Consider the following 115,343-nt stretch of genomic DNA (forward strand, 5'->3'; position numbering starts at 1 on the left):
GTCGAAGGCGCCGCGGTGTCCGCCAGCTTCAATGCCTTGCGCGACGATGGCGTCCACGCCGGCGGCCTCTATCTGGCGGGCCTCATGCAGGGACGTTGCACTGGCCAGCAGCACAATGCCGGCCGCGCGCAGCGCGTCAATTTTCTGCTTGGCGGGAAGGCCAAAATGGAAGCTCACAACCGCTGGCTTTTCTTCCAGCAGCATCTGGAACATGGCGTCGTCGGCCACGAAACTCCTGTAGATCTCGCGCAAGCTGGCGGGTGTGGTCGCGCCGTGCTCGGCAAACTGGGCGGCAAGGTAGCTGAGCCAGGCCTGCTCGCGCACCTCATCGGCCTTGGCGGGGGCGTGGCAGAACAGGTTGACGTTGAATGGCTTGCCGGTCAGCGCTCGTGTCTCGCGGATTGTCTTTCGCGCCGCTTCGGCATCCATTGCCCCGACGCCGAGCGAGCCCAGCCCGCCGGCCTCTGACACGGCTGCAGCCATGGCCGCTGTGCTGACACCGGCCATGGGCGCCTGGATGATGGGCGTGGAAATGCCCAGGATCGAACAAAGGTTGCGGCGCTGGCTGGAAGGCCTGGAAGTGTCCATGAGAGTCTCTTTCGCTTTGATGTGCATGATTCCGCTCGGGAAATTTTCGAAGGCGAGGCTGTGTCGGAGGGTATCGAGAATGCCATGAAATCTCGCGGCGTGAGAAGTTGCTGCGGCTTCGCAATGCATTGTTCATCGCGCGACGCATCCGGACCTGTCGGTGCCGGGCAAGGTGGCTTACCGCGCGCGCCCCGCATTGCGTGCCTGGAATACCCGGCAACTATCGACTAGCTTGAAAGCCTTGGGCCGCTTTGATGGGGCATCATGATGAAGAGGATCACAGGGCGCCTGGCCACCATTGTCTCCGTGGGTGTAGCAGCGGGCCTTACTGCCGCAAGCGGCGCGTGGGCCTCTGACATCGTCTGCAAGCCAATTGCGCGCGAATCCCCCGTACGCTGCAACAATCCGGATGGCTCCGGGGTGAGATGCAACCTTGCGACAGACGAGGCCGGTCCGCAGGCGCGCCCGCGGCATCTGATCTGCGATTCCCCCAGGCTGTCAGAGCGCTACGAGCGCATTTACGCCGAGCAGCAGAGGATGCTGCGCAAGGGCAGGATCCTGGACTCGGACATCGCGGCGTGGCGCGGCCGGCGCGATGCCTGCGGCTCGGTGCGCTGCCTGGAAAGCATGTTCGCGAAATTCTGGCGGGAGCGGGATTCGATGCGAATCGCACCGGGCCGGTCCGACTCCGCGAATCAAGCAGCAACGGCGGTGTCGCCACCCGCCAGCCAGGAGGCGGCACCGCCGCCTGCGGTGTCTTCCGCGCAGGGCTCGCAGACCTCAACGCAGATCCCTGCGCCGACGCAGCGCGTGCAAGAAGAGCCGCCGCCGGCAGAGCCGCTTGCCGCGGCGGCTGGACCGGAACCCGTCGAACCAACACGGCCGACGGCTCCGGCTGTTGAAACGCTGCCTGTCTGGCAAGCCACAGCGCCTCCCGTTGCCGAGAACAAGAACAGCCGCCCGGACAAGTCCCATCCGGCAGCCCTTGCCGTGGAGAGTCTGCTTTCAGGACTGGTCGTGATGGGTGCGGGTTTCCTGTGGACGCGCCGTGCCGCGCGCGCACAGGATCGGACGCGTTTCGCCATCCCGGCGGCGGCGGTGGTCGTCTATGGCTTGCTGCTTGTGAATGCGCTGCTGCTGCCGTTTACGCTTGCCGTGAAGTGAGGACACTGGCGCCTTACCGACGACAATGCATGGCTCCGCATCTTGAGCAGGCGGTGGCCATTGCGGCTCGGCGTGCAGCAGCTATGCATGGATGCGCCGCACCGGCGTTCAACGCCCCTTGAAAATCGGGTGCCGGGCGCAAACCGACAGCACGATGCGCTCGGACTGCACCAGGTAGTCGTTGAGGGCTGCGGCACACTCTGCGAGCTTGCCCGCCTCGAACAACTGCAGGATGTGCTGGTTCAGCTCGACATATGGGCCATGCAGGAATTCGGGATCCTGCAGCATGCCGAAAGCCAGGCGCAGCTCGGCCAGCAGGTGGGCGAACATCACGTTCAGCCGCTCGCTGTCGGCCAGTTCCACGATCGCCATATGGAACTCCATATTGGCGGTACCCGCGCCTTGCCAGTCGCCGCTGTCGCGGCAGCGCAGTCCCATTTCCACCGCTTCGCGCAGGTGCTTCCTGGCTGGATGGCTGGGGTAGGCCTGGGCGATGGCCTGGCACTCGATCATGCGGCGCACGCGGTAGATGTCGATGATGGCCGCAATGCTGGGAATTGCCACGGATACCCCGCGGTTGGGTTCGTGCTTGAGCAGGCCTTCCTTGGTCAGCACGCGAAAGGTCTCGCGCAAGGTGTTGCGCGAGATCTGCAGGCTCTCGCTAAGCGCGGCTTCCGACAAGCGCTGCCCGGGCGCGAATTCGCCATGCACGATGCGCTGGCGAATCTGCTCCGTGACCCGCTCGGCCAGGTTTCTTACGTCAGTACTGGATGTCATGTTGGCTTGCGTCAGGGGCGACAGGTTCCGGCATGCCCCGTGCGGCGATGTTATCTCACTTTGTTGAACAATAGGCACAAGATTGGTGCGAAGTCTGCCCTGCAGACGTGACTTAGGTGTATACGAGAATCGAACCTCAGCCAATATTGTTCAACAATATGTCACGGTGGTTGAGTCATACGTGCGGATAGATGAACATGGCATGTGTTTTGCTAAACAGCGGCTGGGGTGCGGGGCCGCTGTCTTAGTGGTCTTGCTCGCTACCGGAACTTCGTCGTGAAGACATCGCGACGAGCCTTGTCCACGCTTTGTCCTTATCCATAGTGAGCGCAACCATGTGGCTTAAAGAAACAAATCAGGCGGAGCGCAAGACGCTCTTTGCCGCCTTCGTCGGCTATGGGGTCGATGCCTTCGACTACATGATCTACACCTTCATGATCCCCACCTTCATCCTGGTGTGGGGCATGACCAAGGCCGAGGCTGGCTACATCGCGACGGGCGCGCTCATCAGCTCGGCCATCGGCGGCTGGCTGGCCGGCATCCTGGCCGACAAATATGGTCGCGTGCGGATCCTGCAGCTGACCGTGCTCTGGTTCAGTTTCTTCACGTTCCTGAGCGGCTTCACCCAGTCCCCCGAGCAACTGTTCCTGACCCGCATGCTGCAAGGCCTGGGCTTTGGCGGCGAATGGTCAGTCGGTTCCCTGCTGATCGCCGAGATGATCCGGGCCCGCCACCGTGGCAAGGCGGTCGGACTGGTGCAAAGCAGCTGGGCCATCGGCTGGGGCCTGTCGGCGATTGCATTCTGGGCGGTCTATGCCGTGTTCGAGCAGCAATACGCATGGCGCGTGCTGTTCTGGGCCGGCGTGCTGCCGGCGGTCTTTATCCTGTATATCCGCCGCAATATCTCCGAGCCCGAGGTGTATCAGGAAACCAGGGCCAAGCTGGCCCGCACCGGGCAAAGCAATAACTTCATGCTGATCTTCAAGCCCGGCGTGCTGCGCGTGACGGTGCTGGCAAGCCTGCTGGCGACCGGCATGCAAGGTGCCTACTATTCGGTGACGACCTGGCTGCCCACCTACCTCAAGATGGAACGCAATCTCTCCGTGCTCAACACCAGCGGCTACCTGATGGTGCTGATCGCCGGGTCCTTCGCCGGCTACCTGACCAGCGCCTGGCTGTCCGACCGCCTGGGGCGCCGGCGTTGCTTCATGCTGTTTGCGGTGAGCGCGGCCTTCCTCGTGATCTGCTATACGCAGTTGCCGATTACCGACGCCGCGATGCTGGTGCTGGGTTTCCCCCTGGGTTTCTTCCTGTCCGGGATCTTCTCGGGGATGGGGGCCTACCTGACGGAGCTGTATCCGAGCCATATCCGCGGCTCCGGCCAGGGCTTCTGCTACAACTTTGGCCGTGCGGTCGGTTCCATATTCCCGGCCATGATCGGGCATATGAGCGCATCGATGTCGCTGGGGGTTGCCATCGGCTATCTCGCCGCCGGCGCCTATGGGCTGGTCGTTATCGCCTGCCTGCTGTTGCCGGAAACGCAAGGGCGCGAATTGCTCGCCGAAGCCGGGGCCGAGGCCGCGCATTGATCTGATCCAAGACACTGGAGCAACACGCATGCAAGATTCCGCACTGGAACGCACCCGCATCGCCGCCGTGAACGCCGCGCGCGCAGCGCGCGCAAGCTACCGTGCCGGCACGGTACAGCCTACCGCCGGCATTGCACCGGGGATGACGCAAGCCAACATGATCGCGTTGCCGCGCGACTGGGCCTGGGACTTCCTGCTGTACGCGCAACGCAACCCCAAGGCCTGTCCCGTGCTCGACGTGATCGAAGCGGGTGCACAGCAGACCGTGCTGGCGCAAGGGGCCGATATCCGCACCGACATCCCGCTGTATCGCGTGTGGCGCGACGGCAAGCTGGCGGAGGAGGTGGCGGATGCCACGCCCCTGTGGACTGAGCACCCGGACCTGGTCACCTTCCTGATCGGCTGCAGCTTTACCTTCGAGACGCCGCTGCAAGAGGCAGGCATCGAGGTGCGGCATATCGCCGACGGTTCCAACGTGCCGATGTACCGCACCAACCGCCAGTGTCGCCCGGCTGGCCGCCTGCATGGCGAGATGGTCGTGTCCATGCGGCCCATCCCTGCGCATCGGGTTGCCGATGCGGTTTCCATCAGCGGACGCTTCCCGTCGGTGCACGGCTCGCCCGTCCATGTCGGCGATCCGGCCGCGCTGGGCATTGCCGACCTCGCCAGGCCTGACTTTGGTGACGCCGTGCGTATCGAGCCGGGCGAGATCCCGGTGTTCTGGGCTTGCGGCGTCACGCCCCAGGCGGCCGTGATGGCGTCAGGCGTCCCGTTCGCCGTGACGCATGCGCCGGGCCACATGTTCATTACCGACGTGCCAGACAGCACGTATCACGTCTAGGACCTCCGGGTCATTGCGGAGCTCGTTTTGCGTTTTCTGCCCGTCACTTCGAATGCACTGCTGGTGGAACTGGCCGACCTGGACCAGACCCTGGCCCTGCTGGCCTCGCTGCAGCGCGATCCCGTGCACGGCGTGGCGGAGCTGGTGCCCGCTGCGCGCACCATCCTCGTTCACTTCCGCCCATCGGCCATCAGCGCCGCCGCGCTGGTATCGGCCATCGCCGCGCGCGACCTGTCGCAGCGCGTCGAGCGCAGCAACATCCTGGTCGAGATTCCGGTGCGCTATGACGGCGAGGACCTGGCCGAGGTGGCCCAGCTGCTTGGCATCACGCCCAGGGAAGTGGTGCGCCGCCACACCGGCAGCGAATACACCGTTGCCTTTACCGGCTTTGCGCCAGGCTTTGCCTATCTCAGCGGCGGCCATCCCAGCTTCGACGTGCCGCGCCGCAGTACGCCGCGCACGCGTATTCCCGCCGGCGCCGTGGGCCTGGCTGGCACCTTCAGCGGCGTGTACCCGCAGGCCAGCCCGGGCGGCTGGCAGATCATCGGGGTTACCCCCGTGGCCATGTGGGACCTGAATCGCGAACAGCCTGCGCTGCTGCAGCCCGGCTATCGCGTGCGCTTCATCGACATCGCCACGCTCGATGGCGTGCTCGATGCGGGCAGCGCCATCGCCGCCGGCGCCCCGGCGCGCCAGCCGTTGCCGACGGACAAGGCGGCTGCTGCCGCGGCGCTGAAGGTGAGGGCCACCGGGCTGCAGACCGTGTTCCAGGACCTGGGCCGGCACGGCCAGGCGGGGCAGGGCGTCTCGGCCTCGGGTGCGATGGACCAGGCCGCCCTCAAGATGGCCAACCGCCTGGTCGGCAACCGCAGCGACGGCGCGGCGCTCGAGACCGTGGGCGGCGGCCTGCAACTGCAGAGCGTGGGTGAAACCGTGCTGGCTGTCACTGGCGCCGATGCGGCGCTGACGGTGCGCACTGCCGATGGTCGCCAATGGAGCGTCCCGAACCACCAGGCCGTGGCGCTGGCCGATGGCGACACGCTGAGCATCGGTCAGCCTCTTGCCGGCGCCCGCAGCTATGTGGCAGCACGCGGCGGGTTTGCCGTCACGCCGGTCCTGGGCAGTTGTGCGACTGACTCGCTGGCCAAGGTCGGTCCCGCGCCACTGGCCGTGGGCGATGTGCTGGACCTGCTGCCCGCACCGGCCGGCGCCGTCGTGGGCACCCCCGGGTTGCCTGCCGCCGATCTGCCCACGGTGGAGCAGGACGTCGTGCTGGATGTGGTGCTCGGTCCCCGCACCGACTGGTTCACTGCGGAGTCCGTGGCGCGCCTTGCTGCGCAGCGCTGGCAAGTCACCCCGCAATCCAACCGCGTGGGCCTGCGCCTGGCCGGCGAGGTGCCGCTGGAGCGCGCCATCACCGGCGAGCTGCCCAGCGAGGGCACCGCCCTGGGTGCGTTGCAGGTGCCGCCAAGCGGCCAACCCGTGCTGTTCCTGGCCGACCACCCGCTGACCGGCGGCTACCCCGTGATCGGGGCCGTGGCGCCTTACCACCTGGACCGCGCCGGACAGATTCCGGTTGGCGCCTGGCTGCGCTTCAACCCGCTCGGCGCCTTCGAAGAACTTCAACCGTCAGAGCTGCAACTGTCGGCGCAGCGACCGTCTGCCGCCTGAGCGCACAAGCCCCAACCGAGATTTGCGATGAAGAAAGTCCTGATTGCCAACCGTGGCGAGATTGCCGTCCGCATCATCCGCGCCTGTGCCGACTACGGAGTCGGGTCGGTGGCCGTGTATGCCAATGCTGATATCGACGCGCTGCACGCGCGGCTGGCCGACGAGGCCTACGGCCTGGATGGCGACCGTCCGGCCGACACCTACCTGAACATTCCCAAGCTGCTCGATATCGCCCGGCGCAGCGGGGCAGATGCCGTGCATCCAGGCTACGGCTTCCTGTCGGAAAGTGAAGCCTTTGCCAAGGCCGTGATCGATGCCGGCCTGGTCTGGATTGGCCCGTCTCCCGCCACGATTGCGCGGCTGGGCGACAAGGTGGAAGCGCGCAAGATCGCCTTGCAGGTTGGCGCCCCGCTGGTCGCCGGCACGCCCGACCCGGTCGTGGATGCCAGTGAGGTACTGGCCTTTGCCGAGCAGTACGGCCTGCCGATCATCATCAAGGCAGCCTTCGGCGGCGGCGGCCGCGGCATGAAGATCGCATGGCGCATGGATGAGGTGGAAGAGTTGTACGCCTCCGCCGTGCGCGAGGCTGTCACTGCCTTTGGCCGCGGCGAATGCTTCGTTGAGCAGTTCCTCGACAAGCCCCGCCATATCGAAGCGCAGGTACTGGCCGACCAGCATGGCAATGTCGTGGTGCTGGGCACGCGCGACTGCTCGCTGCAGCGCCGCAACCAGAAGCTGGTCGAAGAAGCCCCCGCGCCGTTCCTGACCGACGCGCAGCGCGCGCGTATCCACGCCGCCGCCCGCGACATCTGCGCGGCGGCCAGCTACACCAGTGCCGGCACCGTGGAATTCCTGCTCAGCGCCAGCGGCGCGATCTCCTTCCTGGAGGTCAACACCCGCCTGCAGGTGGAGCACCCCGTGACCGAGCAGACCACCGGCGTGGACCTGGTGGTCGAGCAATTGCGCGTGGCGGATGGCTTGCCGCTCTCCATTACCGAAACCCCGGCGCCGCTGGGCCATTCAATCGAGTTCCGCATCAACGCCGAGGACGTGGGCCGCGGCTTCCTGCCCGCGCCCGGGCCGGTGCAGACCTTCGAAGCTCCGTCGGGCCCCGGGGTGCGCGTGGACTCGGGTGTGCAGTCGGGCTCGGTGGTCCCCGGCACATTCGACTCGCTGATGGCCAAGCTCATCGTGACCGGTGCCACGCGCGAACAGGCGCTGGCGCGCGCACGCCGTGCGCTGCGCGAGTTCCGTATCGAGGGTGTGGCGTCGGTGCTGCCGTTCCACCGTGCGGTGATCGACCACGCAGATTTCCTCGGCGCGGATGGCTTCAGGGTCCACACGCGCTGGATCGAGTCCGACTTCGCCGAACCGCTGGCAGCGGCCACCCGTGCCGAGCCCCGGCACGATGCCAGCCTGTTGCGCACCGCCATCGAGATCGACGGCCGCCGCATGGTGCTGGGGCTGCCGGCGCAGCTGCTGCGCGGCCTCGCCGACGCGCCCGGGCAAGGCAGCGCCGCGGCGCCGGCCCAGGCCGCCGCTACCGACCCGGCCGACCTGCCATCCCCGATCGCCGGCACCGTGCAGACCTGGAAGGTCGCAGTTGGCGACGAGGTCAAGGAAGGCGATCTGATCGCCGTGATGGAAGCCATGAAGATGGAGATGCAAGTCCATGCTCATCGCGGCGGCCGCGTAACGTGGCAGGCGGCCGCAGGCACGTTCCTGACGGCGGGGACGCGGCTGGTCAACATTGTGTGAATTCACCAAGAATGCCGGCCAAAGGGTAGGGCGCGCCGCTCAGTTCAGCACCAGCCCCGCGTGCGCCAGCAAGCGGCGAAACACCGCCAGGCGTGTATCGCCGGTCTCCGCCAGCCGGTCGCAGACATGGAGGTGTTCACGCATATCGCTGTGTCCGCGCAGCGCATCCTTGCACTCCCGCTCGGAGATCTCAAGGTGGACGCCGGCGAGCACCGCGCGGCCCTTGCCAACCCGTGAACTGACGATGGCGGGCGGCGTGCCATCGATATCCGCATAGACGGCCAGGACCTGCGTGTCAGCGCCGGGAGCGTCGCCGAAGTCAAAGCGGCAGCCGCCATGGTAGTGGGTGTATAGCGACATCGGGACATCGGTCAGGCTGTCCGTGGTGCGCAGTTTCACCGCGGCCGTGGTACGCGGCGTGCCGTCATACAGCATGCCGTCAGTCAGTTCTGGCAGCGAGCCCACTGCCACGGCGTCGACAAAGCACAGCTCGCGCGGGCCGCAGATTGCGCCCCTGGTGCCGGCGTGAAACGCCAGTTCCCGACATGCGTAGTAAGCGCCCGCGCAAATCCCGAGGTAGACGCCGCCCTGCTCGACGAAACGCCGGATGCGCGCGTTCGGGGCACCGTTCAGCATTGCACAGTAGGGAAGGTCGGCGCCTCCCGGCATGACAAACAGCACCGCCCCATCGAACAGCGTGGCGTCGTGCCGGATGTCGTCTGCCATCACCGCACGGTTCTCGTAGGTGCTGGCGTGGAGTTGGTGCCCGATGGTCCGCATCAGGCATGCGGTCCAGTCGGAAGCGCCGGCGTCGACATAGGTCAGGATCTGGGGCCTTGGCATACCGGCATCCGCTTTTGAATAAGGAACGGGAACTCACGGGACGGCTCCGGTACCGGTCTCGGAGTGGAGGTTGGGTGATCCAAGGAACTCTTGTTGTGCATCGACAAGGCACATCATTGCCCTGAATGGATTCAAGCATAACGCTGCCGATCGGGAACAGCTCGCCTGGCGGCTAGTCACGCAAATGCTCGTCCGTGAATTTCCGGAATATTTCCATGCTGGGCGCCTCGGTCCGCCCCGCCAGGGTGAAAAAGGCATAGCGGGGGCCATCATCGACCGCTGGGGTCGTGACCAGTTCGCATAGTTTTCCTGCGGCAATCTCCGCACGCACTGCGGCGACGATGCTGAACAGTATCGCGTCGGAATCCAGCACAGCTTCGACCAGGCTCCGGACATTCTCGCACCTGAGGCTAAGGCAATGCTCCGGATCCGCGCGTGGACCGAAGCGCTTCACCAGGTTGCGCGCGACTTCCGTGCTGAGCGGGGCGGAAGCCAGCGGATAACGCATGACATCGTCAAACGATACGGCGTCTCCGCCGGCAGCCTGTTGCACAAGCGGATGTCCTGTGCGGCAGATAAAGCGGCCCTGCAACGTGTTCAGCAGTTCGTGGCGAAGGTCCGTTGCAGGCGCCACGCTGCTCACCTCCACGATGACTGCATCAAGCGATCGCTGACGCAGCTGGATCATCAGCGCATCGGAAGTACCAAGCGACACGCTGACCTGTATGCCGGGATGGTGCCTGGCCATGTATCGGAGAAACGGCGTCGCCAGCACTGCGCCCGGCCCCGCGCCCAGCCCGACGCGGATGGCACCCAGGTGGTGGTGGTGGAACAGTTCGACGCTGCGGTGCAGTTCCGCTTCCTCGAACACGATGCGCCGGGCCCGGTTTGCAGTCAGCTCCCCCAATGGGGTCAGCACATTGCGCTTGCCGTGCCGGTCGATCAGGCGGCCTCCCAGTTCGTCCTCCAACGTCTGGATGCTCCGGCTCAGCGCGGACTGGGTCAGGTGCAGGCGTTGTGCCGCCTGGCTGAAGGACGCCATATCCGCCACCATCAGCAGATGCTTGAGATGTTTGAGATGCATTGCGCACTTATAGATGAGATTTTTGAATAAATTTTAGACCGATAATGCATTGGACGCATGCCGGACGGCGCTTTACGATCCGATTCCACAAGAACACGCATTGAGGAGACCGCCATGACCCGATTCAAGAACATTGGCCGCCGTTGGCTCGGCGGCCTGGTTGCAGCACTGCTTTTTGCAGGGCTGGCGCCGGCACACGGCTTTCCTGACCGGCCGGTAACGCTGATGGTGCCGTTCCCGGCGGGCGGCCTCTCCGACGTTGTTGCCCGGAACCTGAACGGGTCCCTGGCCCGGCAGTTCGGGCAGCCAGTCATCGTCGAGAACCTCGGGGGAGCTGGTGGCGCGATTGCCGCGCAGAAGGTCCTTCATGCACCGGCCGACGGCCACCTGCTATTGCAGGCAGGGCCCGGCGAGCTCATCACTACGCCGCTGGCCAATGCCGCAATCAAATTCAGGAGCGAAGATTTCAGGCTGGTGCATATGGTCGGCACTGTCGATCTTGCCATCCTGGTGCGCAGGGATCTGCCGGTAAAGGATGTCGACGAACTCGCCGCCTATGCCGCGCAGGCAGCCAAGGCCGGCAAACCACTGACGTACGCCAGCGTCGGCATCGGCTCGCTCTATCACCTCCTGGGGGCGCACATGTCCCAAACCATTGGAGCGCCGATGACTCACGTGCCTTACAAGGGCGGCGCGCCCGTGATCCAGGACCTCGTTGGCGGAATTGTCGATATCTTCATCTCGCCATTTGGCAAGCCTGACATCGAACGCATGCGCACCGGCCAGGTCCGGATGCTGGCCGTACTGTCGCCTACGCGAGTGGAGGCAGTGAAGTCGGTCCCCAGCGTCAATGAGAGCAAGGCGCTGCGAGGCTTCAACTATTCAACCTGGGCTGGCATCTTCGTGAAGAAGGACACTGCCGAGCCTGTCGTGCAGGCGGTGCACAACGCGATTGTGCATACGCTGGCCGACCCCTCGGTGCGCGCAAGCCTGGATGCCGCGAACCTGCCTGCGTCCAAGCCGGTGTCGCTTGCCGAAAGTCAGAAGGCCTATCAGCAGAGCATCGAACAATACCGCGGCATTGCCCGTGCCATCGGCTTGCAGCCGCAATAAGGACGCCATGCATCCCATCCTGGCCGCGCTGCGGGACAGCGCCGAAGAGTTCGTAGCAGTTCGCCGTGACCTGCACCGGCATCCGGAGCTCGGCTTCGAGGAACACCGCACCAGCGACATGGTGGCCAGCCTGCTCGCCGAATGGGGCTATGAGGTCGAGCGCGGGCTGGGGACAACGGGGGTCGTCGGCCGGCTGCGACGCGGTACGGGCAACCGCAGCCTTGGCATTCGCGCCGACATGGATGCCCTGCCGATGGAGGAGGCCACAGGGCTCCCCTATGCCAGCTGCCATCCCGGCGTGATGCACGCCTGCGGGCATGACGGGCATACCACCATGCTGCTTTGCGCAGCAAAGTACCTCGCCCGGCGCGGCGACTTCAGCGGAACCCTGAACCTTATCTTCCAGCCGGCAGAGGAGGGGTTGGGCGGTGCAAAGAAGATGATGGAGGACGGACTGTTCAGGAAGTACCCTTGCGATGCCGTCTTCGCCATGCACAACGTACCGGGCACCGCATCGGGCCGTCTGCTGTTGCGCGAGGGCGCGGCGCAGGCTTCGGCCGACAACGTCACCATCACGCTGGAAGGCGTCGGCGGCCATGCGGCGATCCCGCACCACGCGGCCGACCCTGTCGTGGCCGGCGCCTCCATCGTGATGGCCTTGCAGACTATCGTGGCGCGCAATGTCGATCCGCTGCAAGCGGCGGTCATTACCGTGGGCGCGTTCCAGGCCGGTACCGTCTCCAATATCATTCCCTCGCACGCCGTGCTCAGGCTGAGTGTCCGCGCACTGGACCGCGATGTGCGAGAGCGGATCGAGCAGCGTGTCAGGGACCTGGTATCCGCGCAGGCGCAGAGTTATGGCGTCACGGCGCAGGTCGATTATCAGCGCGGGTATCCAGTCCTGGTGAATACGCCGGCCGAAACGGCGTTCGCAAGCCAGGTCGCCCTGGACTTGCTGGGCGCGAGCCACGTCAACTGCCAGGCGTCGCCCATTGCCGCCAGTGAGGACTTTGCCTTCATGCTGGATGCCGTGCCTGGCTGCTACCTGTGGCTTGGAAACGGCGAAGGCGGAAAGGCCGGAGGCTGCTCGGTCCACAATCCCGGCTACGACTTCAATGATGGGAACATTGCTGTCGGTGCGGCGTATTGGGCCCTGCTGTGCGAACGTTTCCTCGTGGACTAAACGCTGCCGACCCTGGTAGCACTTGCGACAACTCATGGTTGCGCTCCCGCATACGTACTTTCACCTAATGCTGCAGCGCGACAATCCTTCTGCTACAATCAGGGAAAACCCCATAAGGGTAATCCCGAAAGGAAGGACGCCATGAACACCCAATCCGATATCAAGCTGACTGACCAACTCGAACGCGAACTGATCGACCGTGAACTCGGTACGCAAAGCCTGGGCTTCGCCCACGACGTGAAGCGCGCCATCGCCTTCGTCCAGAGCGCGATCGAGCGCCTGCAGACCCAGGCCCGCAAGGCCCACGTGGTCTACGCCAACGGCTAAAGAGTTGTTTGCAGCAGAGTAGTTGTGGCCCGTTGCGGGCTGCGTTGTAGAACCGGCCATACGTGCGCCCGCCCGGGCAGACGCGGCCGGTTTTGTTTTGCCCGCGGTTCTTGCGTGCTTTGTGAATAACTTTCGCAAGGCTTGCCAGACCTTTTCGTTTGGCCGGGACGTGGCAGGGGGCTATCGTGGATGCCTTCGCAATACGCCTTCCCGACCATGCCCCCGCTTGTCCTGCTGTGCCTGCTGATCACCTATGTGGTCTGGGGCACGACCTACCTGGCAATCCGCTTCACGCTGGAGAGCTTTCCGCCGCTGTTCATGATGGGCACGCGCTTCCTGTGCGCGGGCCTGCTGCTGGCCGCCTGGCTGGCGTGGCGGGGCACGCCGATGCCGTCGTGGCGGCTGTTGCGCAACTGCGCGGTGCCGGCGCTGTTCCTGCTGGTGGGCGGCATGGGCCTGACAGCGATTGCCGAGCAGACGATTTCTTCCGGTGCCACCACGGTGATGATCGGGTCGATGCCGATCTTCGCGCTGATCTGGAGTGCCTGCTTCGGCAACCGGCCGAAATGGTATGAGTACGTGGCGATCGCGATCGGCAGCCTGGGAATCCTGGTGCTGACCGCGGGGGCGGAATTCCGCGTCAGCACCGGGGGCGTGGTGGCGCTGATGCTGGCAGTGGCGAGCTGGTCATTCGGCTCGCAGCTGGCGCGCCGGATGGAGCTGCCCCAAGGCGCCGCGGCATTTGCCGCGGAGATGCTGATCGGCGGCGTGGTGCTGATGGTGCTGTCGGCGCTGCGGCAGGAGCCGTGGCCGGCATCGGTCAGCGCGCAGGCCGGCTGGGCCTGGGTCTACCTGGTGGTGGCGGGGTCGCTGGTGGCGTTCTCTGCCTACATGTACCTGGTGTCCACTGTCAGCCAGACGTTGTCGGCCAGCTATGTCTATGTAAACCCGCCGGTGGCGCTGGCGATGGGCGCATGGCTGGGCGGCGAGCAGATCGCGCCGCAGACGCTGGGTGCCGTGATGCTGATCCTGGTGGCGCTAGCCGTGCTTAGCCTGGGCACGCTGCGCACGGCGCGGGCCCAGGCGGCCTGATACGGCCGACTGCTGCCGGGCAGATCAACTGCCCGACTGTTCCTGGATCCAGAGCGACAGCCGCACCTTGTAGGCCTGCTGGATATGCCGGCGCGCGATCTGTTCGGCCAGTGCCGGGTCGCGCTTTTCCAGCGCCTCGACCAGCGAGATGTGTTCTTCGTAGGAGCTGCGCGCGCGCCCTGGTACCGCCAGCGTGGTGCGTCCCAGCAGTGCCATCGACTCATGCAGCGAGCGCAGCGTCTTCAGCAGGTAGCGGTTGTGGGCGCAGCGGTGCAGGGTTTCGTGGAACAGCCGGTTGTTCAGCGCGAGCCGGTCGGGGTCGTCGGCGATGGCCAGGTCGCGCTCGACGATATCGCGCAGAAGCGAGATCTCCACGTCGGTGGCATGGCGCGCGGCCAGCGCGGCGGCGGTGCCTTCCAGCACTTCGCGCATGACGTACAGCTCGCTGACCATGCTGGCGTCGAGCTGGGTGACCATCATGCCGCGGTTGGGCTCGTTGACGACCAGCCCTTCGGACTCCAGCCGCGACAGCGCTTCACGCACCGGCGTGCGCGACAGGCCCAGGGATTCGGCCAGTTCCACCTCGCGCAGCCGCGTGCCGGGGGGCAGCTGGCCGGCCTGGATGGCGGCGCGCAGTTGCTGGTAGGCGCGCTCCGAGCGCGGGAGCGATGCGGCCTGGCCACTCTCGGCGGCGCCGGCGAACTCTTGAGAAATCATGTGAGGCTGGCTGATGCAGTTGGACTGTCGTAGCCAGTCATCATACCCGCTCGTGCGCGCCTGACATCACGGCGACGCAATATGGTGTAAAGGGCCAGGCGCGCGGCCGTGGGCACCTCAGCCCGCCGGCGACTGGAACGGATGGTATTGATAGAGCCAGGTCTCCGACAGCGGCTTGCCGTTGAGCCTCAGGAACAGGCGGATATCGACCGGCTGGTTGCCGTCGGCGGTCAGGTCAAATTGTGCACGCCAGTGGCCCGGCACATTGTTGGGCACGGCTTCTGTGAAGACGTAGGAGAAGCTGCCGCGAGATGCGGTCAGTACGGCTTCAGGTTTGACGCCGAAGGGCAGTTTCTCCAGCGGCGCGCCCTTGAACTCGACCATGAACTTGCGCACGCCCTTGGGCCGCGGCTGGCCCGGCTGACCGCCATTGCCCAGGCGCGTGGCCACGCAGCGCGCCAGCGGCGAGGGGAAGGGCTCGTCGGCCTGCCAGTGCAGCCGGTAGCGCAGGCGGTAGGTGCTGCCGGCCCTGGCCGGGGCCTTGGGCACCCACATGGCGACAATGTTGTCGTGGATCTCGTCATCGGTGCGCAGCTCAACCAGCTGCACCGAACCGGCGCCCCAGCCGTCGCGCGGCTCGACCCACAGGCTCGGGCGGCGCTCATAGTTGACGCCGTCCTGGTAGTGGTCGAACAGGCGGTCGCGCTGCAGCAGCCCGAAGCCCTTGGGGTTATCGTCGGAAAACGCCGAGGCCGTGGTCTGCGGCGGGTTGTTCAGCGGGCGCCAGATATGCTCGCCGGCGCCGTTCCACAGCGCCAGGCCGTCGGAGTCATGCACCTCCGGGCGCCAGTCGACGGCGGTGCCTTTGATGCCCTCAGAGAACCAGAACATCGAGGTCAGCGGCGCCAGCCCCAGCCGGCCCACATCCTTGCGCAGGAACAGCGCGCACTCCACATCCATGATCACGGCCTTGCCACGCTGCATGACGAAGCGGTAGGCGCCGGCGATGCTGGGGCCATCCAGCAGCGCATAGACCGTGACGGTATCGCCGTTGCCCTCGGGCGTCTCGAACCAGAAATGGGTGAAGGCCGGGAATTCCTCGGACTTGCCGGCTTCGGCCACGTCGATGGCGATGCCGCGCGCGGACAGCCCGTACTGGTACAGGTCGCCGATGGCGCGGAAATACGACGCGCCGAGGAAGGCAACCCAGTCGTTCTTGCGCCAGTCGCGTGTCTTCTGGTCGCCGAGGCGGCTTTCCTGGAAGCGGAAGCCGGCAAAGCCGCTGCCCGGCGGCAGCTTGTGCGCGGGGCTGTCGGCCGGCATGTCGAAGTAGGCGTCGTCGTAGACGATCTCGCGGGCCTTGCCGGGGCCGCCCTTGGCGCGTTCGATCACGTGCATGCGCACCGGCGTGCGGAAGTACGTGCCGAGGTGGAAGAAGGTGACCGGGAACTGGCCTGGGCCACTGGCAAAGAGCGCGTCGTCGGTGCGGAAGCGGATCTTGCCGTGGGCGTCGTAGTCGATGCGGGACAGCACGTCCGCGGGCGGTGACGGCGGCGGCGCGTAGGGCTTGCCGGCCAGCGCGCGGGCGCGTTCGATCAGGGCGTCGAAACCGAATGGCTGGGCGTCGCCGAGTTTGATCCGGCTGGCTGCCAGCACCGACGGGGTAATGCCCAGTGCGGCGAGCGCGGCGGAGGCAGTGGCGGAGACCAGCAGGGTTCGGCGGTTCATCATGTGGCGAAAGCGTCCTTTTATTGTCCGGGGGTTGTGCAGAACTGTAAGAGACGCCGCCGTCCGCGAAAAGTTCGGACACCCTCTGTTACAGGCGGCCGCCCGCAGCCCGGCTGCAAGCGGCCGCCGCCGCACATCAGGCCTGCCCGCTGGCCCGGCGCCGCTGGCGCCGTTGCCGCGCCAGCATGTTCAGCCCCTCGACCGCGGCCGAGAACGCCATCGCCGTATAGATATAGCCCTTGGGCACATGGGTGCCGAGGCCCTCCGCGATCAGCGTCATGCCGATCATCATCAGGAAGGCCAGCGCCAGCATAACGATGGTCGGGTTGCGGTTGATGAAGTTGGCCAGCGGCGTGGCCGCGAACAGCATCGCCATCACCGCGGCGATCACCGCCACGAACATGATCTGCACATGCTCGGTCATGCCGACCGCGGTGATGATGCTGTCGATCGAGAACACCAGGTCGAGCACCAGGATCTGGCCGATGGCCGCGGCAAAGCTCTGCACCGCCTTGGCTGTGCCGCCTTCCTCGCCTTCTTCGGCGGCGGTGACGTGGTGGTGGATTTCGCGCGTGGCCTTCCAGACCAGGAAGGCGCCGCCCGCGATCAGGATGATGTCGCGCCACGACAGCCCCTGGCCCAGGATGGTGAACACCGGCTCGGTGAGCTTGACGATGAAGGCGATGGTGGCCAGCAGGCCCAGGCGCATCACCAGCGCCAGGCTGATGCCGACCTTGCGCGCCTTCTCGCGCATGGCTTCAGGCAGCTTGTTGGTCAGGATCGAGATGAAGATCAGGTTGTCGATCCCCAGCACGATTTCCATGGCCACCAGGGTGGCCAGTGCCGCCCACGCGGCGGGGTCCTGCAGCAATGCCAACGACGCTTCCATGGGGGGCTCCGGGTGTCAGGTTGCAACTCGGCGCCGGACGGTGGTCCGCCCGGGGCACATGCAGGCGTTATGTTAGCGCAGCGCCGCTTGCCCGCGCCGTGTGATCCGGAAAGATAAAGGTTGTTCTACGCGGTTGCCATGCGCCTCGATGGAATATAGTATGTGATATATCAAAAGATCCAAATCGAGCCATCAAGGAGACAGCAATGAAAGTGTGTATCTACGGCGCAGGCGCGATCGGCGGCTATGTCGGGGCGCAGCTGGCGCGCGCGGGGGCGGAGGTCAGCTTCGTCGCGCGCGGCCCCCATCTCGCGGCAATGCAGGAACATGGTGTCAGGCTGCTGATCGACGGCGAGGAGCGCGTGGCCAAGGTGCGCTGCACCAGCGATCCGCGCGAGCTCGGACACCAGGACTATGTGTTCATCACCCTCAAGGCGCATTCCGTGCCGGGCGTGGTGGACCAGATGCAGCCGCTGCTGGGGCCGGAAACCGCGGTCGTCACCGGCGTCAACGGCATTCCGTACTGGTATTTCTACAAGCATGGCGGCGACTTGGCCGGCAGCACGCTGGAAAGCGTCGATCCCGGCGGGCGCCAGTGGCAGGGCCTGGGGCCGGAGCGGGCGATCGGCTGCGTGGTCTATCCCGCGGCTGAGATCGTTGCGCCGGGCGTGATCAAGCACGTCTACGGCAAGAAGTTTCCGCTGGGCGAGCCGGATGGCAGCCGCTCGGCGCGCGTGACCCGGCTCAGCGAAATGATGATGGCCGCCGACCTGGACGCCCCGGTGCGCGACAATATCCGCGACGAGATCTGGCTCAAGCTGTGGGGCAATCTGTGCTTCAACCCGATCAGCGCGCTCACGCATGCCACGCTCGACGTCATCACCGCCGACCCGGCCACGCGGGCGCTGTCGCGCCAGATGATGGTTGAGGCGCAGGGCATCGCCGAGCGCTTCGGGGTGAAATTCCGCGTCGACGTGGAGCGGCGCATCGACGGCGCCGGTGCCGTGGGCGCGCACAAGACCTCGATGCTGCAGGACCTGGAGGCCGGGCGGGCCATGGAAATCGACCCGCTGCTGACCGTGGTGCAGGAAATGGGACGTCTGGTCGCGCAGCCCACGCCGATGTGCGATGCCGTGCTGGGTCTGATCAAGCAGCGCGACACGATGGCCAAGCTGGCCGCCTGAGCGCGGCTGGGAACAGGGGATACCGCCGGGTCAGGTATCCCCTGGCGCACGCCAGGCGCGCCAAGGTAGCGTTAGCCGGGCTTGCGAAGCGAGAAAGGCAGGCGATAGTGATATACCATATACGACAGACCGCGCACCGCTACTGTGCCGATGCATGACAACAACGCATTGTTTGATGCGTTTTCGTAATGGGTCCGGCGTTTTTGCTAAGCTGTGCGGCAATGCGGGGGGCAGCCATTCCGGCCACCTGCCGCTGGTCTCACACGAGCTCATTCATGTCTGCGCAAAGCCAATCCATCGTCCAGCCCAACGGGCTGGCCTTGTCCGTGCAACCGATCAATGCCGGCGCGAGCCTGCGCGACCAGGCCTACGCCATGTTGCGCCAGGCCATCGCCGACGCTGACATCTACCAGTCGCGCGACGAGATCCGCCTCGATGAGCGGGTACTGAGCGAGGCCATGGGTGTCAGCCGCACGCCCATCCGCGAAGCCATGACGCTGCTGGAGCAGGAGGGCTTCCTGCGCACCGTGCCCCGGCGCGGCATCTACATCATGCGCAAGACCAAGCGCGAGATCGTGGAGATGATCCAGATGTGGGCCGCGCTGGAAAGCATGGCCGCGCGGCTGGCCACCGAGAACGCCACCGATGCCGAGATCGCGCAGCTGCGCAGCATGTTCGACAGCTTCCGCGATTCCACTCCGGCCGAGCATATCGAAGAGTATTCCGACGCCAATATCGCCTTCCACCAGGCGATCGTGCAGCTGTCCAAGTCGCACATCATCATGGACACGATCCGCAATATCTTCATCCACGTGCGCGCGATCCGGAAGATGACGATCTCGCAGAGCGACCGGGCGGCACGTTCGATCGTGGACCACCTGCGCATCATCGAGGCGCTGGAGAAACGCGATACCGAGCTGGCCGAGCGGCTGGTGCGGCAGCATTCGCTGGATCTGGCTGACTACGTGGAACGGCACTGCGACTTCCTCGACTGAAGGCGGGCGGGGTAGGGCGGCAAAACGGCGGACCTTGGTCCGCCGTTTTGCTTTTGTACGTTCCCGGGTGACGCGCGAGCTTTTCGCGCTATGGTATGTGATATATCAATGCGGAAAAGATGCTGGCTGACTGATTCGGGATTTCACTGGGTTTCCCACTTCGGGCAAGCAAAGCAGGCCGATTGCTGCATTGCATCGTCGAAATTTGTGTTGTATCGGGCAAACTCCTCTTGCTCTCTTCTGATATATCACATACCGTATGTCATCAAGAGGGCCGGAACGGACGCGAGCGAGTACGCGCCGAGCACCAGAACAGACCATATACAAGTGAAACCATCGTCCGAGGAGACATCCGAAATGGAAACCAAGGCACTGCAAGGCGTTCGCATCCTGGACATGACCCACGTCCAGGCGGGCCCCTCGGCCACGCAGCTGATGGCGTGGCTGGGCGCGGACGTGATCAAGGTGGAAATGCCCGGCCGCGGGGACATCACCCGCAGCCAGCTGCGCGACGTGCCCAATGCCGACAGCCTGTACTTCACCATGCTCAACAGCAACAAGCGCAGCCTGACGCTGAACATGAAGACGCCCGAAGGCAAGGCGCTGCTCGAAGACCTGGTCCAGCGCAGCGACGTGCTGATCGAGAACTTCGGGCCGGGCGTGCTCGAGCGCGCGGGCTTTGACTGGGACCACCTGCAGGACCTGAACCCGCGGCTGGTCTATGCCTCGATCAAGGGCTTCGGCCCGGGGCCGTACGCGGACTGCAAGGCGTATGAGAACGTGGCCCAGTGCATGGGCGGTTCGGCCTCCACCACGGGCGATGCCGAGGGCGTGCCCACTGTCACCGGCGCGCAGATCGGTGATTCGGGCACGGGCGTGCATTGCGTGGTCGGCATCCTGGCCGCGCTGCTGCAGCGCGAGCACACCGGCCGCGGCCAGCGCGTGGAAGTGGCGATGCAGGACGCGGTGCTGAACCTGTGCCGCGTCAAGCTGCGCGACCAGCAGCGCCTGGCCAACGGCCCGCTGCGCGAGTACCCGAACGAAGAGTTCGGCGACCACGTGCCGCGCGCCGGCAATGCCTCGGGCGGCGGCCAGCCGGGCGCGGCGCTGCGCTGCGCGCCGGGCGGCCCCAACGACTATGTCTACGTCATCATCCAGCCGCAAGGCTGGGAGCCGCTGATGCGCCTGTGCGGGCGCGAGGACCTGATCACCAATCCGGACTACGCCACGCCAGAAGCACGCCTCAAGCACCTGGCCGACTGCTTCGCCGTGATCGAGAAATGGACCGGTGGCCGCAGCAAGTTCGACGTGATGGCGGCGCTCAACGAGGTCGATGTTCCGTGCGGCCCGATCCTGTCGATGAAGGACCTGATCGAGGACGAGTCGCTGTACCAGCGCGGCTACCTGAAGGAGCTGGAGCACCCGCAGCGCGGCAGCTACGTGCAGCTGGGCTGCCCGATCACGCTCTCGGCATCGCCGGTGGAGATCGAGCGTTCGCCGCTGCTGGGCGAGCATACCGAAGAGATTCTCGAGTGGCTGGGGCGCTCGCCCGCGCAGATCGCCGCGATGAAGCTGGCCGGCGCGGTATGACGCAAGCCTGACGTCATTCTCGCCTGTGCGGGAATGACGAATCCGGGCGCGAGCCGCCCACGATCCCATTTCTTCCAAGATCCTGCAACCGACATCGGAGCAGGCAGGGCCCCGCTTTGCCTGCGCAAGGAGCATGCTGTGCAAACCTGGATACGCTTTCGCCGCGCTGACGGCAGCATCGGCCATGGCCGCATCGACGAAGCCGATGGCAACCGTGTCGTCGAATATGACGGCGACGGTTTCAACGACCCCGCCCCCACCGGCGCCGTGCATGAGCGCGCGTCGCTGACGCTGCTCGCGCCCTGTGCGCCGGGCAAGGTGGTGGCGCTGTGGAACAACTTCCACGCACTCGCGCGCAAGCTGGAAAAGCCCGTGCCCACGCACCCGCTGTTCCTGCTCAAGCCGGCCTCGTCGCTGGCCGGGCCGGGCGATGCGGTGCAGCGCCCCAAGAGCTACGACGGCAAGATCGTCTATGAGGGCGAGCTGGGCATCGTGATCGGCAGCAAGGCGCGCAATGTGTCGGTGGCCGAGGCCGGCGCGCATATCTTCGGCTATACCGTCGTCAACGACGTGACCGCGGCCGAGCTGATCACGGCCGACCCCAACTTCCCGCAGTGGACGCGCGCCAAGGGCTTCGACACCTTCGGCTGCATCGGCCCGGCCATTGTCTGCGGCTTCAACTGGAAGGCCGCCAGCGTCATCACGCGGCTCGATGGCGTGGAGCGGCAGAACTACCCGCTGTCGGACATGATCTTCTCGCCCGAGGAACAGGTCAGCCGGATCTCGCAGGACCTGACGCTGATGCCCGGCGACGTGATTGCGTGCGGCACCTCGATCGGCGTGGGATCGATGAAGGACGGTGCGGTGGTCGAGGTGGCGATCGCGGGCATCGGCTCGCTGGTCAACCACGTGCGCGGCTGAGCCGGCGCCCGATTCCTTCCAAAAAACGGTGAATGCCATGCCAATGACGATCGGTGTGCCACGCGAAGTCCACCCGGGCGAGCGGCGCGTTGCCGCCACGCCCGACTCGGTCAGGGAACTGCTCAAGCTCGGCTACCAGGTGGTGGTGGAGAGCGGCGCCGGCCAGGAAGCGTCGTTCTCCGACGCTGACTACAGCGCCGCCGGTGCGGCCATTGTCGACGCGGCCAGCCTGTGGGCCTCGGTCGACGTGGTGATCAAGGTGCGCCCGCCGCAGGTCCATCCCAGCCTGGGCGTGGAAGAGGCGGCGCTGCTGAAGAAGCATGCCACGCTGATCGGCTTTGTCTGGCCGGCGCAGCAGATGGCGATGCTGGAGCGGCTGACGCAGCGCGGCGCAACCGTGCTGGCGATGGACTGCGTGCCGCGCATCTCGCGCGCGCAGAAGCTCGATGCGCTCAGCTCGATGGCCAATATGGCGGGCTACCGCGCGGTGATCGAAGCCGCGCATGCGTTCGGGCGGCCCTTTGCCGGACAGATCACGGCCGCGGGCAAGATCCCGCCGGCGCGCGTGCTGGTGATCGGCGCGGGCGTGGCGGGGCTGGCGGCCATCGGCGCGGCGCGCAGCCTGGGTGCGGTGGTGCGCGCCTTCGATACGCGGCCGGTGGTGCGCCAGCAGATCGAAAGCCTGGGCGCCGAGTTCCTGACCGTCGAGATCGAAGAGGACGGCAGCGGCAGCGGCGGCTATGCCAAGGAGATGAGCCCGGCCTTTATCGAAGCCGAGATGCGTCTCTTTGCCGAACAGGCGCGCGAGGTCGACATCATCATCACCACCGCGCTGATCCCGGGCAGGCCCGCTCCCAAGCTGCTCGAGGCCGGCACGGTGGGCCTGATGCGCGCCGGCAGCGTGGTGGTCGACCTGGCTGCTGAGCAGGGCGGCAACTGCGTGCTGACCGTTCCGGGCGAGGCGGTGCGGCAGCACGGCGTCACCATCATCGGCTACACCGACCTGCCCAGCCGCATGGCGGCGCAGGCCAGCCAGCTCTATGGCACCAATATCCGCCACCTGCTGACGGAGCTGACGCCGGGCAAGGACGGCCAGCTCGTGGTCGACATGGACGACGAGATGATCCGCGGTGCCACGGTGCTGCACCAGGGCACGGTGACCTGGCCACCGCCGCCGCTGACGGTGGCGATCCCGCAGCAGCAGGCGCCGGCCGCGCCGCCGCCGGTGCAGGCCGAGGCCGAGCCGCCGCGCAGCCGCACCGGCGCGACGCTGATCGCGCTGGCCATCGCGGCGGCGGCGCTGCTGGGCCTGGGCGCGGTCGCGCCGCCGGCCTTCATGGCGCATTTCACGGTGTTCGTGCTGGCGATCTTTGTCGGCTACCAGGTGGTGTGGAACGTCACCGCCGCGCTGCATACGCCACTGATGAGCGTGACCAATGCCATCAGCGGGATCATCGTGGTGGGCGCGCTGGTGCAGCTGGGCAAGCCGTCGCTGCTGACGGCGGTGATTGCCGGCAGCGCGGTGCTGCTGGCCACCATCAATATCGCCGGCGGCTTCCTGGTGACGCAGCGCATGCTCAAGATGTTCCAGCGGGACTAGAGACGGGGAGACAGGGATGCCATCCGGAATCAGCAATATCGCTTACCTGGGCGCCAGCGCGCTCTTCATCCTCAGCCTGAGCGGGCTGAGCCACCCCGGCACCGCGCGCCGCGGCAACCTGCTGGGCATCGCCGGCATGGTGATCGCGGTGCTGACCACCGTGCTGGCGGGCAGCCCGGACGGCATCGCCATCATCATCGGCGCGATGCTGGTGGGCGGCATCGCCGGTGCCATGCTGGCCAGGCGCGTGGAAATGACGCAGATGCCGCAGTTGGTGGCGGTGCTGCACAGCTTCGTCGGCCTGGCCGCGGTGCTGGTGGGTTATGCCAACTACCTGGATAGCCATGCGCTGACCGGCGCGGAGAAGGCCATCCATGAAGTGGAAACCTACCTTGGCATCCTGATCGGCGCGGTCACGTTCACGGGCTCGATCATCGCCTTCCTGAAGCTGCAGGGCACCATGGGCGGCAAGCCGATGCTGCTGCCCGGGCGGCATGCCTTGAATGCCATCGCGCTGCTGGTTTGCGTGTGGCTGGGCTATGCCTTCCTGAGCGCGCCCGACGCGCAGCAGGGGCTGGTGCCGCTGGCGGCGATGACGGTGATTGCGCTGCTGGTCGGCGCGCACCTGGTGCTGGCCATCGGCGGCGCCGACATGCCGGTGGTGGTGTCGATGCTCAACAGCTACTCCGGCTGGGCCGCGGCGGCCACCGGCTTCATGCTGGGCAACGACCTGCTGATCATCACCGGGGCGCTGGTGGGATCGAGCGGCGCCATCCTCAGCTACATCATGTGCAAGGCGATGAACCGCAAGTTCCTGTCGGTGATCCTGGGCGGCTTCGGCGCGGTGCAGGCACAGGGCGCGGCGACCGAGCAGGGCGAGGTGCTGCCGGTGTCCAGCGAGGAAGTCGGCAACCTGCTCAAGGACGCCAGCGACGTGATCATCGTGCCGGGCTACGGCATGGCGGTGGCGCAGGCGCAGGGCACCATCAGCGAGATCGCGCGGCGGCTGCGGGCGCAGGGCGTCACCGTGCGCTTCGGCATCCACCCGGTCGCAGGCCGCCTGCCCGGGCACATGAACGTGCTGCTGGCCGAGGCGCGCGTGCCGTACGACATCGTGCTGGAGATGGAAGAGATCAACGACGACTTCGAGAAGGCCGACGTGGTGCTGGTGGTGGGCGCCAACGACATCGTCAACCCCGGTGCGCTGGAAGACCCGGGCAGCCCCATTGCCGGCATGCCGGTGCTGGAAGTCTGGAAGGCCCGCACCGTGGTGGTGTCCAAGCGCAGCATGGCGGCGGGCTATGCGGGCGTGGACAACCCGTTGTTCTACAAGGACAACACGCGGATGTGGTTCGGCGACGCCAAGGGCAGTGTCGATGCCCTGCTGAGGCAGCTGGAGGAAGCGCCGGCCTGAGTTGGTCGAGTCGAGGTCTCCAAGCTGAGCAGTTCAGGCGGCCGCGAAGCCACCGCCGCCCCGCGTTTGTCGGGGCGGCGGTGGCTTTTGTTGTCTGGATGGGCCCATAGACAACCTGTTATGGAAGCCCGGCGGGGGATTCATGCCAGCTCCGCGATATATAAACGATCGCAAATAGAAACGATAAAAAACTTTAAGACTAGTCAAATTAAGCTTCAGGTAGCATCAATCCACGACTTCATGTGCCGCAATGCCAGGCGCCGGTCTAGTTGTGAGAAGGGCAACCCACAAAGCCCTGTTGTGCCAGTCGAGGCACAAACAAGCAGTACCAGGAGACAAGACAGATGGCGCAATTTGAAGTATCGGCCACGGCCGGTCACGGCAACGTGAACGGCCGCGGCCTGCAGAACCGTTGGATCCAGCTTGCAATTGGCGTGGTGTGCATGGGGCTGGTGGCGAATCTGCAGTACGGCTGGACCTTCTTCGTGTCACCGATGGAGGCCAAGCATCACTGGGGCGCGTCCGCCATCCAGGTGGCATTCTCCATTTTCATCGTGACGGAAACCTGGCTGGTGCCGCTGGAGGGCTGGCTGGTGGACAAGTTTGGCCCGCGCCCGGTAGTGGCGGGCGGGGCGATCTGCGCGGGCCTGGCATGGGTGATGAATGCCTATGCGACCACGCTGCCGGAACTGTATGCGGCCGCGGTGATTGCCGGCATCGGCGCGGGCGGTGTCTATGGGACCTGCGTCGGCAACGCGCTGAAGTGGTTCCCGGACAAGCGCGGCCTCGCGGCCGGACTGACGGCGGCGGGTTTCGGCGCGGGCGCGGCCATTACGGTGATCCCCATCGCCAACATGATCCAGAGCTCGGGCTATGAAAAGGCCTTCCTGACCTTCGGCATCCTGCAGGGCGTGTGCATCTTCGTGCTGGCACTGCTGCTGGTGAAGCCCAGGCCGCCCAAGGGCGCGGTGGCGGCCAAGGCGGTACTGACCAACCCGGTCGAGTTCTCGCCGGGGCAGATGGTGAAGACGCCGGTGTTCTGGCTGATCTACGTGAGCTTTGTCGCGGTGGCGGCGGGGGGGATCATGGCGACGGCGCAGCTCGGGCCCATCGCCAAGGACTATGGCTTCGCCTCGATGCCGGTGACGATGCTGGGCATGACGCTGCCGCTGCTGACCATGACCTTGTCGATCGACAACCTGTGCAATGGCTTTACGCGGCCCTTGTGCGGTTTCCTGTCGGACAAGTTCGGGCGCGAGAACACCATGTTCGTGATCTTCGTCGGCGAGGGGCTGGCGCTGCTCGGGCTGATGCAGATGGGGCACAACCCGTACTGGTTCATGTTCTTCGCGGCGCTGACCTTCCTGTTCTGGGGCGAGATCTTCTCGATTTTCCCGGCCTTGTGCGCCGATACCTTCGGCAGCAAATTCGCCGCGGCCAATGCCGGCACCCTGTACACGGCGAAGGGCACGGCGGCGATGGTGGTGCCGCTGGCATCGATCCTGTCGGCGCATGGCGGCTGGGGAGCCGTGTTCTCGGTGGCGGCGGTGGTGACGATTGCGGCAGGGATCTCGGCCAAGGTGTTGCTGGCGCCCATGCGCAAGCGCTTTATCACCGGGCATGCCGAGGCAGTGCGCGTGTCCGACACCGCGTTCCTGGCTGGCATTTCGCCGCGTCAGGGGGAGTAATCCCGGGCTGAAGGGTAGAGGGGGAGCCTGGCGTAGGCTGCCGGGCTTCCGGAGCGGGGGCAGGACATTCCCATTAGTGGGCGCGCTGGTGTTCGCGGAGGACGCCAGTGCGCGGCAATGTGTTCCAGAGAGCCATAAAGCCGCTGGAATTTTTGGTATGTAGTATATCTTCATGCGTAATCCCGGCGAGATTTCCAGGCTTCGACATGGCCCGGAAATCTGTGCCGATTGCGCATGAATCGCGTGCTTTCAGAAATTACGCTGATTTAGCCGTAGTTGCCTGCAAAATTGCTGCGCCGCATCGACGAAACTTGAAGGGCTAGGGGAAATTCTTCTTGCTTCGTTCTGATATATCACATACCGTATGTCATCAAGATCGAGTGAAACGATCGGGCGCCGCAAGGCATACGGGTAGCAACAGCGAAGGGCGAGAAGGCGAGAGTGCCCCGCCCCGTAAAGAGTTCAACGAGGAGACCAAGACATGTCCGAAGTCGTCGAAGCCAAGCGGGTCGGGAGCACCACGCGGAAGACACCCTGAATTAGAAGAATTCCAACCCCAGTCAATTTGTATAGAAGGAATCAACCATGGCAGAAGTCGGAAACGAACTGCAGCGTCACGCCACGGAAGAACATCAGGCACAAACCGATGGTTTTCATCTGGTCATCGACGCGCTGAAGCTGAATGGCATCGAGAACATCTACGGTCTGCCCGGCATTCCGGTCACCGATCTGGCCCGTCTGGCACAGGCCAACGGCATGCGCGTCATCAGCTTCCGTCACGAGCAGAACGCAGGCAACGCAGCAGCGATTGCCGGCTTTCTCACCCAAAAGCCGGGCGTTTGCCTGACCGTTTCTGCGCCGGGCTTCCTGAACGGGCTGACGGCGCTGGCGCATGCGACCACCAACTGCTTCCCGATGATCCTGATCAGCGGCTCGAGCGAGCGCGAGATCGTCGATTTGCAGCAGGGTGACTACGAAGAGATGGACCAGCTGGCCATCGCCCGTCCGCACGCCAAGGCTGCCTTCCGCGTGCTGCACGCTGAAGACATTGGTGTCGGGATTGCGCGTGCCATTCGTGCCGCCGTGTCGGGCCGTCCGGGCGGTGTGTACCTGGACCTGCCGGCCAAGCTGCTGGGCCAGTCGATGGAAGCCGAGAAGGGCCGCAAGTCGCTGATCAAGGTGGTGGATCCGGCCCCGCGCCAACTGCCTGCACCGGACTCGATCGACCGTGCCGTCGCGCTGCTGAAGAGCGCCAAGCGCCCGCTGATCCTGCTGGGCAAGGGTGCCGCGTACGCACGCGCCGAAGCGGATATCCGCACGCTGGTCGAGAAGACGGGCATTCCGTACCTGCCGATGTCGATGGCCAAGGGCCTGCTGCCCGATACGCATCCGCAATCGGCCTCGGCCGCACGCTCGTATGTGCTGGCTGAAGCTGACGTGGTGTTGCTGGTCGGCGCCCGCCTGAACTGGCTGCTGTCGCATGGCAAGGGCAAGACCTGGGGCAAGCCGAAGCAATTCATCCAGATCGACATCGCGGCGACCGAGATGGACAGCAACGTCGCCATCGCCGCGCCGGTAGTGGGTGACATTGGTTCGTGCGTGTCGGCGATCCTCGACAAGGTCGGCAATGACTTTGCCAAGCCGGGCGCCGAGTGGCTGAACGCGGTGGCCGACCGCAGGGACACGAACCTGGCGAAGATGGCCGAGACCCTGGCCAGGTCCAAGGATGTCTCGCCGATGAACTTCCACGGCGCGCTGAACGTGCTGAAGGATGTGGTCAAGGCCAACCCGGGCATCTCGTTCGTCAACGAAGGCGCCAACACGCTGGACTACGCCCGTGCCGTGATCGACATGTACGAGCCGCGCAAGCGCCTGGACGTAGGCACCTGGGGCGTGATGGGCGTGGGCATGGGCTACGCGGTCGCCGCGGCGGTCGAGACCAGCAAGCCGGTGCTGGCGCTGTGCGGTGACAGTGCGTTCGGTTTCTCGGGCATGGAAGTCGAGACGATCTGCCGTTACAACCTGCCGGTCTGCATCGTCATTTTCAACAACAACGGCGTCTACAAGGGCATCGACGTGAATCCGACCGGCGGCAAGGATCCGGCGGTCACGACGTTCGTCCCGGGCGCGCGCTACGACAAGATGATGGAAGCGTTCGGTGGCGTCGGCCGCAACGTCACCACGCCGGCGGAACTCGAGGCTGCGGTGAACGAAGCCCTGCGCTCGGGCAAGCCCACGCTGGTCAACGCTGTCATCGATCCGGCTGCTGGCACGGAAAGCGGTCGTCTGACCAATCTGAATCCGCAAAGCTCGGCCAAGAAGTAATTCACCCGAATTTCACCCCTCTGATCCAATAGGAGAACGAAAGTGAACCTCCCACTCAACGGCATCAAGATCATCGACTTCACGCACGTCCAGGCCGGTCCCGCCTGCACGCAGCTTCTCGCGTGGTTCGGTGCGGACGTGATCAAGGTCGAGCGCCCCGGTTCCGGCGACGTGACGCGCACCCAGCTGCGCGACATCCCGGATGTCGATGCCCTGTACTTCACCATGCTCAACAGCAACAAGCGCAGCCTGACGCTGGATACCAAGAAGCCGGAAGGCAAGAAGATCCTGGAGCAGCTGATCCGCGAGTCGGACGTGCTGGTCGAGAACTTCGGCCCGGGCGCGCTGGACCGCATGGGGTTCTCGTGGGAACGCATCAACGAACTGAACCCGAAGATGATCGTGGCTTCGGTCAAGGGCTTCAGCGACGGCCACCACTATGAAGACCTGAAGGTCTACGAGAACGTGGCCCAGTGCGCCGGCGGCGCGGCCTCGACCACCGGCTTCTGGGATGGCCCGCCGACGGTGTCCGCCGCGGCGCTGGGCGATTCCAACACCGGCATGCACCTGGCCATCGGCATCCTCACCGCGCTGATCGGCCGCGACAAGACCGGCAAGGGCCAGAAGGTGGCTGTGTCGATGCAGGATGCGGTGCTGAACCTGTGCCGGGTCAAGCTGCGCGACCAGCAGCGCCTGGACCGCCTGGGCTACCTGGAGGAGTACCCGCAGTATCCGCACGGCAGCTTCAGCGACGTGGTGCCGCGCGGCGGCAACGCGGGCGGCGGCGGCCAGCCGGGCTGGGTGCTGAAGTGCAAGGGCTGGGAAACCGACCCCAACGCCTATATCTACTTCACCATCCAGGGCCATGCCTGGGAGCCGATCTGCAAGGCGCTGGGCAAGCCGGAATGGATTTCCGATCCCAACTACGCCACCGCCAAGGCTCGCCAGCCGCATATCTTCGATATCTTCAACACCATCGAGGAATGGCTGGCCGACAAGACCAAGTACGAGGCCGTGGACATCCTGCGCAAGTTCGACATCCCGTGCTCGCCGGTGCTGTCGATGAAGGAAATCGCCGCCGATCCGTCGCTGCGCGCCAGCGGCAGCATCACCGAGGTGCCGCACAAGGAGCGCGGTACCTACCTGACGGTGGGCAGCCCGATCAAGTTCTCCGACCTCAAGCCGGAGATCACCGGGTCGCCACTGCTGGGCGAGCATAGCGAAGAGGTGCTGGCCGGCCTGGGCTACGGCGCGGACGACATCAAGCGCCTGCGCGAGTCCCAGGTGATCTGACGCTGCCCGCCGGCACTTGTGGCCGGAGTGTACGCCGGGGTCTCGCGCATAGCGGGCCCCGGCGTTTTTGCTTGCAGCGTGGCCATGTGGCACGCTACCTTGATGGCCATGACAGGCTGGCGCCGACCGGCCCTGGGAATAACGAGGGAATCCCCATGACAGACCAGATCGATTACGCGCAACTGGTGTCCGCCATCGGCGACGCCATCATCATCTCCGACGCCAAGGGCGCCATCACGCTATGGAATCCCGCCGCCGAGCGCATGTTCGGCTTTACCCAGGCCGAGGCCATGGGCAAGTCGCTCGACCTGATCATCCCTGAGCGCCTGCGCGGGCGGCACTGGGAGGGCTACGGCAAGACCATGGCGACCGGCATCACGCGCTACGGCCACGACCTGCTCAAGGTGCCCGCGGTCGACAAGGACGGCAAGGCCATGTCGATCGCCTTCACCGTGGCGCTGCTCAAGGATGATGCGGGCGCCATCACCGGCATCGTCGCCGTGATCCGCGACGAGACCGTGCGCTTCCAGGAGGAGCGGGCGCTGAAGAAGCGGCTGGTGGAGCTGGAAAACCAGGTCAAGGAACAGGCCTGAGGCGCGTGCCATTTCCGTGATCCCGGACCAGCCGCGCAGGTCTCGATTGTCCCCCGAGTTTTCCCGAATAGGTGGCCGGCATGCACTTCCAGCGCCGCTTTGGCGTAGCCGATCGTGGTCTTTTCGGTACCAAAAGCGTTGACTGAGTACCGAATGCCTCCTACATTGGGAGCCCTGACAAAGACAGATCCGAGGAGACAACATGAGCCGTCAAGCTTCGGCCGCTGCGGTAGTCCATGGCGGCGCTACGGTGGGCCAGCTCTATGCGGCCGCGCTGCGTGCCAGGCCCGGCGTGCCCGCCATCGTCGGCGACGACACCACGCTGAGCTATGAGGCGCTCGCGCGGCAGTGCGCGCGCGTCGCGCGGCTGTTTGCCGCCCGCGGCCTGGCGCGCCAGGATGCCGTGGCCTTCCTGGTGGGCAACCGCGCCGAAGCGGTCGCCGCCATCATCGCCGCGCAGCTGGCCGGGCTGAAGAATGTGTCGCTGCATCCGATGGCATCGGAAGCGGATCACGCCTACGTGCTGCAGGATGCCGGGGTGCGGGCGCTGGTGGTGGACAACGCCCGCTTCACCGAGCGCGCGCGCGTGCTGGCAGCTGGCGCCGGCCTGCAGGTCCTGCCGCTGGACGATGGCGAGTTCGGGCCTGGCCTGGCCAATGCGGCGGCTGCGTTCGATGACACGCCCGTGGTTCCCGGCGACGACCCCACGGAAATCAGCCGGCTGGCCTATACCGGCGGCACCACTGGCCGTTCCAAGGGCATCCTGCATACGCACCGGACCACGGTGACGGTGCTGCAGTACATGCTGGCCAGCTACGAATGGCCGGCGCAGATCCGCTATCTGGTGACCACGCCGATCTCGCATGCGTCCGGCAGCCTGTTCCTGCCGACGCTGCTGCGCGGCGGCACCATCTACGTGTGCGACAAGTTCAGTCCCGCCGATTTCCTGCGACGCGTGGCCGAACAACGGATCAACCTGACCTTTTTGGTGCCCACGCAGATCTATGGCCTGCTCGATTGCGACGGGCTGGACGCGGCCGACCTGTCCAGCCTGGAGCTGGTGCTCTACGGCGCGGCGCCGATCGCGCCGGTGCGTCTCGCTGACGCGCTGCGCCGCATCGGCCCCGTGTTCGGACAGGTCTATGGCCAGGCTGAAGTGCCGATGTGCATCAGCTACCTGAGCCAGCGCGACCACGATCCGGACAACCCCGAGCGCCTGCGCTCGTGCGGCAAGGTGATCCCGGGCAACCAGGTCAAGCTGCTGGACCCCGACCTGCGTGAAGTCGCGCCGGGCGAGGTGGGCGAGCTGTGCGTGCGCGGTCCGCTGGTGATGGAAGGCTACCTGAACCGGCCCGAGGAAGACGCCAAGGTCTTTGCCGGCGACTGGCTGCATACCGGCGACATGGCCCGTTGCGACAGCGAGGGCTTCCTGTACATCGTCGACCGCGCCAAGGACATGATCATCAGCGGCGGCTTCAACGTGTACCCGAGCGAGGTGGAGCATTGCCTGGCGCTGCACCCGGCCATCGCCATGTCCGCGGTGATCGGCATCCCCGACCCCAAGTGGGGCGAGGCGGTCACCGCCGTGGTCGTGGCACGGCCCGGTGCCGCGCTTACCGAGGCCGACGTGATCGGCCACGTGACGCAGCACAAGGGCGTGGTCAATGCGCCCAAGCAGGTGGTGTTCGTGGATGAGCTGCCGCTGACCGCGCTGGGCAAGATCGACCGCAAGGCCATCCGCGGCCGCTACTGGGGCGGCCAGGAGAGGCAGGTGGCCTGAGCGCGGTTACCTTCCGGCGTGCGGCTGGGACGAGCGCGCGCCGGTGTCCGCGCGGCACAGCAGGCCGTTCAGGATGATCTCGTAGAACTCGCTGAAGGCATCGCCGATCTTCAGGCCGGTTTCCTTCAGGAACTGCTGGTTGCGCAGCCGGTGCGCGGCGCCCAGGATCGCTTCGGAAACCAGCCGCGGATTGTGCGGCGCCATCAGCCCTTGCCGCATGCCTGCCTCGAGCAGGCTCTCAAGCCCGCGCACGCGCGCCAGCTGGTAGTCGTCGAATGCCGCCCGGCCGCTGTCGATCGCATCCAGGTCCGCCAGCGCGGCCTTGCTCAGTCCCGATGTGTTGAGCGCGGCATGCAGGTAGGCGGACACTGCCCGCGCCGCATCGCTTTCGCGGCGCGCCGCGGCAAAGCCCCTTTCCAGGTTGTCAGCGAGCACGTCGCGGCAGATGCCGACGAACAGCGCCTCCTTGGTCGGCGCGATCTCGTACAGGCGCCGCCGTGAGCAGCGCATGCGTCGGGCAATCTCGCCGATGGTCAGCGACGACACGCCTTCGGTGCTCAGCAGCCGGGTCAGTTCGTGGGCAAATTCTTCGTCGGTGCGTCGAGTCGGCATGAAACGGGTGGCAAGCCGGGCAAGTGGCGGGCGCGTGAGTGTTGATGCCGAATCTTACGACGACTGCGCCCGGGCCGGCATGGCAATGGATCCATGCCGGCCGGCACATCGCCAGCTCCCCCAGGCGCGGAATGAGTAATGGCTCAAAAGCAGCCGCCGACTGGTTTCCCAGTGCGCTTCAGGTGATAGAGTCCGTCCCCGGCAACGCAAGCAAGCTTCTAACGCTTGTATAGTGTATCTATACGCTATACATTCTTTGCTACCTGGAAATCGATGATCAAGAGTTTCGCCCATGCGGGCCTCAAACGTTTCTTCGAGACTGGCTCCAAGGCGGGAATCCAGCCGCATCACGCGCAGAGATTGCGCAATCAGCTCGGTGCGCTGGATCACGCCACGAGACCCCGGGACATGGGGGTGCCAGGTTGGAAGCTGCATCAACTGGGCGGCGACATGTCCGGCCCTGGTCTGTCAGCGTCAATGGCAACTGGCGGCTGACATTCATGTTCGACGGCATCGACGTCATCGTCGTCGATTACCAGGACTACCACTGAAGGACTTCATCATGACGCGCATGCACAACCCGCCGCACCCCGGCGCGGTGCTGGCCGATTGGCTCGCTGGCATGGACGATATGACCATTACGGCGTTCGCCGCGCACATCAGCGTGACGCGCGCAACGCTCTCGCGCATCCTGAATGGTCATGCATCGATCACGCCGGATATTGCCATTCGCCTGGAAGAAGCCCTGGGCGCGAGCCGCGAGATGTGGAGCGGCATGCAGATGGCATACGACCTCTGGGTCGCGGCGCAAAGGCCGCGCAAGCGCATCAAACGGCTGCCCCGCCCCGCAGGCAAGGCTGCGGAGGCCGATCTCGCCTGAGGGACATGCGGGCTACGCAAAAAGGCGAGGCCGCTCGCGCGCCTCGCCGTGAACCGAGCGGCCCTTCAGTTGAGATGACCGACCGCGCGCAGGTATTCGTTCTTCTTCTCGAAGATCAGCGCGCTCAGAAAGGCGGCGTCATAGGCGGCCAGCAAGTGCGCGTGGTGTTCTTCGATATAGCGGGCCACGCGCGCCTTCTCGCATTCGATGCCGCACAGCCATTCATACATCTCGGCGTCCCAGCGGAAGCGCAGGCCCAGCTCGATAAACGCGGCGTTGTAGGCGGCGAGCTGGGTGTCGCGCGGAATGGGTTGGTTATCGGTGCCGACCGTGATGGCAGCCTGGCTGCTTTCCTGCTGGACCTGGTTCATGCTCGTCTCCTCAGATGCGCTGTAGCGGTTGGGTTGAGACAAGCATAGGGACCGCGGATGATTTACGATAATTAAAGTTTCATAGCGAAACCATAATCAATTGTTTATGCATTCTGACTGATCAAACCTTCCGCCCCGGTAATCCGCTCGATCAGTCCCGCGCCTTCCTCCATCAGGAACTGCTTGAACGCCAGCGCCACCGGTGGCAGCCGCTTGTTCTTGCGGTGCACCACATACCAGTTGAGCATCACCGGGAAGCCCTCGATGTCCAGCACCGCGAGCTTGCCGGCCTGCAATTCCAGGCCGACCGTGTGCGCCGACAGGAAGGCGATGCCCATATTGGCGATCACGGCCTGCTTGATGGTCTCGGTGCTCTTGATCTCCATCGCGATGCGCATGTTCGACAGACGCCCGGCAAAGCCCTCCTGCATTGAATTCCAGGTATCCGAGCCTTTCTCGCGTGAAACGAAGGCTTCATCAGCCAGCTCGGCCAGCGGGATATTGCGCTGTCCGACCAGCGGGTGGGTGGGCGCAGCCACGATGACATAGGGATGGGGGGCGAAGGCCTCGTTGATGGTGTCCATGCCTTCGGGCGGACGCACCATCACCGCCAGGTCGGTCAGGTTGCCGGCCAGCTGGTGCAGCAATTCCTCGCGGTTATGCACGGCAAGGTTCAGCGTCACGCCTTCATGGCGGTTCATGAACTCGGCCAGCAGGCGCGGAAAGAAATAGTCGCCGGCGCTGATCACCGCCACGTTGAGCCGGCCGCCGGAGATGCCCTTGAGCTGGGACATGGCGTCTTCGGCCTCGCGGAACTGCTGGATGATGCTGCGGCTGTAATGCAGCATCTCGTGGCCCGCCGGGGTCAGGTAGATCTTCTTGCCCAACTGCTCGAACAGGGGCAGCCCCACGTGGTGCTCCAGCTGCCGCACCTGGGTCGATACCGCGGGCTGCGTCAGGTGCAGTTCCTCGGCAGCGCGTGAAAAGCTCATATGGCGGGCGACGGTCTCAAAGACCTTCAACTGCCGCAGTGTGGCGTTCCTCATCCTCGTCCCGTGCAATATATAAACGATTGGCTATATAAACGATAAAAAACTTTATGCAGTGCTGATCTTAGATTCAAGTAGCATCAATCGTCGGATTTGCCTGCCCCGCCCCGAATCCGGCTCTCCGGCTTGCGCCAGGAGCCCGCCAATGGCCACAAGCATGGCCGATAACAACGATGGCTGCCTACAGCCACGACAAAAAATACACAAGGAGACTACCGTGACCGGACTGAATGCAACGGTGCGTGCAACGCGGCACCCCGCCATGCCTGAAGAGACCCGTCGCAGCCACGCCGATGCGGGGCAGGGGGGCAGGTCGTGAATATCTCGCTCCCCCAACTGAAGGCCTTCGCCGCAGTGGCGCGGCACAAGAGCTTTACGCGTGCCTCGGTTGAGCTGGGCCTGACGCAATCCGCGGTCAGCCGCAGCGTGCGTGAACTGGAAGATGAGATCGACCAGCGCCTGTTCGACCGTACCACGCGCCAGGTGGAACTGACCGATGCCGGCCAGCACCTGTCGCAGCGCATCTGCCACCTGATCGAAGAGGTCGAGCAGACCCTGCGCGACAGCCAGAGCGCCAGCCGTCCGTGCCAGGGCCTGGTGCAGATTGCTTCGGATCCGGTGCTCAGCTCGATGTCGGTGCCGACGTGGCTGGCCGGCTGCCGGCAAGCATGGCCGGCGATTGCCATCCACCTGAAGGACCGCTCGCAGGAGTCGGTGCTGCAAAGCGTGCGCAGCGGCGAGGTGGACTTCGGCATTGCCACCGATCCGAAGCCAACCGACGACCTCTATTGTGAACCGCTGTGCGTCGATGCCTACCACGCCGTCCTGCCCGCCCAGCACCCGCTGGCGATGCGCGACGCGGTAGGGTGGGGCGACCTGAGCGATGCCCGCGTGCTGGCCCTGGACCAGCAGTGCGGCATGCAGCCCGCGGTGGAGAAGGCGCTCAGCAGCTATCACGTGCGCGCGGGCTCGCTGCAGTTGCTCGGCCACTTTGCAGCGGTGTTCGGCATGGTGGCGCTGGGCCTTGGCATCGGCGTGGTGCCGTCGCGTGCCCAGGTGGGCGGCATGAATCCGGCGGCGGTGATGCGGCCGCTGCGTCCGCAGGTGACTTCCACGGTGATGCTGGTTCGGCGCAAGAGCCGCTCGCTCAAGCCCAATGCCGCGGCAATCTGGGATGCCTTGCGTGGCCAGGAATATCAGGAGTCGCCGGTGGTGCATCGAAAAACCACCATGGTGTGAGGCAATCGGCTCATCAGGGGGCATGGGGCGGGCATTCGTTGTATTAGTGCAAAACTTCTATTGATATATCACATACAGGATATTTACACATAGTGCGGTGCAGCATATAATGAAAACTCCTGATCACAACGCTATTGGAGTTTTCAAATGGAAGTCGCTCTTCTCTTCGCTCTTGGCCTGGGCCTGATTGCTGCCGGTGCCGGCGTGACCACGCTGCTGGCCACGCGCCTGCCGATGGACGTGCTGGTGACCGCGCAGGAGCACGGTCGCTTTGCCGGCCTGGGCTCGAACCAGGAAGGCGATGGCGTGGGCCGTGCCAGCCCGTCGCGCATCGTGCCCGCTGCCGGTGAACTGGCCTACGCGTAATGCGCGCCGGCGCCATGCGCCATCGCGCTGAACCGCGCAACCAGCAAGGGTTGTAGCGGCCGGCACCCCTTGTGGCAGTACCTCGGTTGACACCTGATCTGCGGCATTCGCCGCGAGCCAGGGCAGGGTTCTGCACGAACCTGCGGCCGCCACCATCTTCCTCCCCGATCGCTGCCAGCGATCGCCCTGCACGACCCCTCTTCCTGCGCCCCGGTTCCAGGCCGGCAGGCTCCCTGCTGTGTCTTTAACGCCGCTTCCGGCGTCGTTCCCAAGCCATACGCGCGTCACCAGACATTAATGTATGCATCTAGGGACTTTCCCCAATTCATCGTTTTCCCGATTTTTCCGGGGCGCGATCCCCGGCATTCTTGCGGATGCCATCAGTCGGCCGATTAATGTGCCGATGCATGGCAACTGCTTGATTTCCAACGACTCCGGATGCTGTCGGACCGGCCATTGATGCAGTGTGCGCACCAGTCGCACTGCAGCAACGGCCACCCAGGCGTCACTCACCGCGATCCCATGCTGCAGAGCCGCGACGAATACGCTTGACTTACCTGATATATCACATACCGTATAGCACTAGAACGGCTCAGCTGTTCTTTGACTGAGAGTCACGCAGAGGCGTCTACAGGCGCCCATCTTCCACCTTGGCGGCACGCCGCTATAAGGAGACATCATGGAATTGCAGCAGAGGGAGTCCACGTCGCGCTTTGCGTCGCCGTGGGTGCAACTGGTATTCGGCGTGATCTGCATGGCGATGATCGCCAACATGCAATACGGCTGGACGCTGTTCGTCAACCCGATCGACGACAAGTACCACTGGGGCCGCACCGCGATCCAGGTGGCCTTCACCATCTTCGTCGTGACGGAAACCTGGCTGGTCCCGATTGAAGGCTATCTGGTCGACAAGTACGGCCCGCGTCCGGTAGTGGTGGGCGGCGGCCTGCTGTGCGCCATTGCCTGGGCCCTGAACTCGGTGGCGTCCTCGCTGCCCATGCTTTACTTCGCGGCGGCGATCGGCGGCCTGGGCGCGGGCGCTGTGTATGGCACCTGCGTGGGCAACGCGCTGAAATGGTTTCCCAATCGCCGGGGCCTGGCAGCGGGGATTACCGCAGCCGGTTTCGGCGCGGGCTCGGCGCTGACCGTGGTGCCCATTGCCAACATGATCAAGACTTCGGGCTATGAGGCTGCGTTCCTGTGGTTCGGTCTTGGCCAGGGCCTGATCGTGTTCATCCTGGGCATGGCCCTGTACCCGCCGTCGGCCAAGATCCTGAGCGAGGTCAAGTCCACGCTGAAGGCTGCCGCAACCTACAACGCTTCGCCGCGCGAGGTGCTGAAGTCGCCGATCTTCTGGGTCATGTACGCGATGTTCGTGATGATGGCCGCCGGCGGCCTGATGGCCACCGCCCAGCTCGGCCCGATCGCCAAGGACTTCGGCCTGCACGACGCCCCGATCTCGATCCTCGGCCTGACCTTGCCGGCGCTGACCTTCGCACTGACCATCGACCGCGTGCTCAATGGCCTGACGCGCCCGTTCTTCGGCTGGATCTCCGATCATATCGGCCGTGAACGCACCATGTTCTTTGCCTTCGGGGTCGAGGCCATCGGCATCCTGCTGCTGTCCAAGTACGGCCACCATCCGGTTGCCTTCGTGGTGCTGACAGGCGTGGTGTTCTTTGCCTGGGGTGAGATCTACAGCCTGTTCCCTGCCACCTGCGGCGACACCTTCGGGCCGAAGTTTGCCGCCACCAACGCGGGCCTGCTGTACACCGCCAAGGGCACGGCCGCGCTGCTGGTGCCGTTCTCCAGCGTGATCACCACTGCCACCGGCAGCTGGCATGCGGTCTTCATGGTGGCCTCCGGCATGGCGGCATTGACCGCGGTGATGGCGCTGTTCGTGCTCAAGCCGATGCGCGAGGCCCATGCCCGCAAGTATGTGCATGCCAATGCCTCGGCACCGATGGGCTACCGTACCGTGCCGGAAGACCTGACCTGATGAAGAAAGCAGTACGGCGCCTCCGGCGCCGGCAGGATCCGGACGTGGCGGCTGCGATGCGTGCACAGGCGCCGCGCCCGGTAGCACAATACGAAAAATAGAAAGAGCGACAGGGAGGCGGCCCGCCGGGCGCCTTCCTGATCGCACATCGGATACCCACAAACAGAATCCAGGCACGCCATGAACCAGGTTGTCATTCCTCTCGAGGCGACGGGGCTCGGCCGGCAGCGCAAGCGCCGCCAGCCCAAGGGCCGGCAGGTAGACGCGGCCGCGCTGGCCGAAGTGCGCGTGGCGCTGGGCGACATGCCCCGCCGGCGCGACTTGCTGATCGAACACCTGCACTGCATCAACGACCGCTACGGCCAGCTGGCGATGCCGCACCTGGTGGCGCTGGCCAGCGAACTGCGGCTGTCGATGACCGAGGTCTATGAAGTCGCCACCTTCTACCACCACTTCGACGTGGTACGCGAGGACGCCGACGGCCAGATCGCACCGCCGCCGGCGTTGACCGTGCGCGTATGCGAAGGCATTGCCTGCGAGCTGGCGGGCGCACAGGCGCTGATCGACAAGCTGCCCGCGCTGCTCGGCACTGACGTGCGCGTGGTGGCCGCGCCCTGCATCGGCCGCTGCGAGAAGGCGCCCGCGGCGCTGGTCGGGCAGAATCCGGTCGACACCGCCACGGCCGAGGCCATCGACGCCGCCGTGCAGGCAAAGGCCGTGCGCCATGCGCCCGAGCCCTATATCGGCTACGACGCTTACCGGAAGGACGGCGGCTATGCCTTGCTGAAGTCCCTCGCCAGCGGCGACCTGGATCCGGCCGCCGTGCTGTGCACGATGGAGGACTCCGGCCTGCGCGGCCTGGGCGGCGCAGGCTTCCCGACCGGGCGCAAATGGCGCATCGTGCAGAACGAGCCCGCGCCCCGGCTGATGGCCATCAACATCGACGAGGGCGAGCCCGGCACCTTCAAGGACCGCGTCTACCTGGAACGCGATCCGCACCGTTTCCTGGAAGGCATGCTGATCGCGGCGACGGTGGTCAACGTGTCAGCGATCTATATCTACCTGCGCGACGAATACGCCGGCTGCCGCGAGCTGCTGGCGGAAGAACTTCAGCGGCTGCAGCAAGACCCGCCAATCCCCGGCCTGCCGACGATCGAACTGCGCCGCGGCGCGGGCGCCTATATCTGCGGCGAAGAGTCGGCCATGATCGAGTCGATCGAAGGCAAGCGCGGCATGCCGCGGCTGCGCCCGCCCTATGTGGCGCAGGTGGGCCTGTTCGGACGGCCCACGCTGGAACACAACTTCGAGACCCTGTACTGGGTGCGCGACATCATCGAGAAGGGCGCCGAGTGGTTTGCCTCGCAGGGGCGCAACGGGCGCAAGGGCCTGCGCTCGTTCTCGGTCTCGGGCCGCGTGAAACGCCCCGGCGTGCACCTGGCACCGGCCGGCATTACCGTGCGCGAGCTGATCGATGAATACTGCGGCGGCATGCTCGACGGCCATGCGTTCTACGGCTACCTGCCGGGTGGCGCCTCGGGCGGCATCCTGCCGGCGTCGATGGGCAATATCCCGCTGGACTTCGACACGCTGCAGCCCTACGGCTGCTTTATCGGCTCGGCCGCGGTGGTGATCCTGTCCGACCAGGACAGCGCCACGCAGGCAGCGCGCAACCTGATGCACTTCTTCAAGCACGAGTCCTGCGGGCAATGCACACCGTGCCGCACCGGCACCGCCAAGACGCTCGACCTGATCCGCCAGCCGAAGTGGGACCTGCCGGCGCTGGATGACCTGTCCGCGGTGATGCGCGATGCATCGATCTGCGGGCTGGGGCAGGCCGCGCCCAATCCCGTCGACTGCGTCATCAAGTACTTCCCGCACGAACTGGCCTGAGAGACTGACATGAATGCACTGACCCGCGCCGAACGCGCGCTTGTCGAATCCGCCGAGCCAGCCGTCACCTTCACGCTCAATGGCCGCGAGGTGAGCGCCCAGCCCGGCGAAAGCCTGCTCAAGGTGGCCCAGCGCGAAGGCTTCGACGTGCCGCACCTGTGCTACAAGGACGGCCTGGAGCCCGCCGGCAACTGCCGCGCCTGCATGGTCGAGATCCAGGGCGAGCGCGTGCTGGCCCCGTCCTGCTGCCGCTATCCCGCCGAGGGCATGCAGGTGCAGACCGAATCCGAGCGCGCCCGCCGCGCCCAGCGCACGGTGCTGGAACTGCTGCAGTCGGACATGCCCGAGACCGACTACACCCGCCACAACGAGCTGGACCAGTGGGCCGCGAAGCTGGAGGTCGGCAAGCCGCGCTTTGCCCCGCGCGAACGCGTGGCGGCGGATTTGTCGCATCCGGCCATCGCCGTCAACCTGGATGCCTGCATCCAGTGCACGCGCTGCCTGCGTGCCTGCCGCGACGAGCAGGTCAACGACGTGATCGGCCTGGCCCTGCGCGGCGACGAAGCCCGCATCGTGTTCGACATGGACGACCCCATGGGCGCGTCGACCTGCGTGGCCTGCGGCGAATGCGTGCAGGCCTGCCCGACCGGTGCGCTGATGCCCGCGCGCGACGCCGCGCTGGCGGTGCCGGACAAGCAGGTGGACTCGGTCTGCCCGTACTGCGGCGTGGGCTGCCAGCTGACCTACAACATCAAGGACAACCGCATCCTGTTCGTGGAAGGGCGCGATGGCCCGGCCAACCACGAGCGGCTGTGCGTGAAGGGCCGCTACGGTTTTGACTACGTGCAGCATCCGCAGCGCCTGACGGTGCCGCTGGTGCGCCGCGAAGGCGTGCCCAAGCAGGGCGATTTCGTCATGGATCCGGACCACGTCATGGACGTGTTCCGCGAGGCCACCTGGGAAGAGGCGCTGGCGCTGGCTGGCGGCAAGCTCGCGCAGATCCGCGACACCCACGGCAAGCGCGCGCTGGCAGGGTTTGGCTCGGCCAAGGGCAGCAATGAAGAGGCCTACCTGTTCCAGAAGCTGGTGCGCACCGGGTTTGGCAGCAACAACGTCGACCACTGCACGCGGCTGTGCCATGCCTCGTCGGTGGCGGCGCTGCTGGAGGGGATCGGCTCGGGCGCGGTATCGAACCCGGTGATGGATGTCGACAAGGCCGAGGTGGTGATCGTGATCGGCGCCAACCCGACCGTGAACCACCCGGTCGCGGCCAGCTGGATCAAGAATGCGGTGAAGAACGGCACCAAGCTGATCGTGGCAGATCCGCGCCGCTCGGACCTGGCGCGCTTTGCCCATCGCTTCATGCAGTTCAAGCCCGATGCCGACGTGGCGCTGCTCAACGCGATGATGCATGTCATCGTCACCGAGGGCCTGGTGGACCAGGACTTCATCGACAGCCGCACCATCGGCTTTGACGAGCTGCAGCGCAATGTCGCGGCGTACAGCCCGGAACTGATGGCGCCGGTGTGCGGCATCGAGGCCGAAGTCATCCGCGAGGTGGCGCGGCTGTATGCCACGTCCAAGGCCTCGATGATCCTGTGGGGCATGGGCGTGTCGCAGCACGTGCACGGCACTGACAACGCGCGCTGCCTGATCGCGCTGGCGCTGATGACCGGCCAGATCGGCCGCCCCGGCACCGGCCTGCATCCGCTGCGCGGCCAGAACAACGTGCAGGGCGCGTCCGATGCCGGCCTGATCCCGATGATGTACCCGGACTACCGCCGCGTGGACGATCCCGTGGCGATCGCCAGCTTCGAGGCGCTGTGGGGCATGCCGCTGGACCGCCAGCCCGGCCTGACCGTGGTCGAGGTGATGCAGGCGATCGAGCGCGGCGAGGTGCGCGGCATGTACATCATGGGTGAGAACCCGGCGATGTCAGACCCCGACGCCGAGCATGCGCGCGAGGCGCTGGCCTCGCTCGACCACCTGGTGGTGCAGGACATCTTCCTGACCGAGACCGCCTACCTGGCCGACGTGGTGCTGCCGGCTTCGGCCTTCCCGGAGAAGACCGGCACCTTCACCAACACCGACCGCACCGTCCAGCTCGGCCGCCAGGCATTGAACCCGCCGGGGCAGGCGCGCCAGGACCTGTGGATCATCCAGCAGATGGCGGCGCAGCTGGGGCTGGACTGGCACTACGACGGCGTGGCCGAGGTCTTCGACGAGATGCGCCAGGCCATGCCCAGCATCGGCGGCGTGACCTGGGAGCGGCTGGAGCGCGAACACGCCGTGACTTATCCGTGCAAGGAAGAGGGCGACCCGGGCGAACCGGTGATCTTTATCGACAGCTTCCCGACCGCCAGCGGCCGGGGGCGCTTCGTGCCGGCCGACATCATCCCGGCAGCCGAGCGGCCCGATATCGACTACCCGATGGTGCTGATCACCGGCCGCCAGCTCGAGCACTGGCACACCGGCAGCATGACGCGGCGCGCCGGCGTGCTGGATGCGATCGAGCCCGATCCGGTGGCGCTGGTGCACCCGCTGGACCTGGACGCGCTGGGCGGCAAGCCGGGCGACGTGGTCACGCTGGCATCGCGCCGCGGCGAAGTCACGCTGTACGCGCGGGCCGACGCCGGCACGCCGCGCGGGGCGGTGTTCGTGCCGTTCTGCTATTACGAGGCGGCGATCAACAAGCTGACCAATGCGGCACTGGACCCCTTCGGCAAGATCCCGGAGTTCAAGTACTGCGCGGTGAAGATGGCACTGGGCGGCGCGCCGCCGGAGCAGTCGAGCTACGGCGGCGGGCAGATCCTGGCGGCGGTGTAGGGCCGACGGCAAGCCCTGGCGGGGCCGTCTGCGCGGGTAGCGCAGGCGGCCCTTTTTGTTGGGTGATTATCCGGAGTTTCGGGAAATTGATTGCTGTAGCTTCCGGCTAATCAAATCAATCGTGACAGGCTACGCTTCGGTTCATTCCCTACACAACCCGGAGCCCGCCATGAAAGCCATCGGCCTGACCCAGTACCTGCCCATCTCCGACCCGCGTTCGCTGCAAGACGTGGAGATCGACATGCCCAGCCCCGGCGGCCGCGACCTGCTGGTGAAGGTTGAGGCCGTCTCGGTCAACCCGGTCGACACCAAGGTGCGCGCGCCCAAGGCGCAGGTAGAGCCCGCGCCGCGCGTGCTGGGCTGGGACGCGGCCGGCACGGTGGCCGCCGTGGGGCCGGAGGTGACCCTGTTCAAGGTCGGCGACCCGGTCTACTACGCGGGCAGCATCACTCGGTCCGGCTCCAACGCCGAGTTCCACCTGGTCGATGAGCGCATCGTCGGCCACAAGCCTGCCTCGCTGGATTTCGCCAACGCGGCGGCGCTGCCGCTGACGGCGATCACCGCCTGGGAGGCTCTGTTCGACCGGCTGGGCATTTCGCCCAATGGGGATCACGCCGGGCGCCCGGTGCTGATCATCGGCGGCGCGGGCGGCGTGGGCTCGATCGGCATCCAGCTGGCCAAGGTGCTGGCCGGGCTGACCGTGATCGCCACCGCGTCGCGGCCCGAGTCGCAGGAATGGTGCCGCCGCCTTGGCGCCGACCATACGGTTGACCATCGCGGCGACCTGCCGGCGCAGCTGAAGGCGCTGGGATTTGCCGAGGTCGACTACATCCTCTGCTTCAACGATATCGACGGGCATTTCCCGGCGATGGCTGAAGTGGTCGCCCCGCAGGGCAAGATCTGCACGATCGTCGCAAACACGCGGCCGTTGCCGGTGGAATTGCTCAAGAACAAGAGCGCCACCTTCGTCTGGGAATTCATGTTCACGCGCGCCATGTACAGCACGCCCGACATGGTCGCGCAGCATCGTCTGCTTAACGAGGTCACGCGGCTGGTCGATGCCGGGCGCCTGCAGACCACGCTGGGCGAGAACCTGGGGCGCATCAATGCGGAGAACCTGCGGCGCGCGCACGCCATGCTGGAAGGCGGGCGCACTATCGGCAAGCTGGTGCTGGAAGGGTTCTGAGCCGGCGTGCCGCGCCCGGCAAACGACAACGCCCGCCGGGATGTCCCGGCGGGCGTTGCGCGTTCCCGGGGCAGGGGTCAGCCCATCTTGCCGAGGATGCTCTGCATCTCGTCGCTATTGAAGGCGCGCAGGGTTTGGGTGCGCACGTTGCCGGCTGCGCCGATGGTCAGCCCGAAGCTGGTCATGGTCTCGTCGTCGGGCGCTTCGACGGTGAGCACGATGTCGTATTCGCCCAGCGTCCAGTAGATGTCTTTCATCTGCACGCCCAGGCGTGCCCCCATCTCGCGCACGGCGGCCGCGCGCTTGGTGGTGTCCTTGACGGTGCGGATGCCCTGGTCGGTGAAGCTGGCTAGCACGATGTAGCGGGTCATGGCGGGACCTCCGGTTATGGTTGGATCGGTCGCCGTCCCGGCGGCGTGCATGGGGCAAGCGGCCGGGGCAGTGGTTCAGGGCTTCGGGGCGTGGCGAGGCGCGAATGGCATGGCGCCTCACCGTTGATGCTCGCGATGTCTGAGCAACTTCATGCCAACGCATATTGCGCGCCAGTCGGCGCGGCAGGCCAGGATGCGGATCGCGGACGCGCGCTCGGCTGTTCCAGCCGGCCGGTGTGTGCCGGTGTGTTTCAGTTGCGATACTGCGTGCGACTCAGTCCCCTGGGCTGCCACCGTCTGCGCTGTCGGGCGTGTCGAGCGCACGCATGTTGTCCAGCAACTTGAGCAGGTAATGCAGCGTGTGCGTCAGGTCATTGGTAGAAAACCCCGTCAGCGCCTGCTCGTAATAGGCCCGGATCTTCGGCTGCGCCTGGTGCAGCCAGACCTCCCGGCCCGGTTCGCTCATCCGTATCAGCCGTGAGCGGCGGTCGCGGCCGTCCGGGGCCAGCGTGACGTGGCCGTCGCGTTCCATCCGGCTGACCAGTCCTGACAGGTTCTGCCGGCTCACCATCAGGTAGCGGGCCAGGTCGCCCACGCTCATGCCATCGGCGGCTTCCGGACGCGACAACGCGCCGAGCACGGCCCACTGCTGCGTCGTCAGGCCCTCTGCCTCGACGGCTCGTGATCCCGTTTTATGCAACATATTTGCGCATTGGTATAGCCGGAAGAAAAGCCGGTTGGCCAGTTCCATGCGCGCGTTTGTGGGGAGTTCTACTTCTAAGTCCGGGTTAACCATAGTCTTTTTCACAGTGTTGGCGTCTTGCGCAGGCAATGGCTGCCTCCTATTATAGGTAAATATATTTACCTAATTGGCGGTGCGATGTGACGGCGTCATGGCCGGCACGATAGCACCGGAATCCTGAAAGGAGAACGCTGTGCAAGGACTTGAAGGCAAGACGGTCATCGTGACCGGTGGTGGCGGTGGTATCGGCGGTGCAACGTGTTTGCGCTTTGCGCGCGCCGGGGCGGCGGTGGGCGTACTCGACCTTAACCCGGAAGCGGCCGAGCGCGTCGCCGGCCAGATCCGCGAGGCTGGCGGGCGGGCGCTGGCGATCCGCTGCGACATCACCGAGCGCGCCAGCGTGGATGCCGCGGTGGCGGCAGTGGAGCAGGGCCTGGGCCCGGTGGACGTGCTGGTCAACAACGCCGGCTGGGATGTGTTCAAGCCGTTCATCAAGACCGAGCCCGCGCAATGGGATCGGCTGATCGCCATCAACCTGATCGGCGCGCTGCACATGCACCACGCGGTGCTGCCGGGCATGGTCGCGCGCCGGCGCGGACGCATCGTCAGCATTGCCTCGGACGCGGCGCGCGTGGGTTCGTCCGGCGAGGCGGTCTATGCCGCATGCAAGGGTGGGTTGGTGTCGTTCTCCAAGACGATTGCCCGCGAACATGCGCGCCACGGCATCACCGCCAACGTGGTGTGCCCAGGGCCGACCGAGACCGCGCTGTTCGAAGACTACAAGCAGGGTGCGGGCAACCCCGAGAAGCTGGTGGAAGCCTTTACCCGCTCGATCCCGCTGGGCCGCATCGGCCAGCCCGACGACCTGCCCGGCGCGGTGCTGTTCTTTGCCAGCGACGACGCCGGCTTTATCACCGGCCAGGTGCTGAGCGTGTCGGGCGGCCTGACCATGAACGGCTGAGCAAGCAAACACCAGAAAACGGAGACCACCATGCAATACGAAGACATCCTGTACGAAGTGCGCAACGGCGCCGCCTGGATCCTCATCAACCGCCCGGAAAAGATGAACGCCTTCCGCGGCCGCACCTGCGACGAACTGATCCACGCCATCAACCGCGCCGGCTATGACCGCGAGATCGGCGCCATCGTGCTGGCCGGTGCCGGCGAAAAGGCCTTCTGCACCGGCGGCGACCAGTCCGCGCACGAGGGCCAGTACGACGGCCGCGGCACCATCGGCCTGCCGATGGAAGAACTGCACAACGCCATCCGCGACGTGCCCAAGCCGGTGATCGCGCGCGTGCAGGGCTATGCCGTGGGCGGCGGCAACGTGCTGTGCACGATCTGCGATTTCACCATCGCGTCGGACAAGGCCGTATTCGGGCAGGTCGGGCCCAAGGTCGGTTCGGTCGACCCGGGCTACGGCACCGCCTTCCTGGCGCGCGTGGTGGGCGAGAAGAAGGCGCGCGAGATCTGGTACCTGTGCCGCCGCTACCCGGCCGCGGAAGCGCTGGCGATGGGGCTGGTCAATGCGGTGGTGCCGCACGAGCAGCTCGATGCCGAGGTACAGAAGTGGTGCGACGAGATCATGGAGAAGAGTCCCACCGCGATCGCCATTGCCAAGCGCTCCTTCAATCTCGATACCGCGCACCAGAGCGGCATCGCCGGCATGGGTATGTACGCGCTCAAGCTCTATTACGACACCGAGGAATCGCGCGAAGGCGTGCGCGCTTTCCAGGAAAAGCGCAAGCCCGAGTTCCGCAAGTACGCGAAGTAAGCCGTGCCGTCCGAACCAGCGGAGACCACCATGAATCCCTATCTTGACGAAGACCTGACGGCGCTGGCCGAGCACGCGCGCCGCTTTGCCGATGCGCGCGTGGCGCCCGGCTACCTGGAGCGCGACCGCACCCGCGTGCTGGACCGCGCGCTGATGCGCGAAATGGGCGAGATGGGCTTTATCGCGCCCGAACTGCCGGAGCAGTATGGCGGGCAGGGCATGGGCTCATTGGCCGCCGGCGTGATCCATGAAGCCGTGGCGCGTGCCGACCTGAGCCTGTCGTACATCAACTTGCTCGCGTCGCTCAATGGCCAGATCCTGGCGCACCATGCGCAGCCGGAAATCGCCGGACCGTGGCTGCAGCGCCTGACGCGCGGCGAGGCGCTGCTGGCAATCGCGCTGACCGAGCCGCGCGGCGGCTCCGACGCGGCCAGCCTGCGCCTGCGCATGGAGCGCGATGGCGACGTCTACGTGCTCAACGGCGAGAAGACCTCGATCTCCGCCGCCGACCAGGCCGATGCCGCGGTGGTCTTTGCCCGCAGCGGCACCGTCGAGTCCGGCGCGCGCGGCGTGTCTGCGCTGCTGGTGCCGATGGACCTGCCGGGCATCACGCGCAACCGCTTCGACTGCCACGGCCAGCGCGCCATCGGGCGCGGCTCGATTTTCTTCGAGAACGTGCGCGTGCCGGCCAGCCACCTGCTCGGCAAGGAGGGGGAGGGGTTCGTGCAGGTGATGCAGGGCTTCGACTTCTCGCGCGCGCTGATCGGCCTGCAGGTGCTGGCGGTGGCGCAGGCCGCGCTGGACGAGACCTGGGCCTACGTGGCCGAGCGCCAGGCCTTCGGCAAGCCGCTGTCGGCCTTCCAGGGCGTGTCGCATCCGCTGGCCGATTTCGAGACCCAGGTGCAGGGCGCGCGCCTGCTGTGCCTGCAGACGCTGTGGCTCAAGGACCGTGGCCTGCCGCATACCGCCGAGGCGGCGATGTGCAAGTGGTGGGCGCCCAGGCTGGCGTACGACGTGGTGCACCAGTGCCTGCTGTCGTTCGGCCACGGTGGTTATGACCGCGGCGTGATGGAGCAGCGCCTGCGCGATGTGCTGGGCTTCCAGATCGGCGACGGCACGGCACAGATCATGAAGACCATCATTGCCCGCACGCGCGCGGGGCGCGAAGCCGTACCGGCCTGAAGCGGCGCCACGACCGCCGAGCCGTCCGATAAAGAGGAGAGACCCATGGATTTCGACGCCGTACTGATCGCGCCGCGCCGTGCCGCCAGCATTGCCGCCAGGCATTGGCATGACCGCACCGTCAACGACTACCTGGCCGCCTGCGTGCGCGACCGGCCCGACGCCCCAGCGCTGACGGCGCTGAGCCTCGACAGCGGCAGCATGACACGCTTCTCCTGGCGCGAACTGGCCCGGATGGCGGACCGGGTAGCGATGGGTCTCAGCCGCCTCGGCATCGGCGCGCAGGATGTGGTGTCATGCCAGCTCCCGAACGGCTGGCACCTGACTGTGCTGTATCTCGCCTGCTCGCGGCTGGGCGCGGTGCTCAACCCGCTGATGCCGATCTTCCGCGAGCGCGAGCTGTCGTTCATGCTGGCGCATGCGCAATGCAAGGTGGCGGTGGTGCCGCAGCTGTTCCGCGGCTTCGGCCATGCCCAGATGCTGCAGGGTTTGCGCGAGGCATTGCCGGCGCTGCGCCACATCGTTGTTGCCGGCGGTGATGGCGCGGACAGCTTTGAAGCACTGCTTAGCGGTCCCGCCTGGGAATATGAGCCCGATGCCGCCAACATCCTGCTGCGCAGCTGTCCCGGCCCGGACGACGTCACGCAGCTGATCTACACCTCCGGCACCACCGGCGAGCCCAAGGGCGTGATGCATAGCGCCAACACGCTGTTCTCCAACATCGTCGCCTACGCCGAACGGCTGCGCCTGACCAGCGACGATGTGGTGCTGATGGCGTCGCCGATGGCGCACCAGACCGGCTTCATGTATGGACTGCTGATGCCGGTGTTGCTGGGGGCGCATGCTGTGCTGCAAGACATCTGGGACCCGGCGCGCGCGGCCGCGCTGATCCGCGAGGAGGGCGTGACCTTCACCATGGGTTCGACGCCGTTCCTGACCGATCTGGCGCGTGTGGTGGCGGAGTCCGGCACGCCGGTTCCCAGCCTGCGCATCTTCCTGTGCGCCGGTGCGCCGATTCCCGGCGCGCTGGTCGAGCGCGCCCGCGAGGCGCTCGGCGCGAAGATCGTATCGGCCTGGGGCATGACGGAGAACGGTGCGGTTACCACCACGCTGCCGGATGACAGCGACGCGCGCGCCTCGACCACCGACGGCTGTCCGCTGCCAGGCGTCGAAATACGCATCTTGGACGGCACCGACGCCGACGTGCCGCCCGGCGAAACCGGCCGCCTGCTGGTGCGCGCCTGTTCCAACTTCGGTGGCTACCTGAAGCGCCCGCAGCTCAACGGCACCGATGCCGACGGCTGGTTCGACACCGGCGACCTCGCACGGCTGGATGCCAGCGGCTACCTGCGCATCGCCGGGCGCAGCAAGGACGTGATCATCCGCGGCGGCGAGAACATCCCCGTGCTGGAGGTCGAGACCCTGCTGTACCGCCATCCCGCGGTCTCCCAGGTGGCCATCGTCGCCTATCCCGACGAGCGCCTGGGCGAGCGCGCCTGCGCCTTCGTGGTACCGCGCGCCGGCCAGCCGTTCGACCAGGCGGCGATGGTGGACTGGCTCAAGGCGCAGAAAATGGCGCTGCAGTACATCCCCGAGAAGCTCGTGGTGCGGGACGCCTTGCCGGCCACGCCCGCCGGGAAGATCCAGAAATTCCGGCTGCGCGAGATGCTGCGCGGTGACGCGTCCTGAAGCTGGTTCCGCGGTGGCCCCGGCCACCGCGGAATGGCGCGCAAGCGCTCAGCGGCATTGCTTGTGCGCCGCGCTGACTGCGTCGCCAAACAACTCGGCCACCAGGTCGATCTCGGTCTCGCCGATGACCAGCGGTGGCAGGAAGCGCACCGTGGCGCCGTGGCGGCCGCCCAGTTCGACGATCAGCCCGCGCTGCAGGCATTCGCGTTGCACCGTGCGCGCGAAGGTGCCGTCGGCCGGGTAGGCGCCCACCGCATCGGCCTCGGCACGTTCGTCGATCAGTTCCACCCCGATCATCAGGCCGCGCCCGCGCACTTCGCCGATCGCGGGGCACGCGGTATGCAACTGCCGCAGCCGCGTGGCGAGGCGCTGGCCCATGGTCTCGGCATGGGCGACGATGCCTTGCGCGACCAGGGTGCGGATGGTGGCGGAGCCCGCCGCCATCGCCAGCTGATTGCCGCGGAAGGTGCCGGCGTGCGCGCCCGGTTGCCACGCGTCGAGCGCGCTGTCGTAGATCACCACCGACATCGGCAAGCTGCCGCCGATCGCCTTGGACAGGACCAGCACGTCCGGCACGATGCCGGCATGCTCGAACGCGAACATGCGCCCGGTGCGGCCGAGCCCGGTCTGCACTTCGTCGAGCACCAGCGCGATGCCGTGCTCGCGCGTGATGCGGCGCAGTTCGCGCAGCCAGCGCGCGGGCGCGGGGATCACGCCGCCTTCGCCCTGTACCGCTTCCACCACCACCGCCGCCGGCGGCAGCACGCCGGACTCCGGGTCGGCCAGCATCTGCTCGATATAGCGCAGGCCCGCGTCGATGCCGGCGTCGCCGCGCAGGCCGAACGGGCAGCGGTAGTCATACGGGTAGGGCAGGAACTGCACGCTGCCGCCGAGCGCACCCAGCGTCGCCTTGGGGCCGAGGTTGCCCATCAGCGCCAGCGTGCCGTGCGTCATGCCGTGGTAGCCGCCGGCAAAGCTCAGCACCGTATGGCGTCCGGTGGCGGTCTTGGCCAGCTTGAGCGCTGCCTCGATGCCGTCGGCGCCGGTCGGGCCGCAGAACTGGATACGGGCGCGCGCGGCGAACTCGGGCGGCAGCAGGCCGAACAGGTCGTCGATAAAGCGGTCCTTGACCGGCGTGGCCAGGTCCAGCGTATGCAGCGGCAGGCCGCTGTCGAGCGTGTCGCGCAGCGCGCGCACTACTGCCGGGTGGTTGTGGCCGAGCGCCAGCGTGCCGGCGCCGGCCAGGCAGTCGATGAAGAGCTGGCCGCTGGTATCGCGCAAATACACGCCATAGCCCTGTTCCAGCGCCAGCGGGATGCGGCGCGGATAGGAGCGGGCGTTGGACTCGCGCGCGGACTGGCGCTGCAGGTAGGGGTTGTCGTCGAGCCGGATGGGCGCTTGCCGGACGAAGGCGCCAGCCGAGAACGGCGCGGGTTGGCCGTGGGCATGCGTGGCGAGCGAGGGAGGCGTCATGGTGTCGTTCCTAACGGGGGCGTTGAACAGGGACGTTGACTGCGGGGCCCGGCATCGAGGCTGCCGGACAAGTTGGGTTGGCCGCGCGCGCAGGCAGCTCGCGCGGCGGATACTGCCGGTGCACGACGCGCGCGGCGGCCAGTGGCGTGGCCAGGCTGGCAACGTAGCGGGTATCGTGATCGGGCTGGCCACACGCATCGTGGATATGCCAGACGCGCAGGTCGGCCCCGGCGCGCGCCAGCGGCGGCACGCAGGCAGCGCACGCCGGCAGCGCCACGCGTACCGATTGCGGCGCAGCCGACAGCCCGGTGCCGACGGCCTTGCTGCACGCTTCCTTGGCGGTCCACAGGCGCAGGAAGGCGAGCATGGCGTCCTGCGGCTGGCGCTGCGCCAGCGCGCTCAGCCAGCGAATTTCGTCGGGGGCGCAGGCCACGGCCGCGCTGTCGTGCCAGGCGGGCCACGACATGTCGGCGCGCCAGGCTTCGATGTCGATCCCGACCGGCTCGCATGACAAGGCAATCACGGCGCGCGTGCCGCTGTGGCTGACGTTGAACTGCAGGGCCGTTGTGTCCTTGCCGCCGAGTTCGGGCTTGCCGAAAGCGTTGGCGACCAGCGACACGGCGTCGGGCGCCATGCGCAGGCAGTGCCCCAGGATCGCGCGCAGGGCCGAGCGCGCCGCGGTGAAGCGGGCGCGGTCGGCGGGCTGCCGGAACGCGGCGGCGCGCACGCGTTCATCTGCTGATAACGTGGACAGGTCTGCCGCGGCGTCGACTGCCACGTGCCAGACGTGGATCTCGCCGTGCGCTGGCGCGGCCATGTCAGGCGAGAGCATGGCCGTGGTCTCCGGCGGTGCGGATCGCGCAACCGAGTACGGCTTCTGTGACCGCGTCCAGCACGTCCTGCGCCGCTTCATGCAGGAAGAAATGCTCGCCCGCGAATAGCCGGTGGCTGCAGTCGTGCAGGGTCTCGTCGCGCCACGCCGCCAGCATCGCGGGCGGGGCGTGGACGTCGTCCCTGCCGCCGAGCACGGTGACCGGACAGCCCAGCCGCGGGCCGGGACGGTAGCGCCAGGCCTCGCACAACGCGATATCCGCGCGCAGCACGGGCAGGAAGAAGGCGAGCGCTTCCGGCGTTTCGCGGATCTCGGCCGGCATGCCGCCCATGGCGGCGATGACGTCGGCAAAGGCGCCGTCCGGCAGGCTGCTGAACGGCGGCCGTGCCGACGGCAGCGCGGGCGCGCCGCGCCCGGACACCACCAGCGCGGCAGGGGAGAGGCCATGCACGGTCTCGAGCACGCGCGCGGTCTCGAACCCCAGCAGCGCACCCATGCTGTGGCCGAACAGCGCAAAGCGCGGCGCTTCGGCTCGGGCCGCGCGCGCGATCGAGGCGGCCAGCGCGCTGGCCAGCGCATGGATCGATGCGCCATGCGGTTCGGCAGTGCGCGTGCCGCGTCCGGGCAGGCATACCGGCGCCAGCTCGATCGCGGCAGGCAGCGCGGCGCGCCAGCCGTGGTACGCGGTATGGCCGGCGCCGGCATAGGGCAGGCAGTACAGGCGCACGCGATCGCCGGCAGCCGGCCCGCTGCGGCCCGGCATCACGGCGTACCAGGGATCGCGCATCGGCTGCGCGGGGCTCATGCGCCGGCCAGCGCGCGCTGCAGGCTCAGCGGACGCATATCGGTCCAGACCGTCTCGATATGCGCCAGGCACTCGTCGCGGCTGCCCTGGAAGCCCACGCTGGCCCATCCTGCCGGTACGGGCTTGTAGTCGGGCCAGATCGAATACTGGCCTTCATCGTTGCGGACGACGTGGAAACGCGTGTCGGGATGATCCCAGCTCATGGCTGTGCTCCTTCAGGTGGTTTGAGTTGCCGTCGCAGTCGGCGCCGCGCCGGCAAGGAAAACGTTGAAGACAACAAAAACGTCGAAGGCTGTATCGTAAATGATAATGATTTGTATTTCCATTCGTAAATATTTCCGGTAGACTCGCCTTCCATCCAATGTGCAGACATTGTTCGCGTGGCCGCGCCCCTCCCGCCTATGGCCCCGCTGCAACGCCTTCCGGCGCCGTGCGGCAAGCGCGAACGAACCCAGCGAGGCAACAGGGATATGGATTTGGACACGACCGCTACCATCGCCGACCTCCATGCGGACCATCGCAGCGGCCCCGGCACGGCTGCCACCGCATCGACAGCAAAGGCGGGCGCGCCGCGCACCGCGCCGATGTTTGCGCACAGCGCGCTGCCACTGGTGGTCACGCCCGACGGCGACACCGACTGGCGCCGCCAGTTCGGCGCCATGGCCGCGATCGCCGCGGAACAGTTGCCGCGCGTTGGCGGCGTGCTGTTCCGAGGCTTCCGTTTTGACGATGACTCGGATTTCCGCGCCTTCGCCAGCGCCTTCGGCCATCCGCTGCTGAGCTATGAGTTCGGCTCGACGCCGCGCTCGCAGGTGAAGGAGGGCGTCTATACCTCCACCGAATACCCGGCGCACCAGGTCATCCCGCTGCATAACGAGCAGTCGTACACGCTGCAATGGCCGATGAAGATCTGGTTCCATTGCGTGCAGCCGAGCGAGACGGGCGGCGAGACGCCCATCGCCGACAGCCGGCTGGTCTACCAGCGCCTGGACCCGGTCATCCGCGAGCGCTTTGCCGCGCGCCGCCTGATGTACGTGCGCAACTACGGCAACGGCCTCGACCTGAGCTGGCAACGCGCCTTCAACACCGATGACCGCGCGCAGGTGGAGCGCTTCTGCCGCGCCCAGCGGATCGATTTCGAATGGAAGGCCGACGGCGAGCTGCGCACGCGCCAGCTATGCCAGGCCGTCGCGCGGCATCCGGTGACCGGCGAGATGGTGTGGTTCAACCAGGCCCACCTGTTCCATGTCTCGGGGCTCGCGCCCCACGTGCGCGAGGCCCTGCTCGCCGTGGTCGGCAGCGTCGACGAACTGCCGCGCAATGTCGTCTACGGCGACGGCGCGCCGCTGGAGGACGACGCCCTTGCCACCATCCGCGCCACCCTCGACGACTGCACCGTGCGCTTCCCCTGGCAGCAGGGCGATGTGCTGATGCTCGACAACATGCTGGCCGCCCACGGGCGCGGCACCTTCAGCGGCCCGCGCCGCGTGATCGTCGCCATGGCCGAGTCCGCGCCGCCCGGCCTGGGCTGATCCCGCCGCCGTCCCGATGCCCACTGGCCGCCCTGCGGGCCAGGGCCTTGTCATCTCCAACGTTTTCGCCATGTCGTCTTCCGTAGCTTCCCTGCCGGCAGAAACCGGCGCCCTGATGCGAACTCTGCGCGCCGATGGCGTGCGCCTGCGCCTGCTGGACGGGCGCTGGCGCGTGGCCGATGACTGCGCCGCCAGCGCTGAGGCGCTGGACGCCGCGGCTGCGCTGCTCGCCACGCGCGCCGCCGAGGCCGATGCCTGGCTGGCCGCGCATCCCGGCTATTTCGACCGCTATCCCGCCGGCCCCGGGCAACTGGCGCTGCTGGCCTTCCATCGCCGCCATCCGCACAGCGCCGCGTACAACATGGTGTTCACGATCGAGCTGGCGCCGGGGCTGCGCTTCGACCTGCTGGAGCAGGCCGCGCGCCATGTGGTGGATTGCCACGAGGCGCTGCACAGCGCCTACCTGGACGAGGACGGCGAGATCGTGATGGCGCGGCCGGCCGGCTTTGAAGCCGAGGTTTCGCTGACGCGCGTCGACGGCCTTGCCGAGGCCGATCTGATGGCCTGGTTCGAGCGCGAAGCGGACGAGCCGTTCGACCCCGACGCGGGCCAGGTCTGCCGCTTCCGCTTCCTGGTCTCGCGCCAGGCCGACGGCACCGAGCGCATGTGGATGTGTGCCGGCATGCACCATATCGCCGGCGACTATCTCGGCTTCGAGACGGTTTGCGACCAGATCCTTGCGACCTACGAAGCGCTGCGTGCCAAGGACCCGGCCAGTCCGCCGATGGCGTCGCAGGTGGGCCGCTACCGCGACTGGCTGGTGCGCCAGCGCCAGTTGCTGGCGGGGCCGCGTGGTGCATCGCTGCGCGCCTTCTGGGACAGCGTACTCGAGGACGCGCCCGCGGCGCCGGCCCTGGCCGGCGAGCGCGCTGTCGAGCCCCGCCTGCGCGGCGCCGAGATTGAATTCCACCTGACGGCGCAACAGACGCAGGGCCTGCGCGACCTGGCCGCGCGGCTCGAGGTCAGCGTCTTCGTGGTGATGCTGGCGCTGTTCAAGACCGTGCTGCACCGGGCCAGCGGCGAGGACGACTTCCTCGTCGGCACGCCCACGGCCGGACGCTCCGGCGCGCAGCATGCCGACCTGATCGGCTATACGCTCAACGCCGTGCCGCTGCGCGCGGATTTCTCCGCCAACCCGGCCTTTGCCACGGTGGTGCGCGACTGCGCCCGCCAGATGCGCGGCGCCTTGCGCCACCAGCAATATCCGCTGGCGCGCATGGGCGGCGCGGATCGCAGCCTGGGGCCCTTGTTCCGGCATATGATGACCTTCGTGCCGGTGGGTCCGCGCAAGGTGCTGGGCCGCTACCTGGTGCGCGAATACCTGGCCACGCAGCGCGGCGCGGCCAACGACATGAACCTGCGCTGGCAGGACGAAGGCGAACGCCTGCGCGGCCAGTGGCGCTACGACGCTGACCGCTTTGCCCCGGAGGCAGTGCTGCGGCTGATCGCGGCGCTGCGGGTTGCGGTGGACGTGGTGCTCGACAACGCCGAAGTGCGTGTCGGTGATCTGTCCTTGTTCGATGCGGCGGTGCTTTCGCATGCGCAGGCCAGTGGTGCCGCAACGCAGGTCCACGCCACAGCGCTGGCGGCCTTCGAGGCCGGCGTGCGCGCGCATCCGGAGCGCCTCGCGGTAGACGCTGCCGATGCGCAGTTGTCCTACGGTGCGCTCGACGCCGGCGCTGACGCGCTTGCCTCGCGATTGCAGCAAGGTGGCGTGCGCCCCGGCGACGTGGTCGGCCTGCTGCTGCCGCGAGGCGCTGGCATGGCCGTGGCCATGCTCGCCTCGTGGAAAGCGGGCGCCGCGTTCCTGTGCCTCGACGCAGCCATGCCCGCCGCGCGGCTGGCACAACTGGCGGCAGATGCGGACCTGAAAGCGGTAGTGGGCGAGGGGGGGCAGCCGCAGTGGCTGGCGGACGTGTTGCCCGATGCCGGCTGGCATGCCGTATCCCTGCGAGCAGATGCCGCAATTCTCCCGGCGACATGGCCCGCTGCCGTGCCCGCCCAGCCGGCCTACCTGATCTACACCTCCGGCTCGACCGGCACGCCCAAGGCAGTGGTGGTGACGCAAGGCAACCTTGCGCACTACGCCGCTGGCGTGCTGCACGCGCTGGCCCTGCCGGCGGGATCGTCGATGGCGTCGCTGTCCTCCGTGACAGCGGACCTGGGTCACACCGCCTGGTTCGGCGCGCTGCTGGGCGGCCACACGCTGCGCGTGCTGGACGATGGGCTGGGCGAAGACCCCGAGGCCCTCGCCAGCGCGCTGGCGGCGCGGCCGGTCGATTGCCTGAAGATCGTGCCCTCGCACCTGCGCGCACTGCTGGCCGTCGCCGATCCGGCGCGGCTGGTGCCGCGGCAATGCCTGGTGTTCGGCGGCGAGGCGCTGGATGCGGCGCTGGTGGCGCGCGTGCAGGCGCTGCATCCGGCCTGCCGCGTGGTCAACCACTACGGGCCCACCGAAACCACGGTTGGCTGCCTGACGCACGCGGTGCCATCGGGCGGAGCGCAGGGTGCGATTCCGGTCGGCCGCCCGCTGCCCGGCGTCAGCGCCTACGTGCTGGATCGGCACCTGAATCCCGTGCCGCGCGGCGCGGCAGGCGAGCTCTACGTCGGCGGGGCCGGCGTCGCGAGCGGCTACCTGCGCCGCCCGGCGCTGAGCGCCGAACGCTTCGTGCCGGATCCCTTCCAGCCCGGCGGCCGCCTGTACCGCACCGGCGACCGCGTGCGCATGACTGATGACGGCGCCATCGTCTTCCTCGGCCGTGCCGATGCCCAGGTCAAGATCCGTGGCTTCCGCGTCGAACCCGGCGAAGTCGAAGCCTGGCTGCGCCAGGCGCCGCACGTGCGTGATGCGGTGGTACTGGCGCAGCCCTCGCCCGCAGGCGAAGGGCTGCGGCTGGTCGCCTATCTCGTGCCCGCCGACGGATTCGACCTGGCCGCGTTGCGCACCGCCATGGCTGCCGCACTGCCGGCGCCGATGCTGCCGGCGGCCTTCGTGCAGTGCGACGCCTTCGCGCGACTGCGCAACGGCAAGGTCGATCGCAAGGCCTTGCCGCCGGTGCCCGATGAGGTCGCCGCGCCCGTCCGCGCTACACCGCAGGATGACACCGAGGCTACGCTGGCGCGCCTGTGGGCGAGCGTGCTCGGGCGCGATGCCGTCAGCGCCGACGACAACTTCTTCGCCTTCGGCGGCGACTCCATCCTCGGGCTGCAGCTGGTCGCGCAAGCGCGCCAGGCCGGTCTGGCGCTGACCCCCAAGCTGCTGTTCGCCCATCCCACGCCCTCGGCATTGGCCGCCGCACTGCGCGCGGGCGCCGCACCGGCCGACGCAACCGCTGCCATCGAGCAGACGCTGCGCACCCTCTGGCGCGAGATCCTGCAGCGCGACGAGATCGACCGCGACGCCGACTTCTTTGCGCTCGGCGGCGATTCCATCCTGGCGCTGCAGATCGTGGCCAAGGCCCGCGCGCAGCAGCTGATGCTGGCGCCCAGGGACCTGTTCGCGCACCCGACGCTGGCGCGCCTGTCGGCGCATCTCGCCGCGCGCGCACAACCTGCCGCCGCTCCCGCTGCGACGCCGGCCGTGGCACAGCCATTTGCGCTGAGCGGTCGCGACGCGGCAGCACTGGAGCGCCTGCGCGCCGCGCAGGGCGGCATCGAGGATGCCTATCCGCTGTCGCCGCTGCAGGAAGGGCTGCTGTTCCACCACCTGCGCGACGGCGGCAATGGCGCCTATGTCAACCAACTGGTGCTGGAAATCGACGGGCCGCTCGACCCGGCGCGGATGGCCGCCGCGTGGCAGGCGCTGCTCGACGCCCACCCGATCCTGCGCACCACCTTTATCGCGCCGGGCGAAGCCGGTTGCGGCGACCGCGCGCTGCAATGCGTGCATGCCCGCGCCACGCTGCCCGTGGCCGTCGAGGACTGGCGCGGCGAAGACGGCCCGGCGCTGGCCGAGCGTCTGGCAGCCTGGTGCCGCGCCGACCGCGCGCGTGGTTTCGACCCGGCTGCGCTGCCGCTGATGCGGCTGGCACTGCTGCGCACCGGCGAGCAGGGATGGTGGCTGGTCTGGAGCCGGCACCACCTGATCGTCGACGGCTGGGGCTCGGTGCAACTGCTCGACGAGGCGCTGGCCCGCTACGCCGATCCGGCCCACGCGCCGGCGCCGCGCCGGCCGTATCGCGACTATATCGCCTGGCTCGCCGCGCAACCCGCGACGGCGCGGCAGGCCTTCTGGCGCGAGGCCTTCGCCGGCCTGCCCGGTCCCACCGTGCTGCCGGGCATCGCGCCGGCGGCCGCGAACCACAGCGCGGTGCCGCTGTGCCGCAACCTGGTGCTGCCGGCCGGACTCGATTCCAGCCTGCGCGCGCTGGCCGCCGCGCATCGCGTCACCCTCAACACTGTGATGCAGGCGGCGTGGGGCATCGTACTGGCGCGCCATTGCGGCAGCGACGATATCGTCTTCGGCGTGACCTCGGCCGGCCGGCCCCCGGGCCTCGACGGCGCCGAGCGCATGCTGGGCGTGTTTATCAACACACTGCCGCTGCGTCTGCGTCCGCGCGGCCCGCTGGCGGTGACGGACTATCTGCAGGCTACCCAGCAAGCCGGCGTCGCCATGCGCGAGTTCGAACATGCCGCGCTGGCCGAGATCCAGGCGCAGGCCGGTACCGGTGGCGCGCTGTTCGACACGCTGATGGTGTTCCAGAACCTGCCCGACCTGAACGACCGGGCGCGCGAGGTGGCGTGCCTGCGCCTGCGCCAGCACGACAACATCGAGCAGACCCACTACGGCCTGACGCTGGAAGTGATGCCCGATCGTCGCTTCACCGTCCGCTTCACCTGCGATGCCGGCCGAGTTGAGGCGGGACGCCTCGCGCAATGGATGGACGCGTACGCGGCCGCGCTGGCATCGCTGGCCGAGGGCGCGGCGCATGTCGGTGCCGTCGATCTGCTTGACGCCGCCACGCGCACGCGGCTGCAGGCTTGGGGCGCCAGCGATGACACCAGCGTCTCGCAGGCAGCCCTGCACGACGACTACGTACAGCGCGTGGCGTGCCGCGTCGCCGCGCATCCGGAGCGCGTGCTGGCGCGCTGCGGCGATGCCGCACTGACCTATGGCGACTGGTGGCAACGTGCCGGCCGGCTCGCCGGGGGCCTGCGTTCCGCGGGCGTGGCGCAGGATGACGTCGTCGCAGTGCTGCTGCCGCGCGGGCTCGACTGGCTGGTCGCGCTGGCCGGAATACTGCGCGCAGGCGCGGCCTGGGTGCCGCTTGACGTCAGCCATCCCCCGGCACGCTGGCAGCAGGTGCTGGCACAGGCGCGCCCCGCGCAGGTGCTGACCGATGCTGCAGGCGCCGCCGCGCTCGCCGAGGCAGGGATCGCAGGCGCCCGGACGCTGGCAGCCGTAGAGGCCTCCGCCGCGGGAACGACGGCACTACCCACATCCTCGCACCCCGCCCAGCTCGCCTACGTGCTGTTCACCTCCGGCTCGACCGGCGTACCCAAGGGCGCGATGGTCACGCGCGCCGGCATGCTCAACAACATGCTGGCCAAGGTGGTGCCGCTCGGGCTGGGCGAGGGCGACGTGATCGCCCAGACCGCGCCGCCGTGCTTCGACATCTCGGTATGGCAGGCGCTCGCCGCGCCGCTGTTCGGCGCCCGCGTGGAGGTCGTCGCCGACGACGTGGTGCGCGATCCGTCCGCGCTGACGGCGCTGCTCGCGCAGCGCGGCGTCACGCTGTTCGAACCGGTGCCGTCGCTGCTGCAAGCTGTGCTGGACTGCCAGGCCGCGGAGGGCCGCGACGCGCCGCTGCCGGCGCTGCGCTGGGTGCTGCCCACCGGCGAGGCGCTGCCGCCCGCGACCGCGCGCGCGTGGTTCGGGCGCTATCCGGCGGTGCCGCTGATGAATGCCTACGGGCCCGCGGAATGCTCGGACGACGTGGCCTTCCACCCCTTGTCTGCCGATAGCCTGGGGCAGGGCAGCGACCCCGTGCCGATCGGCCGTCCCACCGCCAATGCCGTGCTGCAGGTGCTCGATGCCGACGGCAACCTGGCCGCACCCGGCGTGATCGGCGAGGTCGCGGTGGCCGGCGCTGGCGTGGGCCGGGGCTACCTGGCCGACCCGCGCCGCACCGCGGCCGCCTTCGTGCCCGATCCGACCGGCGCCCCGGGCAGCCGCCGCTACCTGACCGGCGACCTCGGCCGCTGGCAGGCCGGCGGCGTGCTGGAATACGTGGGCCGCAAGGACTTCCAGGTCAAGCTGCGCGGCTACCGCATCGAGCTGGGCGAGATCGAGGCCGTGCTGGCCGCGCATCCCGCCGTGTGCCAGGCGCTGGTGACGGTGTACCAGGCCGCCGGCAGCGAATGGCTGACGGCCTACTGGCAGCCAGGAGCCGGCCAGGCCGTGCTGGAAGCCGAGCTTGCCGCCAGCGTCGCGGCGCGGCTGCCGGCCTACATGGTGCCGGCCGCGTGGGTGCGCATGCCGGCCTGGCCGCTCAACGCCAACGGCAAGATCGACCGCAAGGCGCTGCCCGCGCCGCAGGTGGCAGCCGCCGGCGAGGAGGGCGATCCCCCGGCCAACCCGGTCGAGCAAGCCGTGGCGGAAATCTGGGAGGCACTGCTGCCCGGCGTGCGCGTTGGCCGCGACAGCCATTTCTTCCGCCTCGGCGGCCATTCGCTGATCGCCACCCGCGTGGTCGCGCGCTTGCGTGCCGCCGGCCACGCACAGGCCGCGCTGCGCGATGTGTTCGAAGCCCCGGTGCTGCGCGACTTTGCCGCGCGCCTGGCCACGGCGGCGCCCGCGGCGGCGATCCCGGCGCTGGTGCCCGTGCCTCGCGTTGCACGCATGCCGGTATCACTGGCGCAGCAACGGCTGTGGCTGGTCGAGCGCCTGCAGGGCAATGCCGGTGCCGCCTACAACATGGCCGGCGCGCTGCGCCTGCGCGGGCCGCTGGATGTCGCTGCGCTGCGCCAGGCCCTGGCCGCCGTGGCCGCTCGCCACGAGGTCCTGCGCACCGCCTATCCCGACGACGACGGCGAACCGTTCGCCAGCATCGGTGCTGCCGCAGGCATCGACCTGCCGGTGGCCGACCTCCAGGCACTCGCGCCCGAGACCCGCGACGCGGCGCTGCGCGAAGCCATGCGTGAACACGCGTCACGGCCCTTCGCGCTCGACCAGGCGCCGCTGTGGCGCGCCACGCTGCTGCGCTGCGCCCCGCAGGAACACGTGCTGCTGGTCGCGATGCACCACCTGGTGTCCGACGGCTGGTCGGTCGGGCTGCTGGTCGACGAGATCACCCATGGCTACCGCCGCGCACTGGCGCCGGACCAGGTCACACCGCTGCCGCCGCTGGCCCTGCAATACGCCGACTACGCCGCCTGGCAACGCGACTGGCAGCGCGGCGCCGCGCTCGACCGGCTGACCGCCTACTGGCGCGGCGCGCTCGCCGGCGCGCCGGCGGCGCTGGCCTTGCCGGCCGACCGCGCCCGCCCGCCGGTGGCGCGCATGGAAGGCGATGCCGTGCCGCTGCATATCGATGCCGCGCGCATGGCACAAGTGCATGCGCTGGCCCGCGCCGAGCAGGTCACGCCCTTCGTCGTGCTGTTGGCCAGCTTCCAGTGCTGGCTGCACCGTGTCACCGGCATGGACGACCTGGTGCTCGGCACCGATGTTGCCGGCCGCCACGAGGCGGCGCTGGAGCCCCTGATCGGCTTCTTCGTCAACGTGCTGCCGCTGCGCTCCCGGCGCGTCGCCGGCGCCAGCTTCCGCGACACGCTGGCCGCCTGCCGGCGCGGCGTGCTGGCCGCGTTCGAGCATGACGGCCTGCCGTTCGACCGCATCGTCGAAGCCGCCGGCGTACCGCGCGACCGCAGCCGCAACCCGCTGGTGCAGGCGCTGTTCGTGCTGCAGAACACGCCGGCCGGGCAGCTCGCCATGCCCGGCGTGCAGGCCGACATGCTGCCGCCAGTGGAGCGCAATTCCAAGTTCGACATGGCGCTGTTCCTCGAGCCCGAGGGCGGGCAGGGAGCCGCAGCGCTGCGCGGCGACTGGGTGTTCGCCACAGCGTTGTTCGAGCGGACCACGGTGGCGCGCTTTGCCAGCGAGTGGCTGGCCACGCTGGACGCGCTGCTGCGCGCGCCGGACCAGCCCGTCGACCACGTCACCGAACTTGTCCCGGGCGCCGCGCGCCCGACCCAACCGAAACCCGAGGAGTCCCGAAACATGGAAACCAGCCAACGCATGGCGGCCAAGCTCGACCAGCTCAAATCGCTGGCGCGGCCGCGCCCGGCCACCCTCGCTCCCGCCACTCCGGTTCCGTCCGCCGCCGACCCGGCCAGCCAGGTGCGGCTGCGCCCGCTGCGGGCCGGTGAGGTCTTTCCCATCGTGATCGAGCCGGCGGCGCCCGGCCTGGATCCCGTCGCCTGGGCCGCCCGGGCGCGCGGGCTGATCGCCGACACCCTGCATAAACACGCGGGCATCGTCTTCCGCGGCTTCGACCTCCCCACGCCGCAGGCCTTCGAGGCCTTTGCCGAAGCGATGCATCCCGGCCTGTACGGCAGCTACGGCGACCTGCCCAAGAAGGAGGGCGGCCGCAACACCTACCGCTCCACGCCGTACCCCGAGCGCCAGATGATCCTGTACCACAACGAAAGCGCGCACCTGGAGCGCTGGCCGCGCAAGCAGTGGTTCTATTGCGAGCTGCCTTCCGCCATCGGCGGCGCCACCCCCATCGTCGACTGCCGCGAACTGCTGCGCCGCCTGCCGCCCGCGCTGGCCGCCGAGTTCGCCAGCCGGCAGCTCATGTATGTGCGCACCTTCACGCCACGGCTGGACGTGGACTGGCGCGACTTCTACAAGACCGAGGACCGCGCTGAAGTGGAAGCGCGATGCCGCGCCGCCGGCATCGACTGCCGCTGGCTGGACGGCGACATCCTGCAGACCCGCACGGTGTGCCCGGCCATCGTCAGCCACCCGGTCACCGGCGAGCGCAGCTTCTTCAACCAGGTGCAGCTGCACCACGTGTCGTGCCTGGAGGAAGACGTGCGTGAAGACCTGCTCGAGATGGTGGGGCTGGAACGCATGCCGCGCCATGTGATGTTCGGCGACGGCACGCCGATTCCCGACGAGGCGATGAAGCTGATAGGCGAACTGTACGAGGCCTGCGCCGTGCGCTTCGACTGGCAGCGCGGCGACGTGGTGATGCTCGACAACATGCTGGCCGCGCACGCCCGCGACCCCTATGAAGGCCCGCGCAAGATCGTCGTCGCGATGGGCGATATGTTTGACCGCACCCAGCCCGACGGCAATGCCGCCGCGGTGCCGCAGGAGAACGCCGATGCCTGAGCTGCAGTCCGCCTGGACCCCGACACCCGAACAACAGGCCGCATGGCAGCAATGGCGCGACACGCCGGGGCCGCGCGCGCATGTGGCGCGGATCGCTCTGCACGGGCAGTCCGACCCTGCCGCGGTGGATGCCGCGCTGGGGGCGCTGCGTGTGCGGCACGAGTCGCTGCGTACCGCATATATTGACAATGGCAACGAGCTGGTGGCCTGCGTGCCGCAGGCGGGCACCAACGGTGCCGCCACGGCCATCGCCGCGCCCGGCGATGCGCCGTCGCTGCCTGCGCTCGACCCGGCCACCGGCGACGTACTGCGCGCCTGCATCAGCCCTCTGCCCGCGGGCGGCGCCACCCTGTGGCTGCTGGTTAGTCCGCTGGCGGCTGACCGCGGCACCGTGCTGAAGCTTGCCGAAAACATGCGCGATGCATTGGATGCGCCGGCACGGATCGATGGCGATGAGGAATTGCCGCTGCAATACGCGCAATACGCCGACTGGCAGCAAGGCGCGCGCCTGGGCGAAGACGGCACCGGCAGCGCCGGCCGCGCGTACTGGCAGGCGCAGGCCGCCGGCCTGCCGGCCCCGCTGCGCATCCCCGATGCGCTGGCAGGAAGCGCCGCCGCGCAAGGTAGCGACACCTGGCGCCACACGCTGCATGGCGCGCACCGGCAGGCGCTGGCCGCATCGGCACGACAGTTCGGCACCACGCCCGAGCGCGTGGTGCAGGCGGCCTGGTGGACCGTGCTGGCGCGCCTGTGCGCGCAGCCGGTGTTCAGCGGTGCCTGGCTGCATGATTGCCGCCGCGACTACGACGTGATGGCCGATGCCGCCGGCGTATTCGTCAAGGCGCTGCCGGTCAGCGTGGCTTGGGACGCGCAGCGCAGCGTGGCCGAGCACTGGCGCGCCTGGCTGCCCGCGCTCGACAGCCACGCCGCGTGGCAGGAAGCCTGGCAGCCCGGGGAGGCCGCGCCCCGTATCGGGTTTGCGGTAGCACCGCTGCCGCCCGCCGGCGTGGCGATGTCCAGCCCGGCATGGGCCGGATTCGACCTGGTGTGCGAGGCACTCGATGACGGGCAGGGCATGGCGGCGCTCGCGCTGCATGCGCGCGCAGGCGTCCTGCATCCGCGCGTCGCGCAGTGGGTGCTGGCGCATCTGGCGGCACTGATCGGCACTTTGCCTGCGGCGCTCGACACGCCGCTGGAATCGCTGTCATGGCCTGCCGACGATACCTTGCGCGTGCCGCAGTGCTGGACGGGCGAAACGCCCGTGGATGCGGGGCAGACCCTGCTCGCACGCATCGCGCAGCATGCCCGGCAGACACCGGATGCACCCGCGCTCGATGCCGCGGACCTGGTGCTCGACTACGCCGGCCTGCAGCGCACCGTGCAAGGCGCCGCGCAACGGCTGCGCGCGCTTGGCGTCGGCCCTGGCACGCGCGTGGCGCTGGCGCTGCCGCGCAGCGGCGCGCTAGTGGCGAGCCTGCTGGCGGTATGGGCCGCGGGCGGGGCCTATGTGCCGCTCGACCCGGCGTGGCCGCAGGCGCGCCGCCGCAGCGTGCTGGCGCAGTCGGCGCCGGTGCTGACCATCGCGCAGCAGGCTGCCCACGATAACGCCACGGTGATCCGTGCCGATGCGCTGCTGGCCAAGACCGCACAGGTTGATGGCGAATTTGCCAGCGCACAGGAAGACGCCGCCTACGTGCTCTTCACCTCCGGCTCCACCGGCGAGCCCAAGGGCGTGGTGGTCGGCCACCGGCAGATCAGCCATTACACCGCGGCGGTGTGCGAGGCGCTGTCGCTGGCGTCGTGCCGGCGGCTCGGCCTGACGTCGTCGGTCGCGGCCGACCTTGGCAACACCACGCTGTTCGCAGCACTGTGGCAGGGCGCGTGCCTGGCGGTGGCCAGCGATGACGACATGGCGCATCCCGCCGCCTTCGCTCGTTACCTGCGTGGACGCGAGGTCGACGCCATCAAGATCGTGCCGTCGCATCTGGCGGCGCTGCTGGAAACGGATGCACCGGCCGTGCCCGCCACCGTGATCCTGGGCGGCGAGCCCTTGCCCGCCAGCCTGGTGCAGGGGCTGCGCCGCCACGCGCCGGACTGCCGGATCTTTAACCACTACGGCCCGACCGAAACCACCATCGGCGTCATGGTCCACGCGGTCGGCGCGGAGGATCCGGCGTGGCCCGCCGCCACGGCGCCGCTCAGCCGGGCCCTGGGCGCGACGCGCGTGCGGCTGCTGGACGATGCCCTGCGCCCGGTCCCGGCCGGCGTGGCCGGGCAGCTCTACGTCGGCGGTCCGCAACTGGCGCATGGCTACCTCGGCCGCCCGGACCTGGACGCCGCCGCGTTTGTCGACGACCCGTTCGCGGCAGGGCAGCGCCTCTACCGCACCGGCGACCTGGCGCGCGCCACCCCCGCCGGCCTGCAACTGCTGGGCCGCGCCGACCAGCAGGTCAAGATCCGCGGCATCCGCGTCGAGCCGGCGGAAGTCGAGGCCGCGTTGCTGGCCCAACCGGCGGTGGCGCAGGCTGCGGTCTGTGCCGCGCCCGGCCCCGGCGCCGCAGCCGTGCTGTGCGCGTTCATCGTGCCGGCATCGGCCGGCTCCGCCGACACGGATGCGCTGCGGCGCGCGCTTGCCGCCATGCTGCCCGACGCCATGGTCCCGTCGCGCTTGATCGCGCTGCCTGCGCTGCCGCGGCTGCCGAACGGCAAGACCGACCGCACGGCGCTGCGCACGCTGGCCGCATCGCCGGACGACATTGCCGCAGCGGCGCCGCAAGCTGCCACGGCATCCGCGGATGCCGTGGAGACCCTGGTCTGCGCGCTGATGGCCGAACTGCTGGAGCAGGAGCGGGTCGACCCGCACGGCGACTTCTTCGCGCTCGGCGGCCATTCGCTGCTGGTGATCAAGCTGGTGGCGCGGCTGCGCCGGCGCCTGCAGGTGGAGATCGCGCCGGGCGTGGTGTTCGACCACCCGACCGCCCACGCGCTGGCCGCGGCCGTGCGTGAACACGGCGAGACGGCGGGCGAACTCGACGCGCGCGCGCTCACCGCGCTGAATGCGGCGCCGCAGGCTGCCGTGGCCGCCTGAGCGCTCCCCGATATCCATTGACCGTGATACCGCTCCCATGTCAGATGCACTGAATACCGCGCACGCGCAGGTCGCCGCGCGCTTTGCCCGGCTGGCGCCAGCGCAGCGCACGGCGTTCCTGGCCGCGCTGCACGACAAAGGCGTGGCCTTCTCCACGCTGCCGATCGTGCCCGCGCCGCGCAGCGAAGCGCTGCCGCTGTCGTACGCGCAGCAACGCCTGTGGTTCCTGCAGCAGCTCGATCCGGCCGGCACCGCCTATCACATGCCGGGCGCATACCGGCTCGAAGGGGCGCTCGACGCCGCAGCACTGCGCCGTGCGTTCGATCGCATCGGTGCGCGCCATGAGGTGCTGCGCACCACCTATCCAACCGACGCTGCCGGCGTGGCGCGCCAGCAGGTGCACGACAGCCTGCCGCCGCCATTCGTCGAGATGGAAGCCGATCCCGCCGGCCTGGACACCACCATCGACGGCATTGCCCACGCGCCGTTCGATCTCGCCGCAGGACCGCTGTGGCGCGTCGCGCTGATCCGCGAGAGCGTCCAGTCCCATGTGCTGGTAGTGGTGCTGCACCACATCGTCGCCGATGGCGCCTCGATCGTGCGCCTGGTCGCCGAGCTGGCCGCCTGCTACGCGGCCGAAGCCGCCGGCACGCCGGCCGAACTGCCGCAGCTGCCGGTGCAGTACGCCGACTTTGCCGCGTGGCAGCGCAACTGGATGGACGCCGGCGAAGCCGAGCGCCAGCTCGGCTACTGGCGTGAACGCCTGGGCGATGCGCCCGGCGCCGCACTCGATCTGCCGGCCGACCGGCCACGCCGCGCGGCGCGTACCGGCGCGGGCGCCGAGCACACCTTCGTCATTCCGGCCGACGTGGCCGCGGCGCTGCGCACGCTTGCCGGCGCGCATCAGGCCACGCTCAACATGGCGCTGCTGGCCGCCTATGCGGTCTTGCTGAACCGCTACACCGGACAGGCCGATATCTGCATCGGCGTGCCGGTGGCCAACCGGCAACGCAGCGAGACCGAGGCGCTGGTCGGCTGCTTCGTCAACATGCAGGTGATGCGCGCCGAGGTGGCGCCAGACGAGCCGTTTGCCGAGCTGCTGCCGCGGTTGGCGCGGCAGGCAGCGGCGGACCAGGAGCACCAGGCGCTGCCGTTCGACCTGCTGGTGGAAGCGCTTCAGCCCGGCCGCAGCCTGGCGCAGCCGGCGCTGTTCAACGTCACCTTCGACCATCGCGCCGCTGGCGCTGCGGCGGTGCCGCAGCTGAAGGGGCTGCGCGTTACGTCGCTGGAACTGCCGGTGACGACCGCGCGTTTCGAACTCAGCCTGGCCACCACCGAGCTGCCCGATGGCAGCCTTTTCGGCCGGATCGCCTATGCCGCCGATCTGTTCGATGCCGCCACCGTGGCGCGCATGGCGGGGCACTATGGGCGCCTGCTGCAGGCGTTCGCTACCGATCCCGCCACGACGTCCGCCGCAGCGGTGCTGCTGGGGGATGCCGAACGCGACGCGCTGGCCCGCTGGAGCGAACCCGGCTGCGCGGCACCGCCGTTCGTGCCGGTACATGTGCAGGTGGCGGGCCAGGCCCGCCGCGTGCCCGAGGCCCCGGCCGTGCTGTTCGGCGATGCCACGCTCAGCTACGGCGAGTTGAACCGCCAGGCCAACCGGCTCGCGCACCGGCTGGTCGCGCAGGGTATTGGCGCCGAGAGCCGCGTCGGCGTGGCGCTGGGCCGTTCGCCGCGCATGATCGTGGCGCTGCTGGCGGTGCTGAAGGCTGGCGGCTGCTTCGTGCCCTTCGATACAACCTATCCGGCGCGGCGCCTGCTGGACATGCAGGAGGACGCCGCCCCGCAACTGCTGCTGACCGAGCGCGCGCTGCGCGAGTCCTTCCCGGTGGCAGAAGGCCTGCCGGTGCTGCTGGTCGATGACGACGCCGACGTATCCTGGCCCGAACACGATGCCGAAATTGCCGTGCACCCGGCGCAGCTTGCCTACGTCATCTACACCTCGGGCTCGACCGGCAAGCCCAAGGGCGTCGCGGTGGCGCACGGCCCGCTGGCAATGCACGTGGTCACCACCGCCGAGTGCTACGACATCACGGCCACCAGCCGCGAACTGCATTTCCTGTCGTTCAGCTTCGACGGCGCGCATGAGCGCTGGATGGTGCCGCTGGCCAGCGGCGCCAGCATCGTGCTGCGTGACGACACGCTGTGGAGCGTGGAGCAGACCTACGCCGCGCTGCGCCGCCATGCGGTCACGCACGCGGGCTTTCCGCCGCGCTACCTGCACCAGCTCGCGGCCTGGGCCGAGTCGCAGGGCGATCCGCCGCCGCTGTGGCTGTATTCCTTCGGTGGCGAAGCCATGCCCCGGGCGGGCGTGGCCCGCCTGACGCAGGCACTGCGGCCGCAGCACATCATCAACGGCTATGGCCCGACCGAGACGGTGGTGACGCCGCTGGTGTGGAAGGCAAGGGCCGCTGACGCGGAAGCCCAGGTCACCGGCGCCTATGCGCCGATCGGCCGGCCGGTGGGGGCGCGCAGCGCGTACGTGCTGGACAGCCGGCTGGAACCGGTGCCGGTGGGCGTGCCGGGCGAACTCTATCTCGGCGGCGAAGGGCTGGCGCGCGGCTACCTGGGCCGCGCCGGCATGACGGCAGACCGCTTTATTCCCGATCCGTTTGGCGCGCCCGGTGGACGGCTCTACCGCACCGGCGACCTGGTGCGCTGGCAGCCCGACGGCTGCATCGAATACCTCGGCCGGCAGGACCACCAGGTGAAGATCCGCGGCTTCCGCATCGAACTGGGCGAGATCGAGGCGCGCCTGTTGGCGCAGCCCGGCGTTCGGCAAGTGGTGGTGCTGCCGCACGAGACCTCCGCCGGCACGCGGCTGGTCGGCTACGTCGTGGCGCAGCAGGGCGCGGCATCGTGCGAGGCCCTGCGCGCGGCGCTCGCGGCGGCTTTGCCCGACTACATGGTGCCGGCCGCGATCCTGCAGCTCGACAGCCTCCCGGTCACGCCCAACGGCAAACTGGACCGGCGCGCGCTGCCGGAACCGCAGTGGCAGGCCGAGACCGCCTACGCCGCGCCGGTGTCCGCGGCGGAGCGGATGCTGGCGGCCGTGTGGGCAGACGTGCTCGGCATCGCGCAGGTGGGCCTGCATGACAACTTCTTCTCGCTCGGCGGCGATTCCATCCTGAGCCTGCAGATCGTCGCGCGCGCCCGTTTGCAGGGCTGGCGGCTGACGCCGCGCCAGGTATTCGAGCACCAGACGGTGGCCGCGCTGGCGCGGGTGGCGGAGCGCGTGGGTGGCACGGCGCAGGATGCGGCCCACGATGACGCTGGCGCGGCGCCGCTGACGCCGGTGCAGGCGGCCTTTCTCGGGCAGCCGCTGGCCGAGGCCAGCCGCAACCGCTTCAACCAGTCGGTGCTGCTGCGCCCGCAGTCGGCCATCGACGCACCGGCATTGCAGGCCGCGCTGCAGGACGTCACCGGCCACCATGCCGCGTTGCGCTACCGCTTCACTCGCACGGACCAAGGCTGGCGTCAGCAGGCCGTCGCCGAGGCCGGGGCCGCGGTCGCACTGACGACCATCGACGTGCCGGACGCCACGGCAATCACCGCTGCCTGCGATGCGGAGCAGGACCGGCTGGACATCGCCCGCAGCCCGCTGCTGCGCGCGCTGCACCTGCGCGTCGCCGATGGCAGCGAGCGGCTGTTCCTGGTCTGCCATCACCTGGTGGTGGATGGCGTGTCATGGCGCATCGTGCTGGAAGACCTGCAGGCCGCCTACGCCGCCCGGCTGGCGGGACAGGTGCCAGCGCTGGCGCCGGTGGGCGCCAGCTATGCCGCATGGAGCCGCACGCTGGCAGGGCCGGCGCGCGACATGTTCGCGCCCGAGGCCGAATACTGGCGCACCGTCACGCGCGACCAGATGTCATTGCCATGCGATGGTCCGGGCGGTGAACCGGCGCGCCCCCGCACGGCAAGCTTTGCTTTGGACGCGGCCACGACTGACGCCTTGCTGCGGCGTGCCCATGCCGCCTACCGCACCGGCGTCAACGACCTGTTGCTGACGGGCTTCGCGCGCGCGCTGTGCGCCTTTGCTGGCCGCGACGACATCCGCATCCACATGGAAGGCCACGGCCGCGAAGCCGAGGCGGCCGGCAGCGCGCTCGATCTCAGCCGCACGGTGGGCTGGTTCACCAGCGTCTGGCCGGTCCGGCTGGCGAGCGTTGCGGACGTTGGCGACACCATCGCCGGCGTCAAGGAAGCGCTGCGCGCGGTGCCGCGCCAAGGGCTGGGGTACGGCGTGCTCAGCGCTCTCGCGCCTGCGGCGCTGCCGCCGTGCGCGCCGCAGGTGTTGTTCAACTACCTCGGCCAGTTCGACGGCAGCCTTGGCGAAGGCAGCTGGCAGGCCGCCGCGGAGGATACCGGTCGTGGCGTCTCCGACGACATCCCCTTGCCGGCGCCGCTGGCGTTCGACGGCCGGATCCAGGGCGGCCGCCTGCAGTTCCGCTGCACCTACAGCGGCGCGCAGTTCCGCGAGGCCACCATCGAAGCGCTGATGGCGCGCATCGCGCAGTCGCTGCGCGAGGTGGTCGGGCATTGCGTGGCGCAGGCCGTGACGCGGCTGACGCCCTCCGATGTGCCGGCCAGCGCGCTGTCGCAGCTGCAACTGGATGCGCTCGCGCTGCGTGCCGACGAGATCGAGGACATCTGGCGGCCCACGCCGATGCAGCGCGGCATGATCCGGCACGGCGCGCGGCATCCCGGCTCGCCGGCCTATACCGTGCAGGTGCAGGCCACCATGGACGGGCTCGACGTGGAACGCATGGTCGCGGCGTGGCAGGACGCGGTGCGGCGGCATCCGGTGCTGCGGGCCCGGGTGGCGTGGCTGCAAGCGGGCGCGGGCATGGAGGCCGAGCCGCTGCTGGTGGTGCCCACGCAGGCCACGCTGCCGGTCAGGCACCACGACTGGCGCGAGCGCAGCCATCGCCCGGCCGCAGCCGTCGACGATGCCCAATGGCAGGCGCTGTGCGAGGCCGAGTTCCGCGAGGGCTTCGACCTGGGCCAGGCGCCGCTGATGCGGCTGACGCTGGTGCGCATCGGCGACCACAGCTGGCGCTTCCTCTGGACCTGGCATCACCTGCTGCTGGACGGCTGGAGCATGTCGCGCCTGCTGGGCGAGGTGCTGCGCGGCTACGACGGCGAGCAGCCGGCCCAGCCCGCGGTGTCGCTGCGCCGCTACGTGGCGTGGCAGCAGGCGCAGTTGGGCGCCGATCCTGAACAACGCTGGCGCGAGCGCCTGGCGCCGCTGGCACGCCAACCGGTGCGCATCACGTGCGAGGTCGCGCCGGCACGGCGCGGGCAGCAGATCCGGGCGGTGGAGCACGTGGTGCAGGCCGATGCGCTGCGCACGCTGGCCGCTTTCGCCAGCCGCCAGCACGTCACCGTCAACACGCTGGTGCAGGCAGCATGGATGCTGGCGCTGCGCCAGGCCACCGGTGCGCGCACGGTGGGGATGGCCGTGGTGGGCTCGGGCCGTTCGGCGGAGTTGCCCGGCATCGAAGACATCATGGGCTTGCTCGCGAGTACCTTGCCGCTGGTGCAGGCGCTGCCCGACTCGCTGCGCGTGGCCGACTGGCTGCCGGCGCTGCAGGCCGACAACCTGGCGCTGCGCGAGATCGAGCATGCGCCGCCGGCGTGGCTGCAGAGCTGGGCGGCCGGCAGCGACGATGCCACGCGCACGCCGTTCGACACCATGCTGATCTACGAGAACTACCCGGTCGACAGCACGCTGCGGGAAACCCAGCGCGGCGTGCTGCGCTTCAGCGATGTCGATAACCGCGGACAGATGAGCTATCCGGTAACGGCCATCGTGATTCCGCGTGAAACGCTGACGCTGCGCGTGGAGTACGACACGGCGGCGCTCGACGACAGCGCGGCGGAGGAACTGACCCGGCAGTGCGTGGCGATCCTGCTGGCGCTGCCGGCGCTGGCCGGCGCCACGCTGGGCGAAGTGCCGGTGCGCGTGGAGCACGGCAGCGCCAGCGCGCTGGCGGCCTAGGTGCCGACGGCTTTACCGCAGCAGGCGGCGCGGGCAGTCGCCGCACAGCGTGAAGGCCGGCAAGCGGTAGCGCAGGCAACACAGCCGGCGCAGCCACAGCGTGGTGGTGGTGCCGTCCTGCGTCACGCGGTGCGCGCGCATCGGCGCATGCAGCGGGTTGTCGCGGCCGTCGGGGCGGGTGCGGGTGTCCATCAGCCAGGCCGCGTCGGCCGCCAGCGTGGCGTCCGTGGCCGGCATATCCGGCTGCAGCAGGGCGGGCGCGTGGCGCAATACCTCGGCGACGACAGCGCCGGCATTGGCCCACAGCAGGCGCGGCGACGCGCCGCTTGCCGCTGCCAGTGCTTCGATCAGCGGTGCCAGCAGGTCGTCCAGCAGGGCGCCGTAACGCTGCTGCGGCGGCGCGCCGGCAAACCTCTGGCCAGCGTGTGGCAGCAGCAACGTCACGGCGCGGCCGTGCCGATCGGGCCGGATGGCCGTGTCGCGCAAGGGCAGCACGTGGTGCGCCAGCGCCGCGGCGGCCACCGTGCCAGGCAGCAGCGCGGAGAAGCAATGCCGCGCCCAGACCGAGCCGGCCACGCGCGCATCGTCGCCACCGTAGTGGACGGCCATGGCGTGAAGCGCCTGCCGTAGTGGGGCACGGCCCGCCGGCGCGGACATGAGCGCGGCGGGCATGACGTCATCGGACGTCGTGGGGCCGATGCGTACGGCCTCGGCGTAGTGACGCAGCGGCTCGGGAAACAGTGCAAGCAGGATCGGTAACGGAAACAAGAGGCAGCCCCGTACGGCGTTGCGGATATGCAGTCAACGCCTTTTCTTTGTTGAAAATGAGAATGATTATCAGGTATATTCGCAATTCGCTTTGTAAAGACAATCTCGCACCTGGGCGCCCCCTTGCCAGTCAGTCGCAGCATGGCCGCGGCTGCGGGGCGGTCCTGGCCTTGCCGTTCGCGCGGCAAGGCCGTGCGCGCGGTGGCAGCCAGGCCAGCAATGGCTGCCTCGTGGCTCCCGAGGAGACCCAATGACGCAGCCTATGCCCGACCTGACGATCCGTGCGCGCGCCTCGCAAGACCCCGCGCCGCTGTCGTTCGCGCAGCAGCGCCTGTGGTTCCTGCAGCGCTACGCGCCGGACAGCACCGCGTACAACCTGGTGCGCGCCTGGCGCCTGCAGGGCCCGCTGTCGGCTCCGGCGCTGGAGCAGGCGCTGGCGCAGGTGACGGCGCGCCATGCGGTACTGCGTACCCGTTTCTCGACCGGTGACGGCGAGCCCCGGCAGATCGTCGACAACGCGCCGCCGGCCGTGCAATGGATCGACCTGCCCGCAGGCGAGCTCGATGCGCAGCTGCGCCGCGAGTCGGCGCGCGTACTCGACCTGCACGCCGCCGCGCCTTTCCACGTCACCGTCGCCCGGCTGGAGGATGGCGCCCACGTGCTGGTGCTGGCCATGCACCACATCGTCTCGGACGGCTGGTCCAACCCGATCCTGGCGCGCGACCTCGCGCGGGCCTATGCCGCGGCCGTCAATGGCAGCGAGCCGGGCTGGACGCCGCTGCCGGTGCAGTACGCCGACTACGCTGCCTGGCAGCGCGAGCGTCTCGATGGCCCTGCGCTCGATGCCGCGGTGGCACGCTGCGCGGACCGCCTGGGCATTGGCATTCCCGCGCTGGAACTGCCGCTCGATGCCCCGCGCCCGGCGCGGCCGGCAGGCAAGGGCGGGCGCGTCCGCTGGACGCTGTCGGACGACGTGGTGGCAGCGCTGCGCAGCTACTGCGCTGGTGGCACGGGTCGGGGTGGCCGGCTCACGCCGTTCGCCGTGTTGCTGGCCGCATGGCAGGCGCTGCTGGCGCGCCACAGCGGCCAGTCCGACTTTGCCGTGGGCGTGCCCAACGCAGCCCGCACGCATGAAGAGCTGGACGAACTGGTCGGCTGCTTCATCAATACCCAGGTCTATCGCGCCCGGCTGACGCCCGGCCTGAGCGGCCACGCGCTGTGTCAGCAGGTCCGCGACGATGCGCGCGCCGCGCTGGACCACGCCGACCTGCCGTTCGAACTGCTGGTCGACAGGCTGGCGCCGTCGCGCGACCCCAGCCGCACGCCGGTGTTCCAGGCGATGTTCAACCTGCAGATGGGCGAGCCCGCCGCCTTCACGCTGCCCGGCCTGCAGGCGAGCGCACTGCCGGTGCCCGACGACAGCGCCAAGTTCGACGTCACGCTCGACCTGCACGCCAGCGCCACGCGCGTGTCGGCTACGCTGGAATACGACGCCACGCTGTTCACCGCGGCCACGGCCCAGCGGATGGCGCGGCACTATGAACACCTGCTCGGCGCGATGCTGGCCGCGCCCGAGACGCCGCTCGAAGCACTGCCGCTGATGGATGAAGGCGAGCAGGCCCGGACGCTGGCCGACGGCAACGACACCGGCCTTGCACTCGACCCGGCCGACGACGTGGTCGCACGGATCGCGCGCGCCGCCGCGGCCACGCCCGATGCCATTGCGGTGACGGACGGCGCCTCGAGCCTGACCTATGCCGGGCTGGAAGCGACCGCCAACCGCATCGCGAACTGGCTGGCCGCGCAGGAAGTCGGCGCCGAGGCGCTGGTCGGCGTGTGCCTGCCGCGCACGCCCGCGCTGGTGGCAGTGCTGCTCGGCATCCTGAAGGCGGGCGCCGCCTACCTGCCGGTCGACGCTCACCATCCGGCCGCGCGCAATGCCCACATCCTCGGCCATGCCCGTGCGCGCCTGATCCTGGCGAGCGCCGCTACACGCGCCGCGCTCGGCGACAGCGGCGCGGTGGTGCTGGTCGACGGCGACACGCCGCCCTGGAGCACGGCCCCCGATACGCCGCCGGCTGAGCCATGCCATCCGGCACAACTGGCCTACACGCTCTACACCTCCGGCTCGACCGGCACGCCCAAGGGCGTGCAGATTTCGCGCGGCGCGTTTGCCAACTTCTTGCGGGCGATGACGCCGGTGGTGCCGATGGACGGCAGCGACCGGCTGCTGGCGGTGACCACGCTCGGCTTTGATATCGCGGGGCTGGAGCTGTTCCTGCCGCTGGCCAGCGGCGCCCGCGTGGTGATCGCCACGCGCGACGATGCGCGCGACCCGGCGCGGCTGGCGGCGCTGATGTCCGCGCACGGCATCACCGTGATGCAGGCCACGCCCGCGACCTGGCAGATGCTGGTGACGCAAGCCTCGCCGCCATGGGAGGGGCTGCGCGTGCTGTGCGGCGGCGAGGCGCTGGGGCGCGAGCTGGCCACGGCACTGCTGGCCAGGGGCGCGCAGGTCTGCAACGTCTATGGCCCCACCGAGACCACGGTCTGGTCCGCGGCGCATGCGCTGGCGGCCGAGGGCGCTCCCGCGTGGGCGGTCGCGCCGGTCGGCCGGCCCATCGCCAACAACCAGCTCTACGTGCTGGACGCGCGGCTCGAACCGGTGCCCCCGGGCGTGGCCGGCGAGCTCTACATCGGCGGCGCCGGGCTGGCGCGCGGCTATGCCGAGGATCCAGCCCGAACCGCCGCGGCCTTCGTGCCCAACCCGTTCGCGCCCGGCACGCCGGGCGCCATGGCGGGCGACCGGCTGTACCGGACCGGCGACCTGGCGCGCAAGCGTGTCGACGGCATTGTCGAGTTCCTCGGCCGGCGCGACCACCAGGTCAAGGTGCGCGGCTTCCGCGTCGAACCGGGCGAGGTCGAGGCGGCGCTGAGCGCGTGCCCGCAGGTGAGCCAGGCAGTCTGTGTGGCCCGGCAGGGTCCCGACGGGATGGCGCGGCTGTGCGCGTACTACGTGGCCGCCACGGCTGGCGATGACTCGGACGACGCCATCCTCGCGCGCCTGCGCGAGCAGTTGCCCGGCTACATGGTGCCGTCCAGCCTGACGCGGCTCGATGCGCTGCCGCTCAACGCCAACGGCAAGGTCGACCGCCAGGCGCTGCCCGAGCCGGCCGCGCCGCGCGCGGCGGCGGCACCATCGACGCCGACCGAGCATGAACTGGCGGCGCTGTGGTGCGCGGTGCTGGACGTGGCCCAGGCCGGAGCCGACGACGATTTCTTCCTGCTGGGTGGCCATTCGCTGCTGCTGGTGCGGCTGCAGACCCGCATCCGCGAGCAGATGGCCTGCGAACTGGCGCTGCCGGCGCTGTTCGCTGCGCCCGTGCTGCGCGACATGGCCGCGGCGATCGACCAGGCCGGCCGGCGCGATGCCGACGCCGACCTGGCCTTCATGAACGATCTGCTGGAGGCCCTGTGAATCTGTTCCTCTCATTGCGCCGCCGCTTCGGCGGCCTCCTGCTGTTGGCGCTGGCCGCGGGCACCTGCAGCGCGCTCGCCGGCATCGCGCTGATTGCCGAGATCAACCGCATGATCGCCGCGCCGGCGGCGCTGGAAGCGGGGCGCATCGGCGTGCTGCTGGGCCTGCTGGCGGTGCTGTTCGGCTGCGGCTTCGGCTCGCAGGCGCTGCTGACCGCGCTGGGCCACCGCGTGGTGTACGACATGCGGCTGCGCATGCTCAAGCGCGTGCTCGATACCGACGTGGAGCGCCTGGAAGCGATCGGCGGCCCGACCGTCTATGCCACGCTGACCAAGGACATCGCCTCGATCGGCATGGCCTTCAACCGCGTGCCGTTCGTGTTCTACAACGGCGTGCTGGTGCTGGGCGGGCTGCTGTACCTGGGCTGGCTGTCGTGGCAGCTGTTCGTGCTCGGTGCCGCAGTGCTGGGCGCAGGCGTGCTGCTGGCGCAGCGCTGGGTGCTGCGCATGCGCACCCTGATGAAGGCGGTGCGCGATACCGACGACCGGCTCTACGCCGGCTACCAGGGCGCGATTGATGGCCGCTACGAACTGGCGCTCAATGCCTGGCGCAAGCAGAGCTTCTACCAGCGCGACTTCGAGCCCGCCGCGGAGTTTGCGCGCGCACATGAGGTGCGCGCCGACCGCTACTGGGTGCTGAGCCTGTCGTTCACCGCGACGCTGATTCTGGGGGTGGCGTGCGCGATCTTTATCGCCGGCGATGCGCTGGGTATTGGGCGCGAGCGCATCACCGCCTTCGTGCTGGTGCTGATGTTCCTGCGCATGCCGCTGAACGACCTGGTCGGCACGCTGCCGATCCTGATGACCGGCAACGTCGCGCTGCGCAAGATCGAGACGCTGCGGCTGGCGCCGTACACGGAGGATTTCGCGCTGCATTCGACCAATACCGCCGCTGCACCGCCCGCGCCGGGCACGCCGCTGATCACGCTGCAGGACGTGCGCTACGACTATCCCGGCCAGGGCGACGAGCGCGGCTTCCGCCTCGGCCCCGTGTCGCTGACGCTGTCCGCCGGCGAGACGGTCTTTATCGTCGGCGGCAACGGCAGCGGCAAGTCCACGCTGATGAAGCTGCTGGCGGGCCTGTACCAGCCGAGCGCCGGCAGCATAGCGCTCGGCGACCGGCCGGTGGGCACCGCCGAGCTGCCCTGGTATCGCAGCCATTTCGCCACGGTGTTCTCCAACGCCCATCTGTTCGCGCGGCTGGTCGGCCCGGACGGGCGCTTCGACGCCGCGGTGGCCAATGCTTTCCTGAAGCGGCTGCACATGGACCACAAGGTCGCCATCCGCGATGACCTGCTGTCGACCACGCAGCTGTCGCAGGGGCAACGCAAGCGGCTGGCGCTGCTGGCGGCTTATGTCGAGGCGCGCCCGGTGCTGCTGCTCGACGAATGGGCAGCCGACCAGGATCCCGTGTTCCGCGCCTATTTCTATGAATCGCTGCTGCCGGAGCTCAAGCGCAGCGGCAAGACCATTGTCGCGGTCAGCCATGACGACCGCTATTTCCACGTGGCCGACCGCGTGATCGGCGCCGACAGCGGCGTGATCCGCGCCGACAGCGCCACCGACAGCGCCGCCGCCCCCGCCGCGGCCGGCCAGACCGACCATCAGGCCGCCGCATGACGCGCGCCAACACAGACAGGGAGTCAGTTCACATGCAAAGCAATGCCGCGCCTTTGATGACCCACGCGATCGCGAGCCAGCCCTGGTTGTCCGCGACGAGCCTCACCCTGCAGAGCCGCTGGGATGGCTGCGCGCTGCAGCTAAGCCTCGACGGCACGCCGCTGCAGGCCTGGCAGTTTACGCCCGGCACCCAGCCGCGGCTGGCACTTGCCGATACCGACCCGGTCCATCCGCTGGCGCGCGCGGCGACCTTTGCCGCCTGCGAGGCGGTGCTGGCGCGCACCCCCGCGACGCAGGCAATCGCGCTGGACCTGCCCGATGCCATCGCCAACGCAATGCTGCGCGAGGGCAGCGCCACGCGCGCGGCCGGCGGCGAGCTGGTGACGCGCGTCGAGCAGCTCTGGCAACTGCCGGCGCTGTGGCACACCGGCACCTCGGGCCGCGACTATCCGCTGCAATACGCGATGACCCAGGGCCGGCGCCATCCGCTGCGCGCGCCCAAGCCGTCGGGCCAGGTCTATGCACGCCATATCCCGTGGCTCGGCCAGGTGTTCTCGATGCGGGTGGCCGATCTCGATGCCGACCTGGCGTGCTTCCACGGCTGGATGAACGATCCGCGCGTGGCGGCGTTCTGGGAGGAAGAAGGCGATCTGGAAAAGCATCGCGATTACCTGTCGGCGCAGCTGGCCGACCCGCACACCATCCCGCTGATCGGCTGCCTGGACGGCAAGCCGTTCGCGTACTTCGAGGTGTACTGGGCCAAGGAGAACCGCATCGGCCCCTACTACGACGTCGACGACTTCGACCGCGGCTGGCACGTGCTGATCGGCGACGGCGAGATCCGTGGCAAGGCGTATATCAGCGCCTGGCTGCCGTCGCTGATGCACTACATGTTCCTGGACGACCCGCGCACGCAGCGCATCGTCGGCGAGCCCCGCATCGATCATGTGCAGCAGATCCGCAACCTGGACCGTTCCGGGTTTGCCAAGGTCAAGGCCTTCGACTTCCCGCACAAGCGCGCCATGCTGGTGATGCTGCTGCGCGAACGCTTCTTCGGCGAGCGCCTGTGGGTGCCGCAGGACGACGGGCAGGCGCAGCTGTCCGGTGCAGAACCGACCGCGCTGGCGGCCTGAGCCAGCCGCGCAAGGAGAGACCATGCTCTATTCCGCTTCCACCTTCGCCGCCCACGGCACCGATGCCGGTGCAGGGCCCGTGCTCGACCTGCTGGGCATCGGCTTCGGGCCTTCCAACCTCGCGCTGGCAGTGGCCCTGCGAGAAATGCTGCCGCAGCAGGCACCGTTCCGCTTCGGCTTTGTCGAGAAGAAACCGGGCTTCGTCTGGCACGGCAATATGCTGCTCGACAACAGCCGCATGCAGATCTCGTTCCTGAAGGACCTGGTCACGATGCGCAATCCGGCCAGCCGCTATACCTTCATCAACTACCTGCACGAGCGCGAGCGGCTGCTGGACTTCATCAACACCCGCACCTTCTATCCCAGCCGCTACGAGTTCAACGACTACCTGTCCTGGGTGGCGGGTGATTTTGCCGACGCCTGTCACTACGGCGAGGAAGTGGTTTCGGTCGCGCCCGAGCCCGCCGGCGGCAATGGCGATCTGGCCTGCCTGCGCGTGACCTCGCGCACGGCGGAAGGGGCGCTGACCGAGCGCCGCGCGCGCAACGTGGTGGTCAGCGTCGGCGGCGCGCCCAGCATTCCGGACGCCTTCGTGCCGCTGCGCGGCCACCCGCGGGTGTTCCATTCGTCGTCGTACCTCGAGTCGCTGGAGCGGCTGGAGCGCACAGCGCCCGTGCGGCGCGTGGCAGTAATTGGTTCGGGCCAGAGCGCCGCCGAGATTTTCCTGGACCTGCATGGCCGCGAAGGCGGCATTGCGGTCGACCTGGTCAGCCGTGCGCCGGCGCTCAAGCCGGCCGACGACAGCCCCTTCGTCAACGAGATCTTCAACCCGCGCTATATCGACTACCTGTTCTCGCGCGAGGCGACTGAGCGCGAGCAACTGCTGCGCGAGTTCGGTAATACCAACTACGCGGTGGTCGATACCGACCTGATCGAAGCCATTTACGAGGTGCTGTACCAGCAGAAGGTCACCGGCAAGGTGCGCCACCGCCTGCTGGCCGGCAGCGAGGCCCGCCATGCCGAGGCCGATGCCGACGGCGTGCGGCTGGACATTGCGCGGCGTGACGATGGCGCGCATCAGTTGCAGCGCTATGACGCGGTCATCCTCGCCACGGGCTACCGGCGCGAGCTGCACCAGTCGCTGCTGGCGCCGCTGGCGTCCTACCTGGACGACGCCAAGGGCTTCCAGGCCGACCGCGACTACCGGCTGCAGATGGCGCCGGGCTGCCAGGCGGGCGTATTCCTGCAGGGCTGCTGCGAAGCGACGCACGGCTTGTCGGACACGCTGCTGTCGGTGCTGGCGGTGCGCGCGCAGGAGATTGCGGCCGCCGTGCTGGGCAACCGGGCGGGTGCGGCATGCGCCATGGAGGCCGAGCCGCCTCGCAGCCGCCCCGCGCGCGTCGCGCACGCCGGCACGCACTGAGGTATCGCCCATACAAAGCAATATGAGGACCGGCGGCCGCGACCAGGCGGCCAGCCGGGTCCCACGGCCTGGATTTTCACAACCGAGCAGGGGAGTAAGAAGGAAATGAAACACAGCAACAGACGCGCGACCGAACGCGCGCGGGCAACAAGGCATGGGTCCGTGCAGTGCCGCGCTGCCATGCGCTGGATCCCGGCCGCCGTTGGCCTGATGGTCAGCGCGTCGGCTTTCGGACAGGAAAACGTGACAGGTTCGGCATCGTCGGCAACGCAGGCGGAGCAGCCGGCCCCCGCGGGCAGACCCGCCCGGCAACCGGAGCCTTCGCTGCCGGCGGTGACAGTCAACGGCGCCCGCGAAAACCCCGTCAACCCGCCTACTACCGCTGGCAGCAAGGTGCCGCTGACCGCGCGCGAGGTGCCGCAATCGGTCACCGTGGTCAACGCCGAGCGCATCCGCGAGCAGAACCTGACCACGCTGGAAGACGCGATGATGCAGGCCACCGGCGTGTTCGTCGAAAAGCGTGACCAGGAGCGTTCGATCTATTATTCGCGCGGGCTGGAGATCGACACCTTCATGCTGGACGGCGTGCCGACCAAGTATGACTGGCGCAACACCGTGCAGCCGGACCTGTCGATGATCGAGCGGGTGGAAGTGCTCAAGGGGCCGTCGGGCCTGCTCGCCGGGGCGGGCAAGACCGGCGGCGCGATCAACCTGGTGCGCAAGCGCCCGACGCGAGATACCCAGATCGGCGGCGCGCTGTCGGTGGGATCGTGGAACAACTACCGCGCCGAGGTGGATGCCGGCGGCGCGCTCAATGCCGACGGCACGCTGCGCGCGCGCATCACCGGCGCGTTCCAGGACAAGGACTCGTTCATCGACAAGACCAATATGCGCACCAGTGCGCTCTATGGCGTGATCGAGTACGACATCACGCCCAGCACGCTGGTGACGGTCGGCGCGAGCTACCAGGATTCGGAAGGCCGCCAGCCGTGGACGCTGCCGGCCTACTTCAACCCGGTCACGCGCCAGGCCAGCCTGCTCGACGTGCCGCGCTCGACTTACCTGGGCGCGGACTGGAACCGCGACCACTTCTATACCACCTCGGCCTTCGCCGAGCTGGAGCACAAGTTCGACAGCGGCTGGCAGGTCAAGGGTGCGCTGCGCTACCTGAACAACCGCCTGAACCGCGAGCAGGCCTATGCCTATACGCCGGTGATCCCGGGCGTGAACACGACCACGCTGTTCGCGGCCAAGCAGACCTACACGCAGGAGCAGACCAGCTTCGACCTCTACGCCAACGGGCCGTTCTCGCTGTTCGGGCGCCGGCACAAGGCGCTGGTCGGCTTCAATTTTTCCGATTCGGAACGGCGCGACCCCCGGTATGCCATTTCGCCGTTCTCGCAGGTCGTGAACATCTTCAACCCGCGCAGCGACTTCGCCAAGCCAACCTTCACCCCCAATGGCACAGGCATCACCACCACGACCAGGCAGTACGGCGTCTACGGCGACGCGCGCTTCTCGCTGGCGGATCCGGTGACGCTGGTGCTGGGCGGGCGGCTGAGCTGGTGGGACATCAGCGCGCGCCAGTACACGTCGACCACCAGCGTGACCCGGGGCGACGACATCAACGCCAAGTTCACGCCGTTCGCCGGGCTGATCTACGACTTCACCGAACACTGGTCGGCCTATGCCAGCTATGCCGAGATCTTCCAGCCGCAGGATGAGTACCTGACCGCCAGCGGCAACCTGGTCGATCCAATCAAGGGCAAGCAGTACGAGGTCGGCGTCAAGAGCGAATTTTTCGAGGGCGCGCTGAACACCTCGCTGGCACTGTTCGAGGTACGCGAGACCGGTCGCGCCACGCTCGACAATATCAACACGACCAATCCGAGCAATCCGTTCTTCGTGTCGCAGGGCGAGACCAAGAGCCAGGGCTTCGAGCTGGAAGCCAGCGGCCGCATCACGCCGAGCTGGACCATCTACGCCGGCTATACGTTCAACGTCACGCAGGACCTGCAGAACCGCACCGGCCAGGTCAACACGCCGTTCTCGGCGATTGCCCCCAAGCACCTGTTCAAGCTGTGGACGATGTACCGCCTGCCCGGCGATTTCAACCGCTGGCGCATCGGTGGCGGCATGACCGCGGTCAGCCATGTGCAGAACACCGCGCTGTTCCCCGCGCCGATTGGTGCGGTCACGCTGCGCCGCGGCGGCTATGCGACGTTCGATGCCGCGATCGGCTACGACTTCAACAAGCACGTGTCGGCGGACCTGAACCTGACCAACCTGTTCGACCGCAGCTACTACTCACGGATCAACAACCCGCGCGAAGGCAACATCTGGGGCCAGCCGCGCGCGGCCATGTTCACCGTGCGCATGAAGATGTAAACGCAGCGGCCTTCGTGGTGGTGCGATGCCATTGCACCACCACGAAGGCCGCGCGTTGCGAAGAATTCCAATGAACGACAGTCCCTCATCCCTGCCATCGCGCCGCGCCTTCCCGCGCGCGCTGGCCATGACCGCCCGCGCGCTGGCCGCGCTGGCGGGCAGCTATGCCTTTGTCTGGGGCATCACCGCCGGCGGCGCCGCGCTCGGTTGGCGCCTGGGCCTGGCCCGCTGCGAGGCCGTGCTCTGGTTTTCGATGCTGGCCTTCCTCCTGTTTCCGATGATGTCACTGTGGGCGCTGGTGACGCGGCACCTGCTGCGCGTGTGGCTGGTGCTGGCGGCCGGCGCGGCCATCGGCGCCGGCGTGGCGTGGTGGCTGGGGGAGAAGCTGGCGTGACGCGACCCGCACGAAATAACAAGGCCCGCGCACAGAAGGCCGATGCACATGCCGGCGGCCTGCGCCAGGCCATGACCTGGGCGCACACCTGGATTGGCGTACTGCTCGGCGGTGTGCTGATGGTGGCGTTCTTCATGGGCTCGGTGGCGGTGTTCGACCGCGAGGTCGACCGCTGGATGATGCCGGCCACGCGCCTGGACGCAGCGCCGCCCACGATCGACATCGACACCGTGGTGCCGCGCGCCGTGGCGGCGCTGGCGAGCGGCAAGCCGCTGCGCGAATGGGCGGTCACGCTGCCCGAGCAGCGCACCCCGGTGATGATCGCGCGCGTGCGCTATGCCGCCGCGGGCGGGCAGATCCGCCTGGCCGATCCGCGCAGCGGCGAGCTGCTGCCTGACGTGGGCACCTTGGGCGCGTCGTCGTTCTTCTATCCGCTGCACTACAACCTGCACCTGCGCGCCTGGAACATCGGCTACTGGCTGGTGGGCCTGGCGGCGATGGCGATGCTGGCGGCGATCGTGTCGGGGGTGATCATCCACGTCCGCATCTTCCGCGACTTCTTTACGTTCCGGCCGCGCAAGCAGCTGCAGCGCAGCCTGCTGGACCTGCACAACCTGACCGGCGTGCTGGCGCTGCCGTTCCATGCGGTGATTACGTTCTCCGGGATCTGCATTGTCTACATGATCCTGATGCCGGCCGGCATCGGCGCGTTGTACCAGCAGCCGAACACCTTCTACGACCAGGCCTTGTCCGGCTACTCGCGCCCGCCCGCCGGGGTGGCGGCACCGATGGCCGCGCTGGGGCCGATGGTCGAGACCGCGCGCGCGCGCTGGGGCGGGGCGGCGCCGGCCGCGATCCGGGTGTGGAACCCCGGCGATGCCAACGCCGTGGTCAAGGTGAGCCGCTCGGTGGGCGACCGAGTCAGCCTGGCCGACGACGCCGCCTACTTCGACGGCGCCACCGGTGCGTTGCTGCATCACGTGCCGTTGCAGCCCGCTGCGACCACGCAGCGCTTCCTGACCGGCATGCACTTCATCGCGTTCGATCACTGGCCGCTGCGCTGGCTGTATTTCCTGGCCGGGCTGGCGGGGTGCGTGCTGATCGCTACCGGGCAGTTGTACTGGCTCGACAAGCGCCATGCGCGCCACGGCGAAAAGGGCGTGCGGCTGGCGGCCGCGGTCACCGCGGGTACCACCACGGGCCTGGTCATCGCCACGCTGGCGATGATGGTGGCCAACCGGCTGCTGCCGATGACGCTGCCGTCGCGCGAGTTTATCGAGGCCGGGCTGTTCTTCCTGGTCTGGCTGACCACCGCGATCCATGCGCGGGTGGCGATGCGTCCGGGCAGCCGCACGCTGGTGCCATGGCGCCAGCAATGCCTGGCGATCGCCGCGCTGGCGCTGGCGGCGCCGGTGCTCAACGGCCTGAGCACCGGCGACTGGTTGCCGCTGGCGCTGACGCGCGGCCACCTTGCCCTGGCCGGCGTCGACATCGTGCTGCTGCTGACAGGTGGGCTGGCGCTGGCGTCGGCGCGACGGCTGCGGCGCGTCGACGCGGCACGCCAGGCCCGGACCGCTGCTGCCAGCAGCCAGGCGCTAGAGGAGATGGACCGTGCCAATCACGCTTGAACACTTGCTGCTGCTGGGCCTGGCGCTGTGCGCGTACAGCGCTTTCGTGCTGTTTGCCTGCGCCACGGAGCGGCACTGGACCGAGTTGTCGGGGCAGGGCGCGGACCTGCCCGCCAGTGGCCGGCGGCGGCTGCGCTGCGCGGCCTGGGCGCTGGTGGCGCTTGGCGCCGTGGCCGCGCTGGCGGGCAACCGCACCGGCTTTGGCGTGCTGCTGTGGGCGCTGGCGATGATGGCGGGAGCGTTGGCGGTGTCGTTCACGCTGACCTGGCGGCGTGGCTGGCTGCAGGCGATCGCACGCGGGCTGATGGCTGTCTTGCGTATCTGAGACACGTGCCCCGCAAGGGACGCGCTTTTTATAGAAAAACGCAATTAACCGCCATAAGTTGCACCCGACCACGACCACGCATCCGCGTCAGGGCTGGCAGAGCCAGGGGCGCCCCCAGCCCCGCGCATCATCGGCCTGCGCCGGTAAAGCCGCGCCCAGGCGGCGCCAGCAAGCGCCGCAGCCATTGCCGCCAGGCGCTCGCCGCCGGCCCGGCGCCTTGCCGGCAGCGCGTTACGTGCAGCGATGCCGTGGTGACGGCATACAGCTCGATATGGCCGCTGTCGGACAACGTAAAGCTCTCGCTCGCCGTCAGCGCCGTATCCTTCGGGTCTCCGTCGCGGATCAGCCAGAGTTCGCCTTCCGTGCAGCGCACGGCGACGTGTTCGCCGGGGCCCGCCACCAGCCGCAGCGAACTGCGTGCGGGCAGGGTGGCGGTCATGTCATTGCTCACCAGGAACATGGTGGTCTCCAGGTTCAGTCGACGGCCAGCCCGTGCAACGCTGGCGGGACTGCCGCGCGCGCGGGGGCTGTGCCGGGCCGGATGAAATCGGCGATGTGCCGGATCACGCCGGGATCCTGCAGGATGCGGCGATGCCCCAGGCCGCTGGTCGTGACCAGTTGCGCGCCGGGCCAGGCGCCGGCGATGGCGGCACCGTCTTCCCAGCGCACTTCCTTGTCGTCGCGGTCATGGATCACCAGCGTTGGCGGGACCGGCCGGGTGCGGCCGACGTCGGGCACGTTGAAGGCCGACCATGGCAGTCCCAGCCAGCGCTCGCTCTGGCGCTGCATGCGTGCCAGCACGCCGGGCGTGAAGCCCATTTGCCAGGCCAGCGACGCGCACGCGGCGTGCATGTCGGCCGGCGATCCGACCAGCACGGTGGCGCGGGCGGGCAGGCCCTCACGCAGCGCCAGCGCGGTGGCCGCGCCGCCGAGCGAGTGCGCCACCACGGCGTGCACCGGCCCCGCGTGCCAGGCCGCGGCGAGCAGCGAGCGCGACATTTCCAGCACCGAGGTCTGCGCCGCGCCGCGTGCGCCGGCATCGGAGGCGCCGTGCGAGAGCGCATCGAAGGCCACCACGCGCATGCCGGCGGCCAGCAGGCCATCGACAACCGCATGCCACTGGCCGGCATGTCCGCCCCAGCCGTGCGCGAGCAGTATCACGGGGCCGGACCTGCCCCAGCGATAGACGCGCACGCGCCGGCTCGGGCCCTGTCCCGTCACCAGCGCCCAGTCGGCGCGCGCACTGTCCAGCAGGCGCCGTGCTGCCGATGTGGCGGCGGCGCGCGGCGGCTTGAACCAGATGTGCTCCAGCGCCCGCGCTGTCGCGCCGGGCCTGACCACGCTGCCCGCCAGCCAGCGCAACCGCTGCCAGCCCTGCAAGGCCCGCTCCACCGCACCGGACTTGCCGGAGCGCAGCGGCGCATCGCCGGCGCGCGCGGGCAAGGGCGCGGCGGCGCGGGATGAGGAAACCGGGGAAGGAGAAGAGACTGCTTGCGTCACGACCTGCACCTCCAATGGATTCTGGATGGCACGGCATCATCGGCACCGGCCCCGCCGGCGGCTTTCCGTGCTGTTGTTACGACCGACCAGTCGTGCTTTTTTCGGTACAAAAAAAGTCCGCCGGAGCGGTTGCTGCCTGCCGGCGGGATTGCGCCGGCGCCAATGTGTGGATCAGTGGCCGCGAGCGCCCTCGGCGGCACGGGCCACCAGGGCCGCAAATGCGCGCCGCGCCATGGTCTCGGCATCGTCGCGGCCAAGCAGCTTGAACGATTGCTGGAAGGCCATGCCGATACCCGAGAGTTCGAAAGCAAATTGCCGTGGGTCGGTATCCGGCCCGAAATGGCCCTCATCGATGGCGTCGCCCACCACGCGCGCAACCGTGCTGTGCCAGTCCTTCAGCGACTGCACCACCAGGTCGCGGATCGAGCCCGGCCGGTCGCGGTATTCCTGGCCCAGCGCCGTGAACAGGCAACGTCCCTGCGTCACCGTGCCGCCCAGCCATTCCAGGTAGCCTTCGAACAGCCCTTGCAGCCGTGGCATGCCGCGCGGCTGGCGCATCGCCGGCCGGATCACGATCTCGCCGAAGCGCTCAACGGCCAGGTCCAGCACTGCCTGCTGCAACACCTCCTTGGACTTGAAGTGCGCATACAGGCCGCTCTTCGACATATTGGTGTCCGCGGCCAGCGTGGCCAGCGACAATTGTTCGAAGCCGACCTTGGCAGCGGTGTCCAGTGCCTGTTCGACGATGGCGTTGCGGGTGAGTTGTCCTTTCTGCATGGTGTGGAGAATAGCACGACCGGTCGGTTTGTCAACGAAACCAGATGCATGGTATTTGCCCCGACTTGCGCACTTGTGTCCGGGAGGCCATAACGTCATATGGATATGCATGTGACGTCAACGCAAACCGCCAAGGCCCGTTAGAGACTGGGCGGTGCAGCGTTGTTGTGCACGATCCGGCTCTTTGATGTTCGCCAACCGGCCGATGTCAGGGCGGGATTGCGGACTTCTAAGAAATCTGCACAAAGTGTTTCTGCGGTTACATACGGAACGCTTTGCGTGCTCTATACTCGAATGCACGTCCGCGCACTTTTTTTCACTGGTGACTGGAGACCGACATGAACAGTACAGCCGTGCCAAGAGGCGCTAGCGAACCGTTCCGGCAACTGCGGGCGTTGCGTCGCGCGCGCAAGCTCAAGCAGGAGGACGTCGCCCGTAAAGCGGGGATTTCCCGGGAAGCCTACCTGCGGGCGGAGTCGGGTCAGGCCGATCCCCGCATGTCGACGTTCCTGGCCGCCTGCGAGGCGCTGGGCCTGGAAGTCGTGCTGGCCCCGCAGCATCTTGCTGCAGACGTCAACGCATTTATTGCCAGCCGCAATGGCGGCGTGACGGCAGCTTCCATGGCAGGCCAGCCGGCCGCCGGAAGCACGGCCGCGCCGGCTGCGGCACCGGCTTCCGGAGGCGGTTTCGGCTCCGGGACCGGAGAGGGCCACAAGCCGGTCTGACCGCCGCTGCCTGGCCGGCCGCGTTCGCAACGCGCCGGCACTGGAAGCTGGCCTCCAGGCCACCCATGACAACCGGCGCGGGGCTTTCCGCACCGCACCGGTTGCTACCGTCCTGAGCGCCGTTCGCGACGCCTGGCGTGGATGACGCCGCAGGCCTGGCTGCCTGCTTCGGCGCTTTCCCGCATTTCCTGGTTTTTCCCGCTGCGTGAGCAACTGCCGCCGCGCAGGCGTCGACGCGCGCATCCCGGCGCTTCCTGGTTTTTTCCCGCTTTTCCCGTTTCCCACCTACAACTGCAATGCAAGCGGCGTTCGACGCATGCGTCAGCGGTGCCGTTTGACACGTCCGAAGTTGGCTATTACGATATGGTAAATTCATTACGCATTACGTAATTCATGCTCCATGCACCGCGCACAGACTGAATACGGACCGGCAGGCACTCCCGCCAGAGGCCGCCAGGCGCCAGCGCAGCGCCAGATGGACTGAGACCCAGGAACGCTGACGACACCATGACACTCACGCACACCCAGCTCGCCGAGCACGGCTATATGTCCGGCTTCGCCAATGAATTCGCCACCGAGGCGCTGCCCGGTGCGCTGCCTGTAGGAAGGAACTCGCCGCAGTGCGCGCCCTACGGCCTGTACGCCGAGCAGCTGTCCGGCACGGCCTTCACCGCGCCGCGCGCGCACAACCGGCGCTCGTGGCTGTACCGCATTCGCCCGGCCGCGATGCATACGCCGTTCACGCAGATCGAGCAGTCGCGTTTCCTGAGCCGTTTCGACCAGGTGCCGCCGTCGCCCAACCAGATGCGCTGGAGTCCGCCGGCAATGCCGTCGGTGCCGACCGACTTTGTCGACGGCATCGTCACCATGGCCGGCAATGGCGGCCCCGAGGCCATGACCGGCTGCGGCATCCACCTGTACCTGGCCAACCAGTCGATGCAGGACCGGTTCTTCTACAACGCCGACGGCGAGATGCTGATCGTGCCGCAGCAGGGCCGCCTGCTGATGGTGACCGAGCTTGGCCGGCTGGAAGTGGAGCCGCAGGAGATCGTGGTGATCCCGCGCGGCGTGCGCTTCCGCGTGGAGCTGCCCGACGGCGAGGCGCGCGGCTATATCTGCGAGAACTACGGCGCCTTGTTCCAGCTGCCCGACCTGGGCGTGATCGGCTCCAACGGCCTGGCCAACCCGCGCGACTTCCTGTCGCCGGTTGCCAGCTATGAAGACCGCGAGGGTGATTTCGAGCTGGTGGCCAAGTTCCAGGGCAACCTGTGGCGCGCCGGGATCGGCCACTCGCCGCTGGACGTGGTGGCCTGGCATGGCAACTACACCCCGTACAAGTACGACCTGCGCCGCTTCAATACCATCGGTTCGATCAGCTTCGACCACCCGGATCCGTCGATCTTCCTGGTGCTGCAGTCGCCGTCGGCCACGCCGGGCGTGGACACCATCGACTTCGTCATCTTCGGGCCGCGCTGGCTGGCGATGCAGGACTCGTTCCGCCCGCCCTGGTTCCACCGCAATATCGCCAGCGAGTTCATGGGCCTGATCACCGGCGTCTACGACGCCAAGGCCGAAGGCTTTGCCCCGGGCGGCGCCAGCCTGCACAACTGCATGAGCGGCCACGGCCCGGATGCGGAAACCTTCGAGAAGGCCAGCGCCGCCGATACCTCGAAGCCGCACCGCATCGAGGACACCATGGCCTTCATGTTCGAGACCCCGGGCGTGATCCGCCCGACGCCGTATGCCGCGCAGTCGGCCTCGCTGCAGCAGGACTACTACACGTGCTGGCAGGGCCTGAAGAAACACTTCAACCCGAACACCCGCTGATCTCGCGCGCCTGGCCGCCCGCCCGGCTTTCTCCCCTCGCGCAAGCGGGAGAGGGGCCGGGCGGAGAGAGCCGGCGCTCGTCGAGCATGATGCGTCACCGCACGCGACAAGTGCCACCAAATTTTCGGAGTATCCCAATGACCGCCCCCAAGACCAGCTGGATCGCTTCCGCCAACGACGGCCAGTCCCACTTCCCGCTGCAGAACCTGCCGTATGGCGTGTTTTCGACCAAGGGCCAGGCCCCGCGCGTCGGCGTTGCCATCGGCGACCAGGTGCTGGACCTCGCCGCGCTGGATGAGGCCGGCCTGCTGCCGGCCGCTGCCAAAGGCACGTTTGCCGCAAGCAGCCTGAACCGCTTTATCGCTTTGGGCAAGCCGGTGTGGAGCGAAACCCGCAAGCGCCTGGGCGCGCTGCTGTCTGGTGATGACGCCGCGCTGCGCGACAACGCCGCCCTGCGCGACCAGGCACTGGTGCCGATGTCGGCCGCGACGCTGCACCTGCCGGTGGAGATCCCGGGCTACACGGACTTCTATTCGTCCAGGGAGCACGCCACCAACGTCGGCCGCATGTTCCGCGACCCGGACAATGCGCTGCTGCCGAACTGGCTGGAAATCCCGATCGGCTACAACGGCCGTGCCAGCTCGGTGGTGGTGAGCGGCACGCCGCTGCATCGTCCCAACGGCCAGATCAAGCTGCCGAACGAGGCACGCCCGATCTTCAGCGCCTGCCGCAAGCTGGACTTTGAACTGGAGATGGGCTTTATCGTCGGCAAGGAATCGGCGCTGGGCGAGCCCGTCAGCACCGCCGATGCGCCGGCGCATATGTTCGGCATGGTGCTGCTCAATGACTGGAGCGCGCGCGATATCCAGCAGTGGGAATACGTGCCGCTGGGGCCGTTCAACAGCAAGGGCTTCGGCACCTCGATCTCGCCGTGGGTGGTGACGATGGAAGCGCTCGAGCCGTTCCGCCGCGACAACCCCGAGCAATCGCCGCAGCCGCTGCCGTACCTGCAGCAGCAGGACAAGAATGCCTACGACATCGCCCTGGAAGTCGCGCTGCAGCCGCAGGGCGCAGCGGCACCCAGCACCATCTGCCGCACCAACTTCAAGGCGATGTACTGGACCATGGCACAGCAGCTGGCCCACCACACGGTGTCGGGCTGCAATGTGCGCGTGGGCGACCTGATGGGCTCGGGCACGATCAGCGGCACCACGCCGGACTCCTACGGCAGCCTGCTGGAAATGACCCGCAACGGCGCCGAGCCGGTGACGCTGGCCGACGGCAGCCGCCGAGCCTTCCTGGAGGATGGCGACGACGTGATCATGACCGGCTACTGCCAGGGCGAAGGCTATCGCGTCGGCTTCGGCGCGGTGTCGGGCAAGATCCTGCCGGCGCGCTGAAGCGCTTCAGCCGGCGCCGCGGTCGGCGCTTTGGCCGACTGCGGCGGCATCCAGGATGACCGCCGCGCGGCCTGACAGCAGTGCCTGGCCCTTGGCGCTGACGGTGAAGGCATACAGCACGCTGCTGCCTTCACCGCTGATGCGCTGTGCCTCGACCTGCAGCGGCGCGTCGATATCGTCGAGCCGCTCCACATGGAGCACCAGCTTGCGCACGCTGGCCAGGTAGCCCGAGCGCGGGCGCTGTGCGCCCATTCCTGATTCCGCTTCCGCCAGCAATGCGCCGTGCACGGCCATGGCCTGTGCCGCGTATTCAATGCCGCTGAGCGCGGCCAGCCGGCCGTGCGCGCGCAGCGGGTTGTCCGCGCGCGTATGCGTGGCTGACGTGCAGCGAACCGATGCCGGATCCCAGGCCAGCACGCCGTCGAGCAGGCACATCGTGCCCTGGTGCGGAATGCGTGCCGCGATCCAGTCGCGGTCTTTCAGCAGCTCAGCCATCCGCCTGGCCGCCGAGGCTTTCCACCTCGGCCGCAAGCTGCAGCGTATCCAGATAATCGAGCACCACGGTGGTGGCCTCGCCGCGGGCGATGGCCGCCAGCAGCGGCAGCATGCGTGCGGCCGGCGCCGACGTGCGCAGCGCTTCCAGCGCGGCGTCCGGCATCACCGTGGCTGGCGCCTGCTTCAGCGCCACGCCGACGCGCGCGAGCGAACGCGCGGTCTGCCGCGGCGTGACCAGCAGGGCTACGCCGAAGGGATCGGGGATCGGGCGGTGGCTATGCAGCGGCTCGGGGTAGCCGGTGTCATAGGCGATCAGCAGGCAGGGTTCGGCATCGGCGGCGGCCTGCAGCACGCATTCGAGCAAGCCCGCGCTGCCACTGCCATCCATGGCGCACAGCACATTGGAGGTGCGCATCGCGCCCGCGGCGATCGACCAGTAGCCGGCGGTGGCGTTGTGCACGGAGTTGTGGAAGCGCGTGGGCGACATCAGCGGCTCGGGCTCGGCCAGCGCTTCGCAGATCGCATGGAAGTTGAAGCCGTCGCTGCTGGACGAGGCAAAGATCGTCGGCAGCTGCGCGGCTTCGCAGTCGCTGGCGGCGACGGCCTGCTGGCCGACACCAAGCGCCAGCCGTACGGTCGGGCCGGTGCGGCGACGCTCGGCCGGCGGCAGGCCCGCGGGTGGCGGCAGTTCGGTGGGCGCGGGCGCGTATGGCAAGCGGCCGGCAAGGACTTCGGCGGCCTGCTGCCAGCCGGTCAGGCCGGGGCCGAGCAGGCCGATGCTTTCGATATACACGTGCTGCGGCATGGCGATGCTCAGTGGGAAGCCGCGTCCGCGCGGGCGAACAGCAGGCTGCAGTTGGATCCGCCGAAGCCGAAGGCATTGGTCATCGCATAGTGCAGCGGTGCCTCGCGGTTGGCGAGCTGGTAGTTCACGTCCAGCGCCGGATCCACCTGCGTGGTGTTGATGCCGCCGGGCACCAGGCCGTGGCGCAGCGCCAGCGCGCAAATGACGGCTTCGAGCGCGCCGGCGGCACCCAGCGCATGCCCGGTGGCGCCCTTGGTTGAGCTGCACGGCGTGCCGGGCAGCACCGCGGCCATGGCCATGGCCTCGGCCGCGTCGTTGCTGCGCGTGGCGGTGCCATGCAGGTTGACGTAGCCGACCTGCGCCGGCGCGACCCCCGCGCTGGCCAGTGCCTGCTCTAGTGCCAGGCGCGCGCCCAGCCCGTCGGGGTGCGGGGTCGACATATGGTGCGCATCGCTGGATTCGCCGATCCCGGCCAGCAGGATGGCATCGCCTTGCGCGCTGCCGGCCACGCGCTCGAGCAGGCCGAATGCCGCGCCCTCGCCGATCGAGATGCCGTTGCGCGCCACGTCATAGGGCCGGCACGGCTGGTCGGACAACAGCTCCAGCGAATTGAAGCCGTACAGCGTGGTGTGGCACAGCGAATCGACGCCGCCGACCACAGCCACATCGATCAGCCCTGCCTCCAGCATGCGCCGTGCCGAACTGAACACCTTGGCGCCGGATGAACAGGCCGAGGACACCGCAGCCGCGGGACCGGTCAGTCCCAGGTATTGGCGCAGGAAGGCGGGCAGCGAGTAGGGGTTGTGGGTGGTGGCGTAATGGAAGCCCGGCGGCAGCGCGCCGCTGGCAGGATCGCGCTGGCGATAGGCCAGTTCCGTCTGCAGCACGCCCGCGGTGCTGGTGCCCAGGAAGACGCCGACCCGGTGGGCGCCGTAGCGCGCCGCCGCTTCGCGCACGCGCGCGGCAAAGCCGTCCTGCTCCAGCGCCAGTTGCGCCAGCCGGTTGTTGCGGCAGTCGAATTCGGCCAGTGCGGGCGGCAGCGCCACGGTGTCCAGGCCGGGGACTTCGCCGACGAAGGTATCGAGCTCGACACCGCCGAAGCGGCAGGGCGCCAGGCCGCCGCGCTGCGCACGCAGTGCCGACAGGGTGGCGTCTACACCGGCGCCAAGGCAGCTGGTGGCCGTGAAATGCGAGAACAGGAGCGGGGACACGGCTTAGGGGGAACGAATGGAAGGAATCTCGGAAGGCTGTGCCAATTGTAACAAGCCGCCGCTCACTCAGGCTGTCGGCACGGCCGCGCGCAGCGTGACGCAGCGCAGGCCGGCGCGTTCAATGGCAGCGAGCAGGCCCGGCAGCACGGTGGTGCAATGTGCATTGCCGGCGGCATCGGTGCCGGGATTGCCGTCGTGCAGCAGCAGGATGTCGCGCCCGGCGAGCTTGCCGGTGAGGCGCTGCGCCACGCGCCCCGCGTGGTCGCCGCAGCGGGTATCGAAGCCGCGCCGGGTCCAGGCCGCAAGCTGAAGCCCGAGCCGGCACAGCACCGGCTCAAGGAAGGGATTGCGCAGCCCCGCGGGCGCGCGGAAGAAGCGCGGCGCCTGGCCGGTGAGGTCGGTCAGCACCTGCTGCGCGGCACCGATGTCGCGCAGCATGCGCCCGGGACCGAACACCGAGAAGTGCAGCCGGTGGTACATGCTGTGGTTCTCCACGGCGTGGCCGCGGCCGACGATCTCGCGCACCAGTTCCGGATGCGCCGCGGCGCGCGCGCCGACGCAGAAGAAGGTCGCGCGCGCGCCGTGCTGGTCCAGCATGTCGAGCACGCGCGGCGTCAACGCCGGGTTGGGGCCGTCGTCGAATGTCAGTGCCACGCAATCATCGGCAGAGGGCGGCAGGCGCAGCACATTGGGGCCAAGCCAGTGGCTGCGCGGCCACAGGCCGGCGGCGCACATTGCCGCATGGGCGGCACCAACGCCGGCCAGCGCCATGCCCATGGCCTCAGGGTGCGCCAGCATTGCGCCGGCGGCACCCAGGTGCACGGCGGCGGCGCCGTAAAGCAGCGGGGTGGGGCGCCAGGGGCGGCTGTAAGAGGTGCCGCGCAAGGCTACGCGCGGTGCGGGATACGAATTCATGTTGCACTCTTGGCTGTGTCTGGCGCCGCGGGGCGCGCCAGGATCGCCGAAAACCACAGGGCCAGCACGGCCCCTGGACCTACTGTCAGGCCGAAGGCCTTGAGCAGCGGCAGGCTCGACAGCGCCAGCAGGCCGAAGGCGGCCACCGTGGTCAGGTTGGCCAGCAGCAGCGACACCAGCGTATGCGGTGAAGCGCCCGCCACCTGGCTGCCTGCAGCGGGGCCGTTGAAGAATAGCGCGTAATTGGAGCCCACGGCCATCAGCAGCAGCAGGCCCACCAGGTGCAGCAGCGTCAGCGGCTGGCCGAGCGCTGCCAGCCCGCCCAGCACCACCAGCGCCGCCGCGGCCAGCGGCAGCACCGTGGCCACGACGCGCCGTGCCGAGCGCAGCGCCACGGCCAGCAGCACGATGATCGCCAGCAGGCCGGCCAGCGACAGCAGCAAGGCCTCGCGCAGGTAGCCGGTGTAGAGGCGGTCGGATTCGCCCTTGAGGTCGACGAACAGCGTGTCGGGAACGCCGGCCCGCGCCACCGCGGCCCGCACCGCGCCGGTGTCGACGCCGTCGGCCGCGCCGGTGCTTTGTTGGGCCGGTGCGCGCAGCGGCAGCGTGGCGCTCCAGCGCCCGTCGCGCTGCGCCAGCAACGCATCGACAGCCAGCGCCATGGAGGTGCCGCGCAAGTCCTCGCGCCGCAGCAGCGCACCGGTGCGCGCGGCCTCGGCCTGCGCCAGGAAAGGCGCGAACAGTGACGCGCGCACCGGCTGCGTGGCGATGGCGGCGCCCAGGCGCTGCGCCAGCTCGTCGGGCGGCGGCAGGCTGGCCTGGCGCTCGCGCTGGGTCGCCGCGCTGGGCAGGTAGCGCGCCGGGCTCTCGTAGCCGCCGATGAAATTCTGTGCCACCAGCGGGTCCAGTTCACGGGCCACGCGCTCCGCGCCCTGCAGCACGGATTCCTGGTCCGGCCCGGACAGCACCACCAGGTAGCGCACGTCGGGCGCGCCAAGATCCTCGCGCAACCTGGTATCGAGGGCCTGGTCGCTGGCCGACACCGGGCTCAGCGCCTGCAGCTCGCGGCCCCACAGCGTGCCGCGGTGCATGACCAGCACCGTGGCGGCTGCCACCACCAGCACGAGCACCAGCCAGCGCAGCCGGTGCGCGCGCGCCGCCAGCCACTGCAGCCGGCGGCCCAGCGGTGCCACGTCGCGCAGGTGCAGCGTGGCCGGCACCAGCTGCGGCAGCACGAAGCGCGTCACCAGCGCCGCGGTCGCCAGCCCGGCAATCGAATACAGCCCCAGCTGCGCCAGCCCCGGAAAGCCCGACAGCAGCAGCGAGGCAAAGCCGCAGACCGAGGTCAGCACGCCCAGGCGCACCGTCGGCCAGAAGCCGCCCAGCCAGGCGCGCTCGTCGCGCCGGCCGTCGCGCGTGTACTGCGCGGACTGCACGAACAGGTAGATCGAATAGTCGACCGCCTCGCCGATCAGCGTGGTGCCGAAGCCCAGCGTCAGTCCGTGCACCGAGCCGCCGAAGCCCAGGCTGACCGCGGCAATGCCCGCCAGCGCGCCGCTCAGTACCGGCACCAGCCCCAGCACCAGCAGCGGCACCGAGCGGTAGACCAGCAGCAGCAGCGTGACGATGATGGCCACGCCGATGGTCGACAGGCGCTCCACATCATGGCGGATGGTGTCGCGTGCATTGACGGAGAACACGCCCGGCCCGGTCATCGCCAGCTGGTACTTGCCAGCGATCGCAGCCTTGGCAAACGCCTCGCGCACGGCCCCGATGGCTTGTGCCTGCGCATCCGTGTCAGACCCCGCGGCGGCGGTCTGCGCCAGCAGCACCGCGCGCTTGCCGTCGCGCGACGCCCAGGCGCCGGCGTGCATGGGCACGCGCTGCCCGGCATCCAGCTGTGCCAGCATCGCGGCCACTTCGCCGGTGGGATCACGCGGCAGCAGCGACTTGGTGAAGAGCCCGGCGGACGAGGCCAGCAGCTCGAACGATTCATTCAGCGCCTGCGCCAGGCCGCGTTCACTGAAGCGCTCGGGCGTGACCGCGGGGCTGAGCAGGTAGCGGTGCGCAAACACGTATTGGCGGTCTGCATCCTGGTTGACCGGCTCGCCGTTCTGGATCGCCGTGAAGCGGGGGTCGCCGCGCAGCTGTGCCGCCATGGCACGCGACACCGCGGCGCGGCCATCGGCATCGCCGCCTTCGATCCCGACCAGGACCAGGCGCGATACCAGCCCGTCGCGCAGCTGGTTCACCAGCAATTGCTGCTCGGCGCTGGGCAGGCGCGGCAGGAAGGCCGAGAGGTCGGCCGTGAAGGTGGTGCGGCTGATCACAGCCGCGCAGGCGAGCATGGCGAAGATCCACAGTGCCAGCGCGAGCCGGCGCATCGCTGGGCGCATCGTTGCGGGCGGCGCTGCGCTCATGGGCGGCCGGCAGGTCGGATCTTCATCACCGAGCGGTCGCCGTCGGCCTGCCGGATCTCGACGCGGTCAAGCGCATCCTGGCTGCCGTCGATGCGCACCTGGCTGACCACCGCGGCCATGCGCGAGTCCGCCGGAGTCAGTGTCAGCGTCCAGCGGCTGGCACGGCCTTCCAGGCCGAGCTTGTAGTAGCGCTCAAGCGTCTGGCGGTTGCCTGCCAGCGTGCCGCGGATGCTTTCGATAAAGGCAGCCAGCTCGGGGTAGTTCTGCAGCGGCATGGTGTAGCGCTTGCCGTCGCGCTCGACCGTCAGCATGTCGCCGTCGAGCACCATGTTCTCGGCCTTGGGCGACAGTGTGCGCTTCTCCAGGTGGTCGGGCGCCGTGAACAGCAGCTCGCCGGACGACTGCACCGGCTTGTCGACTATCGCCAGGTACTTGGTCTCGGTGAACAGCACGCGCCCAGACTTGCGCTGCGCCAGGGTGGACATCAGCTGGTCGACGCCAAATGTGGCGGCGCCGGACGGCGTGGCCAGCGCAAGCATGGCGCCGGCCAGCAGCATCGACAGCAGGAAGCGGAAAGGGCGTCTGGAAAGGGGCATCAGGGGCTGCTCAGGGCTCGCGGGTCATGGCTCGTTGCCCGGCGGCGGCTGTTCAGACAGCGGCGGGCCGGCGTGCCAGAAATCGTAGAAGTTGAACCAGTTGTACGGGGCGCTGCGGCAGAATTGTTCCAGCAGGCGCACGTATTCGGCCAGCGCGGTTTGCACGGCTGCCTCGCGCTGGCCGCGTGCGGTTTCGGTGAAGTCGGCCAGCGGCACGAAGTGCACATCGTAGCGGTTGCCGCCGCGGTACAGGCCGGTGATGAAGAACACCGGCCGGCGCAGCATCGCCGCCATGCGTAGCGGGCCGGTCGGAAGGCCGGTCGGCGTGCCGAGGAAGCTGCACTGCTGCACCGGGTCGGTGGCGCGTTGCGACAGCGTGCGGTCGGCCAGCATGCCGATCATGTAGCCGCGGTCAAGGTAGTCGCGCACCCGCAGCATGGTGTCGAAGCGGCCCAGCGCGATCACGTCCTGGCGCATCGCCGGGTTGATCGACGTCAGCACGTCATTGAGCTTGTGCGCGTTTTCCTCGTACATGGTGATCGCGACTTCCATGTCCGGGTGACGCCGCCCGAGCGCGCGCACCACCTCGAAGCTGCCCAGGTGCGCACCCAGCAGGATTGCGCCGCGGCCGCGCGCCATCGCGGCTTCCAGCTGTTCCTCTCCGTGCAGGCGGATATCGAACAGGTCGAAGCGGCCGTTGAGCAGGTAGATGCGGTCATGGATGGTCGAGGCGAAGGTGAACACATGCCGGTAGCCATCGATCCAGTTGGCATCGCGCCCGAGGGCGCGGCCCATGTAGGCGCGCGAGGCATGGCGTGCCGCCGGCGCGAACAGCATGAAGTACGCCGCAATCCCCCGCAGCACCACGCGCCCGACGGGGCGGCCGAGTGCCAGCGAGATCCACGTCATGACGCGCAGCAGCGTGATGCTGCCGCGCTCCTGGCGGCGCGACCATTCGGATTCCAGCGGCGGCTGCCGCCTCCACAGCCAGCTCAGCATGCCGATGCCCCCGCGTGCGTCGCGGCACCGCGCACCTGCAGCGTGCCGCTGGCGACGTCGCGTCCGGCGCTGCGCAGCGTGAAGCGGATACTCACGCCGCCATCGGCCGCTGCGTCGGCCTGGTGGAGGATCTCAACGCGCTCGCCCGGGGTCACCGGGCTCAGGAACTTGATGGTGCCGGCTTCGGTGACGGCAAGGCGGCGGCCCATTGCAATGCCGAGTGCCAGCACCGCGTGGTCCAGCAGTACCACCCCCGGCACGATCGGATGGCCGGGAAAGTGGCCGGCGATGGCCGGGTGATCGGCGTCGATGACAAAGCCGGGCCTTGCCGCGCTATCGCCGTGGTGCGCCCCGGCAAGCCTTGCGACCAGCGCCGCCAGGGCCTCGCGCGGCAGCTTGCCGGCCGCATTGCGCGGCAGGCTGTCGGCAAAGAGCAGCGGGCGTGGCAGGAAGGCCGGGTCGATGCGCGCGCGCAGCGCCTGCTGCAGCTGCGCCGGGGCGACGCCTGGCGCCACTGCCACGGCCACCAGCCGCACCACGTGGCCATGCGTGTCGCCTTCGTGCGCATCATCGGGCATGAAGAACGCGCCGTCGCGCACGCCGTCGATGGCCGTGAGCTGGTGGTTCAGGTAAGCCAGCGAGGTGCGCTTGCCGGCGATATTCAGCATGTCGGCCTTGCGGCCATGGAGCAGGAAGTGGCCGGCATCCAGCGGCGCGATGGCGTCGCCCAGCGGCACCGGCTGCTCGATATGGCCGCCTTCGGCCCAGGTCTCGGCGCCGCCGGCGCCCTGGCGTGCCTGCAGCCGCACGCCCGGCACCAGTGTCCAGGCATCAGCCTGCGCGGTGCGGCGCGTGGCGATCTGGCCGGTCTCGGTGCTACCGTAGATCTCGCACAGCGGAGCGCCGAACAGGGTCTCGGTCTCGCCCGCCAGCTGGCGGCCAAGCGGGGCGGTCGCGCACAGCACCAGGTCTGCCGGCGGCATTGCCATGCCCGACTGCACCAGCGTGCGCAGGTGCACGGGCGAGCTGACCAGCGCACGCGGGGCCGGCACCGAGGCGAGGGCATCGTGCACGTCGGCAGGATAGAAGGCCGGGGCCGCCACCAGGGCCGCGCGGCCCTGCAGCACCAGCATGACCGTGGCCTCCAGCCCGAACATATGCTGCGGCGGCACCGTGCCCACCACGGTCCAGGCACGCCCGTCCAGCAGGCCGAGCCGCTGTGCCGCGGCCTGCGCGCACCGGGCCATCGCGCCCCAGGTCTTGCGGTGCGGCACCGGCGTGCCGGTCGAGCCTGACGTGAACACGTACGCCATGACCTGGGTCGCGGCAATCCGCGGGATCTCGACCGGCCCGTCCGTGGCCGCGCCGCGCAGGCCGTCGTGATAGTGGAACGCCGGCATGGCGAATGCCGCGTCAGGCTGGTCGTGCAGGCAGAAGGCGTCCGGGGCAAAGTCGGCCAGCTGGCGCACCATCTCCGGCGTATGCGATGGCGGCAGCAGGGTGGCCTTGCCCGCCAGCAGCGCGGCGCACAGGCCGACGGTGAAGCGGTAGCGGTCGGTGCAGGCGTTGAATACGTGCCCGCCTGCGGGCAGCGCATCGGCCAGGCTGGACGCATCTGCCAGGAACTGGCGCACGCTGACAGGCCGTCCGTGCGCCCAGGCGATGATGTCTTCGGGCGAGGCATGCGCGACGATCGGGAGCATGGTCATGGGGCTGAGCCTGTGCCTGTTGCCAGTGTAGGGGCCGGTTTGCGGCGCGTCAGCGCGGCAAACCGGGCCGGTCCGCACGGGCAGCCATGACTGCGCGATAGCCATGCACCGCGTCCAGCAGGCCGCCGTGGGCCATGCCCGGGAAGGCAACGCGGCGGCACACGGCTTCGCCCACGAACATCAGCGCGATCAGCAGCGGCGTGGCCAGGTTGGCGAAGCTGGACCAGGTCGCCACCGGCGCGAGCACGAACAGCAGCGTCGATACACCTACCATCGCGGCAAAGAACAGCGTCCAGGCCTGGGTCACGCGCAGCGTGTAGCGCAGGTGCGCGGGGGGCAGCTGGCCATGGATTGCCGTCGCGATCTGCGTGCACAGTGGCGTGCGGCCGGGACGCAGGCTCAGCGCGAACATCACGCCCAGCGCGGCATTGATGCCGGCGTGCTGCAGGAAATAGGTCCAGCCGAAATGCGCGGCCAACGGCATGCGCCAGATCCACAGGGCGGCGCAGGCGGCCAGCAAGGCGGCCATTGCGGGCAGGCGCCCCCAGGTGCGGAGGCAGGCAAGGAAGTCGATCAGCAGGAACGGCGCCGCCCCGAGCCACAGCGCGGCGACTTCGGCACCTGGCTGGTGTGCCGCATGGTGCAGGGCGGATTCGTAGGCGACAAAGGCGGCCACCGCTGCAATCCAGCCATGGCGCCGGCCTGCCGGCACGGCATCCTGCCGTACAGGCGTGGCCGGCGCGGCGGGCGTGGAGGGGCGGTCGAATTGCTGGCTCGATGGCATCTGCGAGGGTATATTGTGTGTAGCGTAAGTCGCTTGGTGCACGGCGTTGCCGGAAATGGCGCCGCATGGTGCGCGAAGCGAACGCTTTATACCCCAAAAGACCGGCCCGACGTGGTGATGATTCCCAAAAGGCCTGCCTTTGTTGTTACTAAACTTCTCTCAACTGGCTGGGATTTGCCCCTTTTGATAGCATCGGTTGCCCTGCCATGCGGCCTGGACAACCTTGCCCGGACCCATGCCGCAGCGGCATTCCAGCCACCTAGCGACATGACCGAACTCGAAACCGAACTTGCCCGCCTGATCATCGACGAACTCGAAATTGCCGAGCTACGGCTGGAGGATATCAACGCCGCCACGCCGCTCTATGGCGAAGGCTTCGGGCTGGATTCCATCGATATCCTCGAGATCGCACTGCTGGTGTCGCGCAAGTACGGGGTCGAACTGCGTTCGGACAACCCCGACAACAAGACCATCTTCGCCTCGCTGGGCAGCCTGGCCAACTATCTGGCGGAACACCGTACGCGCTAGTTCGGCAGCCGCACCCAACCTTCCCCCTTTCCAAAGCCAGGACCGGAGCACGACATGCCGCAGCAAGCCATGCCCGGGCCCGTACTGGTAGCCGGCGGCAGCGCCTGCCCGATGGGTGACGCCGAGCCGTCCGCCACGCACCTGGTGCTGATCCCCAGCTATAACCCCGGCGTGCGCCTGCATGAGGTGCTGCGCGCGGCGCGCGCCGCCTGGACACCGGTCTGGGTGGTCGTGGACGGCAGCACCGATGGCAGCGACCAGTGGCTGCTGGCGCAGGCAGCCACCGATCCCGGGCTGCGCGTACTGGTGCTGCCGCACAACCAGGGCAAGGGCACCGCGGTGCTGCATGGCATCGATTCCGCCGCCGCGGCCGGTTTCACGCATGTGCTGGTGATGGATTCGGACGGGCAGCACCCCGCGCACCTGATTGCGCAATTCATGGCGATATCACAGCGCAACCCGGGCGCCATGGTGCTGGGCCGGCCCGTCTTCGACGCCAGCGCGCCGCGCGAGCGGGTCTACTGGCGGCGCATGTCCAACTTCTGGGCGGATGTCGAGACGCTATGGGCGGGCATCGGGGATTCCCTGTACGGCTTTCGCGTCTACCCGATCGCGCCGCTGCGCGCCGTCATGCGCGAGAGCCGCTGGATGCGCCGCTTCGACTTCGACCCGGAAGTGGCGGTGCGGCTGTGCTGGCGCGGCGTGCGCCCCATCAATGCCGACGCCCCGGTGCGCTACTTCGGCCAGCGCGAGGGTGGGGTGTCGCACTTCCGCTATCTGCGCGACAACCTGCTGCTGACCGGCATGCACCTGCGGCTGCTGGCCGGCTTCGTGCTGCGGCTGCCTGTCCTGGTGTGGCAACGGCTGCGGCGGGGGGCCGGCGACGCGTCGTGCCGGCCGAAAGCCTGAACCCGCAAAAGAAGCAGAAAGGCCGCGCGAAGCGGCCTTTCTGCTTGTTGGGCCCAGGGGCCAGGGTTTGCTTACTTGCCCAGTTCGTGACCAATCACGCCGCCCACTACGGCACCGCCGATGGTCCCGGCGGCGCTGCCGTCAGTCAGCTCGTGTCCGGCCACGCCGCCGGCCACCGCGCCCGCCGCCGTACAGCCGGCCAGCGCCATGCTTGCGCTTACCAGTAGTGCACCTGCGAGTTTCCACATGATGGTCTCCTGCATCGTTGGCGGGCCAGTTGCAGGCAACCGGCCCCATGTGTCCAGCTTAGGCCCATGCCGGGCAGGGGCCTCTCCGAGACACGCCGATTGCGCTGTAGGAATCGGACGACGCAGGTGGCGCAGCGGTGGCGTCAGGCGTCGCCGGCGTGCTGGCGCAGGCGCTTGATCAGCGAAGAAGTGTCGGCGCGGCCGCAGCCCATCTGCTGCAGGTCGGCATAGAACTGGTCGACCAGCGCCGTCACCGGCAGGCCGGCGCCGTTGCGGCGCGCCTCGTCCAGGCACAGGCCCAGGTCCTTGCGCATCCAGTCCACCGCGAAGCCGAAGTCGAACTTGTTGTCGATCATGGTGGGGCCGCGGTTCTCGAGCTGCCATGAGCCGGCCGCGCCCTTGCTGATGACGTCCAGCACCAGGCGCATGTCCAGCCCGGCGCGCTCGCCAAAGGCGATGGCCTCGGACAGGCCCTGGATCAGCCCGGCGATGCTGATCTGGTTGACCATCTTGGCCAGTTGCCCGGCGCCGGATTCGCCGATGCGCGTGACGGCGCGTGCGTAGGCGGCAATGACCGGTTCGGCGCGCGCATAGGCGTCGGCATCGCCGCCGCACATGATGGTCAGGATGCCTTTCTCCGCGCCGACTTCGCCGCCGGAGACCGGGCCGTCGACAAAGTGCAGGCCGTGCTCGCGCGCGGCGGCGTGGAGTTCGCGCGCCACGTTGGCGCTGGCGGTGGTGTGGTCCACGAAAATGCAGCCGCTGGGCGCGCTGAAGAAGGCGCCGTCATGCCCGGTCAGCACCGCGCGCAGGTCGTCGTCATTGCCCACGCAGGAGCAGACCACCTGCGCATCGCGCACGGCCTGTGCCGGCGTGGGAGCCGCTTTGCCGCCGAACTTCCCGACCCAGGCCTGCGCCTTGGCGGCGGTGCGGTTGTACACGGTGACCTCGTGCCCCTTGGTGGCGAGGTGGCCGGCCATGTGGAAACCCATGACGCCCAGTCCGAGAAATGCGACACGCATGCTGCTGCTCCGTTGCTTGTATGTTTGGGATCGGTGAGGCGCGGCCCCGTTTGCGTGATGCCACGCCAGGGTCCTCCGCCGGCGGGACGGCTGGGCCGCCTCCGGCCCCAGAGTATACGGGGGCGCGGGGGCGGGGGACAGATACAGAGCCCGGCACGATGCTGCGCTACAGAATGCGGCTTCGGGCACATATAGTCATGACATCGTTAAATAAAAAATACCTATGAGATAGGTATTTGAAAAATACCCATGTTGTCGCTAAAATAGAAATACCTATCATATTGGTATTCCATCGGCGCGATGAAGCAAATCGTCTCCACTCCCTGGCAGCTTGGCCAGATCCTGCAGGCAGCGCGCAAGGCGGCCGGCCTGAACCAGACCGAGGCCGCCGCGCGGCTGAATGTCAGCCAGAGCCGGATGTCGCACATGGAGCTGAACCCCGACACCATCAGCGTCGACCAGTTGCTGGCGCTGGTCGGCGCGCTCGGGCTGGAATTGGTGGTTCAGGACCGGGCCACGGGGGCCGCCGAGGTGTCCGACGTGGCGTGGTAATCATGGCGGCACGCAGGTCACGTACGCCGGCGCTGTCGGTCTGGGCCAACGGGCAGCGCGTGGGCACCTGGCGCCAGCCGTCCGGTACCGGGATGGAACTGGAATACGACGAGGACTGGATCCGCTCTGAAGCCGGGCGGCCCCTGTCTCTGTCGCTCGGGTATGGCCTGGGCAACCGGCGCGTGGTGCGTGGGGATGCCGTGCGCAACTACTTCGACAACCTGTTGCCGGACAGCGAGGCCATCCGGCGCCGGTTGGCGCTGCGCTTCCAGACCGGCTCGGTGGAAGCCTTCGAGCTGCTCGCCGCCATCGGCCGCGATTGCGTGGGCGCGGTGCAGATCCTGGGCGAAGACGAAGCGCCTGCGGGCATCGACCGGATCGAAGGCGAACCGCTATCGGACGAGCAGATCGAGCGCTGGCTGGAGGATATCGTCGCCACCCCCGCGCTTGGGCGGCATGAGCACGACGACGACTTCCGCATCTCCATCGCCGGCGCGCAGGAGAAGACTGCGCTGCTGCGCCATGACGGCCAATGGCTGCGGCCGCATGGCGCCACCCCGACCACACATATTTTCAAGCTGCCACTGGGCCTGGTGGGAAACCGCAGGGCCGACCTGAGCACGTCGGTGGAAAACGAATGGCTGTGCCTGAAGATCCTTGCCGCCTATGGCTTGCCGGTGGCCGATTGCGAGATGCTGACGTTCGGCCGCCGCAAGGTGCTGAGCGTCACGCGTTTCGACCGCCAGCCTCATCCGTCAGGCAATTGGCTGCTGCGGCTGCTGCAGGAAGATTTCTGCCAGGTGTTCGGCCACAGCCCGCTGCAGAAATACGAGGCCGATGGCGGGCCTGGCATGATCGAGATTGCCACGGTGCTGCGCAACTCAGTGGCCCAGGCCGATGATCTGCAGACGCTGCTGGCCGCGCAGTTGCTGTTCTGGCTGCTGGCGGCACCGGACGGGCACGCCAAGAACTTCAGCATCCGCCTGCTGGCCGGCGGGCGCTACCGCATGACGCCGCTGTACGACGTGATGTCGATCTGGCCGGTGGTGGGCCAGGGCGCCAACCAGTTCTCCTGGCACAAGGCCAAGCTGGCCATGGCGGTCGCCGGCCGCAGCCGGCACTACGGCCTGCGCGATATCCAGCGCCGCCATTTCAATGCGATGGCACCGCGCTGTTTCCTGGGTGCCGATGCCGAGGCGCTGATCGGGCGCATCATCGCGCGGACCCCGGCGGTGATCGCCGAGGTCGGCGCAGCACTGCCCGCGGGTTTTCCGCAGAAGGTGGCGGACACGATACTGGAGGGTCTGCGGGCATCGGTGCAGCGGCTGGCAGAGATGCCGGCGCAGGTGGAGGGGTGAGCCCTGGAGAGGCTTTGCCGCCGGAGCTGACCGCCGCGCACAACACCACAAGGTCAGAACCCGCCTACGCCAGCTTCCGCCCTTGTCCTATCCCTTGCGCCTCGCGCCCTGCCTACATTGAAGCCAGGTTGCACCACCGCAAGGAGCCGACTCATGTCATTCGCGCTATACATTATCGGCCTGTTGGTCCTGGTTGCCGGCGTTGCCTGGGGCATGGAAACCGCTGGCCTCGCGCCCGTGTATATCGGTATTGCCTGCCTGATCGTGCTTGGCATCGGCATCATGGCGGCGGTCTCGCGTACCCGTACCAAGGATCCCTCCTGAGGGTTGCGGGCCTGGCGCCGTGCCGGGCCCGCCCTTGTTTTCCGTGACGCCGCGCAGCGGCGGGCGCACCAGGTTGGCTTGGAACCAGGCCGGCGTCGCCTGCGCGCCATGGCCAGCCAGCATCTACTAGTTCACCGGGCCGTCGTGTCCACCGTATCCTGGACGGGCGGACTCGCCAGCTGCGCGCGCACCGCCGCCGCCAGTTCGGCAGCCGCCGGCGACAGGCTGCGGTTGCGCGAGGTCACCAGCCCGATCGAGCGCTCGGTCACCGGCGCCGTCAGCAGGCGCTCGACAATGCCGGCCTGGCGCACCGTGCCGGCCGCGATCTCTGGCAGCGCGGCCACGCCGAAGCCGCATTCGACCATGGCCGCGATGGTGGCCAGGCGCTCGGCCTCAAATACCGGCTGGAAGCGGATGCGGTTCTGCAGGAAGGCCCATTCCGCGTACTGGCGCACGCTGCTCGGGTGCGTCATCGACACATGGGGCGCGCTGGCGGTATCGGCCCAGCGCAGCGGCCCGGGGCTGCGCGCGAGCGGGTGCGCCGACGGGATCAGCAGCACGAAGCGGTCCGACAGCAGCGGCTCATACTGCAGGTCAGCCTGTTGCGGATCGGCCGCAGTGAGCGCGAAATCCACGTCGCCGGCGCGCACCAGGTCGAAGGCCGGGCCGGAGAGGGTATCGAATACCTTCAGCGCCACTTCCGGGCGCGCCTGGTGGTAGGCCATCAGCACGCGCGGCAGCATGCGCGCCGCCAGCGAGGGCAGCGCCGCCACCGCCACCTGGCCGCGCTCGGCGCTGGCAATGCCGGTCACGGCGTCGATGGCGCCGCGGAACGCCGCCTGCAGCAGCGCGGCCTGCTGCATGAAGACCTGGCCGGCCGCGGTCAGGCGCACGTTGCGGGTGGTGCGGTCGAACAGGCGCACGCCGAGGGATTCCTCGATGCGCAGGATCTGCGTGGACAGGGCGGATTGCGACACGTGCAGCTGGCTGGCGGCCTGGCGGAAGTTGAGCGTGCGGCCAAGCACCAGCGTGGTTTCGATGTCGCGCATCGACAGGTTGATTTTCATCTGCGGCAGCGGGCCGGCGGCGTCCGCCGGCCGAATCACTCGATTGATCTGATTTGTAGATCATTCTATTCATAGAATCGACTTCTTCAATCAAAGCAAGTTCTCTACACTGCCGGGATTCGATGCCCCGCCATCAGGATTTGTCGCGATGGCGAGTGCGCGCCACGTCGCATCCCCTGGGAGAATCTATGCCGAACCCGACCGCACCGGTCATCCTGAGCCGCCCCGGCGCCGCGCATGCGGTGGTGGTGGGCGGCGGCACCATGGGCGCCGATGTTGCCGTGGTGCTGACCCGCGCGCTGTGCCGTACCACCGTGGTCGAGCCCGATGCCGGCCGCGCCGGCGCCATGCCCGGGCGCGTGCGCGGCAACTTAGCCGCGATCGGCCGTGAACAAGGCGCGGAGCGCCTGGCGGTGGCCGCGACGCTGGATGCGGTGGACTGGTCCACCGTGGACCTGGTGATCGAGTGCATCCCGGAACAGCTGGACCTGAAGCAGGCACTCTTTGCCGAGCTGGTGCGGCGCGCGCGGCCCGATACGGTGCTGGCCAGCAACAGCTCCAGCTTCCCGATCAGCGCCATCGGCGCGGGACTCGACTCGCGTGCGCGCATGCTCGGCCTGCACTTCTTCATGCCGGCGCACCTGGTGCCGCTGGTGGAAGTGGTGATGGGCGATGACAGCGACGAGGCTTGTGCCGACGCGCTGATCGCCTTCATGCGCCGCTGCGCGATGGTGCCGGTCAAGGTGCGCAAGGACCTGCCGGGCTTTCTTGCCAACCGGCTGCAGCATGCGCTGTCGCGCGAGGCATTCAGCCTGATCGACCGCGGCATTGCCTCGCCCGAGGATGTCGATGCGGCGGTGCGCTTCGGCTTTGGCTTTCGCTTCCTGGCGGCCGGGCCGGTGCTGCAGCGTGACCACGCGGGCATCGACGTGCACGCGGCCGCCGGCGCCACCATGTACCCGACCTTCTGCAACGACGACCATCCGGCGCGCTGCCTGTCCGAGCGCGCCGCCGACGGCCGCCACGGCATGAAGCGCGGCGAAGGCTTCTACCAGTGGACCCCCGAAACCATTTCCGCCGAGCGCGCACGCTATGACAGCCTGCTGCGCGCCGGCCTGGCGCTGATCGCGCCTGAACTGCCCGAGATCGAGCCATGACCCGGACCCCTTCCCAAGCCCCCGTAGCCGCGGCCCGCGTGCCGCTGGCCGATGCGCCGCTGATCGTCACCGTGGCGCCCAACGGCGCCTACAAGCGCGCCAGCGACCATCCGGCGGTGCCGCTGACCGCCGCCGCACTGGCCGCTGAAGCGCGCGCCTGCCTGGATGCCGGCGCGGCCATGATGCACATGCATGTGCGCGATGCCGAAGGCCGCCACTCGCTCGACGTGCAGGCCTACCGCGACGCGCTGGCCGCGGTGAAGCAGGCCGTGGGCGAAGCGTTGCTGGTGCAGGTGACGAGCGAGGCCGCGGGCGTCTACCAGGCCGCGGAGCAGATGGCGATGGTGCGTGAGCTGCGGCCCGAAGCCGTTTCGGTGGGCCTGCGCGAAGTCGCCGTGCCGGACATCCCGGACAGCGAACTGGCGGCGTTCTTCGCCTGGCTGGCGCGTGAGCGCGTGATGACGCAGGTGATCCTGTATGACGTGGCCGATGTGCGGCGCTGGCAGTCGATGCGCGAGCGCGGCATGGTGCCGCCGGGCGCATGGTCGGTGCTGTACGTGCTGGGGCGCTATGCCGCCGGGCAGGTGTCGTCGCCGCACGACCTGCTGCCGTTCCTGCAGGCCGCGGGCGAGTCCGGCGACGCGTTGCCGTGGGCGATCTGCGCCTTCGGCCGCGAAGAGAATGCCTGCGTGACCGCGGCCGCCGCATTTGGCGGCCATGTGCGGGTGGGATTCGAGAACAACCTGCTGCTGCGCGACGGCAGCCGCGCACCCGGCAACCATGCGCTGGTGGCGCAGGCGGTGCAAGGCGGCCTGACGCTGGGCCGGCCGATTGCCGACGCCGCCGATGCGCGCCGCATCTACGGCGAGGTGCGCTGAGGCGCTGCCCGGCCGGCTACCGTCACGCGCCGTCGCTGAAGCTGTCGCGCGGGCCGTTGGGGTTATGCGCGCCGTCGGTAAAGGTGCTGCGCGGGCCCGTTGCGGCGTTCGCACCGTCCGTGAACGCGCTGCGGGTGCCGGTGGCGCTGTGCGCCCCGTCGCTGAACGGATCGGCACTGCGCGGTGCAGCCTGCGCAGTGCCGACCACGGCAGCAATAAGGGCGGTGGCCACAAAGACTTGCCTGAGTGCTTGCATGAGTCGCTTCTCCGTAAGGGTGCCGGCCCGAAATGGGCGGCGGTGAAGCAAGTCTAGACAGCGCGTGCCCACACGAGCATGACCGGCACATGACATTGCTGTCACTCGGCAGCGGACGAGCGCGGCAAGCGCACGGCAATTGGCCGCGCGCCCACGACGGAAACGCAGCAGCGCCGGGCAAAGGCTGTAGAATCACGGCTATCCGACCGGCCTGCGGTTCCATCGCCGGTTTTTCATTGCCCGCGGAAATGCAGCGGGCCTCTCACGAGAGTCATGTCCGAGTCTGATTCAGCCAAACTCGCTGCGGTGGCGTGGATCCGCGAGCAAATGGACCGTCATGCCCTGACGTTCGACGATCTTGTCGCCGCCGGGTGCTTTGATCATGTTGCCATCGACGCCGGGCCTGAGCCGGCGCCTGACGCCGCGCCAGCCGTGGCCCAGCTTATCCCGCAGGCCGCCCCCAAGGCTGCCGCTGCGCGCCCGCTATACCGCAATGCGCTCGGCCAGAGCTGGGACGGGCAGGGCGAGTATCCGGACTGGCTGCAGCGGGCCGTGAACGCCGGGCAGTCGATCGAATTCTTCCGCGTCGAATAAAACGCGCAGGCTAAGACGCGCAGGCGGGACAATCCGCCGCGCCTTGCCGGCGCCAGGGGTATTCCGCAAAACGGAAGGGAAGCGATGCGGGCGCTGTGCCCGCTACGACGCGCTCAGCAGCGTGCGGGCAGCAGGCGTTCCAGCGGCTGGGTGCCGGTGAACACCGCCGGCGTGGCCATTGGTGCCGCGTGCGCCCAATGCACCAGCACCTCCGCAGGCAGTTCGCGCAGCACGCCGGACGCGGCCGATGGCTGCGTCTCCAGCGGCGTGGCGCCGTGGTCGGTCGCCTGCGGCGCATCGGAATCGTGCAGCTGCAGCGGATGGCCGCTGCCGGAAGGCTCGGCCATCACCTGGACCGCGCTGCCGCGGCAGGTGCCCGGGCCGGTGCCGTCCAGTGCCGCTTCCGCCTCCATTTTTGCGGCCGCATGCCGTTCCGGCAGCGACAGCCCGGCTGCCTGTACCGCGCTGCATACCGTGGCCGTTGCCGCTGCAGCGCCGGAGACGGGCAGCGCAAGCATGGCGAGGGACAGCAGCAGGCAATTCGGCAGGCGTTTCATCGGCGGGGGGCGGGCAGAATGGGGGAAAGGGTGGCGCAAACCGGCACGACGCCGGTGATGATCGCGCATTTTACCGGGGTTTTCGCCTGCATTGCCCTGGCATGGCGATGACATTTGTGAAATCTTTGCCCATTGGCGCTCATCCTCGGCTAGCGTTACGCCATGGCGGCGCTGGTGCCGCCCGGAAAGTGATCGAATCATGCGTATCCTGATTGTCGAGGACGAACCCAAGGCGGGCGACTACCTGCACAAGGGCCTGACCGAATCCGGCTTCGTGGTGGACCTGGCGCGCGACGGCGCGGATGGCCTGGCCCATGCGCGCGAGCATCCCTATGACCTGATCGTGCTGGACGTGATGCTGCCCGGCCTGGATGGCTGGCAGGTGCTGCGCGAGCTGCGCCGCGAGCGCGATACCCCGGTGCTGTTCCTGACCGCGCGCGACGAGCTGTCCGACCGCCTCAAGGGGCTGGAGCTCGGCGCCGACGACTATATGGTCAAGCCCTTTGCCTTTGCCGAGCTGGTGCTGCGCATCCGCACCATCCTGCGGCGCGGCCCGCTGCGCGAGAGCGAGTTCATCGAAGTGGCCGACCTGCAGATCGACGCCATCCGCCGCCGCGTGGTGCGCGCCGGCCAGAAGATCGACCTGACCTCCAAGGAGTTCGCACTGCTGTACCTGCTCGCGCGCCGGCGCGGCGAGGTGCTGTCGCGCTCGCTGATCGCCTCGCAGGTGTGGGACGTCAACTTCGACAGCAATACCAATGTGGTCGATGTCTCGATCCGGCGCCTGCGCGCCAAGGTCGACGATCCCTTCCCGCATAAGCTGATTCACACGCGGCGCGGCATGGGCTACGTGCTGGACGACAGCGAGGACCGGGACCAGGACGCATGATGCGGCTGCCGTCTTCGCTTACCACGCGGCTGGCGCTGGCGTACGGGCTGGCCACGGCGGTGATTCTCGCCAGCGTGGCGGCCTACCTGTCCGGGGCGCTGTCGGCGCAGCTGGAGGGGCGCGATGAAAGCGAGCTGGTCGGCGAGGTGCTGCTGGTGCGCCACCTGCTGCGCGAGGTGCGCAGCGAGGCCGAGATACGCGCCGATACCCACCGTTTTGCCGATATTGCGATGGGCCACGAGGGGCTGATCCTGGTGGTGCGCTCACGCCAGGGCGAGCCGCTGGTCACGCTCAATCCGCGCAATGAATCGGTGCCGCCGCTGCGCGTGCTGCCCGCCACCACGCAGCCAGAGAAGAGCATGTTGCAGACCTGGTACCCCAAGAATGGCGTGCCCTCGCGCGGCATTGCGGCGTTGGGCCAGCTGGGGGATTCGGACAAGGCCGTGGAGATCGTGGTGTTGCGCGATGCCGGCTACCGCGTGGCGCTGATCCGCGACTACCGCCACCAGGTCCTGTGGGCCACGCTGTGCGGCGCTGCCGTGGCGGCGGGCTTGGGCTTCGTGCTGGCGCGGCGCGGGCTGCGGCCGTTGCGGCGCATGGCCGCCGATGCCGCCGCGGTCACCACCAGTCGCCTTGCCACGCGGCTTGACGTGGGCAGCGCGCCGGCCGAGCTGCGCGAGCTGGCGGCGGCCCTCAACGACATGCTGGCGCGGCTGCAGGACAGTTTCTCGCGGCTGTCCGAGTTCTCGGCGGACCTGGCGCATGATTTCCGCACGCCGATCAGCAACCTGATCGGCCAGACCCAGGTCACGCTGGCGCAGAGCCGCGGCGTGGCCGAGTATGAGGCGCTGCTCGAATCCAACCTGGAAGAGTACGAGCGCCTGGCGCGCATGATCGAGAACATGCTGTTCCTGGCGCGCGCCGACCATGCGCAGGTGGCGCTGGGCATCCGCACGCTGGACGCGCGCGAAGAACTGGACAAGATGGCCGAGTACTTCGAGGCCGTGGCCGCCGACCGCGAGGTCGCGCTGACGGTGACCGGTACGGCAATGGTGCAGGCCGACCAGACGCTGCTGCGCCGCGCGGTCACCAACCTGCTCGACAATGCGCTGCGCCATGCGCCGGCGGGCAGCACGGTGCGGCTCGACGTGGAGCGCGCCCCGGCCCCGGTCAGCGGCACGGCCTGCATCCGCGTGACCAATGCCGGGCCGGCGATCCCGCCCGAGACCTTGCCGCATATCTTCGGGCGCTTCTACCGGGCCGATCCGTCGCGCCGCAACTCGGCGGCGTCGACCGGGCTGGGGCTGGCCATCGTCGACACCATCATGCGGCTGCATGGCGGCAGCGTGACGGTGCGCAGCGTTGAAGGCGAAACGATGTTCTCGCTGCAATTTCCCGCCGAGGCATTGGCCACTGCCGCGCCGCCCGCGCCGGCCCCCGCCGCGGTCTCCTGAATCCGGCTGGGCGCTTGCACCGGACCGGCACGCGCGCATAATGGCGCGCGGGCG

General features: G+C 68.4%; 90 protein-coding genes and 1 pseudogene (1 of these 91 only partly in view). 57 read left to right on the forward strand and 34 right to left on the reverse strand.

What is annotated here, in order from left to right:
• On the reverse strand, positions 1-588 hold the 5' portion of the coding sequence (locus AC3WQZ_RS02400) for an NAD(P)H-dependent flavin oxidoreductase (protein ID WP_010810239.1). It extends 537 nt beyond the left edge of the window; only the first 588 of its 1,125 coding nucleotides appear in the window; it begins with the start codon at positions 586-588; its stop codon lies off the left edge, out of view.
• A 264-nt stretch (positions 589-852) separates the two neighbouring features.
• Between AC3WQZ_RS02400 and AC3WQZ_RS02405 the strand changes: the two genes are divergently transcribed.
• Complete coding sequence (locus AC3WQZ_RS02405; RefSeq protein ID WP_492299979.1) at positions 853-1,752, forward strand: GntR family transcriptional regulator; 900 nt, start codon at positions 853-855, stop codon at positions 1,750-1,752.
• Positions 1,753-1,860: 108 nt separating this feature from the next.
• On the opposite strand, the gene AC3WQZ_RS02410 is transcribed toward AC3WQZ_RS02405, so the two are convergent.
• Positions 1,861-2,529, reverse strand: coding sequence for a GntR family transcriptional regulator (locus tag AC3WQZ_RS02410; protein WP_010810237.1), 669 nt, complete (start codon positions 2,527-2,529; stop codon positions 1,861-1,863).
• 335 nt (positions 2,530-2,864) lie between these two features.
• Between AC3WQZ_RS02410 and AC3WQZ_RS02415 the strand changes: the two genes are divergently transcribed.
• The 4 genes from AC3WQZ_RS02415 to AC3WQZ_RS02430 are packed head-to-tail and all read left to right on the forward strand — an operon-like array spanning position 2,865 to position 8,388.
• Entirely contained in the window at positions 2,865-4,118 is a 1,254-nt protein-coding gene (locus AC3WQZ_RS02415) for an MFS transporter (protein WP_010810236.1), read from the forward strand.
• A 28-nt stretch (positions 4,119-4,146) separates the two neighbouring features.
• Positions 4,147-4,959 carry a putative hydro-lyase gene (locus AC3WQZ_RS02420; RefSeq protein ID WP_010810235.1) on the forward strand — a complete coding sequence of 271 codons (813 nt, stop codon included), beginning with the start codon at positions 4,147-4,149 and terminating at the stop codon, positions 4,957-4,959.
• Between the two features lie 27 nt (positions 4,960-4,986).
• Positions 4,987-6,630: a 5-oxoprolinase subunit PxpB gene (gene pxpB / locus AC3WQZ_RS02425; RefSeq protein WP_492296796.1), complete on the forward strand. Its 1,644-nt coding sequence runs from the start codon at positions 4,987-4,989 to the stop codon at positions 6,628-6,630.
• 27 nt (positions 6,631-6,657) lie between these two features.
• Positions 6,658-8,388 carry an acetyl/propionyl/methylcrotonyl-CoA carboxylase subunit alpha gene (locus AC3WQZ_RS02430; protein WP_492299981.1) on the forward strand — a complete coding sequence of 577 codons (1,731 nt, stop codon included), beginning with the start codon at positions 6,658-6,660 and terminating at the stop codon, positions 8,386-8,388.
• Positions 8,389-8,427: 39 nt separating this feature from the next.
• Here AC3WQZ_RS02430 and AC3WQZ_RS02435 read toward each other — a convergent pair whose 3' ends face one another.
• Positions 8,428-9,231, reverse strand: a complete 804-nt coding sequence (locus AC3WQZ_RS02435; protein WP_492299982.1) for a BPL-N domain-containing protein — start codon at positions 9,229-9,231, stop codon at positions 8,428-8,430.
• 172 nt (positions 9,232-9,403) lie between these two features.
• Positions 9,404-10,315, reverse strand: a complete 912-nt coding sequence (locus AC3WQZ_RS02440) for a LysR family transcriptional regulator (RefSeq protein ID WP_492299984.1) — start codon at positions 10,313-10,315, stop codon at positions 9,404-9,406.
• A gap of 114 nt (positions 10,316-10,429) precedes the next feature.
• Between AC3WQZ_RS02440 and AC3WQZ_RS02445 the strand changes: the two genes are divergently transcribed.
• From AC3WQZ_RS02445 to yedA, 4 genes are all read left to right on the forward strand, one after another.
• Positions 10,430-11,428 carry a Bug family tripartite tricarboxylate transporter substrate binding protein gene (locus AC3WQZ_RS02445; protein WP_010810230.1) on the forward strand — a complete coding sequence of 333 codons (999 nt, stop codon included), beginning with the start codon at positions 10,430-10,432 and terminating at the stop codon, positions 11,426-11,428.
• A gap of 7 nt (positions 11,429-11,435) precedes the next feature.
• Entirely contained in the window at positions 11,436-12,611 is a 1,176-nt protein-coding gene (locus tag AC3WQZ_RS02450; protein WP_010810229.1) for a M20 aminoacylase family protein, read from the forward strand.
• Positions 12,612-12,752: 141 nt separating this feature from the next.
• On the forward strand, positions 12,753-12,938 hold the full coding sequence (locus tag AC3WQZ_RS02455; RefSeq protein ID WP_010810228.1) for a hypothetical protein: 186 nt from the start codon (positions 12,753-12,755) through the stop codon (positions 12,936-12,938).
• A gap of 216 nt (positions 12,939-13,154) precedes the next feature.
• Positions 13,155-14,030, forward strand: a complete 876-nt coding sequence (yedA, locus tag AC3WQZ_RS02460) for a drug/metabolite exporter YedA (protein ID WP_037023418.1) — start codon at positions 13,155-13,157, stop codon at positions 14,028-14,030.
• A 24-nt stretch (positions 14,031-14,054) separates the two neighbouring features.
• Here yedA and AC3WQZ_RS02465 read toward each other — a convergent pair whose 3' ends face one another.
• The 3 genes from AC3WQZ_RS02465 to AC3WQZ_RS02475 form a co-directional block, all read right to left on the reverse strand.
• Positions 14,055-14,747: a GntR family transcriptional regulator gene (locus AC3WQZ_RS02465; RefSeq protein WP_010810226.1), complete on the reverse strand. Its 693-nt coding sequence runs from the start codon at positions 14,745-14,747 to the stop codon at positions 14,055-14,057.
• 117 nt (positions 14,748-14,864) lie between these two features.
• Complete coding sequence (locus AC3WQZ_RS02470) at positions 14,865-16,478, reverse strand: OpgD/OpgG family glucan biosynthesis protein (RefSeq protein WP_439669191.1); 1,614 nt, start codon at positions 16,476-16,478, stop codon at positions 14,865-14,867.
• 133 nt (positions 16,479-16,611) lie between these two features.
• Positions 16,612-17,364: a TerC family protein gene (locus tag AC3WQZ_RS02475; protein ID WP_010810224.1), complete on the reverse strand. Its 753-nt coding sequence runs from the start codon at positions 17,362-17,364 to the stop codon at positions 16,612-16,614.
• A 206-nt stretch (positions 17,365-17,570) separates the two neighbouring features.
• On the opposite strand from AC3WQZ_RS02475, the gene AC3WQZ_RS02480 reads away from it, so the two are divergent.
• The 11 genes from AC3WQZ_RS02480 to AC3WQZ_RS02530 all read left to right on the forward strand — a co-directional run bounded on the left by AC3WQZ_RS02480 (position 17,571) and on the right by AC3WQZ_RS02530 (position 32,747).
• Entirely contained in the window at positions 17,571-18,548 is a 978-nt protein-coding gene (locus AC3WQZ_RS02480) for a 2-dehydropantoate 2-reductase (RefSeq protein WP_010810223.1), read from the forward strand.
• 275 nt (positions 18,549-18,823) lie between these two features.
• Entirely contained in the window at positions 18,824-19,543 is a 720-nt protein-coding gene (locus AC3WQZ_RS02485; RefSeq protein ID WP_011617427.1) for a GntR family transcriptional regulator, read from the forward strand.
• A gap of 357 nt (positions 19,544-19,900) precedes the next feature.
• Entirely contained in the window at positions 19,901-21,133 is a 1,233-nt protein-coding gene (gene frc / locus AC3WQZ_RS02490) for a formyl-CoA transferase (protein ID WP_010810221.1), read from the forward strand.
• Positions 21,134-21,271: 138 nt separating this feature from the next.
• A complete protein-coding gene (locus tag AC3WQZ_RS02495; RefSeq protein ID WP_010810220.1) occupies positions 21,272-22,054 on the forward strand; it encodes a fumarylacetoacetate hydrolase family protein in 783 nt (260 codons plus the stop codon).
• Between the two features lie 37 nt (positions 22,055-22,091).
• The gene (locus AC3WQZ_RS02500; RefSeq protein WP_037023416.1) at positions 22,092-23,654 is read left to right on the forward strand and encodes a Re/Si-specific NAD(P)(+) transhydrogenase subunit alpha; all 1,563 of its coding nucleotides are present in this window, start codon (positions 22,092-22,094) and stop codon (positions 23,652-23,654) included.
• Positions 23,655-23,670: 16 nt separating this feature from the next.
• A complete protein-coding gene (gene pntB, locus AC3WQZ_RS02505) occupies positions 23,671-25,068 on the forward strand; it encodes a Re/Si-specific NAD(P)(+) transhydrogenase subunit beta (RefSeq protein WP_010810218.1) in 1,398 nt (465 codons plus the stop codon).
• Positions 25,069-25,412: 344 nt separating this feature from the next.
• A complete protein-coding gene (gene oxlT, locus AC3WQZ_RS02510) occupies positions 25,413-26,756 on the forward strand; it encodes an oxalate/formate MFS antiporter (RefSeq protein WP_492299985.1) in 1,344 nt (447 codons plus the stop codon).
• Positions 26,757-27,341: 585 nt separating this feature from the next.
• Positions 27,342-29,081: an oxalyl-CoA decarboxylase gene (oxc, locus tag AC3WQZ_RS02515; RefSeq protein WP_010810216.1), complete on the forward strand. Its 1,740-nt coding sequence runs from the start codon at positions 27,342-27,344 to the stop codon at positions 29,079-29,081.
• 42 nt (positions 29,082-29,123) lie between these two features.
• Positions 29,124-30,374, forward strand: a complete 1,251-nt coding sequence (frc, locus tag AC3WQZ_RS02520) for a formyl-CoA transferase (protein ID WP_010810215.1) — start codon at positions 29,124-29,126, stop codon at positions 30,372-30,374.
• Positions 30,375-30,529: 155 nt separating this feature from the next.
• Positions 30,530-30,967 (forward strand): PAS domain-containing protein, encoded by a 438-nt coding sequence (locus AC3WQZ_RS02525; protein ID WP_011617422.1) that lies wholly within the window; start codon positions 30,530-30,532, stop codon positions 30,965-30,967.
• Positions 30,968-31,169: 202 nt separating this feature from the next.
• Positions 31,170-32,747, forward strand: a complete 1,578-nt coding sequence (locus AC3WQZ_RS02530; RefSeq protein ID WP_492299986.1) for an AMP-binding protein — start codon at positions 31,170-31,172, stop codon at positions 32,745-32,747.
• 6 nt (positions 32,748-32,753) lie between these two features.
• Here the strand turns inward: AC3WQZ_RS02530 and AC3WQZ_RS02535 are convergent, their stop codons facing one another.
• Positions 32,754-33,359 carry a TetR/AcrR family transcriptional regulator gene (locus tag AC3WQZ_RS02535; protein WP_010810212.1) on the reverse strand — a complete coding sequence of 202 codons (606 nt, stop codon included), beginning with the start codon at positions 33,357-33,359 and terminating at the stop codon, positions 32,754-32,756.
• A 273-nt stretch (positions 33,360-33,632) separates the two neighbouring features.
• Here AC3WQZ_RS02535 and AC3WQZ_RS02540 point away from each other — a divergent pair.
• Positions 33,633-33,910, forward strand: a pseudogene (locus AC3WQZ_RS02540) (type II toxin-antitoxin system RelE/ParE family toxin).
• An 11-nt stretch (positions 33,911-33,921) separates the two neighbouring features.
• The gene (locus AC3WQZ_RS02545; RefSeq protein WP_010810210.1) at positions 33,922-34,239 is read left to right on the forward strand and encodes a HigA family addiction module antitoxin; all 318 of its coding nucleotides are present in this window, start codon (positions 33,922-33,924) and stop codon (positions 34,237-34,239) included.
• A gap of 65 nt (positions 34,240-34,304) precedes the next feature.
• Here the strand turns inward: AC3WQZ_RS02545 and AC3WQZ_RS02550 are convergent, their stop codons facing one another.
• Entirely contained in the window at positions 34,305-34,610 is a 306-nt protein-coding gene (locus AC3WQZ_RS02550; RefSeq protein ID WP_010810209.1) for an HAD family hydrolase, read from the reverse strand.
• A gap of 104 nt (positions 34,611-34,714) precedes the next feature.
• Positions 34,715-35,656, reverse strand: coding sequence for a LysR family transcriptional regulator (locus tag AC3WQZ_RS02555; protein WP_492299988.1), 942 nt, complete (start codon positions 35,654-35,656; stop codon positions 34,715-34,717).
• A 318-nt stretch (positions 35,657-35,974) separates the two neighbouring features.
• On the opposite strand from AC3WQZ_RS02555, the gene AC3WQZ_RS02560 reads away from it, so the two are divergent.
• The 6 genes from AC3WQZ_RS02560 to AC3WQZ_RS02585 all read left to right on the forward strand — a co-directional run bounded on the left by AC3WQZ_RS02560 (position 35,975) and on the right by AC3WQZ_RS02585 (position 45,165).
• Positions 35,975-36,898, forward strand: coding sequence for a LysR family transcriptional regulator (locus AC3WQZ_RS02560; protein WP_010810207.1), 924 nt, complete (start codon positions 35,975-35,977; stop codon positions 36,896-36,898).
• Between the two features lie 147 nt (positions 36,899-37,045).
• Positions 37,046-37,264, forward strand: a complete 219-nt coding sequence (locus AC3WQZ_RS02565; RefSeq protein WP_010810206.1) for a hypothetical protein — start codon at positions 37,046-37,048, stop codon at positions 37,262-37,264.
• A 679-nt stretch (positions 37,265-37,943) separates the two neighbouring features.
• Positions 37,944-39,263, forward strand: coding sequence for an oxalate/formate MFS antiporter (oxlT, locus tag AC3WQZ_RS02570; protein ID WP_010810205.1), 1,320 nt, complete (start codon positions 37,944-37,946; stop codon positions 39,261-39,263).
• 180 nt (positions 39,264-39,443) lie between these two features.
• Positions 39,444-41,153, forward strand: coding sequence for an NADH-ubiquinone oxidoreductase-F iron-sulfur binding region domain-containing protein (locus tag AC3WQZ_RS02575; RefSeq protein WP_010810204.1), 1,710 nt, complete (start codon positions 39,444-39,446; stop codon positions 41,151-41,153).
• 9 nt (positions 41,154-41,162) lie between these two features.
• Complete coding sequence (gene fdhF, locus AC3WQZ_RS02580) at positions 41,163-43,979, forward strand: formate dehydrogenase subunit alpha (protein ID WP_010810203.1); 2,817 nt, start codon at positions 41,163-41,165, stop codon at positions 43,977-43,979.
• A 169-nt stretch (positions 43,980-44,148) separates the two neighbouring features.
• A complete protein-coding gene (locus AC3WQZ_RS02585) occupies positions 44,149-45,165 on the forward strand; it encodes a zinc-binding alcohol dehydrogenase family protein (RefSeq protein WP_010810202.1) in 1,017 nt (338 codons plus the stop codon).
• A 77-nt stretch (positions 45,166-45,242) separates the two neighbouring features.
• On the opposite strand, the gene AC3WQZ_RS02590 is transcribed toward AC3WQZ_RS02585, so the two are convergent.
• Together AC3WQZ_RS02590 and AC3WQZ_RS02595 are read right to left on the reverse strand one after the other, a co-directional pair.
• Positions 45,243-45,536, reverse strand: a complete 294-nt coding sequence (locus AC3WQZ_RS02590) for a GYD domain-containing protein (RefSeq protein ID WP_010810201.1) — start codon at positions 45,534-45,536, stop codon at positions 45,243-45,245.
• 274 nt (positions 45,537-45,810) lie between these two features.
• Positions 45,811-46,332: a MarR family winged helix-turn-helix transcriptional regulator gene (locus AC3WQZ_RS02595; RefSeq protein ID WP_037023415.1), complete on the reverse strand. Its 522-nt coding sequence runs from the start codon at positions 46,330-46,332 to the stop codon at positions 45,811-45,813.
• Positions 46,333-46,471: 139 nt separating this feature from the next.
• Here AC3WQZ_RS02595 and badH point away from each other — a divergent pair, with 139 nt between their 5' ends.
• Genes badH through aliA form a run of 4 tightly spaced genes read left to right on the forward strand, consistent with a single transcriptional unit; the run spans position 46,472 to position 50,923 of the window.
• Positions 46,472-47,239, forward strand: coding sequence for a 2-hydroxycyclohexanecarboxyl-CoA dehydrogenase (gene badH, locus AC3WQZ_RS02600; protein WP_010810199.1), 768 nt, complete (start codon positions 46,472-46,474; stop codon positions 47,237-47,239).
• A 30-nt stretch (positions 47,240-47,269) separates the two neighbouring features.
• A complete protein-coding gene (gene badI / locus AC3WQZ_RS02605) occupies positions 47,270-48,052 on the forward strand; it encodes a 2-ketocyclohexanecarboxyl-CoA hydrolase (RefSeq protein WP_010810198.1) in 783 nt (260 codons plus the stop codon).
• Between the two features lie 30 nt (positions 48,053-48,082).
• A complete protein-coding gene (aliB, locus tag AC3WQZ_RS02610) occupies positions 48,083-49,234 on the forward strand; it encodes a cyclohexanecarboxyl-CoA dehydrogenase (RefSeq protein ID WP_011617414.1) in 1,152 nt (383 codons plus the stop codon).
• A 45-nt stretch (positions 49,235-49,279) separates the two neighbouring features.
• On the forward strand, positions 49,280-50,923 hold the full coding sequence (gene aliA, locus AC3WQZ_RS02615; RefSeq protein ID WP_492299990.1) for a cyclohexanecarboxylate-CoA ligase: 1,644 nt from the start codon (positions 49,280-49,282) through the stop codon (positions 50,921-50,923).
• Positions 50,924-50,971: 48 nt separating this feature from the next.
• Here the strand turns inward: aliA and AC3WQZ_RS02620 are convergent, their stop codons facing one another.
• Genes AC3WQZ_RS02620 through AC3WQZ_RS02635 form a run of 4 tightly spaced genes read right to left on the reverse strand, consistent with a single transcriptional unit; the run spans position 50,972 to position 54,236 of the window.
• Positions 50,972-52,396, reverse strand: coding sequence for a diaminobutyrate--2-oxoglutarate transaminase (locus AC3WQZ_RS02620; protein WP_010810195.1), 1,425 nt, complete (start codon positions 52,394-52,396; stop codon positions 50,972-50,974).
• A gap of 10 nt (positions 52,397-52,406) precedes the next feature.
• Positions 52,407-53,228 carry a 4'-phosphopantetheinyl transferase family protein gene (locus AC3WQZ_RS02625; RefSeq protein ID WP_492292568.1) on the reverse strand — a complete coding sequence of 274 codons (822 nt, stop codon included), beginning with the start codon at positions 53,226-53,228 and terminating at the stop codon, positions 52,407-52,409.
• A complete protein-coding gene (locus AC3WQZ_RS02630) occupies positions 53,215-54,033 on the reverse strand; it encodes a thioesterase II family protein (protein ID WP_492299992.1) in 819 nt (272 codons plus the stop codon). Before AC3WQZ_RS02630 ends, AC3WQZ_RS02625 begins: the two co-directional genes overlap by 14 nt.
• Complete coding sequence (locus AC3WQZ_RS02635; RefSeq protein ID WP_010810192.1) at positions 54,030-54,236, reverse strand: MbtH family protein; 207 nt, start codon at positions 54,234-54,236, stop codon at positions 54,030-54,032. The genes AC3WQZ_RS02630 and AC3WQZ_RS02635 overlap by 4 nt, the downstream gene beginning before the upstream one ends.
• A gap of 267 nt (positions 54,237-54,503) precedes the next feature.
• Between AC3WQZ_RS02635 and AC3WQZ_RS02640 the strand changes: the two genes are divergently transcribed.
• The 4 genes from AC3WQZ_RS02640 (at position 54,504) to AC3WQZ_RS02655 (ending at position 74,117) form a co-directional block, all read left to right on the forward strand.
• A complete protein-coding gene (locus tag AC3WQZ_RS02640) occupies positions 54,504-55,565 on the forward strand; it encodes a TauD/TfdA family dioxygenase (RefSeq protein ID WP_439669180.1) in 1,062 nt (353 codons plus the stop codon).
• Between the two features lie 115 nt (positions 55,566-55,680).
• Entirely contained in the window at positions 55,681-64,965 is a 9,285-nt protein-coding gene (locus AC3WQZ_RS02645) for an amino acid adenylation domain-containing protein (protein ID WP_492299994.1), read from the forward strand.
• On the forward strand, positions 64,958-68,053 hold the full coding sequence (locus tag AC3WQZ_RS02650) for a non-ribosomal peptide synthetase family protein (RefSeq protein ID WP_492299995.1): 3,096 nt from the start codon (positions 64,958-64,960) through the stop codon (positions 68,051-68,053). The genes AC3WQZ_RS02645 and AC3WQZ_RS02650 overlap by 8 nt, the downstream gene beginning before the upstream one ends.
• 37 nt (positions 68,054-68,090) lie before the next feature.
• Entirely contained in the window at positions 68,091-74,117 is a 6,027-nt protein-coding gene (locus AC3WQZ_RS02655; protein WP_492299997.1) for an amino acid adenylation domain-containing protein, read from the forward strand.
• A 12-nt stretch (positions 74,118-74,129) separates the two neighbouring features.
• On the opposite strand, the gene fhuF is transcribed toward AC3WQZ_RS02655, so the two are convergent.
• A complete protein-coding gene (fhuF, locus tag AC3WQZ_RS02660; RefSeq protein ID WP_081645093.1) occupies positions 74,130-74,885 on the reverse strand; it encodes a siderophore-iron reductase FhuF in 756 nt (251 codons plus the stop codon).
• Positions 74,886-75,135: 250 nt separating this feature from the next.
• On the opposite strand from fhuF, the gene AC3WQZ_RS02665 reads away from it, so the two are divergent.
• From AC3WQZ_RS02665 to AC3WQZ_RS02700, 8 genes are all read left to right on the forward strand, one after another.
• Positions 75,136-78,363 carry an amino acid adenylation domain-containing protein gene (locus tag AC3WQZ_RS02665; RefSeq protein ID WP_492299998.1) on the forward strand — a complete coding sequence of 1,076 codons (3,228 nt, stop codon included), beginning with the start codon at positions 75,136-75,138 and terminating at the stop codon, positions 78,361-78,363.
• A complete protein-coding gene (locus AC3WQZ_RS02670) occupies positions 78,360-80,042 on the forward strand; it encodes a cyclic peptide export ABC transporter (protein ID WP_011617403.1) in 1,683 nt (560 codons plus the stop codon). The genes AC3WQZ_RS02665 and AC3WQZ_RS02670 overlap by 4 nt, the downstream gene beginning before the upstream one ends.
• Before the next feature lie 32 nt (positions 80,043-80,074).
• Positions 80,075-81,175 carry a GNAT family N-acetyltransferase gene (locus AC3WQZ_RS02675; RefSeq protein ID WP_011617402.1) on the forward strand — a complete coding sequence of 367 codons (1,101 nt, stop codon included), beginning with the start codon at positions 80,075-80,077 and terminating at the stop codon, positions 81,173-81,175.
• A 22-nt stretch (positions 81,176-81,197) separates the two neighbouring features.
• Positions 81,198-82,598 (forward strand): lysine N(6)-hydroxylase/L-ornithine N(5)-oxygenase family protein, encoded by a 1,401-nt coding sequence (locus AC3WQZ_RS02680; RefSeq protein WP_010810183.1) that lies wholly within the window; start codon positions 81,198-81,200, stop codon positions 82,596-82,598.
• A 180-nt stretch (positions 82,599-82,778) separates the two neighbouring features.
• Positions 82,779-84,986, forward strand: coding sequence for a TonB-dependent siderophore receptor (locus AC3WQZ_RS02685; protein ID WP_492299999.1), 2,208 nt, complete (start codon positions 82,779-82,781; stop codon positions 84,984-84,986).
• Positions 84,987-85,056: 70 nt separating this feature from the next.
• Positions 85,057-85,380 carry an iron uptake protein gene (locus AC3WQZ_RS02690; protein ID WP_492300000.1) on the forward strand — a complete coding sequence of 108 codons (324 nt, stop codon included), beginning with the start codon at positions 85,057-85,059 and terminating at the stop codon, positions 85,378-85,380.
• Positions 85,377-87,008 (forward strand): PepSY-associated TM helix domain-containing protein, encoded by a 1,632-nt coding sequence (locus tag AC3WQZ_RS02695; protein ID WP_492300002.1) that lies wholly within the window; start codon positions 85,377-85,379, stop codon positions 87,006-87,008. Before AC3WQZ_RS02690 ends, AC3WQZ_RS02695 begins: the two co-directional genes overlap by 4 nt.
• Positions 86,992-87,333, forward strand: coding sequence for a DUF3325 domain-containing protein (locus AC3WQZ_RS02700; protein ID WP_010810179.1), 342 nt, complete (start codon positions 86,992-86,994; stop codon positions 87,331-87,333). Before AC3WQZ_RS02695 ends, AC3WQZ_RS02700 begins: the two co-directional genes overlap by 17 nt.
• 127 nt (positions 87,334-87,460) lie before the next feature.
• Here the strand turns inward: AC3WQZ_RS02700 and AC3WQZ_RS02705 are convergent, their stop codons facing one another.
• From AC3WQZ_RS02705 to AC3WQZ_RS02715, 3 genes are all read right to left on the reverse strand, one after another.
• Positions 87,461-87,793, reverse strand: a complete 333-nt coding sequence (locus AC3WQZ_RS02705) for a DUF2917 domain-containing protein (protein WP_439669173.1) — start codon at positions 87,791-87,793, stop codon at positions 87,461-87,463.
• 14 nt (positions 87,794-87,807) lie between these two features.
• Positions 87,808-88,833: an alpha/beta fold hydrolase gene (locus AC3WQZ_RS02710; protein ID WP_492300004.1), complete on the reverse strand. Its 1,026-nt coding sequence runs from the start codon at positions 88,831-88,833 to the stop codon at positions 87,808-87,810.
• Positions 88,834-89,004: 171 nt separating this feature from the next.
• Positions 89,005-89,610 (reverse strand): TetR/AcrR family transcriptional regulator, encoded by a 606-nt coding sequence (locus AC3WQZ_RS02715; RefSeq protein WP_041688140.1) that lies wholly within the window; start codon positions 89,608-89,610, stop codon positions 89,005-89,007.
• Between the two features lie 338 nt (positions 89,611-89,948).
• Here AC3WQZ_RS02715 and AC3WQZ_RS02720 point away from each other — a divergent pair, with 338 nt between their 5' ends.
• The 3 genes from AC3WQZ_RS02720 (at position 89,949) to fahA (ending at position 93,562) form a co-directional block, all read left to right on the forward strand.
• On the forward strand, positions 89,949-90,335 hold the full coding sequence (locus AC3WQZ_RS02720) for a helix-turn-helix domain-containing protein (protein WP_011617393.1): 387 nt from the start codon (positions 89,949-89,951) through the stop codon (positions 90,333-90,335).
• A 507-nt stretch (positions 90,336-90,842) separates the two neighbouring features.
• On the forward strand, positions 90,843-92,162 hold the full coding sequence (gene hmgA, locus AC3WQZ_RS02725) for a homogentisate 1,2-dioxygenase (RefSeq protein ID WP_011617392.1): 1,320 nt from the start codon (positions 90,843-90,845) through the stop codon (positions 92,160-92,162).
• 137 nt (positions 92,163-92,299) lie between these two features.
• Positions 92,300-93,562 (forward strand): fumarylacetoacetase, encoded by a 1,263-nt coding sequence (gene fahA / locus AC3WQZ_RS02730; protein WP_010810173.1) that lies wholly within the window; start codon positions 92,300-92,302, stop codon positions 93,560-93,562.
• Positions 93,563-93,568: 6 nt separating this feature from the next.
• Here the strand turns inward: fahA and AC3WQZ_RS02735 are convergent, their stop codons facing one another.
• The 9 genes from AC3WQZ_RS02735 to AC3WQZ_RS02775 all read right to left on the reverse strand — a co-directional run bounded on the left by AC3WQZ_RS02735 (position 93,569) and on the right by AC3WQZ_RS02775 (position 103,496).
• Positions 93,569-94,057, reverse strand: a complete 489-nt coding sequence (locus AC3WQZ_RS02735) for a hotdog family protein (protein WP_010810172.1) — start codon at positions 94,055-94,057, stop codon at positions 93,569-93,571.
• Positions 94,050-94,862: a beta-ketoacyl synthase chain length factor gene (locus AC3WQZ_RS02740; RefSeq protein ID WP_058696464.1), complete on the reverse strand. Its 813-nt coding sequence runs from the start codon at positions 94,860-94,862 to the stop codon at positions 94,050-94,052. The genes AC3WQZ_RS02735 and AC3WQZ_RS02740 overlap by 8 nt, the downstream gene beginning before the upstream one ends.
• A gap of 8 nt (positions 94,863-94,870) precedes the next feature.
• Complete coding sequence (locus tag AC3WQZ_RS02745) at positions 94,871-96,073, reverse strand: beta-ketoacyl-[acyl-carrier-protein] synthase family protein (RefSeq protein ID WP_058696463.1); 1,203 nt, start codon at positions 96,071-96,073, stop codon at positions 94,871-94,873.
• Positions 96,074-96,139: 66 nt separating this feature from the next.
• Positions 96,140-96,988 carry a polysaccharide deacetylase family protein gene (locus AC3WQZ_RS02750; RefSeq protein WP_058696462.1) on the reverse strand — a complete coding sequence of 283 codons (849 nt, stop codon included), beginning with the start codon at positions 96,986-96,988 and terminating at the stop codon, positions 96,140-96,142.
• A complete protein-coding gene (locus AC3WQZ_RS02755; RefSeq protein ID WP_099045593.1) occupies positions 96,985-99,384 on the reverse strand; it encodes an MMPL family transporter in 2,400 nt (799 codons plus the stop codon). Before AC3WQZ_RS02755 ends, AC3WQZ_RS02750 begins: the two co-directional genes overlap by 4 nt.
• A gap of 20 nt (positions 99,385-99,404) precedes the next feature.
• Positions 99,405-100,004 carry a LolA-related protein gene (locus AC3WQZ_RS02760; protein ID WP_011617387.1) on the reverse strand — a complete coding sequence of 200 codons (600 nt, stop codon included), beginning with the start codon at positions 100,002-100,004 and terminating at the stop codon, positions 99,405-99,407.
• A 24-nt stretch (positions 100,005-100,028) separates the two neighbouring features.
• Entirely contained in the window at positions 100,029-101,003 is a 975-nt protein-coding gene (locus AC3WQZ_RS02765; protein ID WP_011617386.1) for a lysophospholipid acyltransferase family protein, read from the reverse strand.
• Positions 100,997-102,712: an AMP-binding protein gene (locus AC3WQZ_RS02770; RefSeq protein ID WP_058696459.1), complete on the reverse strand. Its 1,716-nt coding sequence runs from the start codon at positions 102,710-102,712 to the stop codon at positions 100,997-100,999. The genes AC3WQZ_RS02765 and AC3WQZ_RS02770 overlap by 7 nt, the downstream gene beginning before the upstream one ends.
• A gap of 49 nt (positions 102,713-102,761) precedes the next feature.
• Positions 102,762-103,496 carry a COG4648 family protein gene (locus AC3WQZ_RS02775; RefSeq protein ID WP_492300006.1) on the reverse strand — a complete coding sequence of 245 codons (735 nt, stop codon included), beginning with the start codon at positions 103,494-103,496 and terminating at the stop codon, positions 102,762-102,764.
• A gap of 267 nt (positions 103,497-103,763) precedes the next feature.
• On the opposite strand from AC3WQZ_RS02775, the gene AC3WQZ_RS02780 reads away from it, so the two are divergent.
• Positions 103,764-104,024: a phosphopantetheine-binding protein gene (locus AC3WQZ_RS02780; RefSeq protein ID WP_010810163.1), complete on the forward strand. Its 261-nt coding sequence runs from the start codon at positions 103,764-103,766 to the stop codon at positions 104,022-104,024.
• Positions 104,025-104,078: 54 nt separating this feature from the next.
• On the forward strand, positions 104,079-104,933 hold the full coding sequence (locus AC3WQZ_RS02785) for a glycosyltransferase family 2 protein (protein ID WP_492300007.1): 855 nt from the start codon (positions 104,079-104,081) through the stop codon (positions 104,931-104,933).
• A gap of 71 nt (positions 104,934-105,004) precedes the next feature.
• Here AC3WQZ_RS02785 and AC3WQZ_RS02790 read toward each other — a convergent pair whose 3' ends face one another.
• Complete coding sequence (locus AC3WQZ_RS02790; protein ID WP_010810161.1) at positions 105,005-105,181, reverse strand: glycine zipper 2TM domain-containing protein; 177 nt, start codon at positions 105,179-105,181, stop codon at positions 105,005-105,007.
• Between the two features lie 143 nt (positions 105,182-105,324).
• The gene (locus AC3WQZ_RS02795; RefSeq protein ID WP_256333578.1) at positions 105,325-106,272 is read right to left on the reverse strand and encodes an NAD(P)-dependent oxidoreductase; all 948 of its coding nucleotides are present in this window, start codon (positions 106,270-106,272) and stop codon (positions 105,325-105,327) included.
• 231 nt (positions 106,273-106,503) lie between these two features.
• On the opposite strand from AC3WQZ_RS02795, the gene AC3WQZ_RS02800 reads away from it, so the two are divergent.
• The 3 genes from AC3WQZ_RS02800 to AC3WQZ_RS02810 all read left to right on the forward strand — a co-directional run bounded on the left by AC3WQZ_RS02800 (position 106,504) and on the right by AC3WQZ_RS02810 (position 108,437).
• Positions 106,504-106,755 (forward strand): helix-turn-helix domain-containing protein, encoded by a 252-nt coding sequence (locus tag AC3WQZ_RS02800; protein ID WP_492300008.1) that lies wholly within the window; start codon positions 106,504-106,506, stop codon positions 106,753-106,755.
• A gap of 2 nt (positions 106,756-106,757) precedes the next feature.
• Positions 106,758-108,113 carry a type II toxin-antitoxin system HipA family toxin gene (locus AC3WQZ_RS02805; RefSeq protein ID WP_058696457.1) on the forward strand — a complete coding sequence of 452 codons (1,356 nt, stop codon included), beginning with the start codon at positions 106,758-106,760 and terminating at the stop codon, positions 108,111-108,113.
• Positions 108,114-108,266: 153 nt separating this feature from the next.
• Positions 108,267-108,437 carry a hypothetical protein gene (locus AC3WQZ_RS02810; protein ID WP_010810157.1) on the forward strand — a complete coding sequence of 57 codons (171 nt, stop codon included), beginning with the start codon at positions 108,267-108,269 and terminating at the stop codon, positions 108,435-108,437.
• A 131-nt stretch (positions 108,438-108,568) separates the two neighbouring features.
• Here AC3WQZ_RS02810 and AC3WQZ_RS02815 read toward each other — a convergent pair whose 3' ends face one another.
• Complete coding sequence (locus tag AC3WQZ_RS02815; RefSeq protein ID WP_492300010.1) at positions 108,569-109,504, reverse strand: LysR family transcriptional regulator; 936 nt, start codon at positions 109,502-109,504, stop codon at positions 108,569-108,571.
• 188 nt (positions 109,505-109,692) lie between these two features.
• Between AC3WQZ_RS02815 and AC3WQZ_RS02820 the strand changes: the two genes are divergently transcribed.
• Complete coding sequence (locus AC3WQZ_RS02820) at positions 109,693-110,661, forward strand: 3-hydroxyacyl-CoA dehydrogenase family protein (RefSeq protein WP_492300012.1); 969 nt, start codon at positions 109,693-109,695, stop codon at positions 110,659-110,661.
• On the forward strand, positions 110,658-111,539 hold the full coding sequence (locus AC3WQZ_RS02825) for a beta-keto acid cleavage family enzyme (protein ID WP_439669169.1): 882 nt from the start codon (positions 110,658-110,660) through the stop codon (positions 111,537-111,539). The genes AC3WQZ_RS02820 and AC3WQZ_RS02825 overlap by 4 nt, the downstream gene beginning before the upstream one ends.
• 22 nt (positions 111,540-111,561) lie before the next feature.
• Here AC3WQZ_RS02825 and AC3WQZ_RS02830 read toward each other — a convergent pair whose 3' ends face one another.
• Positions 111,562-111,795 carry a hypothetical protein gene (locus AC3WQZ_RS02830; protein WP_010810153.1) on the reverse strand — a complete coding sequence of 78 codons (234 nt, stop codon included), beginning with the start codon at positions 111,793-111,795 and terminating at the stop codon, positions 111,562-111,564.
• Between the two features lie 273 nt (positions 111,796-112,068).
• Here AC3WQZ_RS02830 and AC3WQZ_RS02835 point away from each other — a divergent pair, with 273 nt between their 5' ends.
• The gene (locus AC3WQZ_RS02835; RefSeq protein WP_010810152.1) at positions 112,069-112,389 is read left to right on the forward strand and encodes an H-NS family nucleoid-associated regulatory protein; all 321 of its coding nucleotides are present in this window, start codon (positions 112,069-112,071) and stop codon (positions 112,387-112,389) included.
• Positions 112,390-112,502: 113 nt separating this feature from the next.
• Here the strand turns inward: AC3WQZ_RS02835 and AC3WQZ_RS02840 are convergent, their stop codons facing one another.
• Entirely contained in the window at positions 112,503-112,946 is a 444-nt protein-coding gene (locus AC3WQZ_RS02840) for a hypothetical protein (protein ID WP_492292555.1), read from the reverse strand.
• A gap of 199 nt (positions 112,947-113,145) precedes the next feature.
• Here AC3WQZ_RS02840 and AC3WQZ_RS02845 point away from each other — a divergent pair, with 199 nt between their 5' ends.
• Both AC3WQZ_RS02845 and AC3WQZ_RS02850 read left to right on the forward strand, forming a co-directional pair.
• Positions 113,146-113,835: a heavy metal response regulator transcription factor gene (locus AC3WQZ_RS02845; RefSeq protein ID WP_010810150.1), complete on the forward strand. Its 690-nt coding sequence runs from the start codon at positions 113,146-113,148 to the stop codon at positions 113,833-113,835.
• On the forward strand, positions 113,832-115,289 hold the full coding sequence (locus tag AC3WQZ_RS02850; RefSeq protein ID WP_058696455.1) for a heavy metal sensor histidine kinase: 1,458 nt from the start codon (positions 113,832-113,834) through the stop codon (positions 115,287-115,289). The genes AC3WQZ_RS02845 and AC3WQZ_RS02850 overlap by 4 nt, the downstream gene beginning before the upstream one ends.
• Positions 115,290-115,343 lie beyond the last annotated feature (54 nt).

This window comes from Cupriavidus sp. FW305-26 (assembly GCF_058787975.1).

What these genes read in the sequence shown, in the direction of transcription:
- AC3WQZ_RS02405 (WP_492299979.1), top strand. Translation starts at nt 853, where the DNA reads ATGATGAAGAGGATCACAGGGCGCCTGGCCACCATTGTCTCCGTGGGT.
- AC3WQZ_RS02410 (WP_010810237.1), bottom strand. Translation starts at nt 2,529, where the DNA reads ATGACATCCAGTACTGACGTAAGAAACCTGGCCGAGCGGGTCACGGAG.
- AC3WQZ_RS02415 (WP_010810236.1), top strand. Translation starts at nt 2,865, where the DNA reads ATGTGGCTTAAAGAAACAAATCAGGCGGAGCGCAAGACGCTCTTTGCC.
- AC3WQZ_RS02420 (WP_010810235.1), top strand. Translation starts at nt 4,147, where the DNA reads ATGCAAGATTCCGCACTGGAACGCACCCGCATCGCCGCCGTGAACGCC.
- AC3WQZ_RS02430 (WP_492299981.1), top strand. Translation starts at nt 6,658, where the DNA reads ATGAAGAAAGTCCTGATTGCCAACCGTGGCGAGATTGCCGTCCGCATC.
- AC3WQZ_RS02435 (WP_492299982.1), bottom strand. Translation starts at nt 9,231, where the DNA reads ATGCCAAGGCCCCAGATCCTGACCTATGTCGACGCCGGCGCTTCCGAC.
- AC3WQZ_RS02440 (WP_492299984.1), bottom strand. Translation starts at nt 10,315, where the DNA reads ATGCATCTCAAACATCTCAAGCATCTGCTGATGGTGGCGGATATGGCG.
- AC3WQZ_RS02445 (WP_010810230.1), top strand. Translation starts at nt 10,430, where the DNA reads ATGACCCGATTCAAGAACATTGGCCGCCGTTGGCTCGGCGGCCTGGTT.
- AC3WQZ_RS02450 (WP_010810229.1), top strand. Translation starts at nt 11,436, where the DNA reads ATGCATCCCATCCTGGCCGCGCTGCGGGACAGCGCCGAAGAGTTCGTA.
- AC3WQZ_RS02455 (WP_010810228.1), top strand. Translation starts at nt 12,753, where the DNA reads ATGAACACCCAATCCGATATCAAGCTGACTGACCAACTCGAACGCGAA.
- yedA (WP_037023418.1), top strand. Translation starts at nt 13,155, where the DNA reads ATGCCCCCGCTTGTCCTGCTGTGCCTGCTGATCACCTATGTGGTCTGG.
- AC3WQZ_RS02465 (WP_010810226.1), bottom strand. Translation starts at nt 14,747, where the DNA reads ATGATTTCTCAAGAGTTCGCCGGCGCCGCCGAGAGTGGCCAGGCCGCA.
- AC3WQZ_RS02470 (WP_439669191.1), bottom strand. Translation starts at nt 16,478, where the DNA reads ATGATGAACCGCCGAACCCTGCTGGTCTCCGCCACTGCCTCCGCCGCG.
- AC3WQZ_RS02475 (WP_010810224.1), bottom strand. Translation starts at nt 17,364, where the DNA reads ATGGAAGCGTCGTTGGCATTGCTGCAGGACCCCGCCGCGTGGGCGGCA.
- AC3WQZ_RS02480 (WP_010810223.1), top strand. Translation starts at nt 17,571, where the DNA reads ATGAAAGTGTGTATCTACGGCGCAGGCGCGATCGGCGGCTATGTCGGG.
- AC3WQZ_RS02485 (WP_011617427.1), top strand. Translation starts at nt 18,824, where the DNA reads ATGTCTGCGCAAAGCCAATCCATCGTCCAGCCCAACGGGCTGGCCTTG.
- frc (WP_010810221.1), top strand. Translation starts at nt 19,901, where the DNA reads ATGGAAACCAAGGCACTGCAAGGCGTTCGCATCCTGGACATGACCCAC.
- AC3WQZ_RS02500 (WP_037023416.1), top strand. Translation starts at nt 22,092, where the DNA reads ATGCCAATGACGATCGGTGTGCCACGCGAAGTCCACCCGGGCGAGCGG.
- pntB (WP_010810218.1), top strand. Translation starts at nt 23,671, where the DNA reads ATGCCATCCGGAATCAGCAATATCGCTTACCTGGGCGCCAGCGCGCTC.
- oxlT (WP_492299985.1), top strand. Translation starts at nt 25,413, where the DNA reads ATGGCGCAATTTGAAGTATCGGCCACGGCCGGTCACGGCAACGTGAAC.
- oxc (WP_010810216.1), top strand. Translation starts at nt 27,342, where the DNA reads ATGGCAGAAGTCGGAAACGAACTGCAGCGTCACGCCACGGAAGAACAT.
- AC3WQZ_RS02525 (WP_011617422.1), top strand. Translation starts at nt 30,530, where the DNA reads ATGACAGACCAGATCGATTACGCGCAACTGGTGTCCGCCATCGGCGAC.
- AC3WQZ_RS02530 (WP_492299986.1), top strand. Translation starts at nt 31,170, where the DNA reads ATGAGCCGTCAAGCTTCGGCCGCTGCGGTAGTCCATGGCGGCGCTACG.
- AC3WQZ_RS02535 (WP_010810212.1), bottom strand. Translation starts at nt 33,359, where the DNA reads ATGCCGACTCGACGCACCGACGAAGAATTTGCCCACGAACTGACCCGG.
- AC3WQZ_RS02545 (WP_010810210.1), top strand. Translation starts at nt 33,922, where the DNA reads ATGACGCGCATGCACAACCCGCCGCACCCCGGCGCGGTGCTGGCCGAT.
- AC3WQZ_RS02550 (WP_010810209.1), bottom strand. Translation starts at nt 34,610, where the DNA reads ATGAACCAGGTCCAGCAGGAAAGCAGCCAGGCTGCCATCACGGTCGGC.
- AC3WQZ_RS02555 (WP_492299988.1), bottom strand. Translation starts at nt 35,656, where the DNA reads ATGAGGAACGCCACACTGCGGCAGTTGAAGGTCTTTGAGACCGTCGCC.
- AC3WQZ_RS02565 (WP_010810206.1), top strand. Translation starts at nt 37,046, where the DNA reads ATGGAAGTCGCTCTTCTCTTCGCTCTTGGCCTGGGCCTGATTGCTGCC.
- oxlT (WP_010810205.1), top strand. Translation starts at nt 37,944, where the DNA reads ATGGAATTGCAGCAGAGGGAGTCCACGTCGCGCTTTGCGTCGCCGTGG.
- AC3WQZ_RS02575 (WP_010810204.1), top strand. Translation starts at nt 39,444, where the DNA reads ATGAACCAGGTTGTCATTCCTCTCGAGGCGACGGGGCTCGGCCGGCAG.
- fdhF (WP_010810203.1), top strand. Translation starts at nt 41,163, where the DNA reads ATGAATGCACTGACCCGCGCCGAACGCGCGCTTGTCGAATCCGCCGAG.
- AC3WQZ_RS02585 (WP_010810202.1), top strand. Translation starts at nt 44,149, where the DNA reads ATGAAAGCCATCGGCCTGACCCAGTACCTGCCCATCTCCGACCCGCGT.
- AC3WQZ_RS02590 (WP_010810201.1), bottom strand. Translation starts at nt 45,536, where the DNA reads ATGACCCGCTACATCGTGCTAGCCAGCTTCACCGACCAGGGCATCCGC.
- AC3WQZ_RS02595 (WP_037023415.1), bottom strand. Translation starts at nt 46,332, where the DNA reads ATGGTTAACCCGGACTTAGAAGTAGAACTCCCCACAAACGCGCGCATG.
- badI (WP_010810198.1), top strand. Translation starts at nt 47,270, where the DNA reads ATGCAATACGAAGACATCCTGTACGAAGTGCGCAACGGCGCCGCCTGG.
- aliB (WP_011617414.1), top strand. Translation starts at nt 48,083, where the DNA reads ATGAATCCCTATCTTGACGAAGACCTGACGGCGCTGGCCGAGCACGCG.
- aliA (WP_492299990.1), top strand. Translation starts at nt 49,280, where the DNA reads ATGGATTTCGACGCCGTACTGATCGCGCCGCGCCGTGCCGCCAGCATT.
- AC3WQZ_RS02620 (WP_010810195.1), bottom strand. Translation starts at nt 52,396, where the DNA reads ATGACGCCTCCCTCGCTCGCCACGCATGCCCACGGCCAACCCGCGCCG.
- AC3WQZ_RS02625 (WP_492292568.1), bottom strand. Translation starts at nt 53,228, where the DNA reads ATGCTCTCGCCTGACATGGCCGCGCCAGCGCACGGCGAGATCCACGTC.
- AC3WQZ_RS02630 (WP_492299992.1), bottom strand. Translation starts at nt 54,033, where the DNA reads ATGAGCCCCGCGCAGCCGATGCGCGATCCCTGGTACGCCGTGATGCCG.
- AC3WQZ_RS02635 (WP_010810192.1), bottom strand. Translation starts at nt 54,236, where the DNA reads ATGAGCTGGGATCATCCCGACACGCGTTTCCACGTCGTCCGCAACGAT.
- AC3WQZ_RS02640 (WP_439669180.1), top strand. Translation starts at nt 54,504, where the DNA reads ATGGATTTGGACACGACCGCTACCATCGCCGACCTCCATGCGGACCAT.
- AC3WQZ_RS02645 (WP_492299994.1), top strand. Translation starts at nt 55,681, where the DNA reads ATGCGAACTCTGCGCGCCGATGGCGTGCGCCTGCGCCTGCTGGACGGG.
- AC3WQZ_RS02650 (WP_492299995.1), top strand. Translation starts at nt 64,958, where the DNA reads ATGCCTGAGCTGCAGTCCGCCTGGACCCCGACACCCGAACAACAGGCC.
- AC3WQZ_RS02655 (WP_492299997.1), top strand. Translation starts at nt 68,091, where the DNA reads ATGTCAGATGCACTGAATACCGCGCACGCGCAGGTCGCCGCGCGCTTT.
- AC3WQZ_RS02665 (WP_492299998.1), top strand. Translation starts at nt 75,136, where the DNA reads ATGACGCAGCCTATGCCCGACCTGACGATCCGTGCGCGCGCCTCGCAA.
- AC3WQZ_RS02675 (WP_011617402.1), top strand. Translation starts at nt 80,075, where the DNA reads ATGCAAAGCAATGCCGCGCCTTTGATGACCCACGCGATCGCGAGCCAG.
- AC3WQZ_RS02680 (WP_010810183.1), top strand. Translation starts at nt 81,198, where the DNA reads ATGCTCTATTCCGCTTCCACCTTCGCCGCCCACGGCACCGATGCCGGT.
- AC3WQZ_RS02685 (WP_492299999.1), top strand. Translation starts at nt 82,779, where the DNA reads ATGCGCTGGATCCCGGCCGCCGTTGGCCTGATGGTCAGCGCGTCGGCT.
- AC3WQZ_RS02690 (WP_492300000.1), top strand. Translation starts at nt 85,057, where the DNA reads ATGAACGACAGTCCCTCATCCCTGCCATCGCGCCGCGCCTTCCCGCGC.
- AC3WQZ_RS02705 (WP_439669173.1), bottom strand. Translation starts at nt 87,793, where the DNA reads ATGTTCCTGGTGAGCAATGACATGACCGCCACCCTGCCCGCACGCAGT.
- AC3WQZ_RS02715 (WP_041688140.1), bottom strand. Translation starts at nt 89,610, where the DNA reads ATGCAGAAAGGACAACTCACCCGCAACGCCATCGTCGAACAGGCACTG.
- AC3WQZ_RS02720 (WP_011617393.1), top strand. Translation starts at nt 89,949, where the DNA reads ATGAACAGTACAGCCGTGCCAAGAGGCGCTAGCGAACCGTTCCGGCAA.
- hmgA (WP_011617392.1), top strand. Translation starts at nt 90,843, where the DNA reads ATGACACTCACGCACACCCAGCTCGCCGAGCACGGCTATATGTCCGGC.
- fahA (WP_010810173.1), top strand. Translation starts at nt 92,300, where the DNA reads ATGACCGCCCCCAAGACCAGCTGGATCGCTTCCGCCAACGACGGCCAG.
- AC3WQZ_RS02735 (WP_010810172.1), bottom strand. Translation starts at nt 94,057, where the DNA reads ATGGCTGAGCTGCTGAAAGACCGCGACTGGATCGCGGCACGCATTCCG.
- AC3WQZ_RS02740 (WP_058696464.1), bottom strand. Translation starts at nt 94,862, where the DNA reads ATGCCGCAGCACGTGTATATCGAAAGCATCGGCCTGCTCGGCCCCGGC.
- AC3WQZ_RS02750 (WP_058696462.1), bottom strand. Translation starts at nt 96,988, where the DNA reads ATGAATTCGTATCCCGCACCGCGCGTAGCCTTGCGCGGCACCTCTTAC.
- AC3WQZ_RS02755 (WP_099045593.1), bottom strand. Translation starts at nt 99,384, where the DNA reads ATGCGCCCAGCGATGCGCCGGCTCGCGCTGGCACTGTGGATCTTCGCC.
- AC3WQZ_RS02760 (WP_011617387.1), bottom strand. Translation starts at nt 100,004, where the DNA reads ATGCCCCTTTCCAGACGCCCTTTCCGCTTCCTGCTGTCGATGCTGCTG.
- AC3WQZ_RS02765 (WP_011617386.1), bottom strand. Translation starts at nt 101,003, where the DNA reads ATGCTGAGCTGGCTGTGGAGGCGGCAGCCGCCGCTGGAATCCGAATGG.
- AC3WQZ_RS02770 (WP_058696459.1), bottom strand. Translation starts at nt 102,712, where the DNA reads ATGACCATGCTCCCGATCGTCGCGCATGCCTCGCCCGAAGACATCATC.
- AC3WQZ_RS02775 (WP_492300006.1), bottom strand. Translation starts at nt 103,496, where the DNA reads ATGCCATCGAGCCAGCAATTCGACCGCCCCTCCACGCCCGCCGCGCCG.
- AC3WQZ_RS02780 (WP_010810163.1), top strand. Translation starts at nt 103,764, where the DNA reads ATGACCGAACTCGAAACCGAACTTGCCCGCCTGATCATCGACGAACTC.
- AC3WQZ_RS02785 (WP_492300007.1), top strand. Translation starts at nt 104,079, where the DNA reads ATGCCGCAGCAAGCCATGCCCGGGCCCGTACTGGTAGCCGGCGGCAGC.
- AC3WQZ_RS02790 (WP_010810161.1), bottom strand. Translation starts at nt 105,181, where the DNA reads ATGTGGAAACTCGCAGGTGCACTACTGGTAAGCGCAAGCATGGCGCTG.
- AC3WQZ_RS02800 (WP_492300008.1), top strand. Translation starts at nt 106,504, where the DNA reads ATGAAGCAAATCGTCTCCACTCCCTGGCAGCTTGGCCAGATCCTGCAG.
- AC3WQZ_RS02805 (WP_058696457.1), top strand. Translation starts at nt 106,758, where the DNA reads ATGGCGGCACGCAGGTCACGTACGCCGGCGCTGTCGGTCTGGGCCAAC.
- AC3WQZ_RS02810 (WP_010810157.1), top strand. Translation starts at nt 108,267, where the DNA reads ATGTCATTCGCGCTATACATTATCGGCCTGTTGGTCCTGGTTGCCGGC.
- AC3WQZ_RS02815 (WP_492300010.1), bottom strand. Translation starts at nt 109,504, where the DNA reads ATGAAAATCAACCTGTCGATGCGCGACATCGAAACCACGCTGGTGCTT.
- AC3WQZ_RS02820 (WP_492300012.1), top strand. Translation starts at nt 109,693, where the DNA reads ATGCCGAACCCGACCGCACCGGTCATCCTGAGCCGCCCCGGCGCCGCG.
- AC3WQZ_RS02825 (WP_439669169.1), top strand. Translation starts at nt 110,658, where the DNA reads ATGACCCGGACCCCTTCCCAAGCCCCCGTAGCCGCGGCCCGCGTGCCG.
- AC3WQZ_RS02830 (WP_010810153.1), bottom strand. Translation starts at nt 111,795, where the DNA reads ATGCAAGCACTCAGGCAAGTCTTTGTGGCCACCGCCCTTATTGCTGCC.
- AC3WQZ_RS02835 (WP_010810152.1), top strand. Translation starts at nt 112,069, where the DNA reads ATGTCCGAGTCTGATTCAGCCAAACTCGCTGCGGTGGCGTGGATCCGC.
- AC3WQZ_RS02840 (WP_492292555.1), bottom strand. Translation starts at nt 112,946, where the DNA reads ATGAAACGCCTGCCGAATTGCCTGCTGCTGTCCCTCGCCATGCTTGCG.
- AC3WQZ_RS02845 (WP_010810150.1), top strand. Translation starts at nt 113,146, where the DNA reads ATGCGTATCCTGATTGTCGAGGACGAACCCAAGGCGGGCGACTACCTG.
- AC3WQZ_RS02850 (WP_058696455.1), top strand. Translation starts at nt 113,832, where the DNA reads ATGATGCGGCTGCCGTCTTCGCTTACCACGCGGCTGGCGCTGGCGTAC.